The following is a 115,343-nucleotide window of genomic DNA, read 5'->3' as shown; positions in this document are numbered from 1 at the left end:
GCGCGGGCTACGTACCGCTCGACCCGCAGTTCCCCACGGCGCGACTGGAGTACATGCTCGCCGACGCCCGGCCCGCGATCGTGCTGACCGCCGGTGACTTCACGGACCGGATCGTGGTGCCCGCCGGTACCACGGTCGGCACCGTCGCCGACGGCGCCCCGGCATGGACGGGCGACGGTCGCTCCGCGCGGAGCGTCGGTGCCCCGATCCCCGCGAACACCGCCTACGTCATCTACACCTCCGGTTCCACGGGAAACCCCAAGGGTGTGGTGCTCGATCGGCGGGCACTGGCCCGGTTCGTGCACGCCGCCACCGGCCTCACCGGAATCGACTCCGCCACACGGCTGCTCGCGGTCACGACGTTGTCCTTCGACATCGCCGTCCTGGAACTGTTCGTGCCGCTGTGCGCCGGTGGCACGGTGGTCCTCGCCGACGAGGACGCCGCGCGCGACCCCGCCGCGCTCGCGTCCCTGCTCGCCACCGAGTCCGTCACCGCGATGCAGGCCACGCCGTCGCTGTGGGGCGCGGTCCTCGACCATCCCGCTGCGGACCTGTCGGCCGTCGCGGTCCTGGTCGGCGGCGAGGCGCTGCCCGCCCCCGTCGCGACCGGTCTCGCTGCCCGCGCCCGCTCGGTGACCAACATGTACGGCCCAACCGAAGCGACCGTGTGGTGCACCAGCGCACCGGTACCCGGGGACCGGGACTGGACCGGGACCATCGGGCGCCCCTACCCGGGCACCGCTGCGGTGGTGCTCGACCGCTTCCTGCAGCCGGCGCCGGTGGGCGTCGTCGGCGAGTTGTACGTCGCCGGAACGCAACTCGCGCGCGGCTACCGGGGCCGCCCCGACCTGACCGCTGCGCGCTTCGTCGCCGATCCGGCCGGTTCGGGCCGGCTGTACCGGACCGGCGACCTGGTGCGCTGGAGCGTCGACGGCCATCTCGAGTACCTGGGTCGTGGCGACGACCAGGTCAAGGTACGCGGACACCGGATCGAGCTCGGCGAGATCGAGACCGTCGCGGCTGCGTTCGACACGGTCGCCGCCGCCGTTGCGGTCGCCCGCCCCGACGCCACCGGGACGATGCACCTGGTCGGCTACCTCACCGCCGTGGACGGCGCGAGCGTGGACACCGCGGCGCTGCGCGCCCACCTCGCCGACGCCCTGCCCGGCTACATGGTGCCGTCGGTGCTGGTCGTGCTCGACGAGTTCCCGCTCACCCCGAATCTGAAGGTGGACCGAAAGTCGCTGCCTGCACCCGACTTCGGTGGATTCGACACCGGTCGTCGCGCCGACTCGGACACCGAACGGGCGCTGTCGGCGATGTTCGGTGATCTGCTCGGGCTCGACGCCCCCGGTGTCGACGCGGACTTCTTCACCCTCGGAGGCTCGTCACTGTCCGCGACCCGGCTGCTGGCGCGGATCGCGGGCACGCTCGGGGTCGACCTGTCCCTGCGGGACGTGTTCGACACCCCGACCGTCGCCGGACTCGCCACCCTCGTCGAGGCAGCGGCGCCCGCCGCGCCGGTGGTGACCTTCGCGCCACGTGCGGACACGATGCCGCTGTCGGCTGCGCAGCAGCGACTGTGGTTCCTGCACACGGCGAACGGACCGTCCGCGACCTACAACGTGCCGTTCGCACTGCGGATCCGCGGCCGGGTCGACGAGGACGCGCTGGGCCGCGCGCTGGCCGCGGTGGTGACCCGGCACGAGGTGCTGCGCACGGTCGTCGTCGACGCCGACGGAGCGGGTGCGGCCCGGATCCTGCCGTCCGGCACCGCGGCGCCGCTGGCCGTCACCGACGTCGCCCCCGCCGATCTCGACGCGGCACTGCGCGAGGCCGCCCGGGTGCCCTTCGACCTGACCGCCGAGATCCCGCTCCGCGCCCATCTGCTGCGCACCGCACCCGAGGACTCGGTGCTGCTGTTGGTGATCCACCACCTGGCCGGGGACGAGTGGTCGGCGGGTCCGCTGCTGGCGGACCTGGCCGCGAGCTACGCCGGCGCCGACCTGCCCGACGATCCCGGCCGCGTCCAGTACGTGGACTTCGCGGTCTGGCAGCACGAGGCCCCGCAGAACCCCACGTCCCTGGACTTCTGGCGGGCGGCACTCGCCGGTGCGCCGGAGGAGTTGACGCTGCCGTACGACCGGCCGCGGCCCCCGGTGCCGACGCAGCGCGGTGACGACGTGTGGCTGCACGCGGGCGCGGACGTGCTCGCCGGGTTGCAGGCGCTGACCGCAGCGACCGGCACCACGATGTTCATGGCCGTGCAGGCCGCGGTTGCGGTGCTGCTCGCGAAGATCGGTGGGGGAGAGGACATCGTGCTCGGCGCGCCGGTCGCCGGTCGCGGCGCCGCCGGGGTGGAGGACCTCGTCGGCCTGTTCGTCGACACCGTCGCCCTGCGGGTCGACCTCGGCGGCGACCCGACCGTCACCGAGGTCCTGAACCGGGTGCGGCGCACCGACCTCGACGCCTTCGCGCACCAGGACACCCAGTTCGAGCACGTCGTCGACGCCGCCGGGGTCACCCGGTCCCTGGCTCGGCACCCGCTGTTCCAGACCCTCGTCCAGCACCGCACCCCGCACGTGGCCCCGACCTTCCCCGGCCTCGACGTCGACCCGTCCTACATCTCCACCGGGACCGCGAAGTTCGACCTCACCTTCGAATTCGTCGAACTCGAGGACGGACTGGACGTCCGGGTCGAGTACGCCCTCGACCTGTTCGATCGCGGTACCGCGGAGGCGCTCGCGCAGCGCCTGCGGGCGGTGCTCGAGACGTTCGCCGTCCATCCCGGCACCGCCGTGCACGCGGTGGACGTGCTGCTGCCCGCCGAGCGGGCCGCGCTCACCGCGACGGTCGGGACCGCGCCGACCACCCTGCTGCCCACGCTGCTCGACGACGCCGACCGCGCGTTCGCCGAACGGGTGGCACTCGTCGCCGGCGACGCAGAGCACACCTACGGCGACCTCTCCGCGCGTGCGAACCGGTTGGCCCGGGCGCTGATCGGCCGGGGCATCGGACCGGACGCCATCGTCGCCGTCGCCGCCACCCGCACCGCGGCGACGGTGGTGGCCCTGCGCGCGGTGATCGCCACCGGTGCCGCCTACCTCCCGGTCGACCCCGGTTACCCGCCCGCCCGGATCGGGCACATGCTCACCGACGCCGCGCCGTCGCTGGTGCTCGTCGACGCCGCAAGTGCATCCCTGATCGCGCCGCTGGCCGGAAGTGCGCCGATCGTGTCGATCGGTGACCTGGAGTTCGCGGCCGCCGACCTGCCCGCCGGGGCGATCGACGACGCCGAGCGCGCGGTCCCCGTTGCCGGCGCGCACCTCGCCTACGTTGTCTACACGTCCGGGTCCACCGGCACCCCGAAGGGGGTGCCGGGCACCGTCCAGGCGCTGACCAACCGGCTGTCCTGGCAGCGTGACCTTTTCGCACCGGTGGATGGGGACGTGCGGCTGGCGAAGAGCTCGCTGAGCTTCATCGACGGTTCCACCGAACTACTGGCCGGGCTCCTGTCCGGGGCCCGCCTCGTGCTCGCCGACGACGAGCGCGCCGGGGACGCGCGCGCGCTCGCCGAAATGATCGCCGCCCACCACGTCACGCAGGTGACCGCGGTGCCGAGCCTGGCCGCCGTCATCGGCGAACACGGTGCCGAGGTGGCCGAGCCGCCAAGTCGGGGCGTGCGGACCTGGTTCCTCAGCGGTGAATCGCTCGAGCCGCGGGTGATCGAGGCCCTGGCCGGCGAAGACGTGACCGTCTACAACTCGTACGGGTCCTCGGAAGTCGCGGGTGACGTGAACGTGTGGGCTGCAACGGATCCCGGGCGGGTGCTGATCGGCGCGGCTGTGCCCGGCGTCGCGGAACACGTGCTCGACGCCCACCTGCGCCCGGTACCGGACGGGGTGGTCGGCGAACTGTACGTCGGCGGTGTGCAGCTCGCGCGCGGCTACCTCGGCCGGCCCGACCTGACCGCCGCCCGGTTCGTCGCCGATCCCACCGGAAGTGGGGGACGGCTGTTCCGCACCGGGGACCTGGTGCGGCGCACGAACACCGGCGAGCTGGCGTTCGTTTCCCGCGCCGACAACCAGATGAGCCTGCGCGGGTTCCGGATCGAACCGGGCGAGGTGGAGGCCGCACTGGCCACGCACCCCGCGGTCGACCGGGCGCTGGTGACGGTGCGGGCCGGGGCGACCGGAGTCGACCAGCTCGTCGGGTACGCGTCGAGGGCAGGCTCCGCGTCGCCTGGCGACGCAGAACTCCGCGCGCATCTGCGGAACCTGCTGCCGGACTACATGATTCCGTCGGTGTTCGTGGTGCTGGACGCGATGCCGAAGCTCCCCAACGGGAAGGTCGACCGAGACGCGCTGCCCGCGCCGACCCGGTCCGAGCAGCGCCGGGAACCGGCCACCGAGTCCGAGCGGGCGTTCTGCGCAGCGGTGGCGGACCTGCTCGACCTGCCGTACGTCGGTCCGGACGAGGACTTTTTCGCGCTCGGCGGCAATTCGCTGCTCGCGACCCGGCTCTCGTCGGCGATCCGCACCCGGATCGGCCGGGAGGTGAGTATCCGGGAGGTCTTCGACCTGCGCACCCCGGCGCGCCTGGCCGCGGAGACATCGGCGGCAGGTACTCGGGCTCCGCTGGTCCGCCGCGACCACGAGGAGTTGTCCCCGATGTCGGCGGCGCAGGGCCGGTTGTGGTTCCTGTTCCAACTGGAGGGACCGAGCGCGACCTACAACATCCCGTTCACGATGCGACTGCGCGGCCGGGTGGATGTGCACGCGCTGCGCGGCGCTCTGACGCACCTGCTGAACCTGCACGAGGGCCTGCGCACCGTCTTCACCTCCGGCGAGGGCCACATCGGATGTCAGCGGGTGCTGCCGGTGGCCGATCTCGAGGTGCCGCTGACGGTGACCGACGTGGACGTGGCAGACGTGCCCGCCCGCCTGGCCGACGCGACCGGGTACGCGTTCGACATCACCGCCGACCTGCCGGTGCGGGCGGTGCTGTTGCGCACCTCGCCCGATGACGCGCACCTCATGCTGCTGGTGCACCACATCGCCGCCGACGAGTGGTCGGCGAGGCCCCTGATCGCCGACCTCGCCGCCGCCTACTCGCACCTGTCCGGTGCGGACGTCGCACTGCCCGGGCCGCTTCCGGTGCAGTACCGGGACTTCAGTGCATGGCAGCCCGAGGTGCTCGGCGACCCGGCCGACCCGACTTCTCCGCTGGCCACCCAACTCGACCACTGGGCGTCGGTGCTCGCCGGGCAGCCGGAGGAACTGACGCTGCCGTACGACCGGTCCCGGCCCGCGGTGTCCAGCTACCGCGGCTCCGCGGTCGCGTTCGAGGTGGGGCCGGACATCGTGCGCGCGCTCGACGCCGTGGCCGCTGCGGCCGGGGTCACCCGGTTCATGCTCACCCACGCCGTGGTCGCGGTGCTGCTGCGCGAACTCGGCGCCGGCGACGACGTGGTTGTCGGCTCTCCGGTCGCGGGCCGCTCCGACACCGCGCTGGAGCGGGTGGTCGGCTTCTTCGTCAACACCCTGGTCCTGCGCACCGACCTCGGGGGCGACCCGACGTTCGCCGAACTGCTCGTTCGCATCCGGGCGGCGGACCTGGATGCCTATGCGCACCAGGACGTTCCGTTCGAGCAGCTGGTGGAGCGGATGGCGCCGGCCCGGTCGTTGTCGCGGCAGCCGCTGTTCCAGGTGCTGGTGCAGTACCGCGACGCGATCGACCCGATCGCGATGGCCGGTCTCGACGCGTCGCCGGTGTTCGTGGAGACGGGTACCTCCAAGTTCGACCTCACCTTCGAGCTCGCCGCATCCGAAACAGGAGGCCTCCGCGGGCGGATCGAGTACGCGAGCGACCTGTTCGACCACGCGACCGTCGACTCGTTCGCGGAGCGGCTCGCCGCGCTGCTGCGGCAGATCGCCGCCCGCCCCGATGCGCGCCTGTCGGCCCTCGACCCGCTGACCGCCGCCGATCGCGCGGCACTCCTCGCGGCAGAGTCGGGGCGGACCGTCGCCCTGGACGACTCGACGCTGCCGGAGCTGTTCTCGCGGCAGGCGGCGACGACACCCGACGCGATTGCGGTGATCGTCGACGAGACCGGGCAGGAGCTGACGTACGCGCAGCTCGACGCCGCGGTCGACGCGCTCGCGGCACAGCTGTCCGGGTCGGCCGGTGGCGTGGTCGCGGTGGCGGTGCGTCGCAGCGCCGCACTCGTCGTGGCGCTGCTCGCGATTCACCGGGCCGGGGCGGCGTACCTGCCGCTCGACGACAGCTACCCCGCGGAACGGCTCGCGTACATGGTCGCCGACGCCAAGCCCGCGCTGGTGCTGCTCGGCCCGGGGGTGGCGCCCGTCGAGTGCGCCGCGCCGGTACTCGAGATCGACGCCGACGGTCGCGCGTTGCGGGACCCGGCGCCGGTCCGGTCCCGTCCGGCGGTCCGTCCCGACGCGGCCGCCTACCTGCTCTACACCTCCGGCTCGACCGGCCGCCCGAAGGGCGTGCTGGTGTCGCACCGGGCCATCGCGAACCGGCTGGCGTGGACGCAGGCCGAGTACGGTCTGACCCCCGCCGACCGGGTGCTGCAGAAGACCCCGTCCGGATTCGACGTGTCGGTGTGGGAGTTCTTCTGGCCGTTGATCACCGGCGCCACCCTGGTGATGGCGCGGCCCGACGGCCACCGCGATCCGCAGTACCTGCGGGAGGTGATCGACCGGCACGCGGTCAGCACCGTGCACTTCGTGCCGTCGATGCTCGCGGCGTTCCTCGACGCGGTCGCCGAGGCCGGCGGGCCGCGCCCGAAGCCGACGCGAGTGCTGTGCAGCGGTGAGGCGCTCACCCCCGAGCACCGCGACCGCTTCCACGCCCTGATCGACGCGCGGCTGCACAACCTGTACGGCCCGACCGAGGCGGCGGTCGACGTCACCGCCGCGTCGGTCGAGGCGCGTCACGAGGAGGGGCCGGGGTGGGTGCCGATCGGGCGCCCCGTGTGGAACACCCGAGCGCTCGTCCTCGACGAGCGGCTGCGCCGGGTCCCGCCCGGCGTCGTCGGTGAGCTGTACCTCGGTGGCGTGCAACTGGCTCGCGGCTACCACGACCGTCCGGCGCTGACCTCCGACCGGTTCGTCGCCGACCCGCACGGCCCGGCGGGGGAGCGGCTGTACCGCACCGGCGACCTGGTGCGCTGGCGTGCCACCCCCGACGGCTCGGCCCTCGACTATCTGGGCCGCGCCGACGGTCAGGTCAAGCTGCGCGGGCAGCGCGTCGAACTCGGGGAGATCGAGTCGGTCCTGCTCTCTCACGACACCGTCGGACAGGCCGCCGTCGTGGCCCGTTCCGGCCGGCTGTACGCCTACGTGGTGCCCGCAGCGGGCGCCGCGGTGACGGTCCCGGATCTGCTCGCGGCCGCGTCGATCTCGTTGCCGGACCACATGATCCCGGCCGCTGTCGTGGTGCTCGACGCGCTGCCGCTGTCCGCCAACGGCAAGCTGGACCGCAAGGCGCTGCCGGAACCCGCCCTGCCCGAAGCTGCGGAGCGCCGCGCGCCGGACGGCCCCGCCGAGACGGCGATGTGCGAGCTGTTCGCGGAGGCGCTGCGCCTGGACGAGGTCGGTGCCGACGACGACTTCTTCCTGCTCGGCGGCGACAGCATCATCTCCATCCAGGTGGTGAACGCGGCCGCCCGGCGGGGTGTCACCTTCGGGCCACGGGAGATCTTCCAGTGGCGCACGCCCGCGGCGCTGGCCCGTGTCGCCGAGTTCGAGGCGGGCGGATCGGGCGTCGACGGGGCCGGGAGCGGTCCCCGGGACCCCGCCGACGTCGGGCCGCTCCCGGTGACCGCGCTGGTGCACCGGGCGCGTGAGACCGGGGCCGAGCCCGCGGGGATCGGTGCCGTCCTGTCCGTCGCCACCCCGGCCGGCGTCGGCCACGACGACGTGCGGGCCGCGGTCGCCGCACTGATCTCGACACACGACGCGCTGCGGCTGCGGCTGACCCGGGTGGCGTCGGTGCTGTGGTCGCTCGACACGGCCCCGGCGGCCGATGTCGAGGTGCGCCACCACGAGGTCGCGGCCGACGATCTGGAGCAGCGAATCGCCACGGCCGGAACGGAGTTGGTGGCCGGGCTGGACCCGGAGGCCGGACGGGTGCTCGCGGCCGCGTGGCTCGACAGCGGTGCCGGCGCCGGCACGCTGGTGGTCGCGGTGCACGCATTCGCCGCGGACGGTCGATCGCTGGCCGTGCTGCGCGAGGACCTCGACGCCGCATTGCGCGGCGGCACGGTGGCGCGTCCGGCGGCGACCGCGCTCGGGCTCGCGCACCGGATCAACGAACGGGCCCAGGACCCCGCGCTGATGGGCGAGCTCACGCACTGGGCCCAGGTGCTCGCACCGGGCGGCTCGTTGCGCATCGGTGCGCCCGCGCTGCCACCGATGGGCGCCCGGGCGACGGTCGTGGTCGCCGCGGAGGCGACGGTGCCGGACCCCGATCGGGAGGCGCTCGCCCTGACGGCCCTGACCGTCGCGGTCGAGTCCTGGCGCGGGGCAGGCGCAGAGCTGACCGTGGAGTTGCCGAGGGAGGCACTCGCAGACGGCGCGGAGGAGCCCGACAGCGCGCGCACCGTCGGCCCGTTCGAGGTCGGGGTGCCGGTGCGCGTCGCGGATGCGGCAACGGAAACCGTGCGGGCCGCGCTCGCCGCAGTGCCGTCGGCCGCCGGGTACGCCCTGCTCCGCTACCTCAATGCGCAGACCGCGCCTGTGTTCGCGGCCCTGGCCCGCCCCGAGGTGAGCCTGCGGGTGGTCGATGCCGCCGATCCGGAGCCGACCGTGGTCGATCCCCGCGTGCTGGACGTGGTCGTCGCCTTCGCCGAATCGACCGCGACGGTGCGGGTCGACCACGACACCGCCCAGGTGACCGAGGCGGACGCTCGCACGATCGCCGAGTCGGTGGCGTCGGCGATCGGGGCGATCGACCGGGTGGGATTGAGTACCGTCCGCTAGTTTGGATAGGCTAACCAGAATTTGTGGCCGGTCGACCCGTCCGGCGCGGCGCGAGATGGTGGAGAGAAATACAGTGCAGTCGGCGTATCCGGTGACAGCGGCCCAGCGCAGCATCTATTTCGGCCACCAGCTGGATTCCGTCGGCCACCTCTACAACACCGGCATGTACACCGAGACGGTCGGGGAGTTCGACCTCGATCGCGTCCTGACGTCGATCAAGGGAGTGCTCGACCAGGCCGAAACGCTGCACGTGAACTTCGACGTGGACCCCGACGGCGCCCTCGTGCAGATCCCGCGCGCCGATCGGGACTGGCAGGTCGAGGTTCTCGACCTGCGCGCCGAGGCCGACCCGGAGGCCGCGTCGGCGGCATGGATGCAGTCGGCGATGGCGACCCCCGTCGATCTCGCCACGGATCTGCTGTTCACGTTCGCCGTGCACCTGCTCGGCGACGAGAAGATGCGGATCTACCAGCAGCACCACCACATCGTGAACGACGGCATCGGTATCGCGCTGGTCCTCGCCCGGATCGCCCGTGCCTACTCGGAGGGGGCGGTCCCGGACCTGTCCGTGGAGTGGGCGCTCGAGCGTTTCGTGCAGGCCGACCTCGAGTACACCGGCGGGCAGCAGATCGACGCCGACCGCGAGCACTGGCTCACCGAACTCGGCGACCTGCCGCCCGTCCCGCGGCTGATCGAGGCCGAGCATCCGCCTGCCCCCGGCGTCACCCACACCACCGTCACCGTCGACACCGACCAGCGCGCCCGCCTGGACGCCTACGCCAAGGCGCACGGGCTGCGCCTGCCCGTCCTGATGATCGGCCTGCTCGGCGCCTACGTCGCGCGCGCCACGAACACCTCCGACGTGGTGCTGTCGATGCCGACCACGGCACGCGGTACCCGGGACCTGCGGACGATCCCCGGCATGGTCGCCAGCGTGCTGCCGATGCGGTTCGACGTCCCCGCGCACGCCCGCATCGCCGACGTCGCGGCCGCCGTCGACACCAAGACCTGGGCGCTGCTCAAGCACGGCCGCTACCGCGGCGAGCACATCGGCGCGGCCCTCGCGGCCCGCGATCCGCACTGGCGTCCGCCGGCCGTCGGCGTGAACATCATGCCCACCTCGACGTCGCGGCACGTGATCGGCCGCGAATCCGATGCCCACATGCTCGCCTCCGGCCCGGTCGGCGAGCTCGAGTTCATCGTGCTGCTGCACAAGTCCGGGCAGCCGATCGAGATCGGCCTCCGCAGCCACCCCGGCAACGCGGAGCGATGCGCCGAGATCGCTGACGCGCTCAGCGATTTCGTCGACGCGTTCCTCTCCGACGTCGACGAGCCGGTGTGGTCGCTGCCCGCAGGCGCGCCCGTCTCCGCCACACCCCACGACGAGGACGGCACCGGTCCGCTGGCGCTGCCGACCGCGCTCGCCAAGCGACGCGACGCGCAGGTGCCGGTCACCGCGACGCTGCGCAGCCTCCGGATCCCCGCGCCCGAGAACCTGACCCGCGACCAGCTGGTGGCGGCGGTCGACGCCGTCGTCACCCACCACCACGCCCTGCGCGCCACGCTCACCGCCCCGGCCCCGATCCTGTGGCTGCTCGCGGTGCCCGACACGGTCGATGCCGCATCGCTCGTCCACACCTGCGACCTGGAACCCGGCGCGGCGATCGACGAACTGACCGCGCTCGACGGGGTGGTGCCCGACCCGGCGTCCGGCCGCGTCCTGAGCGTGGCCTGGGCGACCGGCGGGGCCGGCGAACTGGTGCTGCTCGCACCCGCCGGCCTGATCGACGAACGATCCTGGGACGTCGTCGCCGAGGACTTCGCCACCGCACTGCGGGCAATGGGCCGGGGCCGCCCCGTGACCCTGCCCGCCGTCGCGGTCTCGCTCAAGACCCACGCTCAGCGATTCGCCGCCGAGGCCGCTGCGCCGACCCGGCTCGCCGAGCTGACGACCTGGATGTCGGTCCTGGCGCCCGGCGCCGACCTGGTGTCCCCGACGGCAGTGTCCACGACCACGACGGGCGCGGCTTCCGGTGTCGACGTGACACTCTCGGCCGCCGAGCTCGCCGCCGCCACCGCGGCGGTGCCCGCCCTCGTGAAGGGGGCCGCCGCCGACGTGTGGGCCGCGGCGGTCGCACTGGCCGTCGCCCGCTGGGACGAGCGCGCCGTCGGCGCCACGGAACTGTCCGTCGACCTCTGGCACGACGGACGTGAGGGCGACGACCTGAGCCGCACCGTCGGACCGCTGGACTGGACCGCACCCGCGCGCCTCGTGCTCGAGGGCGACCCGCTCGGTGCCCTTCGAGCGGCGAAGGAACGGATCCGCTCCGCCGGCTCGGTCGGTTGGCCGATGCTGCGGTACGCCAACGTCCAGGCCGGACCCGCCCTGGCGGCGCTGCCCGCGCCACAGGTGTCGATCCGCACCGGAGGAGACCGGATCGCCGGTGGCGTCCTCGACGTGTGCATCCGGCCCGACGGGAACGGCGGGGCGAGTGTGCGTTTCGAGTCCGACCGCGGACTCGGCGACGCGGCACTCGAGCGGCTGGCGGAGCTGTGGGGCGAGGCGGTGGCCGACCTCGTCGCGCTCGCCGAGGGCGGCACCGGTTCCGCCCGGCTGACCCCGTCCGACCTGCGGCACATCGACCTGAGTCAGGACGAGATCGACCGCATCGAGGCCGTCAGTCCCGTGCTGGTCGAGGACATCTGGCCGCTGTCCCCGCTGCAGCGGGGCCTATTCTTCCAGTCCGTCTTCGACGCCGCCCAGGACATCTACACCGCGCAGTTCTCCCTCGATTTCGGGCACCGCATCGACATCTCCCGGATGCGTGCCGCCGCCGCCGCACTGCTGGACGAGAACCCCACGGTACGAGCAGGTTTCACCAACGACGGGCTGGCGGAGCCGGTGCAGTTCATCGGCACCGGCGTCGAGGTCCCGTTCACGGAGGCGGACCTGTCCGACCTGCCGGCCGATGCGCAGGAGGCCCGCGCCCAGGAACTGATGGCCGCCGACCGCGCCCGCCCGTTCGACCTGGCGGCGCCGCCGCTGTGGCGGATGCTGCTGATCCACCTGGGCGGCGGTGTCGACCGCCTGGTGGTCAACCGGGAGTTCATCCTGTGGGACGGCTGGTCCGGTGCCCTGTTCGTGGACCAGCTGCTCGCCCGGTACGCGGGGGAGCAGGTGACCGCACCCGAGGCCGGTTTCACCGACTACCTCACCTGGCTGGACGCCCGGGAGCCCGACGCCGCGGCCGCCGCCTGGCGCGCCGCCTTCGCCGGCTTCGACACCCCCACCCTGGTCGCCGGATCGACCAAGGGCCGATCCCCGGTGGTGCCGACGCGGATCGAGTCGTACATCGACGAGGACCTGACCGCCGGGCTGCGCGAACGCGCGCGCACCAGCGGAGTCACGTTGAACGCGTTGATGAACGCGGTGATGGGTCTGCTGCTGTCCGCCGAATCCGGCCGCACCGACGTGGTGTTCGGGTCGACCGTCGCCGGACGCCCGACCGAGATCGTCGGCCTGGACCGGGTGCTCGGCATGTTCCTCAACACCGTCCCGGTGCGGGTGACCCTGGACCCGACCGAGTCCGTGACCGCCCTGCTGCGGCGCATGCAGGACGAGTACGTCGAGCGGATGGAGCACGAGTACCTGGGTCTCGGCGAGATCCAGCGCGCCACCGGGCACACCGAGCTGTTCGACACGCTGTTCGTGCTGCAGAACTTCAAGAACGCCTCCGAGATGGCGGCGCAGTCGGCCAAGCACGACATCGTCGCCGAGGACAGCCTCGACCACACCCACTACCCGCTCGCGGTGGTCGTCTCCCCGGGCGAGCGGCTGCACGTGAAGATCGACTACCGGCACGACGTGGTCGACGCCGCCCGCGCGCAGGGACTCCACGACCGATTCGTCGGTCTGCTGGAAATCGTTGCCCGCGAAGGGGAGCGACTCGTCGCGTCGGTCCCCGCACTGAACAGCTCCGAGACCGCCGCGGCCGCGGCGGTGTGGACGACGCCGCTGCCCGCCGTCGAGGACGCGACGATCGCCGAGATGCTGATCGCGAAGGCCGCGCAGATCCCGGACGAGGTCGCGCTCGTCTTCGAGGACGAGCGGGTCACCTACGGAGAGCTCGCCCGCCGGGTCGAGGGCCTGGCCCGGCACCTGATCGCCCGCGGCGGCGGACCCGAGGTCGTCGTCGCGCTCGGGTTGCCGCGCACCGTAGAGATGGTCGTCGCCCTGTTCGCGGTGCTGAGGGCCGGTGCCGCCTACCTGCCGCTCGAGCTGGACCAACCCGACGAGCGACTGAAGGTGGTGCTCGCCGACGCCCGGCCGGCGCTCGCCGTCACCACGGCCGCGGTCGCGCAGCGACTGGATCTCGATGGCGACACCGCGATCCGGCTCGACGAACCTCATGACTGGGACGACGCCCCCCTGACGGCTGCCGAGCTCGGCGCCTTCGCTCCCGGGCGCCCGCATCGGCTCGACCACCCCGCCTACGTCATCTACACCTCCGGATCCACCGGGAAGCCCAAGGGCGTCGTCACGCCGTACCGTGGCCTGACCAACATGCAGCGCAACCACCAGGACGAGATCTTCGACCCGGTCGTCGCGAGCGTCGACGGCCGGCGGATGCGCGTGGCGCACACCGTCTCCTTCGCGTTCGACATGTCCTGGGAGGAACTGCTCTGGCTCGTCGAGGGCCACGAGGTGCACATCTGCGACGAGGACCTGCGGCGCGACGCACAGGCCCTGGTGCGGTACTGCGACCGTGAGCGGATCGACGTGGTCAACGTGACCCCGACCTACGCGACCGCGCTGTTCGTAGAGGGCATGCTCGACGAGGGCATCCGGCCGGACGGCACCACCGCGCACCGGCCGCCGCTGGTGCTCCTCGGCGGCGAGGCCGTGCCGGACTCGGTGTGGAACCGACTGCGGGACACCGAGGGAACCCTCGGATACAACCTGTACGGCCCGACCGAGTACACCATCAACACCCTCGGTGCCGGGACCGACGACAGCGCCACCCCGACCGTGGGCACCCCGATCCGGTCCACCCACGGCCACATCCTCGATCCGTGGCTGCGGCCCGTCGTCGACGGTGTCGCCGGCGAGCTGTACATCTCCGGTGCCGGACTTGCCCGCGGCTATCTCGGGCGCGTCGACATCACCGCGGACCGGTTCGTCGCGAACCCGTTCGAGCCCGGCGAGCGGATGTACCGGACCGGCGACTTCGTGCGGCGGCGGGCGGACCGCACGAGCGGAGCGACGGGGGGATTCGGCGGAGTCATCGACTACCTGGGCCGCATCGACGACCAGGTGAAGATCCGCGGCTACCGCGTCGAGCTGCACGAGATCGAGTCCGTCATCGAGGCCCACCCGGCGGCGGCGTCCGCGGCCGTGGTCGCGGTCGACGACCCGCTGGTCCCGGGCATGAAACGCCTTGCCGCGTACGTGGTTCCGGCCGTCGCGGACAGCGTCCCCGAAAGCGTTGTCGCCGAGGTGCTCGACCACCTGCGCGCGCAGCTGCCCGACTACATGGTGCCCGCGAGCCTGCAGACGATCGATGCGATCCCGATGACCGTCAACGGCAAGCTGGACGCCAAGGCGCTACCCGCCCCCGAGATGCGCGCCACCGCCGGCAGCCGTGAGCCGGAGACCGAAGCCGAGCGGGTGCTGTGCGCGCTGTTCGCCGAGCTGCTCGGCCTGGAGACGGTCGGCGCGGACGACGACTTCTTCGAACTCGGCGGGCACTCGATGATCGCGATGCGCGTGGTCAGCCGGGTGCGTGCCGCATTCGACGTGCAGCTGACGATCCGGGACCTGTTCGACGCCCGCACCCCCGCCCAGATCGCCCGGCTGCTGCCCGCGGCGGCGAGCGCATTGCCCGCCGTCACGGCCGGGCCTCGTCCCGAGCGGATCCCGCTTTCCGCTGCGCAGGAACGACTGTGGATGCTGGCCCAGGTTTCCGACGAGAGCCTGGCCTACCACTACGCGCACGTCGCCCGGCTCGACGGCGCGGTCGACACCGACGCCCTCGCCGCCGCGCTGCGCGACGTGACCGCGCGGCACGAGAGCCTGCGCACCGTCATCGACGTCACCGACGGCGAGCCGCACCAGGTGATCCTGGCCGAGGGCGGCGAGCTCGAGGTCGTCGACGCGGCTGAGAGCATTGCCGGCACCGCCGGCGCAGGCGCCGTCGACACCCTTGCACTCGAACGCCTGACCGCGAACTTCGATCTGCGCACCGACGTGCCGCTGCGGGTGAGCCTGCTGCGGGAGGGACCGGAGCGGTCGGTGATCGTGGTGGTGCTGCACCACATCGCCACCGACGAGTGGTCCGACGCCCCGCTGCTCGGCGACCTGACCCGCGCGTACCTGGCACGATCCGCCGGGGCGGCGCCGGACTGGCAATCACTGCCGGTGCAGTACGCGGACTACGCGCTCTGGCAGCGCCGCAACCTGGGCGACGACGCGATCGAGGGGCAGTTGGCCCACTGGCGTACCGCGTTGGCCGGTGTGCCCGAAGAGATCACGCTGCCCACCAGCCGGCCCCGTCCGGTGCAGCCGACCGGTCGGGCAGGCAACGCCACGGCCGTCCTCGGCGCGGAGGTCGCGCGCGCACTGCGTGAGATCGCCGAATCCAGTGGCGGCACCATGTTCATGGCGCTGCACGCCGTCACCGCGGCAGTGCTGTCCCGGCTCGGTGCCGGCGAGGACGTCGTCGTCGGCAGCCCCGTGTCGGGCCGCAGCGACAGCGCCCTCGACGATCTCGTCGGCTTCTTCGTCGGCACCGTCGTGCTGCGGACCGACATGACGGGCGACCCGAGTTTCGCCGACCTGGTGGACCGCGTTCGCGAGGCGGATCTGGCGGCGATGTCCAACCAGGACGTGCCCTTCCAGCGGCTCGTGGAGGAGTTCGCCCCGGCGCGGGTCGAGGGCCGCAACCCGCTGTTCCAGGTGATGGTCAGCTACCTCCAGCGCCCGGCGGTGCTGCCCGACCTGCTCGGCGTGCCGACCACCTGGGAGCCGCTCACCGGTGTCCGCGCCAAGTTCGACCTGAACCTCACGTTCGTCGAGGCCCCCGACACCGGCGAGGTCACGGTCGGCGTCGAGTACGCGACCGACCTGTTCGACCACGCGATCGTGGAGACGATTCTCGCGGTGCTGCTGCGCGTCGCCGGCGAGGTCGCCGCAGATCCGACGTTGCGGCTCGCGGATCTGTCGTTGCAGGCGGATGACGAGCAGCGGCGGCAGCTCACCCTCGGTGTGGGGGAGAGGGCCGGGTACGCGGACGTCACCGTGGCCGAGATGCTCTCGCGGGCAGCGGCACCGGCACCCGATGCGGTGGCGCTGGTGTCTGCGGACGACACGATCACGCACGCCGAACTCGACGCCCGCTCGAACCGCCTGGCGCGTCTGCTGATCGCCGACGGCGCCGGCCCCGGCGACCTCGTCGCCGTCGCGGTGCCCCGGTCGGTCGACCAGGTCGTCGCGATCCACGCCGTGGTCAAGTCCGGTGCGGCGTACCTGCCGATCGACACCGGACTGCCCGCGGCCCGCATCGAGTACCTGCTCTCGGACGCGAACCCGGTCCGGGTGCTGGCCGTCGCGGCGACGGCGCTGCCCGACACGGGTGCGCGCACCGACCTCGACGACCCGGCGGTGCGGGCGCGGCTCGCGGAGCTGCCGGGCACGACGATCGCCGACATCGACCGGCGCGCGTCGCTCACGTCCACCCACCCGGTGTACGTCATCTACACGTCCGGTTCCACGGGAAACCCGAAGGGTGTCGTGGTCGAGCACCGCTCCGTGGTGAACCGGCTGCGTTGGGTCCAGGACCGGCTGCCGCTCGACCCGGCGGACCGGGTGATCGTCAAGACCCCCGCCACCTTCGACGTGTCCGTGTGGGAACTGTTCTGGCCCACCGTCACCGGAGCCACCGCCGTCGTCGCCGGTCCCGACGACCACCGTGACCCGGCGGCGCTCGTCTCGCTGCTGCGTGAGCAGTCGGTGACCGTCGCGCACTTCGTGCCCTCCATGCTCGAGGAGGTGCTCTCCGAATCCGGCTTCACCGAGACGAACCTGCGACGCGTGGTGTGCTCCGGTGAGGCGCTGCAGTACCGGACCGTCGAGCGGTTCGCCGCCGCGCTGCCGACCGCGACGATCGAGAACCTGTACGGACCGACGGAGGCGGCCGTCGAGGTCACCCTCGCCGCGGACCTCGCCTCGCGGGTCGGTGCCGAGGGTGCCTGCGAGATCGGTGGTCCCGGCACCAACGTGGCGCTGTACGTACTGGATTCGCGGCTGCGTCCGGTCCCCTCCGGGATGTCCGGCGAGCTGTACCTCGGGGGAGTGCAGGTGGCCCGCGGCTACCTCGGCCGCCCCGCGCTGACGGCCGAGCGGTTCGTCGCGGACCCGTACGGCGACCCGGGCGCGAGGCTGTACCGCACCGGCGACCTGGTGCGCTGGAACCCCGCCGCGGAGCTCGAGTACCTCGGCCGCATCGACGATCAGGTCAAGATTCGCGGCCTGCGCATCGAACTCGGCGAGGTCGAGACCGCGCTCGAGGCGCTGCCGTCGGTCGCGCGGGCCGTCGCGTCCGTCGTGGACAACGCATCCGGCGCCCCCGTCCTCGTCGGGTACGTGGTCCCCGCCACCGCCGCCGCGGGCGGCGTCGGCTCCACCGCTGCGGGCGGCGTCGGCTCCACCGCTGCGGGCGGCGTCGGCTCCACCGCCGCGGGCGGCGTCGACTCCACAGCGGTGCGCGGCGCGTTGGCCGGCACCGTTCCGGACCACCTGATCCCGGCTCTGATCATCGCCATCGACGCCGTCCCGGTCAGCTTCAACGGCAAGCTCGACCGGAAGGCCCTGCCGCGTCCGAGCTTCGACGCGGCCACCGAATCGCGGGCACCCCGAACGGAGTGGGAACGCCGGGTGTGCGAGGTGTTCGCGCAGGCGCTGGGTGTGGATGCGGTCGGTGTCGACGACGACTTCTTCGCGCTCGGCGGGCACTCGCTCACCGCGATCCGCCTCGTCAACGCGCTGCGCACGGAACTCGGCGTGGACGTGCCGGTGCGGGCGGTGTTCGAGGCGCCGACGGTGGCCCTGCTGGCGCCGCTCGCGCAATTGGCGACCGGCCGTACGCGTGCCGCGCTCGTCGCGGGCGAGCGGCCCGCGGTGCTGCCGGTGTCGTTCGCGCAGCAGCGGATGTGGGTCCTGGACCGCCTCGGCGCCGACGGCGGCGCCTACAACGTCCCGATCTCCTGGCGTGTGTCAGGTCCGGTCGACGTGGTCGCACTCGCCGAGGCCGTGCGGGACCTGATGCTCCGGCACGAACCGCTCCGCACGGTCTTCCCCGAGGTCGACGGACAGCCGGCGCAGGTGATCCTGCCCGCGGACGCCGTCGAGGTGGACCTCGACCGGCGGGACATCCGGCCGGAGGACGTCGCTGCAGCGACGGCGGAGGCGGCACGGTTCCGCTTCGACCTGGAATCGCAGGCGCCGGTGCGGGTCTCGGTGCTCGAGACCGGGGACGACACCGTCGTCGTGCTGGTGATCCACCACATCGCCACCGACGAGTGGTCCACCCGAGCGCTGCTGACCGACTTGATGACCGCGTACGCGCTGCGTCAGTCCGGCCGAGCGCCGCAGTGGGACCCGCTGCCGGTGCAGTACGCGGACTACACGCTGTGGCAGCGGGAACTGCTCGGCGACGTCGCCGACGCCCGCAGTGTCGCCGCTCGCCAGAGCGAGTACTGGCGGCAGACTCTCGCCGGGTTGCCCGAGGAGATCCCGCTGCCCACCGACCGCACCCGCCCGGCCCGGTTCGGCTACCGCGGCGGCGCCGCGTACCTGGCGGTGGAGCCCGAGGTGGTCGCCGGTCTACGTGAGGTCGCCCGTGCCCGCGGGGTGAGCATGTTCATGCTCGTGCAGGCCGCGGTCGCGGTCCTGCTGCACAAGTCCGGTGCGGGCGTGGATATTCCGCTGGGCACCCCGGTGTCGGGGCGCGCCGACAGCCGTCTCGAGGACCTCGTCGGCTTCTTCCTCAACACGCTGGTGCTGCGCACCGACTTGGCGGGGGACCCGACGATCGCGGAACTGCTGGACCGGATCCGCGACACCGACCTCGCGGCGTTCGAGAACCAGGACCTGCCGTTCGAGCAGGTCGTCGATGCGGTCCTCGGTTCGGGTGCCCGCTCGCGGTCGATGCACCCGCTGTTCCAGACCATGGTCGTCTACCTGACCGAGCCGAACCCGGGTGAGGGATTCGGTGGCGAGTCGGGTCTGACGCCCGAGCCGATCGAGGTCACCACCGCGAAGTTCGACCTGTCCTTCGACTTCGTCGAGTACGCCGGCACCGACACCGTCGTCGGCATGGTCGAGTACAGCTCCGACCTGTTCGACCACGCCACCGCCGAGCGGCTCGCCGCCGGCCTCGGCCAGGTGCTGCGCGAGTTCGCGTCCCGGCCTGCCGAGTACCGGCTGTCGGCGATCGACGCCATTCCGGCCTCGGACCGCGAGGCGATGACGCGACGGTGGAACACGAACCCGATGGACGTGCCCGCGACGACGGTGCCTGCGCTGTTCGCGGCGGCCGCCGAGCGGTACCGCGGCGAGCCGGCGCTCGCCGCCGGGAGCGTGGCATGGACGTTCGGGGAACTGGAGCAGCGGGTCAACCGGCTGGCCCGGTTGCTGATCGCGCACGGAGTCGGTCCCGAAGTGCCGGTGGCCCTGCTGCTTCCGCGCACCGCGGACGCGCTGACCGCGATCCTGGCGGTGCTCACCGCCGGGGGCGCCTACATCGCGTGCGATCCGCAGGCTCCGGCGGCGCGCACCGCCGCCGTGTTCGAGACCACCACCCCGTCGCTGGTGCTCACCACGGCCGCACTCGTGGAGCGGGTGCCGGTCACCGGGGCAACGGTGCTGGTGCTCGACGATGCTGCGGTCACGGAGCGGATTGCCGAGCAGGACCCGGCGCCGGTCGGCGACCGCGACCGCACGGCACCGCTGCGGCCGGAGCACCCGGCCTACGTGGTGCACACCTCCGGATCGACCGGAGTCCCGAAGGCGGTGGTCGCCGTGCACCGCGGCCTGGTCACGCTGTTCCACAGCCACCGCGCCGACCTCTACCGGCCCACACAGCGGCGCACCGGCCGCGAACGGTTGCGGGTCGGTCACGCCTGGTCGTTCGCGTTCGACGCGTCCTGGCAGCCGCAGTTGTGGCTGCTCGACGGTCACGCACTGTGCCTCGTCGACGAGGAGACGCAGCGGGATCCGCGGAAGATGGTGGCGCAGGCGCAGACCCAGGAGTGGGACTTCGTCGAGGTCACCCCCTCGCACCTGGCGCAGTTGATCGACGCCGGACTGCTCGACGGCGACCGGGTGCCCGCATCGCTCGGTTTCGGCGGCGAGGCGGTCGCCCAGCCTCTGTGGGATCGCCTGCGTGCGCTGGGGGGCACCGAGTCGTACAACCTGTACGGACCCAGCGAGAGCACCGTCGACGCGCTGGTGGCGCGGGCCTCCGGCAGCGCCGTCCCGGTCGCCGGTCGCCCCGTCGGCAACACCCGCGCGCACATCCTCGACGAGTGGCTGCGGCCGGTCCCGGTCGGCGTCGAGGGCGAGCTGTACCTGTCCGGGGACGGCCTGGCGCGCGGCTACGGCGGCGAATCCGGACGCACCGCAGAGCGTTTCGTGGCCGACCCGTTCGGCGCGCCCGGTGCCCGGATGTACCGCACCGGTGACCGGGCACGGTGGCTGGCCGGTGACGAGGAGCACGGCCTGGCGGGTTCGATCCAGTACCGGGGCCGCAGCGACGACCAGGTGAAGGTGCGCGGCTACCGGATCGAGCCGGCGGAGGTCGAGGCCGCGCTGCTCGCGGACCCGGCCGTCGCGGACGGTGTGGTGCAGGCACGCACCGACACCGGATCCACCGTGCTGGTCGGATACGTGGTCGCGGCAGACGCGAACCTCGACGTCGCCGCGCTGCGTCGGAGGCTGGGCGCGACCCTGCCGGACTACATGGTGCCGTCCGCGTTCGTCGTGCTGGACACGCTGCCCACGCTGCCGAACGGCAAGCTCGACCGGGCGTCGTTGCCACGACCCGAGATCCGGCCGGCCGGCGAGTACCGGGCGCCCGGCACGGCCACGGAGAAGCTGCTGTGCGACCTCGTCGCCGAGCAACTCGGTGCCGAGCGCGTCGGTGTCGACGACGACCTGTTCGCTCTCGGCTGCGACAGCATCGGCGTCATGGCGCTGCTGTCCCGGCTGCGCGCGGCCGGGGTCGAGGCCGACGCCGCACAGGTGTTCGCGGCAGGCTCCCTCGGAGACCTTGCCGCCGAACTCGACGACACCGGAATCCACTCATGAATCACACGCGCCACGAACCACCCACGATCGAACGGCACCACGAAGGGAAACAGATGAACACTCGATGGACCAGGCGGGTCGGTGCCGCGCTCGCGGCGGCGGCCGTGATGCTCGGCGTCGCCGCATGCGGATCGGACTCCGACACCACCGACACCACGACCAGCGCGGGCAGCGAGGCCGGGCAGTTCCCGGTGACGGTGTCCGGCAAGTTCGGTGACTCGACCATCGAGGCGACGCCCAAGCGTGCGGTTCCGCTGTCCCCGCAGGACGCCGACATCCTGCTGTCCCTCGGCGTGACCCCCGTCGCGATCCCGGTCGACGCCCAGAACCGTGCCGCCACCGGCGGATCCGGATTCTGGCCGTGGCAGAAGGAGGCGTTCGGCACGAACACTCCCGAGACGCTCGACATGGACACCGGAGCGGACGCGATCGCCGAGAAGCTCGCCGTCCTGCAGCCCGACGTCATCGTCTCCACCGGCTTCTGGGGTCTGGACCAGGCCACCTTCGACCAGCTGAACGCACAGTTCCCGGTCGTGCACTTCGACACCAAGGCCAACGGCGAGCCGTGGCAGAACTCGACCCGCAAGATCGCGACCGCCCTCGGGATCCCCGAGAAGGCGGACCAGGTGATCGCGGACGCCGAGAAGCGCCTCGCCGACGCCAAGGCCGCCAACCCCACCGTCGCGGGCAAGACCTACAACGCGGTGATCGGTGACACCGGCGGCCAGCTGTCGGTGCTGGCCTCCGACGAGCGCGGCATCGGCCAGTTCCTCACTTCCCTCGGCCTGGTGCTCAGCCCGTACGCGACGACGCTGCCCGTCGACGCCGACGGTCGTGGTGTGCTGTCCTACGAGAACATCGGCGAGATGAACGCCGACGTCCTGGTCGTGGTCTCGCCGACCGGCGACCTCAGCTACCTCACCAAGTTCGCGAACTGGAACGCGCTGCCCGCCGTGCAGAAGAATGCGGTGGTCTCCCTCGCGCGCACCAGCGGCCTGCCGAACGCGGTCGGCTTCCCGTCGGCGCTCTCGCTCGGCTGGGCCACCGACCAGGTGATGCCGCTCATCACGGACGCCGTCGCCAAGGGCTCCGCGAGCTGACATGAGTGAACGCGGCGTACTCCTCGACCTGCGGCCGCTGCGCGAGAGCGCGGCGTTCCGACGGGTGTTCATCGCCCGCACCATCTCGATCTTCGGGATCGGAATGCTGATGGTCGGCGTCCCCCTCCAGATGTACGACCTGACCGGGTCGACGTTCCTGGTCGGGCTCGTCGCCGCGGTCGAGGGCGCCGCGTCCATGGGCGGCATGCTGATCGGCGGCACACTCGCCGACCGTTACGACCGCAAGAAGCTGATCCTGTTCGCGCGCACCGTGTCCGGGCTCACCTTCGTCGGCCTCGCCGTGAACGCGATGCTCGCCGACCCGTCGTGGGTGGCGATCTTCGTGCTGTCGGTGATCAACGGCCTGATCGGCTCGATCAGCATCGCGGCACTGTTCGCGGTCGTGCCGACCCTGGTTCCGCGGGATCAACTCGTCGGGGTCGGGGCGCTGAACGTCCTCGGTGCCCGCGCCGGCGCCGTCATCTCACCCGCCCTCGGCGGCCTCGTCATCGCGGCGTTCTCGGTGTCCTGGAACTACTGGGTGGCCGCGATCGGCACCGTGATCACGATCGCCCTGCTTGCGGGACTGCCGCCGTTGCCCGCGCCGGCACCCGTCGAACACGAGGTACACGCGGCCGGTGAGCCGGTCTCGATGACGCGGTTCGTCCTCGAACACAAGGTGATCGGCGGGGTGATGATCGCCGGGGTGATCGCCATGCTCGGCAGCGGGGTCCTCGTCCTCGTGCCCGGACTGGTGGACGAGCGGTTCGCCGGTGACTCCCGTGCCGCCGGTCTGCTCTACGCGGCCAGTGCGGTCGGCGCGGTCATCGCGACGGTGACCAGCGGGTGGATGTCTCGTCTGGCGCGGCCCGGCACGGTGCTGCTGATCGCCCTCGCGGTCGGTTTCGCGGTGCAGGCCCTCGTGGGGCTCACCGGCACCCTCGTCGTGGCGCTGCTGGTGCTCGTCGTGGTCGGCGCGATCGCCTCCGTACAGGAAGTGTTGCGGTACTCGCTCATCCAGACCCACACCCCGGAGCACCTGCTCGGCCGGGTGAACGGGCTCTGGTCGGCGCAGGAGGTCGCCGGAATCTCCATCGGCGCGTTGATCGCCGGCGCGTTCGGAGGCGTCGTCGCGCCATCGGCCGCTGTGGTCACCTACAGCCTCACGATGTGCGCCGTCGCGGTGGTCGCGCTGCTGCTCCTCGGCACCCTGCGCCGCACCGTCGCCAGCCCCACCGACGCGGCGACCGCCGTCCACGCCTGATCCACGCAACACCCACGAAAGGTTTCACCTGTGAGCACCACATTGACCCGGGACCGCATGGTCGCCGACCTGGCCGCCCTGCTCGACCTGCCCGCCGACGAGCTCACCGAGGACGCGAACCTGCTCGACCTGGGACTGGACTCGGTGCGGCTGATGTCTCTGGTCGAGCGGTGGCGTTCGGAGGGCGCGGTCATCGACTTCGTCGACCTCGCGTCCGACCCGGAACTCGGCGCCTGGTACGAGGTCGTCGGTGCGAGCTGAGATCGCTCGGTGACGCCGCGGGAGGCGGTGCGCCGGGTCGGCTACGCGTCCGGAATCGCCGCCGTCGCGACGGCAGCGCTCGGTGTGGTCGTCCACTACGTCGGACCCGAGAGCAACAAGCTGATCATCGCGTCCTCGTTCGTGCCGGTGCTGGTGGCCGTCGGTGTGGCGGGTCTGGTGGTGCTGGCGGCACTGCGGGCCTGGCGGACGCTGGTGGTCGGCGCGGTGATCGTGTTCGCCGGCCTCTCCACCCAGCTCCCGCTGTACCTGCGGAACGCGCCCGACGCGACCGCCGCAGACGGCCAGATCCGGTTGTTGCAGGCCAATATTCGCCTCGGTGAGGCCGACGCCGATGCGCTGGTGGACCTGGTCCGATCGCGATCGGTGAACGTGCTCACCGTCGAGGAGCTCACCGACTCGGCCGTTGCCCGGCTGCGAGAGGCCGGCCTCGAGGAACTGCTGCCGGTGACCTTCCTGAAGCCGAAGGAGTCCGGGGGCGGCGGCACCGGGATCTACAGCCGGTTCGCGATGCGCGACCCGGAGGAGCTCGGCCGGTTCTCGATGGCGAATCTGGTCACCAAGATCGACCTCGGGGAGGCGCGCACCGTGACGGTCGTCGCAGTGCACCCGATGCCGCCGTACCCGTCGCCGTCGTGGATGTGGGCGGCCGAGATGGAGAAGCTCGCGGTGCTGCTGCACGAGCGGGCCGCGGACGGCGATCCGATGGTCGTCAGCGGCGACTTCAACTCGACGTACTCGCACAGCCGGTACCGAGCGATCCTGTCCGACGGCTTCGCCGATGCCGGGGAACAGGCCGGCGCCGGGCTGGTGCCGACGTATCCGGCGGACCGGTGGTACCCGGCGGTGATCGCGATCGACCGGATCGTCCTGAAGAACGCGGTGGTGGGGGAGTACGAGCGGGTGGACCTCCCCGGTTCTGACCACCACGGGCTCTTCGCCACCGTGACACCGCAATTCGCAACGCCGGAGGAGGTTCAGTGAGCCGGGTCAGCGTCGTGGTCCCGGTGTACCGCTGCCTGCCGTACGTCGAGGGCTGCCTGCGGTCGGTGCTCGCCCAGACCCGCCCGGTCGACGAGATCGTGCTCGTCGACGACCGCGGCGGCGACGAGTCGATGGCGGTGGCCGAGCGCTACCTCGCCGAGCGCGGCGCGCGGTTCCACCGCGTCGTGCACGACCGGAACCTCGGCCTCGGCCGGGCCCGCAACTCGGGGCTCGGGGCGTCCACCGGGGATCTCGTCTGGTTCCTCGACAGCGACGACGAGGCCGACCCGCGGTTCGTCGAGTTGCTGGCGGGGGCGCTCGAGGACGGCGCGGCGGACTTCGCCTGCACCCGCACGCAACGCGTCGACGACACCGGACTCGTGCTGCAGATCGACGAACCGCCGTTCGAGGCGATCGTGGTGTCCGGCACCGACTTCGCCCACCGTCTCGTCACCGGGCGGGCGAAGGCGTACGCGTGCACCAAGCTGTTCCGCCGGGAGTTGCTCGGGGACCGGCCGTGGGACGAGGACCAGGGCTACGAGGACATGGCGCCGCTGGTGCGGATGTCGCTGGCCGCCGCGCGGGTCGCGCTCGTCGACGAACCGCTGTACCGATACCTGTACCGGGAGGGGTCGATCAGTACGTCACTGAGTCCGCGGACCCTGGACCTGTTCAAGGTGGACGTGGACGTGAGTGCGGCGGTTGCGCACGCCGGCCTTGGCGCGCGGTGGCGCGACGAGGTGCGTGGCTTCCGGTACCGGGAGATCCTGCGGTCCGTCGCGCACGTCGCGATGCGGGCCGACCACGCGTCCGCGACCCGCCCGCCGCTGTACGACGAGGCGATCGACCGGGTCCGGGCGGCGGTGTCCCCGCGCGACGTGCTCCCGCTGCTGCGCACCGGGCACCCGCGGGAGGCGGTGTTCGCGGCCATGCTCGGGACGGTGCCCGGGCTCTACTCGACGATTCTGAGGTACCGATGAGCACGCCCCCGGTGACGGTCCTCGTCCCCGCCTACAACGCGGGTCGCTACCTGCGCCCGATGCTGGATTCGGTGCTGAATCAGGACTTTCGGGACTTCGAACTGCTCGTGATCGACGACGGGTCCACCGATGACACCGCCGAGGTGCTGGCCTCGGTGGAGGATCCGCGGTTGCGGGTGGTTCGGCAGGAGAACACCGGCCTGGTCGGCGCGCTCAACCGGGGCCTCGACGAGGCCCGGGGCGATTTCATCGCACGGATGGACGCCGACGACCTGATGCCGGCGGGCCGGCTGACGGCGCAGATGCGGGCGATGCACGACGATCCGCGACTGATCGTGTGCGGCACCGACTACGAATTGTTCGGCGCGCTGACCGGCCGGGTCCGCATGCCACGCACCGACAGTGCGTGCCGGCAGCGGTTGCTCCTGTCGAGCTGCCACTGCGGGGCGTCGGTGATGATCCGCACACCCGTCCTCGACCGCAGCGGACTGCGGTTCCGGCCCGAGTTCGCGCACGCGGAGGACTACCGGATGTTCTCGGAACTTTCCGAGTACGGCCGGCTCGGCAACCTGCCGATGGTCGGATACCGGTACCGGATCTATCCGGAACAGGTCAGCGCCCTGCACTCGGACGCGCAGCGGCGGGCGCACCTGCGGATCGCACGGGAGCACGCGGCCATGACAGGTGTTCGCCCGCTGTCCGACACCGCGTTGGAAACCCTGCTGTGGCCCCGGGTTCCGCCCGGCTCGCTGCCGGTGGCCGTGGCGCGGACGGTGACGGCGATGGCCGGACCCGCGGTCGGGGCCGTCGTCCGGCGGCCCGGCGTGGAAACGGTCCGGTTCACCGGCCGCAAGGCGGTCGAGGCGCTGGCGCGGGTGCGGTCCGCGAGGTAGCCGGGACCGGGAGGTCACCAGCGTTCGGGTGCGGGTGTGTCCATCAGGAGCGGGCGCCGGTAGGACAGGTCGCTCGCGTCCCGGGTGCCCCTCGGAAAGGCCTGCTTCGTGAAGAACGGGGACCGCAGCAGGGAGGCGTCGGCCGTCGCGGACCACTCCACGGTCGAGCGTCGCAGCGCGATTCGCCACGCCCCGCCGCGACGTTCGAGGCGGTCGAGGTATCTGCCGCTCATCAGTTGGACGGTGGCACCGTCACCGAGCAGCAGCCCCACCAGGACGTAGCTTTCGCAGTGCGCGTCCTCGTCGTTCACGCCACGGCTTCCTCACCGATGAGGGTGGTCCGGTGCAGCAGGCGCGGGGAGGTCGGGGCGTACGGCACGGCGCGGTGCAGCATCCCGGTGTTGTCCCACAGGACGAGGTCGCCGCGCTGCCAGTGGTGGCGCAGCGCGAACCGCGGTTGCGTCGACCAGTCGAGCAGGCGGTCCAGGAGCGCCCGGCCCTCTTCCTCCGGCCTGCCCACGATGTGGCCGGCCGTCGCGCCGAGGAGCAGCGACTTGCGTCCGTTGGCGCGAGTCCACACCAGTGGGTGTTCCCGGGTCGGGACCCTGTCCCACGCCGCCCGCTGCTTGTCGGTGGGGTCGGGATTGGCGAGCAGCTGCGCCGTCGCGAAGCTGTGCACGACCCGCAGGTCGGCGAGCTCGGCCTTCTCCTCGTCGGGCAGCGCCTCGTACGCGGCGTAGGTGTTGGCGAATTCCGTGTCGCCGCCCTCGTCTGACACCTCGAGCGCGGTGAGCAGTGTTCCCTTCTGCGGAATCTCGTCGGTGGCACCGTCGATGTGCCAGTGGAATGTGCCCGTGTTGTAGGACGCCAGGACGGTCTTCGCCGGGTCCAGGCTGATGGCGGAGATCTCCGGGTGCTCGTCCTGGCCGCCCATCGGTGCCACCACGACGTCCCCGAGCAGCCGGCTCAGCGTGACCAGGTCGTCGTCACCGATGTGGGCCTGTCGGAAGAGGACCACGCCGTGCTCGTCCAGGAGCGCGCGGCACCGGGCGGCCGACTCGGCGCTGGCCAGTTCGTTCCCGGGTACTCCGGTGATCTCGACGCCGATGGCCGGGCTGATGGGCGTGGCGGTGTGGAACAAGGGTGCCTCCTTGGACAAGCCGTGTGCAGATCGTTAATCTCGCAAACGGAGAATAGCGTTCTCAATCACGAAAGGGAATCTCTCATGAGGATCGGGCTGACCGGTGGCGCTTCGTCGACCGAGAAGATCGTGCGACAGGCCCAGCGCGCGGAGGCGGACGGCTTCACCTCGCTCTGGTACGCGAGCACCGTCGCCGGTGACCCCCTCGCCGCCCTGGCGGTGGCGGGCCGCGAAACCTCGTCGATCGAACTCGGAACCGCGGTCCTGCAGACCTATCCGTGTCACCCGCTGCTTCAGGCGAATCGTGTTGCGGCCGTGGCCGAGGCGATGGGCAGACCGGGCTTCACACTCGGCCTCGGGCCGTCCCACGAATCCCTTGTCCGGGACGTGTACGGCCTGTCCTACGACCGACCCGGACGCAATACCGAGGAGTATCTGCGAATCGTCACCGCGCTGCTCCGTGGTGAGGAGGTGGACTTCCAGGGGCACGACTGGTCCACGCGCAGTGCCGGACGGATGACGGCGATCGCCGATCCGGTCCCGGTGCTGCTCTCGGCGATGTCGCCGCGGCTGTTGCGGGTGGCCGGACAGTACGCGGACGGCACCGTCCTGTGGATGGCGTCCGCGAAGGTGATCGAGTCCAGGATCTCGCCCGCCATCCGCGCGGCGGCCGCCGACGCGGGACGCCCTGCCCCGCGCATCGTCGCCGGGTTGCCGGTCGCCGTCCACGACGACCTGGACGAGGTCCGCGACGCGGTCGCCGCCACCGCAACGATGTACGCGGGAATGCCCAACTACCAACGCATCCTGGACGTCGGCGGCGCATCGAACCCGGCGGACGTCGCGATCTTCGGCAGCGAGGAGTCCGTGCGGACCCAACTGCAGGGCCTCCTCGACGCCGGGGCCACCGACATCTGGGCGGCGATCTTCCCAGTCGGTGCCGACCCGCGGGCGTCCGTGCGGCGCACCACCGAACTGCTCAAGGATCTGGTCGCCGTGGGGTAGCACGCGTACCCGATCGGGTGCGCCGACCGCCCTCGAATGCGGGAATCGTCACGCACCGATCGTCAGGGTGTCTCCAACCAGCTCGACGCTTCGTTGCGGTAGTGCCTTCTGCGCGGGACTGCGCACCACGGAGCCGTCGGTCACCGAGAACGCACTCCCGTGGCATCCGCAGACGATCAGGCCGTTGGAGATTCTCGACACCAGGCATCGGTCGTGGGTGCACACAGCCGAGAATGCCCGGAAGATCCCGGATTCCGGTTGCGTCACCACGACCCGATTCGACGCGAGGATGACACCGCCGCCGACGGGGACGTCGCCGACCGGTACCTGGACCGGCCCGGATGCTTCGGGAGCCGACCCGGATGCACCGCCGCTCCCGCAACCGGCGATGGCGAGGCACCCGGCCGCGCACGCCCCCGTGACGAACGCGCGGCGGGACACTGGTCGGCCCGTCGTGCTCATTCGCTTGCCCTGGTGCAGGTGGTGGTCATGGTTCGCCAGTCTATCGACGTCGGTGGCCGGCCCCGATGTGGTGTCGAGCGGACCGTGTGGCAATCGGCCGGGCGTACGAGCCGGGGGAGGTGCCGGTGTGTCGGTCGAGGACAGGTGTCGGTGCCGCCGGAGGCGTGCGCAGAGCACCGTTAACGATGCCGGGTGCGGTCGGCGGGCTGAAGCCCGCCGACCGCACCCGGATCACGAAACCTGCAGACTAGCTGCCGAACTGGCTGAAGAGGTCCTCGACACTGCCGGACTCGGGAACAACAGCACCCTCGGTGACCGCCACCTTCACGGGCGTGCCGACGGTCTGGTAGGCGGTGTCGCCGATCTCCTTGCACTTGGTGAGTACCCAGTACTCGCCGGTGGCCAGGTCCGTCGAGGTACCCGAACCGGCGACGCCGGCGAGAACCTGGTCCTTCACCATGTCCGTGCCCGTGATGAGGTACTCCTGGACCTTGTTGGCCCGGTCGAAGGCGGTGGCGTCGCCGCGGTACACGTAGCCCTCGCAGTAGTTGAACGGCAGGGTGGTCTTCAGGCCCGTGACCGTGGTGGTGATCTGCGAGCCGGACACGGTCGCGGTCCAGGTGCCGGTGACCTGAGCCGACGACAGTGCGGGGCTGGAAACGAGAGCGAGAGCGGAGAGTCCGGCAATGACACCGGCGCCGGCCAGCTTGCGTGAAACACCCATGTTGGGTCCCTTCGGATTTGGACACCGCGCTGCCTCGTGCGGCGTGGCGTGTGATCGACATCGTGCGCGGCGCCGGGTTGTCCCCTCGCGCCCTGCGCAGTTGGTGAGCCAAGCTTGTTGACTGAGGTAAACCTTACTGAGGGAATGCTTAAGGGACGCTGAGTGCGCTGGTGAACCGATCTGGGAATCGACGCCTCGGCCGACATGGAAGGGCGCGAGGGCCGGCGGGTTTCAGGGTGTCGATCTCGATACGCTGTGGCGTGGTGACGTGGAACGTCGTCGGGTCCTGTCCGGATCCCTGGACTACTGGGCGGGGATGGATTCCGGGGTGACGTCGGTGGCGGAAGGGCGCGCCATCTCGGAGACCGCTCGGCGTAGAGGCAGAGCGACGATGAGCAGCGCGATGACCTGTGCGGTGAGGGAACCCCACGCGACACCGATCAGACCGACCTCCGGCACCAGGGTCGCCGTCACGCCGAGGGTGGTCGCGACGATGACGATCTGGACCGCGAGCATCAGGCGTAGGCGGCGAAGGACCTGGGCGACCAGGAAGTACACGATGACGACGGTCCCGACGAGAGACTCCACCGCCATCACCAGCACCAGTCCGGCCGCTGCGTGGAAGTAGTCGGGGCTCACGACGTACAGCACCAGCGGTCCACCGACGGCGAGGCCTGCCGCGGACACGAGGGCGACGGCCGCGAGCATGCGGATCAGGCGTTGGAACAGCGCGGCTCGGTCCGCGTCCGGCGCGGATGCCTCGACGATGAACGAGGACCCCACCCCGGATCTCAACAGCCCGACCGCCGAGCACATCGTCCACGCCAGATTGAAGTAGGCGTTCTGCTCGGTACCCAACTGGGACACCACGATCAGCGGCAGCACCAGCGGCGTCACCGTCAGCACCAGCGTCATCGTGAAGAACACGCCCTGGAACGCCCACAGCTCCCGCACCGGCGGAAGCTGCGCGGGCACCTCGCGGCGGTCGCGGATCGCGCGCAGCAGGTAGCTCACCGAGAAGGCGGTCACCCCCAGTGCGAGTACCGCCCACGACCCGCTCAGTGCCAGTGCGGACCCGGTCCCGGCGAGCGCCACGATCGGGACGACTTTCAGGACGGACAGCGCGATGTTCTTGACCGCAACGGCTTTCGCGAGCCGCAGTCCGGTCAGGATCGGGTCGGCCAATGCGTATACGGCGAAGGCGAGCACGATCAGCGGGAACAGGGCGTACTCGGCCTGGGAGGAGAACAGTCGGTCGTTGGACGGGTTCACCACCAGGAACAGGCCACCGAGTGCCAGGGCCACCGTGGCGGTCAGTGCCAGGCCGCCGAGGATCAGCCGGTGCGACGCGCGGCCCGCGACCGGCAGGAACCGTTGGTACGCACCGCCGAGGGACAGGCACGACACCGACGCGAGCATGGTCGCGGTGCTGATCACCGCCGAGGCCCGTCCCACCTCCGACGTGTCGAAGAACCGCTCCGCGACCGCCCAGTACACCAATCCGAGCGCCCCCGTCGCCACCGACGACAACATCAGCGCCGCGGCGTTGGACTCCAGGCCCGGACGGGCGAACCGCCGGATCATCGCGTCACCGACCGGTCGGCCGCGAACGCCTCGATCAGTGCCCACGACGACTCGTCGACCTTCCGCGCGAACAGCGCCCGCGAGTTCCTCAGCAGCGTCTCGTCGGTGGGGCCGAGGACTCGGGGGCTGATCGCGGTCGGGTCGGACCAGTCGATGTGGTGCAGACCGTGCACCGGATCGGCGCGGAACACCGTGACATCGGCGGCGCCGTCGACGTGCTGGGCGATCCGGTCGGCCACCGGGGACGCCGCGAGGATCGAGTGGACGACGATCTCGTCGGGGCACAGGGTGTTTCGGTGGAACCGCAACCACCGCGGGTGCGCGGTGAGGAAGTCGAGCACGTGCTCGACGGCCTCGTCTGTCAGCGACCACCACTGCGACCCCTGGACGAGGTCGACGGTGCCGTCCACGTGGCGCGGGATGCGGCCGTCGAGGCGGCGCCGCCACGGGACACGGTCGTCGGGGAAATATCGGCGGGCGATCTGCCGGGCGCGGGGAGTCCCGGGTTCGCGCACCCGTCGGTCGATGCGCAGGTACTCGGTGCGGCCGGACCACACGCGCAGCACCTCGTCGAGCGGGGCGATCAGCAGGTCCGATCCGGACAGCAGGGTGAAGCGGGTGTACCCGCGTCGGGAATCACGGGCCGCGGCAACCAGATCCAGGGTCGCGTCGACCACGCGCAGCCCGCCCCAGCGGACCTCACGTCGGTCCCGAAGATAGGTCAACCCGTCCCGTTCGGGTGCCGCGGCGAGAAAGGGTGCGAGATCGCTCTTGGCGTCGACGTGCACGTAGACGTCAACGGCCGGATGTCGCAGCGATTCGAGCAGGGCGGCGAGCACCCGCGGTTGCCGGTGGGCGAGCACCAGCACCGCGAACCGGTCCGTCATCCCTCGTGCTCCAGCGCCGCCCGCACCAGGGCCGCCGTCCGCGCGACGTGCGGGGCGCGCAGCATCCCGACGTGGTCGCCCGGCACCCGGTCCACCGCCACCACGTTCGGGGCGATGATCGGCCACCACGCCGGGTCGTCGGGATTGTCCTCGGCCATCACCACCGCGACGCGGCCGTGCCACGGCCGCAGCCTGTGCAGCAATGCCACCCGCCGGCCCACCTCGTGGAACAGGTCCCACTGCTCCTGCGCGGGACGCGGCACGATGCCCGCGGTCAGCAGTTGGAAGCGGGTGCGCCACAGGTCGGTTCGGGACGGTGGTGCGGCCGCGACGGCGGGCGGAGCGTCCGCGGTGCGGGGCAGCTCGGGTCCGCCCACCGACAGCGGGCCGCCGAGGAGGGTGTCCAGGCAGACCACCGCACGGACGGACTCGCCGTCCGCCTCGAGCAGGCGCGCGATCTCCACGGCGATGACGCCGCCGAGCGAGTGCCCCACGAACGTGTACGGGCCCTGTGGTTGGACCCGGCGAATCTCCTTGAGATACCGGCGGGCTGCCGCGGCCACCGTCCAGTCCGGTAGTCCGCGGCGTTCGAGTCCGTGTGCCTGCAACCCGTAGACGGGTCGCGGCAGTTCCCGGGCGATCGGCAGCAGCGCCAGCGCGGTGGACCCGGCGCCGGCGAGGGCGAACACCGGCTCGCCGGTGCCGGTGGTGGACAGCGGCACCAGCACCGAGCTCGCCGCCGGCGTCGTCGTGCGGGAGTCGTCCAGGTGCGCGGCGAACCCGCGCAGCGTCGGGAAGTTCGCCAGCGTCGCGGACGAGAGCGCCACGTCGAACCGTTCGCCGACCCGGGTGAGCATCTGCTGGGTCTGCAGGGAGTCGCCGCCGAGCGCGGTGAAGTCGTCGTCGCGGCCGACCTGTTCGACACCGAGGATCTGCGCCCACAGTGCGGCCAGCTCGGTTTCGGTGCCTTCCGCCGGCGGTACCAGCGGCGGACGGGACGCCGGCGCGGGCAGCGCGGCCCGGTCCACCTTGCCCCTCTCGTTGCGCGGCAGCACCGGGAGCAGTACCAGGTGGGCCGGAATCATCCAGTCCGGCAGACTGTTCCGCAGGTCGCGGCGCAGGTCGGCGGCGGACGGGGCGCGGCCGTCCGGGCCGACGGCGACGTACCCGACCAGGACGGTGCCGGTGTCCGTGCGTCGGGCGAGCACCACGGCATCGTCGACCGCGGGCAGGCGGCGCAGCGCGGACTCGACGTCCGCGGGTTCGACCAGGTAGCCGCGGACCTTCACCGCATCGTCGCCGCGGCCGACGAGGTGCAGCAACCCGTCCTCGTCGAACCGTCCGAGGTCGCCCAGCCGGAAGTAGCGGGCGCCGGTGGCGGTGACACCGAACTTGTCGACGACCGCGCCGGCTCCGCCGTCGCGATCGACGTGATAGCCCTCGGCGAGGTAGTCGGATTCGACGACGATCTCACCGACCTCCCCGGCGGGTACCGGTCGGCCGTCGGGCCCGAGCAGGAGGACCCGCTTGTTGGCGGCCACGACGCCGACGGGCAGGATTCGATCGGGAACGACCCGCGAGGCGGGGAATTCGTTGAAGGCCAGGTTTCCGGTCTCCGAGGATCCGGACAGGTTGCAGTAGGTCGCGTGTGGCCCGAGCAGGGCGCGCAGCGACGTCACGTCGCTGCCGTGCACGGCCTCACCGCACGTGGTGACCAGCCGAAGACGGGTCAGGGCGGTGGTTCCGCGGCAGACCTTCGTCACCGCGCGCAGCAGCGAGGGGGTGGCGTGCAGCGTGGTCAGTGCCTCGCCCGAGATCCATTGCGGGACGGTGTCGATCCCGGCCTCGCGGGGGTCGAGGACGTGCAGTGCGGCGCCGTTGAGAAGTGCGCTCATCACCACGTCGAGTCCGCCGCCGAAGCTGATCGGCAGCGCCATGCCCACGCGGTCCCCGGCGCCGATGCCGAGAGTGGCGTGGAAGTCGGCCGCCTGGTTCAGCCACTGCCGCTGACCTTGGCGCACCGCCTTCGGCCGGCCGGTCGACCCGGAGGTGAACAGGAGCACGGCGGTGTCGGTGGGGGCGCCGAAGGGCAGCGGTGTGTCGGGTGCGGTGGCCACGGCGGCGAGGTCGGTGGGCCGGTACCGCACGGCCCCACTGCGCACGAGGATGTCGGCGCGACGTTCTTCGGGAAGCTGGGAGTCGAGCAGTACCAACGGATTTCCCGACAGCAGCACCGTCACGATCGCGACCACGCAGTCGAGGCTGCACTCGGTGTCGAGTGCGATCGGTCGCCGGACCCCCTTGAGGGTGGCGACGAGTGCGCGGGCCCCGGCGAGGCCGCGCTCACGCAGCCTGCCGTAGGTGATCTGCTCGCCGCGGCACACCACCGCCGTCTCGCCGGACAGTGCCGCGGCCACCACCTCGAACCGTTCCCGGATCGACATCCACGGCACGTCGAAGGGCGGATAGCCGCGCGGACCCGTGACGGAGGGGGCGGTCGAGAGCTCAGACACCGGTGGTGATCCCGAGCCGGGGGAACAGCAGGTCCGCGACGATCTTCGCCTCGTCGATCAACGGCCAGCCGGACAGGATCCAGATGTCGATGCCGAGCGCGGAGGACATCTCGAGGATGCGGGCGGCCACGTTGTCGGCGCTGCCGACCAGGTAGTTGCCCGTGCCCTTGCCCGCCACGTCGAACGGCGGCTCGGCGCCGGTCCACGTGGTCAGGCCGGCGGCCAGGTTCGGTGCGTACTCCAGTTCGGCCCGGGTGGGCAGCCGACCGGCGCGTAGTGCGGCGATCCGGGCCCGCACCTGCTGATCGTCGGAGGTCAGCTGGGCCAGCGGGGGGAACCCGAAGCTGGTGAGATTGCGGTCCGCGGTGGCGAGCACCGACTCCGGCGACGTCTGCGCGAGTTGCCACTCGAAGCGTTCCCACGCCTCGTCCTCGGTCTCGCGCACGACCACGCTCGCCAGCACACCGAACCGCATCTCCCGTCCGGCGTCGGCTGCGGCCTTGCGCACCTTCGTGAACACCGCGTCCATCGCGTCGGCCGGGCTCATGAACATCAGGTACGCGTCGAGCACCTGCGCGGCGTGCGCGATGCCCTCCGGAGAGGCGCCCGTGCCCCAGATCGGGACACCGCCCGGCTGCCGTGGTCCGGCGATCGCCGGCTTGTAGCGCGGACCGTACTCGAAGTACTTCCCCGAATACGCGTCCGTCTCGTCGAGGTAGAGTCGCTTGAACAGTGCCCAGTACTCCTCGGACACCGCGTAGCGCTCGGCCTTCGAGTGGAAGCGGCCGTACCGGGCGAGCACCGGGTCGGCGCCGTTCACCTGGTTGTAGATCAACCGGCCACCGGAGTACTGGTCGAAGACCTGTGCTTCCTCGGCGAGCAGCACCGGAGGTTTGACGCCCGGGTACTCCGGTACCACGAACCGCAGCCGCTCGGTGTCGGCGACCAGTGAGATCGCCTCCCGTGCCGTGGTCAGCGCGCCGTGGAAGCCGAGCCGGTCCAGGGTGCGGGCCTGTTCGCGCAGCGCGGCGAACGACGGCTCGAAGCGGTGCCGTGGATCCCACGGCACCTCACCGTCGTTCGCCCCGATGTACCAGAGGATGTCGGGCGTGCTGGGCATGGTCGGTCAGCGCTCGTCGCAGAACTCGGTGATCGGCAGTCCGACGTGGCGGGCCTCGGTCGGCACGTAGCCGAGCAGCGTGTCGCCGGGCTTCAGTTCGGTGACGTTGTTGACCGAGCCGCCGGGGCCGAGCAACCGCACGTGCCAGTCGTCCTGGGCGATGACGTTGACGTTCTTGCCGTTCGGGGCCACCGCGGTGATGGAGATCAGTGGACGCTTCTCGATCTTGACCCGGCCGATGCGCACCTCACGGACGCTGCCGTCGGTGCGGACGGCGAGGATCGGGAAGCCGGCCTGCAGCTCGCTGACGTAGCGGGTGCGGTTGTCCGGCCCGAGGACGTACGAGTGCACGGCGCCGGCGTTCCACCGGAAGGGGCGGGTCGGCATGTAGGGCAGCGGGTGGGTCTCACTGCAGGACAGGAACATTCCGGTCGAGAACGAGCCGATGAGGCAGCCCTCGTCGAGTTCGAGCAGAGAGCAGGTGTCGATGCACGCCCGGTCGCCCATGCCGATGTGCTCGACCTTGGTGACCACGAGTTCGGACAGCTCCATGCCCTCGAGCTTGTGATCGACGATCTGGGCCAGCTTCACCACGTCGTCGGCGTTGCGCGGGGCGAGCAGCAGTCCGTCGGAGCCGTGCTCGAGCACCAGCTTGACGATCTCGGCATCCTCGACGTCGGTGACCGTGGTGATCGTGCGGCCACCGGAGTTCTCGGCCGCCGCGATCACGATCTCGAGCGGGATCTTGGTCGGATCGGTGAACGTGAGCAGCGTCCACGGCACCTCGCGCACGACCTCGCAGGCGACCTGGAGGGTCGGGGCGTCGGAGACCACCACGTGCACACCGACGTCCGGGGTGTGCCCGATGTGCGGGGAGCGCGCGTCCTCGCGGTCGGCGACGATCACCAGGTCGACGCTGTCGTACGGAAAGTCCTCGGCGACGGGGGCGTCGACGGCGAGGATGCGGCGCACCGTCGGCGGCAGGCCCTCGAACGTCGTGATCCGGTCGGACAGGATGCCGTCGATGCGGTGGTGGAGCGCCGCCTGTACGACTGCGGGCAGCAGTGCCGCGTCGAGTGCGCGCACGTCGAGCCACGCGAAGTGGCCCTCGCGGCTGACCGGGGTGCGACGGGCGTCCGATCCGGCGCCTGCGGCCGGGACGATCTGGTCGGTGACGATGGTGCTGTCCATGTGCGGACGGGTTTCCCTTCGGGTTGTGGAGCGGTGGATCGGGTGCCGTCAGGCGCTTTCGAGTTCGATGGCAGGGGCGGGCGAATGGATCAGCCGGGCGAGCGCGGAGGTGACCGCGTAGGGGTCCCTGGCCTCGAACACGTTGCGGCCGAAGCTCAGCCCGGCGACGCCGGAGTCGAGGATCTCGGCACCGAGTGCGATCGCCTGGTCGTCACTGCCTCCCGAGCTCGGCCCGCCCGCGACGCAGATCGGGATCGGGCAGGACTCGACGACGCGGCGCATCGCGTCCGGGTCGCCGCAGTAGTCGAGCTTGACCAGGTCGGCGCCCAGGTCGGTCGCGATCGCGGCGAGGTGTGCGAGTTCGCGCGCGTCCGGTGGGACGTCGGCGCGCAGGGGGCCGCGGGCGTACATCATGGCCAGCAGTGGAATGCCGAGCAGTTCGCACTCGCGTGAGACGGCGCCGAAGTCGGCGAGTTGCTCGCGCTCGGTGGGGGATCCGATGTTCACGTGCACGCTGACGGCGTCCGCGCCGACCCGGAGCGCGTCCTCGACGCTGGAGACCAGCACCTTCGCGTGCAGGTCCATGCTTCGGGTGGTGCCGGCCGACAGGTGCACGATCAGGCCCATTCGCGCGAAGCACGACGGATCGACCAGCTTGGCTCGGCCGCGGTGGAGGACCACCGCGTTGGCGCCGGCCTCGGCGAGGGTGCGGACCGTCGTGTCGGCGTGGTCGGCGTGACCGAGCGGGCCGATCGTGACGGAGTGGTCCATCGGCACGATCAGGGTCCGGCTGGTGGTGTGGTCGGTGATGCGGGACAGGCGAATGCCCTTCCCGCTCAGAGAATGAGCGCGGCTGGGGGCGGGAAAGCTCAACAACGACCGAACTCCAATCGGGCAGCACGCATGCGGTGGAACGACCCTGGGGGCCACGCATAATTAGGGTAGGCTACACAAATGCCTGGGGGTAAGGGTAGGGGGCCTCCCGGATTGGTGCCACCCCCAGCTCGCCGGCCGTCACGCCGCCGGATGGCGCCAGGGTGTGGGGAAGGGTAGGCCCAGGTACACCTCGCCGAGTGCGGCCTGCTCGGCCTCCGACTCCACCCAGCGGTGGAGCCGGGCGCGGCGCAGGGGCCAGTCCATGGGGTCGTCGGACAGGGCGTGCAGCGTGGTCGTCAGGGTCCAGGAGAAGTGCTGCGCCTTCCAGATTCGGGGCAGACAGGTCTCGGTGTAGGCGTCGAGCAGTGTGCGGTCGCCGGCCCTGTAGTACCCACCCAGTGCGTGGGAGAACGTGCACGCGTCCGAGACCGCGAGGTTGAGACCCTTTGCGCCGGTGGGCGGGACGATGTGTGCGGCGTCGCCGAGCAGGAACAACCTGCCGTCCTGCATCGTCTCGCACACGTACGAGCGCAGCGGGGCCAGTGAGCGGTCGAAGATCTCGCCGCGCTCGAGTTCGGGGGAGTCGTCGCTGGCGCTGCGGGTTGCCAGTTCGTCCCAGATCCGCTCGTCGGGCCAGTCGTCGAGGTTCGTGTCGGCGGGCACCTGCAGGTACTGCCGGGTGATCGAGGGCCCGCGCATGCTGTGCACCGAGATGCCGTTCTCGTGGGCGCAGTACATGCCCTCCGGGGTGGTCGGCGCGGTGCGGGCGAGGATGCCGAGCCAGGCCACCGGGTACGTGCGACTGAACTCCCGCAGTCGCGCCGCGGGAATGTGGGTCCGGCTGACGCCGTGGAAGCCGTCGCAGCCGGCGACGAAGTCGGCGGTGATCTCCAGTTCGGCGCCGCCCTGGTCGACCCGCAGGCGTGCGCCGTCCGGGGTGGTGTCGATCGCGGTGACCGTCGCCTCGAACAGCAGTGGCTCGCCGGACTCGAGCCGGTTCGCGACCAGGTCCTTGACCAGTTCCTGCTGCGGATAGACGGTGGCGTGACCGTCCACGAGCCGATGGAAGTCGAGGTGATGGGTGGTGCGGTCGAAGCGCACGTAGAAGCCGTTGTGTGACATCCCCTCCCGGTCCAGCCGGTCGGCGACGCCCAGTTCGCGCAGGAGCGCGACGGTCGGCTGCTCGAGGATGCCTGCGCGGGTGCGGGTCTCGATGTACTCCCGGCTGCACCGTTCGACGACCACTGACGAGATGCCCTGCATGTCGAGCATCCGGGCGAGGGTCAACCCCGCCGGTCCTGCGCCGATGATTGCTACCTGGGTGTGCACGGGGCCTCGATTCTCGTCCGATTTGTGACAGTCGTCACATGGGGCACCTGGCGCTTTGCTTAGGCTTGCCTACCTTCTACTGTATGACACGCAGTTCGACGAACTGCGGGACCCCCGAATCGGCTCGTGGGCAAGGCGATTGCCCGGCCTGTCGATGCATGGCGGGGCCGTCCCCGCGTGATCACAACTGGAGCGATCGACTTGAGTACCCCAACACCGACCGACGGACCCGGCGGCGACGCCGGGACCACCGCCCTCACCCCGGTCGAGGACCGCGCCGGGCGCGGCGCCGGTCGGCCGACGGTCTCGGTCATCATCCCCGCGATGAACGAGGAGAAGAACCTGCCGTTCGTCGCCTCGCGGATGCCCGCAGGCATCGACCAGATCGTGTTCGTGGACGGCAATTCCACCGACGACACGGTCCCGGTGGCCCGCGAGCTGTGGCCCGACGCGACGTTCGTCACGCAGACCCGCAGCGGCAAGGGCAACGCACTCGCGTGCGGCTTCGCTGCGGCGACCGAGGACATCATCGTGATGATCGACGCGGACGGGTCCACCGATCCGGCCGAGATCCCGCTGTTCGTCGAGGCGCTCGTCGGCGGTGCCGACCTCGCCAAGGGCAGCCGCTTCGTCGGCCGCGGCGGCAGCTCCGACATCACCGCGCTGCGCAACGTCGGGAACAAGGGACTCAACGGCCTGGTCAACCTGATCTTCCGGACCAAGTTCTCCGATCTCTGCTACGGCTACAACGCCTTCTGGCGCAAGCACGTTCCGCTGATCGAGCTGCCGCCGGTCGAGTACCAGCGCGCACAGTGGGGCGACGGATTCGAGATCGAGACCGTCATCAACGTGCGTCTGGCCACGAGCGGCCTGAACATCGTCGAGGTCGGCAGCTTCGAGGGCCCGCGCATCCACGGCCGGAGCAACCTCAACGCCTACAGCGACGGCATGCGGGTGCTGCGCACCATCGGCCAGGAATGGCAGCACTGGCGCGCCGCCAAGCACATTCACAAGGAGTCGGTCCGCGCCGACGTGCGTGAACTGACGCAGTGACGGCCGGGGTCGACCCCGGCGCACCGGCCGAGGTCGCCCCGGGCGGGACGGAGCGGGGAGGTGTAGGGGCCAAGAGCCTCGAGCGCAACAGCCTCGCACTGACGGTCTCCGCTGCCCTCACCGGCGTGCTGGGCCTCGCCTACTGGGCGGTGCTGGGGCGGCTCTATCCGGCTCGCGAGGTCGGTGCGGCGTCGGCGATCATCACCACCGCCACGATGCTGTCGGCGTTCGGAAACCTCAGCCTCGGTGCGCTGTTCGAGCGATTCCTCCCCCTCGCCGGGAGCCGTGCCTCCGCACTGGTGCGCGCAGGCTTCGTGGTCGGCGGGTGCGGAGGATTGCTGCTCGGCGCGGTGTTCCTGCTGTGGGGTCCGACCGACGAGATGTTCGATCATCCCCTTCAGGCCGCGTCGTTTCCGTTGATCGTGGCGGTGTTCTCGGCGTTCGCACTGCTCGATCACACGTCGGTGGGGTTGCGGGAGGCCGGCTGGGCGGCGACCAAGAACGTCAGCCATGCCGTGGTCAAACTGGTTGCCGCGGTTGCCCTCGGATTCACCGCATCCCGGCTCGCCGTCGTCTGGACCTGGACCGTGCCCGCCCTGATCGGGGCGGTGGTGCTCGGGGTCGCCGTGGCACGGCGGCTTCGGGGACCGGAGTTCGCCGGCGCCGTGCCGCAGTTGCCGCCGCGGCGCGAACTGGGTTCCTTCCTCGCCGCGTCGTACGGCATCTACGTGGTGGCGGCGTTGGCGCCACTGATGCTGCCGCTGATCGTCGTCGCCCGCATGGGCGCGGACGCCAACGCGTACTTCGCCATCGCCTGGTCGCTCGTTTCCGCGGTCCTGGTGCTCATGACCATGCTGATGGGACCGTACGTCGCCGGTGTGGCGGCAGATCCGATGCAGGTGCGAGCGCTGACCCGCCGGTTCCTCGTGGTGCTCGCGGTGGTGACCGCCGGTGGGGTGGTGCTGTTCGCGATCGTCGGTCCGGTGCTCCTCGGGTTCGTCGGCGAGGACTACGCGGACACCGGAATCCCGCTGCTGCGGCTCGCTGCGGTCGCGCTGATGCCCGCGATCGTGGGGTTCGCCTACAACGCGATCGCCCGGGTGCGGCGCCGACTGCGCCTGGCCATCGTCGTGCAGGTCCTCAACGCGGCACTGGTCCTCGGGCTGAGCCTGGCGCTGATCGACGGCCATGGACTGGCGGCGATGGGCTGGGCGTACATCGTGGCCGAATCGGTGTCGGCGGTGGTTCTCGCGGTGCCGCTGCTGCGTGCGGTTCGTTCCCTCGGCCGGGAGAACGAACCCGTTCGGTGACTTCCGGTCAGCTGGGCCCTTCGGTCAGCTGGACGGCGTTCGGGTCGGGATCGAACACGCCGCGCTTCTGCATCGCCTCCAGATCCGGCATCACCGGCTCGTAGACGGTCACCCAGTCCACCTGCACACGCACCGAGTCAGGCCGCAGCGCGTCCGATTCGGAACACGGTGCCAGACCCCAGTCGACGCGGCGCTCGCAGGCGCCGGCCTCGGCCTGAAGTCCGAGCCACATCGGTTCGTCGGGGACCATGGCGTCGGAATGGGCCTCCGCCCAGACCTTTCCGTCGAGCAGGTAGCGGATGATACCCGGACCCCACTCCACCCCGACCGTGTGCCACTGCGAGAAATCACCGTTCACCGCCGCGTGCGACTTCTGGTTCTCCGCATCGTCGCCGACCCAGTGCAGGAACGCGTCCATCTGCGTCCGGTCACCGCTGACGGATTCGGCGAAGTCGATCTCCGGGGGCCACTTCTCGCGTTGCGGCCACAGCAGCATGTGGTACGAGATGTCGTCGCTGCGGTCGGCACGCATCCGGATCTCCCACCGGCCGTACTGCTGCGTCACCGGGTAGTTCGACACGCCGCCGCTGACCCACCCGTCGGAGGTGCGCTGCGACAGCAGGTTCAGTGCCCCACCCTCGACCCGCACCATCTCCTCGTCCCACCAGCCGTGCGGGTTGCCGCCCGGCTGACCGCTGTACGTGCCCCACTGCCGACCCAGATCGCACCGGTCGAAGTCGTCGGTGAAGATCTGCTTCCAGCCGGCCAGGTCGCCGGTGGGAACGGGTGTGCCGCCCGGCGACTGTGCCTGGCCGCAGTCGTCCGAGGTCGTCGCGGCCTGCGTCGGATCGCGGTTCTCGGTCGGGTCCGTGGCGATGGTGCAGGAGGCGCAGGTAGCGACGGCCAGCGCCGCGACCGCGGCTCGTAGTGGGCGCGAGATCATCCAACGGCCATCGTGATCAGCCGGATGAAGGTCAGCGCTGCCGCCGTCACCACACAGACCGCGAGGGCCAGCGAGATCAGTTGCGCGCGTGGACGTCGCCCGATGGTGCCGGTGCCGGGAACCTCGCGCTCGCGGATCACCACACCCGCCAGCAGGAGGGCGGCGGCGAGGAGGTAGAAGAATACGGTCAGGCTCATGAGTTCTCGAATTCGATGACGGGGGAATCGACGCGGCGCAGGATGGTGATGCTGTCGCGCTCGAGCATCGGCACGTACCGGCCGGTGGCGAGGATGGCGTCCAGCTGCGCGTCCAGGTACTCCTGGGACATGCCGTACTGCAGGCGAAGCATTCCGGTGCCCTGGGTGGTGAGATACACGTACGACGGATCTCGGGTCTTCGCGCAGTTGGCGAGGTCGTCGAGGCACGGATAGCTGTCGATGAACATCATCCGGGGCCCGAGGGGGTCCAGCGTGCGCCGGACACCGTTGCTGTGCGGCGCGTGTGACCACGACATGACGGTCGTGCCCGGGGGCACCTCGGCGATGAATTCGTCGGTGACGGTGACCTGTTCGCGCGTCGACGCCTCGAAGGAGGTGTTCAGGCCGCGGTTCGTGGTCAGCAGGGTGCCGAGCGCCACCAATGCCAGCGTGCCGGCGGTCACCGTCGTCCATCCCCCGGTCGGTGCGGCGGCATGGCGGCCGAGCCGTCCGCGGAGCCAGTTCACCGCCCGGGCCACGGCGATCGCCGCGAACGGGGCGAGCACCGGTGAGGCGAGCACGAAGCAGCGGATGATCATCTCGCCGCCGTAGCTCTGCAGTAGCACCAGGGTGAACGGGGCGGCGCACACCGCTCCCGCCACGAGCCAGGTCCGGCGCCCGCGCGAGAACAGCCATCCGATGAATGCGACACCGGCGAACAGGCCGGACGCACCCATTCGCAGGTACTGCATCTGCTGGTACGTGGGGTCGCCGGAGAGCCGTTCGCCGACACCGCGGTTGACGGAGTTTCCGATCTGGCCGATTTCGCCGAAGATCGACTGCAGGTGACCGGTCCAGAAGTCGGTCGCCCCATAGCTGAACCAGGCCGCGAACACGAGGCCGGCGGCGAGCCACAGGGTCCGGTAGCGCGTCACCCCGAACAGCGAGAAGAACGCGAGGGCGATGATCACCAGGATCGGGGTGATCTGGTGGGTGACGGTGTTGGCGACGATCAGGAGCAGCAGCACCGCGCCGATGGCGAGGGTGCGAGCCGAGCCGAAGCCGGGGACCAGCCCTGGCGTGCGCCGCGGCGCGGTGACCAGGAATCGGCCGATGCCGGGCCCGATTTCCGGGAGGGGTGCCCGGCGTAACTGCCACAGCAGGGTCGCGACGATCGTCGTGTAGAACACCAGCGCCACCGCCTGGGGCGCGAAGTAGTCCTGCTGGTACCAGTTGAACAGCTGGTACAGCACGACCGCCAGCCAGGCCAGCCGGGCCCGGCCGGTGACGGCGATGGCGATCGCGTACAGCGGGAACGCCAGGAGCGCACCCATGAAGAGCGGTGCCCACGTCATGAGGGCGGACACATCGGGCAGATCCGCCACTGCGACGAGATGCGCACCGGCGGTGAAGAACCCGGCCCAGCTGAACCGCGCGTCGATGGCGTCCGGAAGGCGTTCACCGGCACCCAGCGTCGCGATGAAGCCCCGGTGCACGAATGCGGTGGGAACGGAGGTCACCCCGCTGGCGGCCGGGACGAGCATCGTCGTGTAGGTGATCAACACCAACGTCGCCGCCGACATCAGGACGTGGTCGACGCGCGAGCGGGTGAGGGCGACGACGACGGTGCCGCAGAGAACGAGCAGCCCGATCGGGTACACCACCCCGATCTGCGTGATGATCCCGTAGTGCCCCGCACCCATGAAGTCCAGGTCGGACGCGGCGACGGCGAACAGCGCCAGCGCGGCCGCGAGCGCGCCGAGACCCAGTGCGCGTGTGCGGTTCCAGGTCCGCAGGTAGTGCAGGTCGCCGTGAGGGACCTCGTGATGTGCGGGCAGGGTGCGGCGCGCGGCGACACAGCCGATCAGCGATCCTGCCGCAAGCAGGGTCTGCACGGTCAGCGGGTTCCACCACTGCGGGACCATCGTGAACTGGGCGGCGAGGATGACGGTGGCCAGCGACACCGACACGACCAGTGCGGCGAACAGTGCGCGTCCGGGTATGCGCAGCGCCACCGCGACCGGCAGGCCCGGAACGAGGGTGGCGCCCGCCAGTGCGACGAGGATCCGGATGGGCGCGGGGATGATCTCCGCGCTTCCCGTGGCGACAAGCAGGTTCAGCAGCAGCATCGCCACCGACACGGCGGCGCCGACGCGCAACGCGGCGAGCGGATTCCAGCCGTACCGGACCACACGCGGAGTTCCGACGGTCCCGGGCTCGGGCGCCCGGTGAGCGGCGACCTCGGTGGCGGTCACCGGTTCGCCCCCGTCCGCCGTGCGGCCAGGTGGCTGCGGACGAACAGCACCGGACCGGTCACGTAGCCCCACGCCTCGAGGACGCGCAGGTGCAGCGGCCAGTCGGAGGGGAGGTCGGCGTTCTTGGTGGAGGCGGGGGACAGCAGCATGTGCAGTCCGCGTGGGAATCGGGACAGGATCGGCCGGACATGCCCGGACAGGACGAACTTGGTCAGTGACGCGGCCATACCGGTGCCGTATCCGTAACTCTGCGTGCGCAGGTCGGCCATGTTGTCACGGTGGTAGTGCCGGACCACGGCGTCCGGGTTGTAGGCGATCGACCAGCCGCGCAGCAGTGCGGCCCGGAAGGCGTCGAGGTCCTCGCCACCGCGGGTCGCGGTCCCGGTGCCGAGACGCTCGTCGAAGCCGCCGATGGACTCCAGTGCGTTCGACCGGAACGCCATGTTGTTGCCCGACCCGCACTCGCCGGCCGTGTAGGGGAAGAACGGGCCGTGGGTGCCGAACTCGCCGAGGACGGCGTCCTTCTCGTGAGGACGCAACGCCCACACGGTGGCTGCCGCACCCTTGTCGAAGACCTTGGCCTCCTCGAACCACTCCTGCTGACGGTTGGTCGCCTCGGTGCCGAGCACGCGCCCCGTCACCACACCGACGGCACCGGCGCGGTCCGCACGGAAACTGTTGACGACTCCGGTGATCCAGCCGGGGTCGGGCAGGGCGTCGTCGTCGGTGAACGCGACGATCCGCCCGGACGCGGTGCGATGGCCGATGTTGCGTGCCGCGGACACACCCGGCACCGGCTGGTCGATCACCCGCAGCCGCGGATCGTCGATGTCCGCGACGATCCGCGCCACGTCGGCGCGGTGCGGACGGTTGTCGACGACCAGCAGTTCGATGTTGGGGTGCTCCTGCGCGAGCACCGCGCGTGCCGTCGCGAGCAGCGACTCGCGTCCCACGGTCGGGATCACGACGGTGACCAGTTCGTCCTCACGGATGGTGGGTTCGTGCGCGACGAGCGCGGCCGGAGTCTCGTCGGAGGCGCTCCGCTTCCCGCGCAACCGGATCGATCCGACGGCGGTCGCTCCCGCCGTCACGAACAGTCCGAGGACCAGCACCAGGATCCGGCTCAGCGACGCGAGTCCCTGACCGGTGACGGCCTGACGCAGGTAGCGCAGCACCCCGGTGCTCAGTGTGCGCACCACGAAACTCCGTTCCGCGGACAGCCCGGCCTCGGCGCCGACCATGCCGGACAAGATGGCCTTCGACCGACCCTCGTGCCGGCAGCGGCTTGTGAAGTAGCGCAGAGTGGCGCGGGAATCGGGCACGGTGTGGTCCACCGCGAACGCAGCCACCCGCACGATCCGCGACCGAGGAAAGCGCTGTCGCAGTTCGATACCCATCAGGGTTTCCTCGCAGCCTGCGGGCACGGTGCCCACCCGGCCCAGTCGGTCGGAGAACCCGCCGATCTTCAGGAGCTCGGCGCGTCGCACCGCCATCGCGGCACCGATCGGATTGCGGATCTCGGCGCCGTCCCCGGCCAGTCCGCGGTAGTCGCAACCGATCACCCAGCCGAACTCCTCGGGGAACCACGCCGGCGGTCGACCGGACTCCCACCGCGCGATCACCGCGCCGCCGACGGCGACGACCGAAGGGTCGGCGAAGGCCGAACGCGCGGCATCGAGCGCGCCCGGCCGCAGCACGGCGTCGTCGTCGAGGAAGGCCACGATCTCGGCGGCCGCGGTCGCGACCGCGGTGTTGCGGGCACCGGACAGCCCGCGTTCGTGTTCGTTGGCGACCACGGTGACCCCGCTCGGGAACCGCGCGTGGAGCTCCCGTTCGAGGTCGGGATTGTGGTCGACGACGACGATCAGTTCGTCCTCTGGCCGCAATTGCGCGCGTGCCGCGTCGATCCCGGCGACCAGCAGGTCCAGGCGGTCGAGCGTGTAGCAGCTGATGAGGATGGCGAGCCCGGGGTCGGGGCGGGTCGTCGAGGCCAAGGCGAAACTCCGGGATCGTCATTGGGGCACGGCCCTCCCTTAAGTAGGGAAGGCTTGCCTATCTTACGGTGTCGATCGGCAGCCGCGGAACGGGGTCACTGCAGCAGTTCCAACGGGTCGGCGGCGGCCCGCGCGAGCCCGGCCGAAACCTGTTCCCGGTCGAACACGGTGCCGTGGAAGGAGGCCGACGTGATCACGGCGCCCTCGATCAGTGCCCAGGTGATGGTGATGCCATCCGGTCCGGTGGGATCGTTGTGGGCGACGTAGAACGGTTCCGCGGAGTCGAGCCACGGGACGGCGCCCACTCGGGGGACGGCCCCGAGGCTCGAGAACAGCAGTCGGGCCCTCGGGCTGCCGGGACGTTCGAGGGGTGCGTTCCGCGGGGCGGCCGAGCGGAGGCCGATGCGGGTGCGGGTCGCGTTCAGGGCCAGGTTCGCCACCGGGCGTCCCGACGCCATCGCGCCGGCGCTGGCCCGGTGGATCCGTTCCGGCGTCGGTGCCGGACCCAGGTCGAACTCCAGTCCGGAGACGAAGTTCCCCAGCGGGACACGCCCTTTCGGCAGGTACCGGCGGGCGTCCAGGGTCACCGTCGCGACGTCGTCGATCGGCAGGCCGGCGCTCGCGAGACCGCGGTGGAGTGCGGAGGCGACCACGGCGAACATCGACGCATCCGACGCGTGGGCATCCCGCCAGGAACGCAACTGCGCCACTGTCGCCGAGGGCATCGTGGTGACGACGCCGGTGCGCGACGGTGTCCACGGTTCCATCGCCTCCGGGGCATCGGTGGCGGCAGGTTTCCGGCGGGCCGAGTCGCGCAGTGCCCAGACCCGCCGCGGGTCCGAGCCGTAGGTGCGGGCGGCGGCGGTCGCGATCCCACTTCCATGGCGCTTCGCCGAACGCCACACGTGCGGGTCGGCCGGATCGATGGTGCCCAGGATGACGCCGTGCATCGTCAGTCCGAGCGCCACCTCGCCGAGACCGTGATTGTGATCGGTGCGCATGTAGTCGCCGGCCAGGACGATGCTGGTCGGACGATCCTCGGCGGGAGTGCCGGCATCCGAGGGGAGGTCGAGCAGATCGAGTGGTGACGACGGCGGATCGATGCGGCTCACGGTGGGGCGGTTGGCGATCGGATCGAACGTCCAGCGATTGGTACGCGACGAGGGACGCAACCCCAAGCGGGCGTGCGGCCCGACCGCGGTCATCGTCGCCAGTCTCGCTGCCACGACGTCGTCCGGCGGCAGATGGACCGGCCCGATGATCGCAGTGACCCGGGTACGGCTGTGCATCACGTCCAGGTGGCCGACCCGGACGGTGGAGCGGTCGGTCACGGGCACCTCAGACTGACACCGGCCGGGTCGGGTCGGTGGCCCGGAAGTGTGCGACGGTGCGGGCGATTCCCTCCTCGAGATCGACCGACGGGCGCCAGCCGAGGACGCTGCGGGCCAGGCCGGCGTCGAGCGCGGATCGTCGGACGTCGCCGGGTCGCTCGGGTTTCCACACCGGCTCGGTGGTCGCGCCCGTCGCGCGGGCCACGAGGCGGTTCAGTTCCAGATCGCTGGTCTCCACCCCGGTGCCGATGTTGAACCGCAGGCCGGATCCGAGCGGACCGGACGCGGCGACCATGGCCGAGACGACGTCGTCGACGTACACGTAGTCGCGGGTGTTGCCGCCGTCTCCGAACAGGGTCGTGGGGCGTCCGGCGAGCATCTCGCGAGCGAAGATCGCCACCACTCCCGCCTCGCCGTGCGGGTCCTGGCGAGGGCCGTACACGTTGGCCGGAGCGATGTGGGAGCACTCCAGTCCGTGCAACTGCCGGAAGCTGTCGAGGTAGATCTCGCCGCTGACCTTGCTCACCGCGTAGGGCGACACCGGTTGCACCGGAACTTGCTCTGTGACAGGGAGGTTCGCGGGCGTGCCGTAGATCGAGCCGCCCGAGGACGTGAAGACGACCTTGCGGACCCCGGCCGATGCGGCCGCCGAGCCGACCCGGATCGTGCCGAGGATGTTGGTTTCGGCGTCGAGGATCGGGTCGGTGACGCTGCGCCGGACGTCGATCTGCGCGGCGAGATGGAAGACCACCTCGGGCGCGAATGCCTCGAAGGTGGGTCCGAGGTCGTCGTGGCGGATGTCGAGCGTCTCGAGGTCGACGGCGTCGGTCGCCAGCGCTGCGGCGAGGTTGTGTTCCCTGCCGCGACTGAGGTTGTCGACGACCAGGATCCGGTGGCCGTCACCGCGTAGCCGGTCGACGAGCGTCGACCCTATGAAGCCGGCGCCACCGGTCACCACCACTCGCACAGGTATGCCTTCCCTTACTTCCCGGATGTCGTTCGGCAGTTTAAGCACACGCAGGCCGTCGTGGGGGAGTCAGGTTCGCCCGCCCTCGGTCCGCGCCGCCCGCAGGGAGGGTGAGAATTTGGTGCGTGTTTTGTGGCCCCGCTTGCCCGGATAACCGGAATGGGCCGTGCTAGCGTTCATTTCTGAACACCTTTTTCGGTACCGCATGCGAACCGCCCTCCGTGCCCATCGTCATGAATGGGGAAAAGAATGGTTCATCGTCGTGTGCGCAAAATTCCTGCCGTTCGAGAAGTCGTCGGTCCCGAAAGTTCTTCCTATCGATTCGTGAATTCCGGTCGCGGCTCCGTGACGCGGCTGCTGCTGTCCCTGGTCGTCGCGGCGGGCGCCACCGCCGGCGGGATCGTCACGACATTCCAGGCCGCGGCCGCGACCGCGGGTACCGTCCGCACCCAGGGCGGACTGTGCCTGGACAACAAGTGGGGTGTCACCACCGACGGAAACCCGGTGCAGGTGTACGGGTGCAACGGGTCGACCGCGCAGAACTGGAGCGTCGAGTCGGACGGCACCGTGCGGGTGCAGGGCAAGTGCCTGACCCCGAAGACGAACCGACCCGGTGCGGCACTGACCATCTCCGGGTGCACCGGCGCGGCCGCGCAGCGGTGGAATCCGCGCGCCGACGGATCGGTGTCGTCGCAGGCCAGCGGCCTGTGTGTGGAGAACACCGGTGGCAGGGAGGTGGACGGGAACCCGGTGACCATGCGTTCGTGCAGCGGCGCCGCCGCGCAACGGTGGGCATACTCCGGATCCGTGCCGACCACCCCGACGACCACCGCGGTCGCTCCCACCACGACCGTCGCCCCCACGACCACCGTCGCCCCGACGACGACGGTCGCGGTCCCGACCACCACGGTCGCTGCGCCCGTCTCTCCGTCCGGAGTGACTGCCCCGAAGGGCAATCTGCCCGGCTGGCGGCAGATCTTCGTCGACGACTTCACCAAGGACGCGGCGGTGGGGACATGGGCGAACGCGTGCGACCCGGACCGCATCGTCTACACCGGCGCGCAGGGGCAGAAGTGGCGCACGTACCCCAGCTGCTATCTCGACACATATCAGAAACGTCCGTATCGACCCGACGAGGTGCTCAGTGTCGGCAACGGGGTGATGAATTTCCATCTGCACCCCGTGAACGGAATTCCCGCCGGAGCGAATCCGTCGCCACTGATCGACGGCGTCGGTCAATATCAGACCTACGGCCGGTATTCGGCGCGATTCAAGGTCGACAACGCCAACCTGAACGAGTACTACGTGGCGTGGCTGCTCTGGCCGCAGTCCGAGCGATGGCCGGTCGACGGTGAATTCGACTTCCCCGAGGGCGGCCTCGCCGGCACCGTCGGCGGCTTCCATCACTACTCCGGCGCGGGGTCGTGTGTCGGCGGCTGCCAGGACGTCGCCGCCGACATCGGTGCCCGGTTCACCGACTGGCACACCTACACGATCGAGTGGTCACCCGGCCGGATCCGATACCTGCTCGACGACAGGGTGGTCCTCGACAGCACCGCGTGGGTGCCGTCGACGCCGATGCGCTGGCAGCTGCAGACCGAGACGAACGGAACCGGTACCAGCAACGGCAACCTGCTCGTCGACTGGGTCTCGGTGTGGGCGTACGACCCGGCGGCCTGAGCATCCGAACCTGACATCCCGGAAATTCCGACAGGGCCTTTAAGGTGAGCAACGAACTTTCCCTCACCTCTTGGAGTTTCGGATGCCCCGCTCAACCCGCCACTTCCGCCGCCGCGTAGGCGTAGCGGTCGCCGCGCTCACCGCACTCGGGGTGGTCGCGGCGCCCGCCGCCTCGGCCCAGATCACGCTGCCCGAGGGACTCGAATGGGTCGGCAGCGCCGACGTCGGAAGCAACGTGACCGGCAGCCTGAGCACTCCGGTGTCCGGCACCCAGGCGGCACCGCGTGAACAGTTGGCCGGCTGGAAGGAGATCTTCGTCGACGACTTCACCACCGACGCACCGGTGGGCAGCTTCGCCAACGCCGAGTGCAACAATCCCGGCAAGATCGTCTACACCGGCACCGAGAACACCCGCTGGCGCACCTACCCCGAGTGCTACACCGACACCTTCAACAGCTTCCCGTACCGAGCCGACCAGGTGCTCAGCGTCCACGACGGCGCCCTCGACTACAACCTGCACGAGGTCGACGGGAAGCGGGCAGGTGCGAACCTGTCCCCGGTGATCTCCGGCGACGAGCAGGGGCAGCTGTACGGCCGCTATTCCGCCCGCATCAAGACCAGCCACCCGTACATCACCGGCTACCGGCTCGCGATGCTGCTGTGGCCGACGTCCGAGGTCTGGCCGAGCGAGGGCGAGCTGAACTTCCCCGAGGGCGAGTTGACCGGCCCGATTCGCGGGTACCACCACTTCGCCGAACCCGACGCGACGGCGAACTCGCAGGTCATCTCGGAGTACGACTACTCCGACTTCAGCCAGTGGCGCACGGTGACAACCGAGTGGACCCCGGACACCGTCCGGTTCATCCTCGACGGCAGGGTTCTGCTCGAGTCCCACCGCGGGGTGCCGAACACCCCGATGCGTTGGCAGCTGCAACTCGAGTCCAGCCTGTACCCCGACCTCGGCAGCGGCAACTTCTACGTCGACTGGGTGCGTGTGGACGCCTGGGACGGCGCGCGGTAGCGCCCAATCGCCAGGCGCCACCGCGCAGGTCCCGTCCGCGTCACTTCGTCGCGGGCGGGACCTTTGCCATCGCGAGTACGTCGAGGCGGCGGTCCAGCTCCTCCTCGGACAGGCCGTCGCCGACCAGCCCGCGGTCGATGACCGTCTGCCGAATCGTCTTGCGCTCCTTGAGCGCCTCCTTCGCCACCGCGGCCGCCTCCTCGTAGCCGATCGCCGAGTTCAACGGCGTCACGATCGACGGCGACGACTCGGCCAGCGTGCGCAGGTGTTCGGTGTTCGCGACGAGCCCCTTGACGCAGCGGTCTGCGAACAGTCGGGACACGTTGGCCAGCAACCGAATCGATTCGAGGATGTTGCGGGCCATCACCGGGATGTAGACGTTCAGCTCGAACGCGCCCGCGGCGCCGCACCAGGCGACGGTCGCGTCATTGCCGACGACCTGCGCCGCGACCTGGGTGACCGCTTCCGGCAGCACCGGATTCACCTTTCCCGGCATGATCGAACTGCCCGGCTGCAGGTCCGGCAGGCGGATCTCGCCGAGACCGGTCAGCGGACCCGACCCCATCCAGCGGATGTCGTTGGCGATCTTCGTCAGCGACACCGCGATCGTGCGCAGGGCCCCCGACGCCTCGACCAGCCCGTCCCGCGCCGCCTGCGCCTCGAAACTGTTGCGGGCGGGCGACAGTGCATCGATTCCGGTCGAGTCGACCAGCCTCGCCACCACCTTCGGGCCGAACCCGTCCGGGGCGTTGAGCCCGGTGCCGACCGCGGTGCCGCCGATCGGCAGTTCGCCGAGGCGGGGGAGTGCGGCCACGACCCGCTCGATACCGGCCTCGACCTGGTGGGCGTAGCCGCCGAACTCCTGCCCGAGCGTCACCGGCACGGCGTCCATCAGATGGGTGCGGCCCGACTTGACCACGGTGCGCCACTCGGTTGCCTTGTCCACCAAGGCAAGTCGCAGATGATCGAGGGCGGGGATCAGGTCCCTGACCGCGGCCTCGGTGGCGGCGAGATGCGTCGCGGTCGGGAAGGTGTCGTTCGACGACTGCGACATGTTGACGTGGTCGTTCGGATGTACCTCGACCCCGTGCGCGAGCGCGATCGAGGCGATCACCTCGTTGGCGTTCATGTTCGAGCTGGTCCCCGAGCCGGTCTGGAACACGTCGATCGGGAACTGGTCGTCGTGGCGGCCGTCGGCGATCTCGGTCGCGGCGGCGACGATCGCGTCGGCCTTCTCCGCGTCCAGCAGACCGAGATCCCGGTTGACCTGGGCGCACGCCGCCTTGAGCAGTCCGAGTGCCCGGATCTGGGCGCGTTCGAGACCCCGGCCGGAGATCGGGAAGTTCTCCACCGCGCGCTGAGTCTGTGCCCGCCACAGGGCGTCGACCGGAACCCGGACCTCGCCCATGGTGTCGTGCTCGATGCGGAACTGCGGTTCGCTGTTCTCAGTCATGCACCCAGCTTGCCACCGCCGCAACGACCGAAGGGCCCCTTGTTGCGCGCGTGGCGCACGAAGGGACCCTTCAGCTGGAGTGTTGCGGGGAGAACTCGTCAGGGCAGCGGCGGCTGTGCGCCGTCGACGCCGGTGAAATTGATCGAGGAGAACTCGTGCAGCTTCTCGAGGCGGTGGTAGGCCTCGATCATGCGGACCGTGCCCGACTTGGAACGCATGACGATCGACTGCGTCGTCGCGCCGCCGCCGTAGTAGCGCACACCCTTGAGCAGCTCACCGTCGGTGACACCGGTCGCGCAGAAGAAGATGTTCTCGCCGGTGACGAGTTCCTCGGTGCGCAGCACCCGATCGAGGTCGTGGCCGGCGGCGAGGGCCTTCTCCCGCTCCGCGTCGTCCTTCGGGGCCAGCCGGCCCTGCAGCGCGCCACCCATGCAGCGCATCGCCGCGGCCGCGATGATGCCCTCGGGGGTGCCGCCGATGCCGAGCAGCATGTCGACGCCGGAGTCGGGGCGGGCCGTGGCGATCGCGCCGGCCACGTCGCCGTCGGAGATCAGCCGGATGCGGGCGCCGGTCTCCCGGATCTCGCGGATGATGTCGGCGTGCCGCGGGCGATCGAGGATCGTCACGGTCGTGTCGGAGACCGCGCGGTTCTTGGCCTTCGCCACGCGGCGGATGTTCTCGGCGACACCGGCGGCCAGGTCGATCACGTCGGCGGCCTCGGGGCCGACCGCGATCTTGTCCATGTAGAACACGGCAGACGGGTCGAACATGGCGCCGCGCTCGGACACGGCGAGCACCGCGATCGAGCCGGGCGCGCCCTTGCTCATCAGCGTGGTGCCGTCGATCGGGTCGACCGCGACGTCGCACAGCGGACCGTCGCCGTTGCCGACCTCCTCGCCGTTGTACAGCATCGGGGCTTCGTCCTTCTCGCCCTCACCGATGACGACGACGCCCTGCATGGACACCGAGCTGACCATGTGGCGCATGGCGTCGACGGCGGCACCGTCGCCGCCCTCCTTGTCGCCTCGCCCGACCCAGCGGCCGGCGGCCATCGCGGCAGCCTCGGTGACCCGCACCAACTCGAGTGCGAGGTTCCGGTCCGGTGCTTCGCGGTGACTCGTGCTGGCCGTCATGGGCGGTGCCTCCTCGCTGGCGACCGGAAAGCCGCCCTGGGTGTGTTCGTGGACGCGAAACGAATCGCGCGGCGTAATTGTCTCATCCGGCGCCCGCGTCCACCCGAGCCGGTCTACTGGCCCGCGACCACGGACCACCCGGTGGTCAGGTCGCGGATCAGGGCCGGTGCGCGCGCCACCACCCGCTGCTGATCGGCGAAGGTCGCGAAGGGCAGGCCGAGGAGCGCCCCGATCTCGCCGGGCCGTTGCTCGGCGAGCAGACGGTAGGCCGGCGCCGTGTCCCCTGCGATGTACCGCCAGCGTGGTCCCCGGTCGGCCCAGTTGAAGTCGGGCAGCGGCGCCTGCACCCGGACGCCGGCCCCGCCGGGCGCCGTCGCCGCGTGCACGGTGAGCGGTGCGAAGACGCCCGGCGCGCGGGTGCCGGGGATCGACGGCTGCGCGGCGACGGTGGTGACGTATGCGAGCACGCGCCCGGCGCCGTCCCGGCCGCGAGCCGTCGCGTCCCACTGGTCGGCGACGATCGTGTTCTGCTCACGGTCCGCCATCCGTACGACCGCGTCCGCGCGCCCCTCGGGCGAGCCGGTGAAGATCGCCTCCCAGGCGGCCTCGGTGTTGGCGTCGAGCAGTCCGGCCGCGCGCATCTCCTCGATCGCGGGCCGCCCCTCGGTCAGGTAGGCCTCGTGCATCGGCACCATGTCGAAGTAGATGTGTTTCTGCATCACGAGCAGTCGCTGCTGGTACCAGTCCAGATCGTCGGCGGTCAGGGTGGGCGCGACGGTGGCCAGGGCGCGCACGTCGTCCGGCAGTCGTTCCGCCGCGTCCGTGGGCAGCGTGCCGACCGCCGCCGCGACGGCTTCGCCGATCCGGTGCACCGCGTCCACGGACAGCACGCCCCGCCCGGTGTCGATGTCCAGGAAGCCGGCGGTGAACGATGCTCCAGCCATCCCGGCCATGCCCGCCCAGTTCAGTTCGGCCCGCTCCCTCTGATAGCGGCCGTAGTTCGCGTACACCCGGTTCACCAGTTCCGCGTTCGCGGCGAAACCGGTGCGAGGATCCCAGGTGCCGAGGTCGATGCCCGATGCCTCGGCGCCCCGCGCCAGCCAGTACTGGTGCAGCAGCGTCGAGTAGCGGACGGGCGCGAGTCGGTCGGCGCGGGCCGCGGCGACGGCCCGACCGAGAACCCGGGAGTCGGTGGGCAGTCGCGGGTCCAGCCCGCCCGGATCCTCGGCGTCGGCGTTGGCGGGCACGAGATCGAGCAGGTCGTGGTACTCCACGTCGCCCGGCACGTGTGGGGTCGCGGTCGCCGGCGCCGTCGTCGCCGCCACGGCCAGAGCCACACCGGTGATCGCCAGGGCCAGACGGTGTGGCCGGGGGAGTCGGCTGCGAAGGCTCATGGTCCGACAACTAACCACATGTATGTAACTTTGCGTACGGGTTTCGGTGGTGGTCCCGACCGCCGTCACCGCGCGGCATGCTGGGATACTCGTTGTCGTGGCAGCTGGCGACAAACCCCGAATTCTTCAGAACAACCGCGACATCATCTGGTCGTTGATCCCGCTCGTGTTGTTCGCGGTGATCATCGCGGGGGTCGCCCGGTCGTGCTCGTTCAGCCCCGGCGGCCCGACCGCCGGACCGGTCCCGCAGTTCGACGTGAAGGCGGCGCTGGGTTTCGACGCGGCCGAACTGGACTTTCCGATCCGCAATCCCGCCGTGCCCGACGCCTGGCAGCCGAACTCCGGTAGCCGGGGCACCGTCAGCGGCGACAACGGCGGCGACGTCAGCACCGTCGGCTACATCACCGACGCCGGCCGCTACCTGCAGTTGAGCCAGTCGGCCGCGGCGGAAGAGCCCCTGGTGTCGTGGGTGGCCGGTGGACCGCGCACCGCGAGCGGCGCCGAGCAGTTCGCGGGCAACTCCTGGGTGCAGTTCAGCGAGGAGGGCAGCGAGCCGATCTGGGTCACCGATCTCGGGGACGTGCGGGTGCTGATCACCGGCAGCGGCTCGACCGAGGAGTTCGGCGAGCTCGCCGACGCGGTCGGACAGGCCCAACCGCTGTCCTGACCGCCCCGATCGCGGCGGCTAGTCCTCGTCGGTGTGCGCGAGGGCCTTCTCGACCCGGGCCCGCGCACCCGCGAGGTGCTCCTCGCACCTCTTGGCCAGTGCCTCGCCCCGCTCCCACAGTGCCAGCGAGTGATCGAGGTCCAGGCCACCCTGCTCGAGCAGTTTGACCACCTCCGCCAGCTGGTCGCGGGCGGCCTCGTAGCCGAGCTCGGACACGGGTTCGTTCACTTCTGTTCTCCTGACTTGTCCCTGCCCATGACCGCGGCGATCACCGCGCCGTCGGCGACGCGCACCCGCAGCTGGGTGCCGGGCGGAGCGTCCTCCACCGACCGCAGCACCTCCGGATCCGAACCCGGCACGACCCGCTGCACCACCGCGTAGCCGCGGGCGAGCGTCGCGGCCGGGCCGAGCGTGGTCAGCCGCGCCGCCATGTGTTCGAGCACTGTCGACTGGCCGTCGACCAGCCTTCGGATGTCGCGTCGGCCCGCCTCCCGCAGGCGCGTCACGTCCTCGGCGCGACGTTCCACCGCCGCGAGCGGGTCCGCGAGCACCGGCCGGCTGCGCAGGTCGGCCAGCGACCGGGCCTCCCGCGCCACCCAGTTCCTCAGCGCCGCCGCGCCGCGCGCCCGGAAGTCCGCGACCAGCGCCTGCTCGGCGACCGCGTCGGGCACCACCTTCTTGGCCGCGTCGGTAGGTGTCGCCGCCCGGACGTCCGCCACCAGGTCGCACAGCGGGTTGTCGGGCTCGTGGCCGATGGCGCTGACGACCGGGGTGGTGCACGCGACGATCGCCCGGCACAGCGTCTCGTCCGAGAAGGGCAGCAGGTCCTCGACGCTGCCGCCGCCGCGAGCCAGGACGATCACCTCGACCGCCGGGTCCGCGTCGAGTTCGGCGAGCGCCTCGACGATCTGCGCGGTCGCGGTCGGACCCTGGACTGCGGTGTTGCGGATCGCGAAGTTCACGGCAGGCCACCGGGCGCCGGCGACGCTGAGCACGTCGCGTTCGGCCGCGCTCGCACGGCCGGTGATCAGCCCGATGGTGCGGGGCAGGAACGGCAGCGGCCGCTTCAACCGGGGGTCGAACAGGCCCTCCGCCGCGAGCAGTCCCCGAAGTCGCTCGATCCGGGCCAGCAGTTCCCCGATCCCGACCGGCCGGATCTCCGTCACCCGCAGGGAGACGGTGCCGCGGCCGGTGTAGAACGACAGCTTGCCGAACATGACGACCCTGGTGCCTTCGGTCAGCGGAACCGGGCTGTCCCGGATCAGGGTCGGGGAGCAGGTCACCGACAGCGACATGTCCGCGGACGGATCCCGCAGGACCAGGAACGCCGTCCGGGTGCCGGGCCGGACGTTGATCTGGGTGATCTGACCTTCGACCCAGATGCTGCCGAGCCGGTCGATCCAGGCCGCGACCTTCGTCGACACCGACCGGACCGGCCACGGGTTCTCGGCGGAGTTCGACGTCTGGGCCGAGGGCCGGGTGCTCGGCGGGGTGGGGCTGGCAGCGGTCACTTGGCGCTGGCGGAGGTGATGCGGTTGCCGAGCATGGTCTGGAACGGGGCCCGGTTCCGGGTGCCGTTCTCGTAGTCGAGCAGCGCGGTCAATTCCTCGATGGACAGGGTGCGCAGCCGCGCCCGCAACTGCGCGAGGGTGAGGTTGTCGTAGTCCAGGTACTCGGCGATCTCGGGGCGCTCACCGTCGGTGGCCGGTTCCTTCGTCGCCGCGGCCTTCGGGGCGGTGGCCGTCGCCTTGGGGGCTTTCGGCTCCGCCGTGGTGGCGCCCTCGGCCGGGGTCATGGAGTACAGCTCGAATCGGCCCTGGTTCGCCGGGGCGGCAGGTGCCGGCGCGGACCGTCCGGTGCCGTTGTGCTGCGGGGACGCGTCGGCGTCCTCGTCGAATGTGGCCCACGAGGGCTGTTCCTCGGACTGCGGGAACAATCCCGACAGTGCCTCGTCCCCCTTGATGGCCAGGGCGGTGACGGCCTGCTGCACGTGCATGCCCGTCTGCAGCACCGTGCTGACCGCGGTCATCGGCAGCGTGACCGCCGTGGCAGGCAGTTTCTGCACCTCTTCGACGATCGTTGCCGCGATACCGGCAGCCACGCGGGCGGCGAAAGGGGGACGGAACATGGTCCTAGAGTGCCCTACCGGGGCGTCATTTGGTAGCCGGGACACGGGGCGCCCCCGGCTGGCGGGGCCCCACCTCGCCGCCCCCCGTACCCTGGAGGCATGTCTTCCGCTGTCCCCCTGAACCTGGGAATCACCGGCACCGGCGCGTCGAACTCGGCGACCGGCAAGCGGGTCCTGCTCGCCGAACCTCGCGGCTACTGCGCCGGCGTGGACCGTGCGGTCGAAACGGTCGAGCGGGCGCTCGAGAAGCACGGCGCGCCGATCTACGTGCGCAAGGAGATCGTGCACAACCGGCACGTCGTGGACACCCTCGCCGAGCGGGGCGTCGTCTTCGTCGACGAGACCGACGAGGTGCCGGAGGGGTCGGTGCTGGTGTTCTCCGCGCACGGCGTCTCGCCGGCCGTGCACGAGGCCGCGGACGCCCGCAGCCTGCACACCATCGATGCCACGTGCCCGTTGGTGACCAAGGTGCACCAGGAGGCGAAGCGATTCGCGCGCGACGACTTCGACATCCTGCTGATCGGCCACGAGGGGCACGAGGAGGTCGAGGGCACCGCCGGTGAGGCGCCCAACCACGTGCAGTTGGTGGACGGCCCCGAATCCGTCGACGCGGTGACCGTTCGTGACGAGAACAAGGTCATCTGGCTGTCGCAGACGACATTGAGTGTCGACGAGACGATGGCCACCGTTTCCCGACTGCGGGAGAAGTTCCCCAAGCTGCAGGATCCGCCGAGCGACGACATCTGCTACGCCACCCAGAACCGGCAGGTCGCGGTCAAGGCGATGGCGCCCGAGTGTGATCTGGTGATCGTCGTCGGTTCCCGGAACTCGTCGAACTCGGTGCGACTGGTGGAGGTCGCCCTCGGTGCAGGCGCGAAGGCGTCGCACCTGGTGGACTACGCCCGCGAGATCGACCCGGCATGGCTGGAGGGGGTGCGCACGGTCGGCGTCACCTCAGGGGCGTCGGTGCCGGAGATCCTGGTCGGCGGGGTCATCGAACTGCTCGCCGAGCACGGCTTCGGTGACGTGCAGACCGTCACGACCGCGAACGAGACGCTGGTGTTCTCGCTGCCGCGCGAGCTGCGCAAGCCCGCTCAGCGGTAGCGGTACGGGGGGTCCTGCGGGGTGTCGCCGCGGTCCCGGTACCGCACCTGCGGGATCGGGTGCAGCGGGACCTCGGGCTCCGATCCGTACTCGTGGCCCTCGGCCCGGGCGGCCGGGCGGGAACCGGTGTACGCCGGACCGGGCTGTGCCGGCGCGGCCTCGTAACGGCGTCCCTGGGTGCGGTCCGGCCGGTCGTGCTGCGCCGGCCGATCGGGGCGGGGTGCCCGCTCGTGGGGGCGCGCGAACTGCTGCGGGCGGTCGAACGATTCGGTCCGCTCCTCGGACGATTCGCTGTGCGCCGCACGTGCCGGGTAGCGGCCCGTCGGGAAGCTGCCCGGTGCATGTGCGGGCTGGGACGGGTCCGCCGACCGCCCGGCGGGGCGGCGGACCGGACGCTCGGACCGTTGCTGCTCGCGTGGCCGGTCGGGTTCGGCGACGGTTTCGGTCCGATCCGCCACCGTCCGCGGTTCGGTCTCGGTGCGCCGCGCACTGCCGGATCGGCGCGCGGGCCGGGCGATGATGCCGGCCGCCTGGTGCCGGATGTACATGCGTCCGGCACCGATCGCGCAGACGACGAGCGTGGTCGCCAGCATCAGCGGGAACCGGTTGACCAGCGGGATCGCGACATTGAGCAGCAGATCCTTCAGGCCGCCGCCCCCGGGCGAGAACTGCTGGTACGCGAGCGGCACCGCGACCACCAGGATCAGCGGGGGCTGGACCATCGCGGTGAACAGTCCGCGGTTGCGGACCGCGAGGATCGCGGCGAGGCAACCGAGGAAGAAGAAGACGGAGAACGCCGCGGTCAGTTCGTTGCCACGGACCGCGTCGATGACGAACCCGACGAGCGTGGCCGCCACCGCGATCGCGACGGCGCCCCAGGCAGGCACGCCCGGGACTGTGGCCAGCGCCGATCGCTGCGCGAGCGGCACCCCGGATCGAGCACGTTGGGTTGCAGACACGTCTAGACATTAGCTGCTGCCGGCCCGATCCCACCGTTGGCGGGACCGTTTGTGGGAACGATCTCCGTCGACGCGTGCCGGGGGCCTGGCGTCGGCGGCGGTGTCGGTGCCCTCGTCTACGGTCGGCACATGCGAATCCTGCACACCTCCGACTGGCACATCGGGCGCACCTTCCACGGCGTCGATCTGCTGGCGGACCAGGCCGCCGCGCTGGACGCGATCGCGCGGCTGGTGACCGAGCACGGAGTCGACGTCGTCGTGGTGCCCGGTGACGTCTACGACCGGGCCGTCCCGAGCGCGGACGCCGTCACGGTGTGCAACAGAGGGTTCGAGGCGATCCGGGCCGCAGGTGCGGTGATCGTCGCGACATCCGGCAATCACGACTCGCCGGCCCGCCTCGGTGCCGGCGCGGCCTTCGCCGCGGCCGGTGGCCTGCACCTGATGACGAGGGTGGGTCAGGTCTCGACGCCGGTGGTGCTGTCCGACGAGCACGGCCCGGTCGCCTTCTACGGCATTCCCTATCTCGAACCGGAGACCACCCGCGCCGAACTCGGCGTTCCGACGGCACGCACCCACGCCGACATCCTGGACGCGGCGATGACCCGGGTCCGCGAGGACCTGGCCGACCGGTCACGTGCCGGCACGCCTGCCCGGTCGGTGGTGCTCGCCCACGCCTTCGTCGTCGGTGCGGAGGCGACCGGATCGGAACGGTCGATCTCGGTCGGCGGGGTCGAGACGGTCTCCGTCTCGGCGTTCGACGGTGCCGACTACGTCGCGCTCGGTCACCTCCATTCACCCCAGACTCTGACCGACTGCGTGCGGTACTCGGGTTCGCCCCTGCCGTACTCGTTCGGCGAACGGACCCACCGCAAGGCGGTGTGGATCGCCGACCTGGACGCGGACGGGCTGGCCCGGGTCGACCGCCACGACCTTCCGGTGGTGCGCGGGCTGAGCCAGCTGACCGGCACCGTCGAGGAACTGCTCGGCGACGACGCGTTCGCGTCCGCCACCGGCGACTACGTGTCGGCGGTCCTGACCGACCCGGTCCGCCCGGTGGACGCGATGCGGGTGCTCCGGGACCGATTCCCGCATCTGGTGCACGTGGAATGGGTACGCCCGCAGGATGATTCGGACCTCAAGTATCGGGACAAGGTCCGCGGGCGCAGCGACCGCGGGATCGTGACCAGCTTCCTCACCGACGTCCGCGCCGAGCCGACCGCGAGCGAGCTGCGGTGGGTGGAACAGGCGCTGGGCGCGGCGGACCGGGAGGTCGACGGTCCGCCCTCCGGCGGCGTGGAGGCCGTCGCGTGAGGCTGCACGAACTCGAGGTGACGGCGTTCGGCCCGTTCGGCTCCACCGTCACCGTCGACTTCGACGAGCTCGGTGCGGACGGGCTGTTCCTGCTGCACGGCCAGACCGGCGCGGGCAAGACCACCATCCTCGACGCGGTCGCATTCGCGTTGTACGGGCGGGTGCCCGGCGCCCGGCAGGAGGGCAAGCGGCTGCTGTCCGACCACGCCGCCCCCGGAACGCCACCGAAGGTGGTGCTGGAGGCCACGATCGGCGGCCGGCGACTGCGGATCACCCGCAGCCCCGAGTTCCAGCGGCCCAAGCTGCGCGGCACCGGCACCACCAAGGAGAACGCCAAGGCCACCCTCGAATGGCTGGACGGTCACGGCGAGAACCTGACCCGGCTCGACGAGATCGGTGAGGTGGTGGGGCGGCTGCTCGGGATGAGCGCCGACCAGTTCTTCCAGGTGGCCCTGCTGCCGCAGGGCGACTTCGCGCGGTTCCTGCGGGCGGACACCGAGGAGCGGGGCGTGCTGCTCGAGCGGCTGTTCGACACCGGGCGGTTCGCCACGGTCGAGGAGTGGTTCGCGAATCGGCGTCGTGAGACCGAGACCGCGGTGTCCGGCAAGAAGGCCGCGGTGGACCGGTTGGCGGCGCAGGTGTCGGCGGCGGCGGGCATCGAGGCCGGCGCGGACGCCGATCCGGTCGCGTGGGCGGCGCGGCTGGTCGACGAGGCGCGAGAGGTGGGCGAGTCCGCGGCCCTCGCCCTCACCGCGGCCCAGTCGGCCGCGGTCCGCACCGAGAACGCCCTGCGCCGCGCCCGCGAGGTGCGGCAGCTGCAGGACCGGGCCGCCCAGGCCCGGACCAAACTCGACCAGGTGGCCGCGGGACGCGAAGCGCGGGACGCGCTCGCCCTCGAACACGACCGCGCCGTGCGCGCGGTGCCGGTGACGGCGGCCGACGTGCTCGCCGAACGCGCCGACCGGGCGGGCGCGACCGAGCGGACCCGCGTGGACGAACTCGCCCGCGCCGTCGCCCGGGAGCCGGAGGGAGCGGCCCTGGTCGGCCGCGTCTCCTGGCCGGACCGACCGGGGGACGCGGAAATCCTGGCGGTGGCGGTCGGGGACTGGGGGGCGGAGGCCGCCCGCCTGCGTGACCTGATCGACCGGGACGCGCAGCGTCGCGCGGCGCGTGTCGAGCACGAGGGCGTACGCGCCCGCCGTGCCGAATTGGCTTCTGCCGCAACCGCGGTCGCGGATCGTCGGGCCGCGGTTCCGGCGGAGATCGAGCGGTGCGAGGCGGAACTGAGCCGGGTTCGCGACGTCGCCGCGATGGTGCCGTTGCGGGCCGAACAGCTCGACGCGGCGCGGGAACGGGTCGCCGCGGCCACCGAACTCGACCGGGTGCGTGCCGAGCGCGCCGCCGCCGGCGAGCGACACGAGCGGGCCCGCCTCGCCCATCTCGACGCGCGGGAGGCGCTTGCGGACTTGCGGGAGCGGCGGATCGCGGGGATGGCCGCGGAACTGGCCGCCGATCTCGCCGACGGCGACCGGTGCCCGGTGTGCGGGTCGGGGGACCATCCCGAGCTCGCCCGCCCCGCGGACGGGGCCGTCACCAAGGCCGACGAGGACGCCGCTCGGGCCGTCGAACAGCAGTGCGGCCGGGACGTGGACGGCGCGGGTGCACTGCTCGCGGACCTGGACCGCAGGGCGCAGGTGCTCGCCGACCGCGCCGGTGACACCGACCGGGGCACCCTCCTCGCCGCGGTTGCCGCGGCGGAGGACGCCCACACGGCCGCGCAGGCCGCGGCCGCCGCGGAGCCCGCGGCGGCGAGGACACTCACCGGACTGCGAGGGGAGAGCGACAACCTCGCCCGCCGCGCCGAGGTGCTCGCCACCGAACTGGCCGCACTGGACCAGCGGATCGCCGACGAGACCCGTCGCCTCGCCGAACTGGACGCGGAGATCGCGCAGGCCGTCGGGGCGGAGACGGACCTGCAGTCGCGTCGTGACCGGCTCGAAGCGCTCGCCGCCGCGACCACGGCCCTGCGCGACCAGCGGGCGTCGGCGTCCCGTGCCGCGGCCGCCGCGCTGGACGCCGGCGCGCACGCCGCGCGCGCGGCCGTCGACGCCGGCTTCGACACCCCGGAGCAGGCCCGCGCCGCGGTCCTCCCGCAGTCGCGGATCGACGAGATCGAGGCGGTGCTGACCGCCGCCCGCGAGGAGCGGGTGTGGTCCGAGGTGGTGCTCGCCGAACCGGCGGTCGTCCAGGCACTTTCCCTGGACCCCGCCGACGTGTCTGCGGCCGAGGCGGCACACGCGGCCGCGGCCGCCGCCCGCGACGACGCCATGAAGGCCGCGACCGCGGCGGACGACCGCGCCGCGAAGGTCGAGCACTACGCACAGGCACTGGCCGCCGAGGTCGAGGCTCTGGGACCCGCGCTGCGCCGGTACGAGGAGCTGGCCGCGCTGGCCGAGGTCATCGCCGGCCGCGGGCAGAACGCGCGCAAGATGTCGCTGCGCTCCTACGTCCTTGCGGCGCGGCTCGAGGAGGTCGCATTGTCGGCGTCGGTGCGGCTGCGCCGAATGTCCTCCGGCCGTTACGAGTTCGTTCACGAGGACGGCGCCGGTCCGCGCGGCAAACGCGGCGGTCTCGGTCTCGACATCCGTGACGACTACACCGGTGTGGTGCGGTCCGCGAAGACCCTCTCCGGCGGCGAGTCGTTCCTGGCGTCGCTGGCGTTGGCGCTCGGGCTGGCGGACGTCGTCGCCGCCGAGTCCGGTGGCGTGGTCCTGGACACCATGTTCATCGACGAGGGCTTCGGCACCCTCGACGCCGAGACCCTCGAGTCGGTGATGGGCGTCCTCGACGAGCTGCGTGAGGGCGGCCGCGTCGTCGGGATCGTCAGCCACGTCGACGAGATGCGGCAGCGGATCCCGAGCCGGCTGCACGTGGTGCGGGGCCGGGCCGGGTCGACGCTCGAGGTGGTGGCCTAAGCCGGGCCGGGGAGGCCGGGCAGGCTGCCGGTGCCGGTGCCGTTGCTTCCGGCGCTGTTGTCGGCGGCCGCGTCGCCGACATCCGGTGGTCCGGCTGAGGTGGCGTCGGCCGCGTCCTGTTCGTCGAGTCGCCGGTCGATCTGTTCACCGATGTACCGGATCACCACCGCGACGCAGGCGGCCACCGGGACCGCGAGGAATGCGCCGACGATGCCGTACAGAGAGCTGCCTGCGGTCACCGCCAGCAGCACGATCGCCGCGTGCAGGTTCATGCTGCGGCTCTGCAGCACCGGCTGGAGCACGTTGCCCTCGAGCTGCTGCACCGCGAGCACGATGATCAGGATGATCAGTGCGGTGGTCCAGCCCTTCGCGACCAGGGCGACGAGCACCGCCAGTGCGCCGGCGACGAAGGCGCCGACGATCGGGATGAAGCCGCCGATGAACGTGAGCACCGCGAGCACCGGCGCCAGCGGCACACCCAGGATCACCAGGCCGAGGCCGATGAAGAACGCGTCGACGAAGCTGACAAGCGCCTGGGTGCGGATGAAGCCGCCGAGGGTGTCCCACACCTGCACCGCCACGGCCTCGAAGTGGCGACCGGCCCTGCCGCCGCTGACCGAGTGCAGCCACGGCAGGAACCGCGGCCCGTCCTTGATGAAGAAGAACGTCAGCACCAGGACGAGCGCGATCGCGATCAGCATCGAGGCGGTCGCGCTGACGCCGCTGAACACGCCGGTCGCGATGGACTGCGCACTCGACTGCAACTTGGAGATGATCGCCTGGACGGCGGAGTCGATCTGATCGTCCCGCAGGTTCACCGGCGGGCCCTGCAACCAGTGCTGGACCGTCCGCAGGCCCTCGCTGGCCTTGTTGGCCAGTTCCGGGGCCTGGTCCACCACCGACGGCACGATCAGCGCGATGACTCCGGAGAGCACGGCGAAGAATCCGGCGATCGTGATGCCTGCGGCCGCGGCGGGCGGCACGCCCCGCTTCGTCATCGCGCGGGTCGGCGGCCACAGGACGGTGGACACGACGATGGCCATCAGCACCGGCAGCACCACGACCCACAGCTCGCCGAGGATCGCCCACACCACCCAGGCTCCGGCCGCGATCGCGACCAGGCACAGCGACCACTTGGCTAGCCACATGCCGCCGGCGCCGAGCACCTCGCCGCGGTCGATGAAGCGGCGCCGGGGCGGTTTCGGGTCGGCGGTGGTGGGCGTTTCGCTCACGGGCGGTCCTTCCTGGCGGGGCACGCGCCGAATCTACCCCTCGGACTGCTCGTGGGAGAGGAGCCAGCGTTTCGTCGGCAATCCCCAGCGGAATCCGCCGAGGGCGCCGCCGACCCGCACCACCCGGTGGCAGGGCACGAACAGGGCTGCTGCGTTCCGCGCGCACGCCGACGCCGCGCCGCGCACCGCGGCCGGACGTCCGGCGAGCGCGGCGAACTCGGTGTACGTCACCGGCTCGCCGGGCGGGACCTTCCGTAGCACTTCCCAGGCGGCCTCGAGGAACTCGCCCGAGTGTTGTTTCACGGGAATCGAATCGATGCCGTGCAGGTCTCCGGCGTGGTAGTCGGTGACGGCGCGGGTGACCTCGCCGAGGTCGGCGCGCGCCGTCGATTCGGTCGGCCGCAGGCTGGGGTGGATCAGGGGGAGTAGGACGTCGACGTGGGGCGTCCAGCCGGACGCGAGCACCGCACCGTCGCGGTCGGCGACGACGGTGAACGGTCCCGCGGCGGTGGGCACGGTGCAGTGGTGGGCGGTCATCGGGGTTCCTTCGGATCGGGGTCGGGTGTGGCCGCGAGCGCGCCGCGGGCGGCGAGTGCCGTGTGCCACAGGTGCATCGAGGCGTACGAGCGCCACGGCGTCCAGCGGTCCTGGGCGCGGAGGTCCACACCGAGGAGGTGTGCGCCTCGGGCGGCGACGAGGTCGGAGTCGAGCAGGATGTCGGGGTCGGCGAGGGTGCGCATCGCCACGTAGTCGGCGGTCCACCTACCGATCCCCTTGTGGGAGAGCAGCTCCGCGCGCAGGTCGGCCGAGGTCCGGCCCGCGTGCAGCGTCAGCGATCCGTCGGCGAGCGCAGCCGCGACCGCGATCACCGCGTCGACTCGGCGAGCGGGCCCGGTGACCACTTCTCGGCCACGTGCGGCGATCGTCGCGGGGGAGGGGAACGCGTGCGTCAGGTGTGGGTCCTCGATCGGATCGCCCAGCTCCGCCACCAGCCGCGCAGTGTGGGTCGCCGCCGCGGAGACCGAGATCTGCTGCCCGATCATGGTGCGCAACAGCAACTCTCCAGGGTCGACGCATCCGGGAACCCGGATGCCCGGTGTCGTCACGATCGCGGGGGCGAGCGCGGGGTCGCGGCGCAGCGCGTCGTCGACGGCCTGGGGGTCGGCGTCCAGGTCGTACAGGTGCCGCAGCCGGGCGACGGCGGGGGCGAGGTCACGCATGTCGTGCAGGGTCAGGTCGGCGCGTACGTGGTCGTCGGCGAGCAGGGCCGCCGCGACCCCGGCGCCGTGCGGGAGCCGCAACACCCGCCGGTACTGCCCGCCGACGACCTGTTCGAGGCCCCGGACCGCATGGGCGGACAGGAACCAGCCGAACCAGGCGCGGTCGAGGGGCGGACGGTACGGCAACCGCAGCGAGACGGTGCCTGCGGCCGAGGGCGGGCCGGAACCGCGGCGCGCGGCGTCGGCCCGCATCTGTGTCGGTGTCGCGGCGAACACCTCGCGGACGGTGTCGTTGAACTGGCGGATGCTGGAGAACCCGGCGGCGAAGGCGATGTCCGACATCGGCATTGCGGTGGTTTCGACCAGCAGGCGCGCGGTGTGTGCGCGGTGCGCCCGGGCAAGGGAGAGTGGACCTGCACCGAGCTCGACCGTGAGTGTGCGTGTGAGCTGCCGAGCCGAGTAACCCAGCGCGGCAGACAGCCCCTCCACCCCGCCGCGTTCCACCTCGCCGTCACGAATCAGCCGCATCGCCCGGGCGGCGAGATCGGAGCGGACGTTCCACTGTGGGGAGCCGGGTGCGGCGTCCGGGCGGCAGCGGCGGCAGGCCCGGTAGCCCGCCTGCTGCGCGGCGGCCGCGGTCGGCAGGAACGTGACATTGGCCCGCTTCGGGGTGATCGCCGGGCAGGACGGGCGGCAGTAGATGCCGGTGGTGCGGACGGCGGTGTAGAACTGCCCGTCGAAGCGCGTGTCCCGGGACGAGACGGCCCGGTAGCAGCGGTCGAAGTCGAGGTTCATGTCCTCCAGGGTGTCAGCGCCCCGCCTCCGACGCTAGCGGAAATCGGCCATCGCCGTCGCGCGACCGGTTCTCCTGTCAGCAGCAGCGGGCGCCGGGGTTGCGGTCGGCGGCCGCGTGCCGCTCGCGCCAGTACTCGCGTTCGGACGGCACCGGGACGCCCGGGTGCGCGCGGTGGTGGTGCGCCACGAACCGCTGGTAGTCGTGGTCACCCATCACCGACTTGAGCCACCAGAGCACGCCGCGTACCACGCCGGGCATCAGTGGTGTCCCGTCGTGTGTGCGGCGCCGGGCGCGCGGACCTTGCCCTCCGCGATCAGCGTGTCCCACTCGTGCTGGATCTGCCGCTCTGCCTTGGTCGGGACGAACCCGGCCGGCCCGAAGATCTTCGACGGGACCGTCGGCGCCTCGGTGTCGGGGAGGCCGCCCGCGCGATACGCCTTGACGCACACGATCACTCCGACCACCGCCACGATCAGGACCAGAACCGCGAACACGATCGACAGCGTGCCCTGGATGAAGGTGTTTCGGATGACCGCGTCCATGGCCTCTGGGGTCTTCGCCGTCCCGAACGACGTGTCGCCCGCTGCCTTCGCGTCCCGGAAGGCGTTGTGCTGCGCCCAGTATCCGATCGCGGGCACGTCGGAGAAGATCTTCTCCCAGGACGCCGTCATCGTGACGATCAGGTCCCACACCAGTGGTATCGCTGGTATCCAGGCCCACTTGAACAGGCCCTTCTTCATCACCACGACCAGGACCACGGTCAGCGCGATCGCGGCGAGCAGCTGGTTGGCGATGCCGAACAGGGGGAACAGGGTGTTGATGCCGCCGAGCGGATCGGTCACGCCCATCAGCAGCACCCCGCCCCACAGGCCGACCACGATCGCGGAGCACAGCCACGCGCCGGGGCGCCAGGACGGATCCTTGAACCGTCGTGCCGCGGCGCCGAAGTTTCCGAGCGAGTCGGAGAGCATGAACCGGGCGACGCGGGTACCGGCGTCGACGGTGGTGAGGATGAACAGCGCCTCGAACATGATCGCGAAGTGGTACCAGAACGACCGCAGCGACTCGCCGCCGATGACCTGGTGCATCACCTCGGACATGCCGAACGCCAGGGTGGGGGCGCCGCCGGTGCGGGAGACTATCGACTCCTCGCCGACGGCCGCGGCCGCCTCGTTCAGTTGCGCGGTGGTGATGTCGGCGCCGGGAAGGCCGAGGCCGTTGAGGTACGCGGGCGCGCTGTCGGCGGTGCCGCCGGTGAGGGCGGCCGGAGCGTTCAGTGCGAAGTACAGGTGCTGGTCGAGGATGCACGCGGTGACCAGTGCCATGATCGCCACGAACGACTCGGTGAGCATGCCGCCGTAGCCGATCATCCGGGTCTGTCGTTCCTTCTCCAGCAGCTTCGGGGTGGTGCCGGAGGCGATCAGCGCATGGAATCCGGACAGCGCGCCGCAGGCGATGGTGATGAACAGGAACGGGAACAGCGAGCCGGCGAACGCGGGACCCTCGCCGTTCTTCGCGAACTCGGTCATGGCCGGCATCTGGATCGCGGGCTGCGCCACCAGGATTCCGGCAGCGAGCAGCAGAATGGTGCCGATCTTCATGAAGGTGGACAGGTAGTCGCGCGGGGCGAGCAGCAGCCAGACGGGCAGTACCGAGGCGGCGAATCCGTAGGCGATCATCAGCCACGCGATGGTCACCTTCGACAGGGTGAACCAGCTTGTTCCCCAATCGGTCTCGGCGACCCACCCTCCGCCGACGATGGCCAGCAGGAGCAGGACGACGCCGATCAGCGACACTTCGGAGACCTTGCCGGGCCGCAGGAATCTCAGGTAGACGCCCATGAACAGCGCGATCGGGATGGTCATGGCGATCGAGAACACGCCCCACGGGCTCTCCGCGAGCGCATTGACCACCACCAGCGCGAGCACCGCGATGATGATGATCATGATGACGAAGACGCCGATCAGGGCCGCGGTGCCGCCGACCACGCCGAGTTCCTCGCGGGCCATCTGACCGAGGCTGCGGCCGCGGCGTCGCGACGAGATCCACAGCACCAGGAAGTCCTGTACCGCGCCGGCGAAGACGACGCCGATGATGATCCACATGGTGCCCGGCAGGTAGCCCATCTGGGCCGCCAGCACCGGACCGACGAGGGGACCGGCGCCGGCGATGGCGGCGAAGTGGTGGCCGAACAGCACCCGCCGATCGGTCGGCATGTAGTCCTTGCCGTTCTCGAGCACCTCGGCGGTCGTCGCGCGGTCGTCGCGTGGCTGGACGATCTTGTTCTCGATCAGCCGGGCGTAGAACCGGTAGGCGATCAGGTAGGTGCACACCGCCGCGATGACGAACCACACGGAGTTCACGTGCTCGCCCCGCACGATCGCGATCATCGTCCAGGCCACCGCGCCGAGGAGGCCGATCGCGGCGAAGATCAGCTTCTTCGCCGGGGTGATCGGACTCCGATCGACGACACCGACGGGAGGCAGGTCCGGATCGGTGTACAGGAACTCGATGTTCGGGTCGGCACTCGGCTTGCCGGGACTCGTTGCCGTCGTCATGGCGGACCTCCCTCCGGAGCGGATGTGGCTGTCCTCACACTAGGACTCCGGTGCCGAGGCCGCCCGGTGGAGAAAACCGACCGCGCGGCCTTCAGAAGCGCTTCGCGGAGGCGTCCACCCAGTCGCTGCGCCAGCTCTGCGGGGGATCGTCGAGCAGCTCCCCGTCCTGCAGCCACTCGTACAGTTCGGCGTAGGTCCTGGAGGTGTGCGCGTCGACCCTCCGGTTCAGCATCGACGGCCGCAGTTCGTGGAAGCCGTCCAGCCCCATCGAGGCGACCATCTGCGCGGCACTGGACACGGTGGACTTCTGGAAGTTGTGCACCCGGGCCGCCTTGTCCGGCACCACCAGCGCGCGGGCCCGAGCCGGATCCTGGGTGGCGACTCCGACCGGGCAGTGGTTGGTGTGGCAGGCCTGTGCCTGGATGCAGCCGACCGCGAACATCATCGCCCGGGCGGCGAGGGTGAAGTCGGCGCCCTGGATGACGCGTTTGACGATGTCGCTGCCGCTGGCGACCTTGCCGGATGCGCCGATCCGGATCCTCTCGCGCAGACCGGTGCCGACGAGCGAGTTGTGCACGAGCATCAGGCCCTCGGTCAGCGGCATGCCCATGTGGTCCTCGAATTCGACCGGGGCCGCGCCGGTTCCGCCCTCGGAGCCGTCGACGATGATGAAGTCCGGGGTGACGTCGCGGTCGATCATCGCCTTGCAGATGCCGAGGAACTCGCTGCGGGACCCGACACACAGCTTGAACCCGACGGGCTTGCCGCCGCTGAGGGTGCGCAGGGTGGCGACGAAGTCGATCAGCTCGATCGGTGTGCCGAACGCGCTGTGCGCGGGTGGCGAGATGACGGTCTGCCCGACCGGAACCCCTCGGGTCTCGGCGATCTCCGGGGACACCTTCGGGCCCGGAAGGACGCCGCCGAGACCGGGTTTCGCGCCCTGCGAGAGCTTGATCGAGATCGCCTTGACCTGCGGGTCGACGGCCTTCGCCGCGAAGGCGTCGGGGTCGAAGCTGCCGTCGGGGGTGCGGCAGCCGAAGTAGCCGGACCCGATCTCCCAGATCAGGTCGCCGCCGTGCTTGCGATGGTAGGGGCTGATGCCGCCCTCGCCGGTGTCGTGCGCGAACCCGCCGAGGGCGGCGCCCGCGTTCATCGCCTCGACCGCGTTCGAGGACAGCGAGCCGAAGCTCATCGCCGAAACATTCAGCAGCGCAATGTCGTACGGCTGCGTGCAGTGTGGGCCCCCGAGCCGCACCGTCGGCGCGAGGTCGGTGGCGTGCCGGGCGCGCAGCGAGTGCACCATGAACTCGTAGCCGGGGGCGTGCACGTCCCGTTCGGTGCCGAACGGCTCGTCGTCCTCGGTGCCCTTGGCGCGCTCGTAGACCAGGTCCCGGGTTTCCCGGTCGAACGGTGTTCCGTCGGTCGATGATTCGATGAAGTACTGCTGGATCTCCGGGCGGATCTTCTCCATCAGGAACCTGGCGTGCCCGAGGATCGGGTAGTTGCGCAGGATGCTGTGACTGCGCTGGGTCAGGTCCCGCGTCCCGACCGCCGCGAGGGCCAGCAGGATCACAGCAAGGATCGACCACCCCCAGCCGGCGGCGACGGCGAGACCGGCCAGGGCGAGCCCGGCCACCCACATGACCCCGACGATCAGAAACCTCGTCATGACTGTGTGCCTCCAGGTGAGTGTGTCGGACGGTGGTACCGAAACGGCCCCGACCCGGTTCGGGGTCGGGGCCGCTCAGTGGTGCAGATCAGGCCGGGATGTTCAGGACCTGGCCGGCGTTGATCAGGTCCGGGTTCGCGATGCCGTTGGCGTCGGCGATCCGCTGGTACTGGTTGCCGTCGCCGTAGTACTGCTCGGCGATGACCCACAGGCTCTCGCCGGAGGCGACGGTGTGGGTGCGCGGCGCCGGGGCGGCGGGGGCGGGCTCCGGCGCGGGGGCCGGGGCCGGCTCGGGCTCGGCGGCGGGCGCCGGGGCGGCCTCGACAGCGGTGTCGCTCGACCACACGGCCTTGTCGCCGGCGTACAGCACGACGTTGCGATCGTCCTGGACGACCAGGCGGACGCCGGAGTTGCCGGACGTCTGCGAGGCCCAGACCGCGTCGCCGTCGCCGGTGTACAGCACGAAGTTGCCGTCGTCCTGCACGGTGGCCTTGGCCACGGACTTGCCGTTGGTCATGGTGGCCCACACCGCGTTGCCGCCCTCACTGAGCACGAGGTTGCCGTCGTCCTGCAGGGAGAGCGTGTAAGCGCCGTTGTTCGACGTCAGCGACTGCCCGGCCGTGAGGGTGGAACCGGCCTGCAAGGTGTCAGCCACAGTGTTTCCTTTCGAATGGTGAATTCTGCGTGGAGCAATGGTGTTCGGAATGCCCGTGACCGGCGGAGCCGGTGCGTGCATCCGGGCGAACCCTACGGTCCGGGGCCGGATCGGCGCGGGCGCCACGCCGGAGCATTCGGTGTGACGCCTAGGGTGGTGGCGTGACGAGATGGCAGGACGAGCGAGGAGTCGAGGGCGCGCGTGACTACGTGCGCCGGTTCGAGGAGTTGGCCGCGTCCGGCGTCGACCTGCACGGCGAGGCCCGGGCCGTCGACGCGTTGATTGCTCCGAATTCGCGGGTCCTCGACGCGGGGTGCGGAACCGGGCGCGTGGGAGCGGAACTGGCGCGCCGCGGCCACCGGGTCACCGCCGTGGACCTCGACCCGGTTCTGCTCGACGCGGCACGCGCGACCGGTGTGCTGACCGTCGTGCAGGCGGACCTGGCCGAGCTGGACCTCCCGGGTCCCGGGTTCGACGCCGTCGTCGTCGCCGGCAACGTGATGATCTTCCTGGCGCCGGGCACCGAGGCGGCGGTGTGCCGCCGGCTCGCCGACCAGCTGGCCCCGGGCGGGGTGCTGGTCGCCGGGTTCGCCACCGACTACCGCTACTCGGTCGACGACTTCGACGCCGATCTCGCGGCCGCCGGACTGGTCCACGAGCACCGCTTCGCGACCTGGGATCTGCGTCCCTGGCGACCCGATGCGGGGTGGGCGGTGACCGTCGCGCGCAAACCCGCGGCGTGACGTGGGGGCGACCGGCGTGACCAGGGCGGGACGCGGTCCGTAGAATCTGTTGACCGTGAGCCTTACCCTCGGAATCGTCGGACTGCCCAACGTCGGCAAGTCGACCCTTTTCAACGCCCTGACCAAGAACGATGTGCTCGCCGCGAACTACCCGTTCGCGACGATCGAGCCGAACGTCGGCCTGGTCGAGCTGCCGGACGAGCGGCTGGTCAAGCTCGCCGAGATCTTCGGTTCCGAGCGCATCCTGCCCGCCACGGTGTCGTTCGTGGACATCGCCGGCATCGTCAAGGGCGCGTCCGAGGGCGCCGGCCTGGGCAACAAGTTCCTCGCCAACATCCGCGAGGCCGACGCCATCTGCCAGGTGGTCCGGGTGTTCTCCGACGACGACGTGGTGCACGTCGACGGCCGCGTCGACCCGGCGTCCGACATCGAGATCATCGAGACCGAGCTCGTCCTCGCCGACATGCAGACCCTCGAGAAGGCGCTGCCGCGTCTCGAGAAGGAAGCGAAGAAGAACAAGGAACTCAAGCCCCAGCACGAGGAGGCCGTCAAGGCTCAGGCCGTCCTCGAAGAGGGCAAGACCCTGTTCAGCGTCAAGGACACCCTGGACTTCGGTCTGCTGCGCGAGCTGCACCTGCTGACCACGAAGCCGTTCCTGTACGTCTTCAACGCCGACGAGGCGGTGCTCACCGACGAGGCGAAGGTCGCCGAGCTGCGCGCGTCCGTCGCACCGGCCGATGCGGTGTTCCTCGACGCCAAGGTCGAGCAGGAACTCCTCGAACTGGACGAGGAAGATCGCCAGGAGATGCTGGAGTCGATCGGCCAGTCCGAGCCCGGCCTGCACGCCCTGGCCCGCACCGGCTTCCACACCCTCGGCCTGCAGACCTACCTGACGGCCGGCCCGAAGGAATCGCGTGCCTGGACGATCCACAAGGGCGACACCGCCCCGCAGGCCGCCGGCGTCATCCACACCGACTTCGAGCGCGGCTTCATCAAGGCCGAGATCGTGTCCTTCGACGACCTCGCCGCCGCCGGCTCCATGAACGCCGCCAAGGCCGCAGGCAAGGTGCGCATGGAGGGCAAGGACTACGTCATGCAGGACGGCGACGTGGTGGAGTTCCGCTTCAACGTGTAGTGGCATCGTCCGAGAGGGCATCGCCGCAGGTAGCGGGCCTGGGCATTCTGGCATCTTCGCAGGTGAGGGGGTGTGAATCGCTACCTGCTGCGGACCTGCGGCCACCTGTTGCGCACCGGCTGCGGTGCAGGAATGGGGCTAAGACATTTCCCGGTGTCTGGTCCCGTTCGCCTCTGCCCGGGCTCGTGACACTCTTGGGCGATGCGCGGCATCAATGTCACCGACGGCGGCGACCTCCGCTTGTCGAATATCCGAATTGAGATCGGCCCGGACGGGACTCCGAGCGCGTCTTCGCCGACAGTCCACCTGCGGACCGACATGTGGCCGTACTGGCTGGCGGAGTCGATTGAGGGAGCCAAAGAGTCGGCTTCACATGCCGACGGCATACCGCCCGCGTTGGAGGCCGGTGACGAAGAGAGCCTTCGGCAGCTCATGATTCGAGACCTGCGCGCATCTATGCGGGCGATCAGTGCTGCGGCATTTGCGGTCGATGCCTTCTACGCTTCGGTCAAAGCCAGGTCGCCCCGGCATCCGAGTGAAGCTGCATGGCGGGAGAATCGAACGGCACGTCATGCCCAGGTCCATGAGACGTTGCGTTATCACCTGAAGATCGACAACACGAGCGCACGCGAAGTGCAGCACCGGACCAAACAACTGTTCCAATTTCGAGATTGGGCGGTGCATCCAGGGAGCAGTTTCAAGGAGCCGATATACCGTGCTGATGTCGATGCACTTGTCGACTGGCACTACTCGGCATTTCGGTCTGAGAATGCCGTGATCTCAACTGCGATGACAGTCGACATGATCAACCGTCTAATCCCTCGGCTCGCAAACGGAAGCGAAGAGCTCGCGGGCTGGGAGAATCGCGCGAGGGCCGCGATGGATGTCGCACTGGTGGCCTATGAAGCAGCCGGATTGCCCGCCGTTGAGCGAGTTGTAGCTGACTGACTTCCCACCATCACCGCCGAGGCGGTGGTTGCGCGTTGGCCGAGGTAGCATTGCGGCTCAACCTCCGCGGTGCCCAGGCAGTCGTCAGTGATTGCGGAACCCATTCGGCCCGAGGCCAACCTATCGGCGAACGTACGAGCGCTCAGGGGTTAGCGGCCCCAAACGGCGGGCGCTTGCTCTTTGCGTTCAGGAGTTCGATACCGAGTTCTGTAATCTTCTCGTCGAACTGGGTATCGTCGGAAAAATCTATATAATTTCGGGTGGACAAGAACAAGGGGAGCTTGGCGGGTGATTTCTGGTCTCGTATCAGCGGGATAATGCGATTGCCGAGCTGTGATGTCATCAAGTCTTGGGTGAGGATTGTCCGCTCGTATCCCGCACCGCCCTGGAAGTTGTTCGTCTTGGCTACATACTTCGGAGTGCAGACCGCAATCACGCGGTCGGCTTCGGATAGTCCGCTCTCCATAAAGGCCGCCAGATTGCTACCCAATGTCACGTCGAACTGGTCGAAAATCACCCACACCCGGAGGCTGTTCAGGCGGTTTGCAAGCGTGAGGACCCAATTCTTGTGCTTGTCGTCGTCATGGGAGTAGGAGATGAACACGCGCGGTGCGCGGATTCCTTGGATGGTGAGAAGCTTGTCGGCATCGTCGAATATTGAGGTTGAGGACCGCTGTACTGCCTCGATGGACCCGCCTGAGCGTGAGATGGATTCTGAGTTCTCCGTTCCGCTCGCTGAGGGCGTTTGTGAGGCTAGGTCGAGTGCAGTTCTGTCGAACCAGTCGCGCAAGGACTGGAAGTAGGAATTTGTCTCTGCTCCAATCTTTCCATTGACTTCAATCTTGACAACGACTTTCCCGGGGCCGAATTGGGAGTGGTAGATGACGTCCACGGAATTGACTGCCGAATTGTGGGTGGAGCCATCTATCCTGCCGTAGTGGGCAATGATCCGAATAGGCTCCTCCTCTGCCATTTCCAGGGCGTCGGTGAAGCTAGCAGTTCGATGGAACTTACTATTCTCGGTGAAGACGGTGTACGACTTCACGCTGAGGTGCGATGCTGGGAATATCTGCGAGTCGAACATGGGGTCCAGATCGGACAATGTCGAGAGAAGTGATTTCCCTTCAAGTGTCCAACTGTAGCCGCGTGTGCCCTGCTCCATGCCACTCCCTTTGTCGTCGCTGATCTCCACATTCTGGCCGACCGCGCCGACACCTGTGGGGCTAGAACGGGGCTAAGAAGCGCCTCTCAAACCGTGAAACCGCAGGTAGATCGGTATATTGTGGCACGCCCTAGCGTTCCGCCGCAGCGAGGCGGCAGGGGGGCGCCGTGCTCGCTAGCCTGAGCGGATGGCCATCAAACTCGAAAACGTCGGCATCGCGGTGGACGACCTCGAAGCGGCGATCGCCTTCTTCGTCGACCTCGGTCTCGCTGTCGTCGGACGGGACACGGTCAGTGGGGAGTGGACCGACACCGCCGTTGGGCTCGACGGCAATCACGCCAAGATTGCGATGCTCCAGACCCCGGACGGGCACGGTCGCATCGAGCTGTTCGAGTACATCCACCCCGAGGCGATCGAGACGAGCCCGACCCTTCCCAACGAGATCGGCATGCACCGCGTCGCATTCTCCGTCGACGACATCGATGCGGCCCTTGCCGTCGCCGCGAGGCACGGCTGCCATCCGCTCCGCGGGGTCGCCAATTACAGGGACATCTACAAACTCACCTACGTCCGCGGTCCCAGCGGAATCATCGTGATGCTCGCTGAGGAGTTGACGAAGAGCTGAGGGCGGCGATCGGAGAGGCGGAGGTTCTGGGATTGAGCGCGATCGTCTTTCGCACCGTCTACGGTGGGCCGGATCCGGAGGTGCTGGAGGCGACGACCGCGATCAAGCAGGAGTTGCGTGACGTCGACCTGTCGTACGAGCTCGACATCCTCCTGCACGTCGGCGGGGCCATCTCCTCGACCACGGACCCGACCGGGCTGTACGCGCCACGCGTGTCGGTGGTGCACCGCAGGATGACCGCGCAGATCCGCATCAACCGCGCCGACGTCCTCGATGCGCCGGACCTGCGTGGATTCCTGCGGCAGACGATCCATCGCGCGGTGCAACAGATGATCGAGCGGGTCGCGGCCAAGGACAAGACCGTCGACGCGGACGCCGAGATCCGCAAGCTCGCGTTCCTCGCGGAGTCGTAGGAGCTGCCGCTCATAGGATTCGGTCATGTCGCTGTTCCTCGTGCCGTCGCTCCCCGATCGCGCGGACGGTGGGCACCGCTTCCTCTTCCAGATCGACGAGGAGGGATGGCCCGTCGACGGTGAGTTGGAGGACGTGATCGACGAGTACCTGTGGGGGTACGGATCGGTGTACTTCTACGGGACGCCTCGAGCGGGCGGCGTCGTACGTGATGTCGTCGCGGGATTCCTCGACTTCTGATGACCATCGCAGGCGCACTCATCGACTACCTCGTGGCGGCCGGCTGGAGGTTCGAGCCTCCACGAGAGGCCGACATCGCGTCCGCGCTCGCCGCGGTGGCCGAGGTCGCGATTCCCGCCGGCCACGTCGAGTTCCTCCGCCGGTTCTCGGTGCTCGCCAGCGGCGACGACTCCCGTTGGTTCCTGTCGGCCCTCGACTACGCGGGTCTGTCCGAGGGCACCTTCGCGTGGGACGAGTTCCGCGGGATCGGACTCGACGCGGCAGGGACCGTCGCCGACCGCGCGCGGGTCGAGGCGTTCTGGGCGGAGTACCTGCCGATTCTCGTCAGCGTCGCCGGTGACTACGAGTTCCTCGCGATCAGCAGGACGAGCGGTGTCGTCGTCCACGGTGCCGAACCGGACTTCGAGGACGCGACGGTGACTGCGCCGGGTCTCACCGCGCTGATGGAGGGTGTCGTGCAGCGGACGCTCGACGTGCCGCTCCTGCGCCACTGACGGCGGCTCTACGCTGGCGCCATGGACGCAGCCGAGTACCGCGCGGAAGTTAAACGAATCCTGGACGCGGCGTCGGCTGACGTGGCCACCCGGCTCGTGACGATCTGCGATGCCGCGACCGAACGGATCGATGCGGTCGTGATCGACGTCTTCGTCGGCCAGGACGGCGAAGGCCCGTTCGACGTCTGGGCGCGGTTCGAAGGTACCGACGGGTTCGCGCTCGACCGTCGGCTCGACGACGAGCGACAGCTCTTCGGGGTGACGTGGGGCGAGCGGGGCTGGGAGCCGGAGGTGCCGCCTTGCCCGCGGGAATGGACTCGTGACCAACTCGAGGAGATCATCGTCGAGGTCGTCGCCGAGTGGCTCGCCCCGCTCATCCCGACGTCGTCCCCCGGCCTTCGCTGGGAGGTCACTTCGCCGGAAGGCACGGTCGACCCTCGTCCACTCGGAGTGCGCCACCAGTCGACGTCATGAATACTGCACCGGTGACGCTCACCAAGCGAAGCTTGTACGCCGTATCGATGGTGATGCTCGTTGTCGCGGGCTTGTTGGTCGCGGCCTCGGGGAGCAGTGGCGCCGCACCGCCGCCGGACTGGCGGTACACGATGGTGGCGTTCAGCAACGTCAGCGACCACGACATGGATGTGTACCAGTCGGGGGACGGCACTCAGTTCCAGCCCCTCCGACTGTCGGCGTATCGGCCTCCGTCAGGGGTGGTGCGTGACCCGAGCATCTTCCGGCACACGGACGGGTTCTACTACGTCACCTACACGACAGTGGACGGGGCGAACGTCGGCTTCGCGCGCAGCAGCGATCTCGTCAACTGGACGCATCTGGCGAACTGGCCGGTCCCGTTCTGCTGCGCCTTCCTGCCGGGCACGGGGGACGGCACCGGTTCGGCGAGCCCGCCTGGCTTCTCGGGGTCGGCCGGGTTCAGCGACGGACCGTCGCTGTCGCCGTTCACCACGAAGGCCTGGGCGCCCGAATGGTTCGTGGACGGTGACCGCGTCAACGTCATCCTGTCCATGTCAACCGGTGGCGGCTTCGTGCCGTATCTGATGACGGCGCTCGAGCCGTCGCTCCGGTTGTGGAGCCTGCCCGTTCCGCTCGCCGGGATCGGCGCCGACCACATCGACACCACCGTGGTCAAGGTCGGATCGACCTACCACGCGTTCACCAAGAACGAGACGAAGAAGGTCATCGAGCATGCGGTCGCGCCGTCGCCGACCGGACCCTATTCGTTCGTCGCACCCGGAGATTGGGGCACGCTGGTCGAGGGACCGGCGGTCGTCCAGTTGCCGAACGGCACCTGGCGGATGTATTTCGACGCCTACACCGAAGGAAAGTACTTCTACTCCGACAGCACAGATGGGCTGAACACCTGGTCGCCCCGGCAAGAGCTTCCCCGCCTGTCCGGGTCGGTGCGTCACGTCGGCGTGATGCGAGAGCCGGCATGACGCCGACCAGGTGACAATCACGGTCGCTCGTCGCGGGCGGCCTTCTCGACGATGCCGGCGATTCGCCTGGTCTTGGTCGCCGGCTGCTTGGCGAACGCGATCTGGCTGAGCGCGAACTTGCGGACACTCGGTGGCCATGCGTCCCAGTGGGTACGTGCCTGCGGGGCGGCGTCGAGGGCCGCGGCGAGTTCCGGTGACTCGACGAGCGCCTCGGCGTCATCCAGCAGGGTCCAGAGACCACGTTGTTTGGCGTCGTCGATGACGGCCTGTCCGGCCGGCTGCATGCGTCCCTCGGCGAGCAGGTCGGTCACGCGTGCCTTGTTGGACGCGGCCCACGCGCTGTTACGGCCGCGTCGGGTGAACCACATACCGCGCCGGTGCTCGTCGATGGTCCGGGTGTGCCCGTCGACCCATCCCCAGCAGAGCGCCTCCCGCACCACCTGGTCGTAGTCGAGGGGCGTGTTCCCGGACTCCTTGCGCCAGAACACAAGCCAGACGCCTTCGGATCCGTCGTGATTGTCTCGCAGCCACGCGTGCCACTCGTCGAGGGATTCGGGATGCAGGTGTTCGGCGTTCGAGTTGGCCATGGGGACAAGGTTAAGCGCTGGCCGTCACGCGACCGCCGGTCTCGGTGCCGGCGGGGCGAGGCTGTGGTGGATGTGTCCGGTGGGGGTGGTGATCCGGACCAGGTGTCTGCCATCGGGTGAGTCGATTGTCTCGGCGATCCATCCGGGTGCCTGTTTGGCGTAGTTGCATGCCTCGCACAGTCCCTGGCCGTTCTCGAACGTGGTCGGTCCGCCGTCGGCGACGGGGTGGATGTGGTCGGTGTGCCGCACGGGTGCGTCGCACCAGGGTGTTCGGCACACGGGGTCACGCAGCCGGATCAGCTCGGCCAGGGAGTTGGGGAACAGGCGGGTGCTGCGGTCCATCGCGACCACCGCGCCGGTGTCGGGCCGCGTGTAGACGCGGCGAAGTTCGGCGAGACCGGCGGTCGCGGCGGCGTGGACGAGTTCCCTTGCGACGTCTGCGGGAATCGGTCCGTAGCCGCGCACCTGTGCCGCCTCGTCGGCGCCGCCGAAGAGTGTGCGATCGGACACCGTCAGATGCACTCGAACCGGTGGCGCCGGCGCGGTGGTGTCGTCGGTCGGTGCGGTGACGACGCGGGCGACGAGGGTGTCCGCCATGATCTGCCCGCGGGTCCGCTCGTCGCCGGTGGCGGTTGCCGACGCGGCCGCTGCTGAGAGAGCGGCGTGGCAGGCGACGCCCTCCGCCATGGGCAGCAGCGCCGTCACGTAGGTCATCGTGTCCGGGGCGGGGCGGATCGAGACCCGTCGCTCGGTGTGCGCCTTGGCTTTCCGTCGAACCCAGACCTGCTTGTCCGCCTCGTACGACATCTGGCGTGCGCTGGCGACGGTGTCCCTGTCGCTCATCGTCTCGAGTCGTTCGGGATCGGCGGCGAGCTTCCGGTCGATCTCGGCCCGGTCTTCGATTGAGAGGCAGGCGGTTTCACGTGCGATCTGGGTGGCGCGCCACTCGGTGATCCATCCTCCGCGTAGCGCGGTAAGGGTGTGGGGCAGCTCGGAGACGAGTGTGGTGGCCAGGCCGAGGTGGATGCCGCCGCGGTGCGGGGACTCGCGGCGGGCCAGTGCGATCTGGGAGGCGATGCCCCGGTCTCGACGCTCGCGCGCCACGCCCGCATCGGTGGCCGTGCGGCGTTGTTGCGCAGCGAAATCGGCGGTGACCTGGGCCTGAAGGCCGGCTGCGGCGCAGGTGAGCCGTTCGAGGGCGTGGAGCAGGTCGATGCGCTCGGCTTGGTGGTCGGGGCCGGTCGCGGCGGCGAGGGACTGGACCCACTGTTCGACATCGGTGGTGGTCACCGTGTCGGTCAAGCGCCCCTGTTCGCTCATGTGTTCGAGTGTATCGAGCGCCACCGACAGATTCGGCGGTTCCGTGGAACTCTCGCGGTGGCCTCAGGCGACAGGCGACACGGGTGCCTCGCTCAATGTCCGGCGGGTGACGAACCGTCGCGGCGTCCCCGACAGCGGATCTGTGAATTCGAGTTCCCGCGCGAGCAATTGGAGTGGGAGGGAATGGTCGTCCGGCGTCTCGGGGAGCAGGTCGGGATACCAGCGGTCGCCGAGGATTCCGATGCCGAGCGCAGCCAGATGCACCCGCAACTGGTGCGTCCGTCCGGTGCGCGGTCGCAGGATCGTGTGCAGCACAGCGCGCCCGGAGACGCTCACGCCGGTCCCGATCACGTCGACCAGTGTCTCGGCGTTGGGCTCACGGGCGTCGTCGACGACGACCCGCAACTCGCCGCGCCTGACCTCGATGTGGTTGCGGTGGACCACGGGGACCGCGCGCCCGGCAAGCGCCGGCGCGCTCGGGTCCCACCCGGGCGGTCGCGCCGAGACCGCCTCGTAGACCTTCACGACCTGCCGCTTCTCGAACAACGACTGGTATGCGCCGCGCGTGCTGGGACGGGCCGAGAACATCACCAGGCCGGCGGTCGCGCGGTCGAGTCGATGGATCGGCGTCAGGTCCGGATTGTCGAGGCGGTTCCGCAATCGGACGAGCGCGGACTCGCGCACGTAGCGCCCGGCCGGGGTGGTGGGGAGGAAGTGCGGCTTGTCGACCACGACGAGATCGTCGTCGACATGCAGGATCTCCTCGTGGAACGGGATCGGGTCCTCCACCGGCAGGTCGCGGTGGTACCAGACGAACCGGTGTTCGCCCAGCGCCGTGTCGCGGCCGATCGGGCTGCCGTCGATGCCTACGATCTCGCCGGCGGCGAACCGCCGGTGCAGGTCATCCGCATCCAGGTGGTCGAACCTCTCGACGACGTACTCGGCGACCGTCGCCCACGGCCCTGACGTCGGGACGCGCAGCCGCGTCGGTCCGACTCCGTCCTTGACGGGCAGCGGTGAGGGCATCGGCACGCGCTTCATCATTCCACCGGCTACTGGCACGGCCGCGCCGCGGGCCGCGACATGGCGCGGTTGGTGTCCTGGTGGCCTCAGTCGACCGGCGCCGCGGAGCGGCTCTTCCACCAGTGCCACCCGGCGGTGACGATGATCGCGCCGGCGAGGGATCCGATGATGCCGCTCGGGCGCAGCTCGAGGCCGTCCCCGGCGAGCAGGCTGATGAGCAGTCCGCCCACGAACGAGCCGCCGATGCCTGCGGCGAACGCCAGAGTCCAATCGATTCCGGACTTGGACTTCCCCAGGATGAGTTGGGCGACGGCGCCGACGAGCAATCCGAACAGGATCATCCCGATGATCAACATGGCGGGAGTATAGGGCGCAACACCCGCCCATGCCCCGGTAGCCGGGCCCGGCGCTATCCGTGCCGCGCCACGTCCTCGCACAGGATGCTCGGCCAGCGGGCGAGATCGGTCGGCGTGTGCGCCACCTCCAACGTGGCGTCGGGCAGGAGGTCCAGCAGCGCCTCGGCGGTGGACACCGGGTGGCCGGGATCGTCGGTCCAGGCGAGAATCGTTGTCGGAACGTCGATCTTGGCGACGTCGTCCGGGTCGGGTAGGTCGCTGAGCGCGGCCCCGCGGAACAGCGAGGGAAGTAGGTGCTCGGCGACATCCGGAACGGTTTCGGGCGCCCCGACGGTCGCCGGGGGGCGGGGCGCGGCGAGGTCGGCCCCGAGGAACGCACCGAGCCCCCGATCCTCGATGATCGCGGCGTTGAGCCGATAGATGTCGGCCTTGGCCGCGCGGGTGCGCCATGCGGTCGCCGGCACCAGCAGGGTGAGGCCACTGAATCTGCCGGGATCACGCACGGCCGCGTGCAGCAGGGTTCCGGTGCCCATCGAAGGACCGACGCCGTGTACCCGCTCGCCGGGGAACCAGTGGTCGAGCAGCCGCAGCAGGTCGTCGGCCAGAACCGGCCAGCGGTAGTCCTCGGGGACCGCACGGCCGGTCGAGTGGCCGTGTCCGCGCGCGTCGTACCGCAGCAGCCGGGTCCCGCTGAGCCCGCGGCCGAGATCGAGGTCCATCAGGCGGTCGCGGTGGCGGCTCGAGGTGAGGCCGTGGAGTTGGACGACCGGGTGGCCGCCCTCGTCGCTCAGCTCCACGTCGAGCTCGGCGCCGGGAACAGTGAACGTCGGCACGGCGGCTCCTGTGGGTTTCGAAGGGCGCGGTGGCTGGGAAGGCGCCTAGGATACCGCCATGCGGCTGACCAACGTCGCGCACCTGCGCCTCCCGTTCGGTCGGCTGCTGGGCTACGACGTGAACGTCGGACAGCCGGGCCGACCGCTTCCCGTCTCCTTCGACCAGCGGCGTCACGTCGGAGCAGGAGACCGGGCCGGATCCTGGATGGCCTTGTCCCTCAGACTCGCCGAGCCGGTGCCTTCCGACGAGCTCGCGGCGGCATGGTTGGCGGTCATCGCGCGGCACGGCACGCTGCGGTCGGTGTTCGTGCCCGGCGAGGACGGCGAGCCGCGGCTGCACGAGGTCGAGGTCTTCCCCGGTGACTGGGTCGAGCACTCGATCGCCCCCGGGCAGGCCGTCAACGATGCGCTGCGGGAAGTGCTCGACCGCGCGTGCACGCCGTACGGTCGTCCGTCGCACCGGCTCTGCGTGCTCGAGACCGCGGTGGGGCCGACCGTGGTGATCGCCGCCGACCACTCTCACGTCGACATGTGGTCGATGCTGGTGATCGCCCGCGACCTGCTCGCGGCGCTGGCCGCGGTGCAGGAGGGCCGAGTGCCGTCGCTGCCGCCCGTCCCCGCCTTCGCCGAGCACACCCGCGCGCTGCGGGGCCGCCCGTCCGCACCCGACGATGTACGCCGCCGGTGGGCGGAGGTGCTGGCTGCCAGCGGTGATGTGATGCCTCGGTTCCCGTTGCCGCTGGGCGCGGCGGCGCTGCACGAGGAACGGGTCGAGGTGCGCGACGTGCTTGACGTCGACGACAGTGCCGCGTTCTCGGCCCAGGCCCGGGACGACGGTGTCTCGACCCTGGCACTGGTGGTGGCCGCGATGACCGAGGTGACCCGCGAGTTGGCAGGCAGCCCATTGCGGGCGGTCTTCCCGGTGCACAGCCGGTACGACGCCACCTGGCACGACTCCGTCGGCTGGTTCATCACCAACTCGGTGCTGGAATCGACCGTTCCCGAGCCGCGTGCCAGTGCGGAGGCGGTCAAGGAGGCCGTCCGGATGGGGTCCTGGCCATTGGAGGACGTTCTGCGTCCATGGGGCGGGATGCCCGAGGCGCCAGGGATGTTCGCGATTTCGTGGCTGGACCTGCGCCGGCTACCGGTCCGGGTCGACGCGACCGGGTTGGAGGCGCAGTACGTCGGGGCGACGATCCGGACCGACGGCGTGATGCTCTGGTTCATCTTCGACGAGTCCGGACTGCACCTGCGGTGCCGCTACCCCGACACCCCCGAGGCCCGGCGACATGTCGGCAGCTGGCTGGACACGCTCGTGGCCCGCTTGCGTTCGCGGGCACGGGCATCGGTCGGTGGGCGGCTCCGACTCGGTGACCGGACCTATCGGGTGCAGCGCGCCTGCCGCGCCGACGTGCCGGCGCTCGTCGCACTGCTCTCCGATGACGAGATCGGTCGCACCCGCGAGGGCGCCGAGATCGCCCGGTACGAGGAGGCGTACGACGCTGTCGCACGGGACCCCTGGCAGTACCTGGCCGTGGTGCGCGACGAGGACGACCGGATCGTCGGCACCATGCAGCTCACCGTCATTCCTGGGTTGTCCCGCGGCGGCACCACACGTCTGCAGATCGAGGGGGTTCGGGTGGCGGCCTCCGAACGGTCCCGCGGAGTCGGCACCGCAATGCTCGAGTGGGCGCACGACCACGGTCGGAACCGCGGAGCGACACTCGCGCAGGTCACGACCGACCAGGCGCGCGAGCGGGCGCATGTCTTCTATGCGCGGCTCGGGTACGACAGCAGTCACGTCGGGCTCAAGCGGGCGCTCTGATCCTGTCCGCGTCACATACCTGTCTCTGGTTCGGGCCGCCGGAGCGACATGCGCTCCGGCGGCCCGACGCCCTCGTGAATCGCCAGGTCAGTGACTCGCAGGGTTACCCGGCGAGAATGCGTGCCTTCTGTGCCGCGAACTCGTCGTCGGTGAGCACGCCGGAGGTGCGCAGGGCGGCGAGCCGCTCGAGCTGCGCAAGCATGGCGTCGGTGTCGACGGGCGCGGACGGAGTGGGGCCGGCCACCCGAGGGGCGGGTGCGACCGCGGGCGCCGGTGGAGTCGTGGCCGGCGCGGCCACGGCCTGGTCCTCGGCTGCCCACCTGGACTGTTGGCGGCGTTGCACCCGCCCGTGGACCGAGCTGGCGACTGCGGTGCGGGCAGCGGTACGGAACAGGCTCACTTCGTCACTCCTTCTGCGATGGCCGTGGCGTCGAGGGCCGCGGCGAGTTCGTCGACTCCGACGGGGATGTCGGCGATGATCCGGGCGCCGGCGGTCTCCCAGGAGTTGAGGACGTCGAGCATCGAAAGCTCCTCGTACACCACCGCCGCGGCAAGGGATCCGGTGGGAAGTTCGGCTGCGATCGCATCGAGGTCGTCGCGGTCGAGCAACCCGGCGAACGCGCCGTCGAATGCACGCACGTCGACCTCGATATCGGAGATCGGGACCTGCCGGGCGGTGCCGTCGTCGTTGGCGACGAACTCCAGGTCGAGGATGCGGATCACTCCGCGGTCGACCAGGTCGAGTAGGCGGGTGAATCCGTCTGTGCCGACTTTCCCTTCGGGGAACTCGACAACGACGAGGTCGATGGGACCGAACCGGTCCTGCGTGCTCATGGGCCTCCAATGGTGTCCGCGCGCAGCGTGACGGGCGGTGACCGGGGGCTTCCGAGGAGGCCACGTGCCACTGCCCGGTTCCGGCGGGTCCGGTGCTGCGCGAGGAAAGTGTCGCACCCAACTGTTGCCGACCTGTTGCTGCCCGTCGTTCGAACGACATCATCGGTCGGCCGGGACCAACCCGGTCGATCCGTCGCCACCTTCTCGTCGGCGCCACCGGCACCGGGCCGCGCACAGACTTTCGATGTCACGGCCGACGTTCCAGTGCCGAGGACGAATCCTGCACCGCGCATTCACCATCCATGCCGTCGGCCGAGGTCCCTGCCGGTGCTACGGCACGAAGAACGTGGCGGCGCCGGGAGTGATCGGTCCCGGCGCCGTGGAATTGACGACGACGGCCACCTGCCCGGTTCCCGTGTTCACCGTTGCGGCGGCTGGGATGCCGTTCAGCCCGTCGGACAGGCGGGCGGTGCCGGACGTTCCGGTCGACAAGTTCACCCAGAGCACCTCGGCCGAGAGCAGGCAGCCCCACCGACCGGGCTTCCCGCCGGTGATCGTCACGCTGCCGGGTTGATCGCCGACGACGGCTACGCAGCGAACCGGTGGTGCATCGAAGCTCCCGTTCGGGTTTCCGAACGGCGCGGGGTCGATCTGGAACGGAATGGTCACCGCCGCGGCGGCAACTCCTGCGGTCGACAAACCCGATGCAGCAACGGTAATTGCGCAGATGCCGAGTCTGCGAACGAGATTCATCATGGAACCTCCTGTGGTGCAGGGGGCCCGACCCGGTGTCGACCCCATCCTCCCCTTGGAACCCGATCGTTGCACGGTTCGGCCACTGATCGGGTGAGTGGCGAACGGCGTGGCGGCAGGTCGGCGCTCCGCTGCCTGCTGCTATACGCTCCGACATCAGCGGTGGATGTCGCAGTACCTGGTGCGGAGAAGTTCACGACTGCCGAGGTGGTGGGGTGCCATGACCGATGGGGTGATTGCCAGCGATTCCGATCGCGCGTCCGGGCACACGCGATTGCTCGCCGTTCTGCTCGCGATGGCAATGTTCGTCCTGGTCGTGGACACGTCACTGATGAACGTGTCGATCTCGGCCGTGGTTCGCGACCTCGACACGACCGTCAGTGGGGTGCAGACGGCGATCGCGCTCGAGGCGCTGGTGTCGGCGGCCTTCATCCTGATCGGCAGCAAGGTCGGCGACCTCATCGGCCGCAAACGCGCCTACGTCCTCGGCCTGCTCGGCTACGCGACGGGAGCGGCGGCGATGACATTCGCACAGAGCCTGACCGCGGTGATCGTGTTCTGGGCCGTGGTGGGCGGTATCGGGGCGTCGCTGCTGCTGCCCGCGATGCAGTCCCTCGTGCACGGCAACTTCGAGGGCGACATGCAGAAGAAGGTCTACGCACTGGTCGGCGCCGCGGCCGCGATCGCCGCCGCGGTGGGACCACTGCTCGGCGGCTTCGTCACCACCTACCTGTCGTGGCGGATCGCGTTCGCGCTCGAGGTGGTGATCATCGTCGTCGTGCTCTCGGGTATCGGTCTCGTCCGCGACGTGCCCCACACCGGTCCCCGGGGCGTTGATGTCGGGGGTGCGGTGCTCTCGGTCGTGGGCATGGGCGGGATCGTGCTGGGAATTCTGGTGTGGCAGGAGGGCGGTGAGGCCGTCGCCGCGCTCCTGGTGATCGGTGCCGCGGCATTGGGCGCTCTGGCGTACTGGCTGATCCGCCGGAAGCAGCGTGGGGAACCGGCCCTGCTGGATCCGGACCTGTTCCGGTCCAAGGTTTTCCGGCTAGGCGTCACGGAGCAGATGCTCCAGCAGATCGCCCTCGGTGGCACGATGATCGCGCTGCCGATCTACCTGCAGATGGTGCTCGAGTACAACGCGATGCAGGCCGGCCTGTCCCTCGCACCGCTGTCGCTGAGCATGTTCGCGGTGGCCCTGCTCGTGGGGAAGAAGGCGGGTGATCGACCCCCGGCCGGGATCATCCGGTGGGGTTTCGTCCTGGTCACCGTCGGCATCGCGATCCTGATCCCGCTGGTGCCCAGGGCGGACTTCGGGTGGGCGCTGGTGGTGCCGCTCGTCGTGGCAGGCTCGGGGCTGGGGATGCTGGTGTCTCAGCTGAACAACTACACGCTCGCCCCGATCTCGGAGGAGCGGGTCAGCGAAGCCGCCGGAACCAACTCCGCGGCCGGGTCGTTCGGGCTCTCGTTCGGGCTGGCCTTCGCGGGCGCCATCATGCTGGCGACGCTGTCGATCACCTTCACCGCGATGGCGCAGTCGAGCACCGTGCTCCCGCCCGCCGACCAACAGCGCGTGGCGCAGGTGCTCGAGGACGACGCGCAGGTCATGAGCAACGCGGAACTCGAGGCCCTGCTCGTGGGCCAGTCCCCGGCGGTGCAGGACGAGATCGTCCGCATCAACACCGACGCGCGCCCCATCGCCCTGCAGGCGGCACTGCTCGTTCCGATCGTGGCCGGCCTTCTCGGGCTGCTCAACTCGTTCCGCATGGTGCGGGAGCCGGACTCCCCGTCACCCACTGGCGGTGACGGGGAGTCCGGCGCGGCGTGACGGCTCAGTTGCTCTTGGTGGGCGCAGCCGACAGGATGCTGTCGAGGTCGTCGAGGACCGTCATGCCGCCGAGCGGGCCGACGCCGGTGATCCAGTACGACATGTCGACGACGTGCATGTTCGGGAACAGTGCCCGGTCGGTCACCACCGCGGGGACCGATGTCGGGTCGGCCGGCTTCGCGCTGGTCACCAGGACCAGGTCGGCCTTCGCCTCGCTGGCGAGTTCGGGGGACAGGTCGACGGAGATCGAGTTCTGCCAGTCACGGGGCGGGATGGTGAACCCGGCGCATTCGAGGGTGCTGCCCGCGAACGAGGTCGGGCCGTAGAGGGTCAGGACGTCCTCGCGGGGGCGGATCAGTTGCGCCGCCTTGCCTGCGGTGCCGTGCTCGGTCGCGACCTCCTCGCAGCGCGCGGTGTAGCCGTCGAGCAGCGTCTGGGCCTCGGACCCCTTGCCGAGGGCGTCGGCGACGAAGCGAACATTGTCCTGCCACGGATCGGCCTGCGACGCCATGTACACGGTCGGGGCGATCGCGGCGAGCTGGTCGTACAGGTCCGCGTGCCGGGTCTCGGTGCCGAGGATCAGGTCCGGCTTCAGTGCGGCGATCTTCTCCACGTTGGGTGCGGCGACCGTGCCGGTCATCGCGACCGACGACGCATTGTCGCCGAGGTATGCGGGCACTCCCGCCGCTTCGCTGAGAACCGCTGCGCCGACCGGGATCACGCCGAGTGCGATGGAGGTGTCGAGGTGCACCGGTTCGAGGACCACGACGCGCTGCGGATCGGCGGGGACCTCGGTCGAGCCGTGGGCGTGCGCCACCGTGCGCACCGACGTCGCCTGATCGGTCGAATCGTCGTCGGCACTGCCGCAGGCGGTCAGTGCCACTGTCGCGGCGAGCACGCCGATCAACACTCGACCCGCCCGCGTGACATCCTGTCTCATTCGCACTCCTGACTGCACTCGCTGCCCGGCCCGGTCGGTGCCGCGCGGCCGCCGAAATGGCGTCCCTTAAGATTGGTAAGGCTAACTTACCGAGTGGGGGAAATGTCGTGTCTGCTCGCCCCGACGGCGCCTGCGCCGTGCCGTCCGCTTCGCGCGGCCGGTCGCACGGGGCCGAGTCCGACATCGACCTTGCCGCAATGGGATCGGTGATCGAGAATCCCCAGGTGAGTCGCCGGCCCGATGCGTGTTCGTGGCGGTCGTCCGCGGTCGGCGAGCCGATGGTCGCGCGCGCCACCCTCACCCGGTTGTGGGTGCTGATCGAGCATCCCGGGCCGTGGCCGAAGACCGCACCGACCGGAGTCCTGCCCGACGCCCTGCTCGACCGGATCGCGGCACTCGACGGCCCCGCCCGGCTCGTGCTGATCCGTCGCCCCCGCTGTCGGCGCGTCACCGAACCGCGCTGGATTCTCGCCTGGTCCGACGGGGTGAGCCATTGGATGCGCCAAGGGGTCGTCGCCGGCTACGAGGACCTCGCCGACCTGCCGTTCGAGACGAGCGCCGCCGGGACGGAACCGGACGTCGGAGAGGCGCGTACCAGTCCGCTGTTCGTGGTGTGTACCCACGGGAAGAAGGACGCCTGCTGCGCCGAGCTGGGCCGGCCGATCGTCACCGCCCTGTCCGAGGTCCACGACGCGGACGTGTGGGAGTGCACCCACATCGGAGGAGACCGGTTCGCCGCCAACATGATCGCATTGCCAGAGGGGCTGTACTTCAGCCGACTCGGCGCGGAGTCGGCACGGGCCGCGGTCCGAGACCATCTCGCCGGTCGCATGTCGCCGACCCACCTGCGGGGCCGGGCCGCGTTGCCGCAGCCGGCGCAGGTCGCCGAACACGTGATCCGGGAGGCGACGGGTGTCTTCGCCCTCGGCGCGCTCGAAAGCGTCTCTTTGGCAACCACAACCGACTCCGGCACCACGGTCGACATGCGCATCGCATCGCGGGACTTCCGCGTCGTGGTGCGGCCGGGACCGCCGGAGCAGCCGTTCCGGCACGGCTGCATACCGGACACCGCGGCCACCTGGCACCGATGGATCGTGGACAGGTTCGACGAACGCACGGTCGGATAGGCGGACCGCATGCGTCGAGGTGCTTCGCCATCGGGTCCGTTGCCCTACTGTTGGCGACCATGAGCGAGCAGGTGAAGGGACCCGCGTCGTATTTCCCGTCGATCGAGGAGAAGTACGGGCGTCCGATCGGTGAATGGCAGGCGTTGATCCGGGCCAGCGACCTGACCAAGCACATGGAGCTGGTGAACTGGCTCAAGGCCGAACACGGGCTCGGTCACGGCCACGCGAACGCACTCGTCGCGTACACGCTGAAGGAAGACGCCGCCGACTAGGCCGTCGGGTCAGGCCGTTCGGGAGGCGCGGCCCGCGTCCGATTCCGGAGTGATCAGTTGGACGGGTGCGTCCGCGCTCATGGTGCGGATCACCGTCCGGGTCAGGCCGCGGACGGTCCGGGCCTGAAGTTCGAGCGCCGCGTCGGCTGCCGACAGGGCGATCAGCACGGGACCGCCGATCCACAACGGAATTCTCATCAACACTCCTCCTTGGGCCGAGGGACGGCCCGCCGACCCAGGAGGGGGAGGGTGGGCCGGCGAGCCTTCGCCGCTCGCGGAGGGGCGACACGACGCAACGCGAGCGTAAATGATGATCCTTAATACTCGCGAGTACCCGACCAGCGGGTATTCATGAACGGACGTCCAGACCGGCCGGTCCACTCTGTGCAGGAATCCGTCGTCGTGTCGTCGCCGGACGGCCGCGTCGGAATGGGTTTGACTCTCCGCATGGCCGCCGAAACCTTCCTCGTGGAACCACCGTCCGGTGGCAGATGGCCGGCCCGAAATCGTGGTTCTTCAAGGCGTTCGGGTTCGTGATGAGCATGGACAAGATGGTCGGCAAGGACTTCGAGAGGGGCCTCGCGAAGCTGAAGGCCGTCGCCGAGGCCGCGTAGTCGCGCCCCACCCCCACAACCGGTTGCTACCCTTCGGACACTGGGGTGGGCGATCGGGGGGATCGTGGGGGAAATTCTTGTGGCCGAGGTGGCGGCGTTGCGTGCGCTGGCGGCATCGTTGCGGGCGGACGCGGACACCGTCGTCGGCCTCGACCCGTCCAGGTCCTGCGCCGATGCCGCCGCCGCGATGCCCGACTCCGCGGTCGGGGCGGTCCTCGCCCGCGCGGCCGATCCGATCCTCGCCGGATACCGGCGCACCGCCGACAGGATGCGGACGATGGCGGCCACTGCCGACGACACCGCCGCCGGGTACGAGGCCGCGGATGGGGCACTGCGGGACCGGCTGAGCGGAACGGGCCCGTAGCGGTGGCCGCCACGCTGACGCAGCTGCGCCGCTGGCAACCCGGTGCCCTCGCTGTCGCCGGTGGCCGGATCGAGAGGGTGAACCGCGAGTTCGACGACACCGTGGCGTCGCTGCGGCGCCGTGTCGACGCCGCCACGACCCACTGGTCGGGATCGGCGGCGACGGCGGCGACGGCACACGTGCTCGCGGCACGAGAGGTGGGCGATCACACCGGAACCGCCGTGCGGGCTGTCGCCGACGCCCTCACCGATGCGGCGGGCGCGCTCGGACCGGCGGCTGCGACGGCCCTCGCGATCGCGGACGACGCGGCGATCGCCGGCTTCGCGGTCGCGGACGACGGGCGGGTCACCGCCCCGGCCTTCGCCAGTGGCGTCCCCGTGCTCGATCTGCTGTTCCTGGCGCAGCTCCGGGAGCAGGCCGGGGTGCTCGAGTCCCGGCTGGTCCCGGCGCTGGACGCAGCCGGCGAGGCCGACCTCCGCGCCGCCGCCGCTCTCGCCACGGCGCTCGCCGCGCTCGACCCCGCCCCGGGCGCGGCGCCGGGTACCCGGATCGCCGCGATCCTCGACGGCCGCGCCGCCCTGCCCGACCAGCCGCGGGCCCTGCGGGACCTCTGGGCGACGCTGACACCCGCCGAGAAGGACGCACTGTTCGCCCTCGACCCGGCGATCGGCAACCGGGACGGCCTGCCCGCCGTCGACAAGCACCACTACAACTCGATCCACCTCGACGACCTGCGTGAAGGCGCCCGGGCCCGGCTCGACGACCTGGACCGGCGGCACCCGGACTGGGCGCGCGGCGAGGACGTGCCGCCGGACGAGGGAGTGGTCGACGAGCCGACGCAGCTGCGCCGGCGCGAGTACGAGGACTGGTGCGAGTCGCGGGACGGCGTGGCGGACGAGGTCGCCGGTTACGACGCCGTCGCCCGACAGATCGAGGCGGGCGGTGGCACGCTCTACCTGCTGGGTATCGACGACGAGGGGCGAGCGGCGATCGCCGTGAACAACCCGGACACCGCGGTGAACGTCGCGACCTTCGTGCCCGGAACCGGATCGACACTGTCGGGTATCGGTGGCGACGTCGAGCGCTCCCAGAGCATGCTCGACGCCGCGAACCTGGCGGATCCCGCGGCGACAGCCGTGATCACCTGGCACGGCTACAACGCGCCGCAGAGCATCGTGCGCGACGCCGCCCTGCGAAGTTTCGCCGATGCCGGGGCGCCGCGTCTGGACGCGTTCCAGGACGGGCTGCGGGCCGCACACGACGGTCCGCCCGCACATGCCGTGGTGATCGGGCACAGTTACGGCACCACCGTCATCGGCACCGCCGCCGCGTACGGAAGTTCGCTGGGCGTAGACGAACTCGTGTTCGTCGGCAGTCCGGGTGTCACCGTGCCGGACGTCGACCACCTACGGCTCGACGGCGTCGACCCGGCCGGCAACCATGCCAGGGTGTACGTCACCGCGGCGAAGGGCGACCCGGTGCCCCTGATCGGGGACATGTTCGGGAACGCGGCGCATGGGCCGAATCCCGCGCGCGACGCGTTCGGCGCGCAGGTGTTCGAGGGCGATCCCGGCACCCCGTGGCATCTGCCGATCCTCGGGGACATCGGCATCGACCCGGGCAGCCACAGCGACTACTGGGACAGCGGCAACCCGTCGCTCGAAGCGATGGGACGGATCATCGTGGGGCAGGAACCATGACCACACATCGGCTGCGAGCCGGGGCCGTGCTCGCGGTGACGGCGCTTGCGCTGGCGCTGGTCACCGGGTGCGGAGGCAACGACAGGACGGAGGACGCGGTGGAGACCGCACTGACCCGGGAGGTCGCGCAGCAGCGGCTCTTCGCGCACCTTGACGACACGCTCGCGGCGCTGCCCCCGGGGACGTCGTTGACCCGGGCGCACCCCGAGCTGAGCACCGGAACCTTCGGGCCGGCGCACACCATCCCCTGCGACGACTCCAACACCGTCAGGGACGGGCCGTTGTTCCTCACCGCCACGTACTGGGTGAGCGGGGTTCCCCGAGGTGAGGCGAACAGCTACCACGACATCCTGGTGCGGTTGTGGACCGACCGGGGATGGCCCATGACGGACCGGTCCCGCACCGACACCCGCGGCGTCAACGGCGAGTCCCCCGACGGGTTCCGGCTCACCGCCGACGTCAATTCGCGCGGAGACCTGGCGGTCGCCGTCGTCTCGCCGTGTTTCCCACGGACGGACGGGGCGCAGCCCGGCCCCGTGGCCGGTCCCGACGTCATCGAACGGCGGTGACCGGCATGGTGTCCCCGTCACCCGACGGCGAGTTGGCGGAGCTGGCCGTGACGGCGAGCCGGGTGCAGCAGGCCGTCGAGCGGGTGCGCGGGCGAGCGCACGCTCCGGACGGCGCGGTGCGTGTCGAAGCCGGGGTGGACGGCAGGATGTCGGCGTTGGACATCCACCCGGATGCACTGCACCTGGGCGCCGATCGGCTCGCCCGGCTGATCGTCGAGGTGCACGCCGCCGCGCAGGCGGAGGCCGTGGCCGCCGCCGAACCGCTCCGGGAGCAGCTGCTCACCGACCGCCGCGTGGCCCGGGTCCTCGCCCGGCTGGAGGGGCGGGGTGCACCGGGTCCCGATCCGGGTCCCGATCCGGACCCCGACCGCTACTACGCCACCTTCTCGGTGTTCGGGACGGACCCGGACCGGCAGCGGTAGCGCCGGGCCGTACGCTGACGGCATGGCCGAATGCCCTTGTCGCGCACGCGGCGACAGACGCCGCCACCGAACGGAATGCGGGATCGACGAGATCGGCGTGACCCGATGAACACCGACCCGAGCACACCCGGCGCGAAGTCCCGCAGCGAGCGTCTCGACGAGCTGCCCTTCACCCGCCGCCACGGCCGGTTGCTCGTCGGGTCGGGGATCGGGTGGGCACTCGACGCCATGGACGTCGGCCTGATCTCGTTCGTGATGGCCGCGTTGGCGGTGCAGTGGAATCTGAGCAACACGCAGCTCTCCTGGATCGGGTCGATCGGGTTCGTCGGCATGGCGGTCGGGGCGAGCCTCGGTGGCCTGCTCGCGGACCGGCTGGGCCGGCGCCAGGTGTTCGCGGCGACGCTGTTCGTCTACGGGCTGGCAACCGGCGCCGCCGCACTGGCCGGGTCGGTGGCGGTCCTGATGGCCCTGCGGTTCGTCGTCGGACTCGGTCTCGGTGCCGAACTGCCGGTCGCGTCGACGTTGGTCAGCGAGTACGCGCCGCGAAAACTGCGCGGCCGCATGGTCGTTGCGCTGGAGGCGTTCTGGGCGGTCGGCTGGGTGCTTGCCGCGCTGATCGGCTACTTCGTGGTGCCGCTCGGCGACGACGGGTGGCGGTGGGCGCTGGCGGTCGGCCTGGTGCCGACGGCCTATGCGGTGGTGGTCCGGCTCGGGCTGCCCGAATCGGTGCGGTTCCTCGAGAGTCGCGGCCGGGACGCCGAGGCGGAGGTCGCGGTCCGGGACTTCGAAGCCGCGGCCGGCGTCGAGGCGCCGGTCTCCGCAACCGTGCCGGACGCGTCGCAACCGCCGGACACCTCGCAACCGCCCGAACCCGCGGAACCGACGGAAACACCGGTGCGCGAGTCGATCTGGTCGGCCCGGCTCCGGCGCCGCACGACCGCACTGTGGGCGATCTGGTTCTGCGTCAACCTGTCCTACTACGGCGCGTTCATCTGGTTGCCGAGCCTGCTGGTCAACCAGGGATTCGATCTGGTCAAGTCGTTCCAGTACACGCTCGTCATCACCCTCGCGCAGCTCCCCGGATACGCGGTCGCGGCGTGGCTGATCGAGGCATGGGGCCGACGCAGCACCCTGGCGACCTTCCTCGCCGGCTCCGCGGTGTCGGCCGGACTCTTCGGACTGGCGGACACGCCCACCCAGATCGTTGCGGCGGGGATGGCGTTGTCGTTCTTCAACCTCGGCGCCTGGGGCGCCCTGTACGCGATCGGGCCGGAGCTCTACCCGACGCCGGTCCGCGGCTCGGGCACCGGAGCGGCCGCAGCGTTCGGTCGGATCGCCTCGATCCTGTCACCGCTCATGGTGCCGTGGCTGCTCGACGCCGGCGGGAACGCGCTGGTGTTCACCGTGTTCGCCGTGGCCTTCGTGCTGGCCGCCGGAGCCGCGCTGGTGTTGCCGGAGCGACGGGGCGTCGCCCTCGAGGACTGACGCCCGGAGGAGTCACCGAAACGACGGGGTTCGCTTGGCGAGGAAGGCGTTTGCGCCCTCGGTGCCGTCTTCACCGCTGAACAGCGCCGCGACGGTCCTCGCCTCGTCGTCCAGTTGGGCGGCCAGGTCGCGGCTCGACGCAGAACGTCGCGCCACGCGCCCCGATCACCGCGACCCGGACGGTGCCCTCGTCGGCTCCGCGTGCGATGCGCCCGGCGGCCTCTCGAATCGCTTGTGCCGCAGCCATGTCCAGCGCATTGCCCGACTCCCGGATCAGGGTGATCCGTGCGACGCGTCCCTCCAGCGCCCACTCCACCCGCTCGTTCAGTGCCTCGGACGTCGTACTCATGTTGCTTCCTCCGGTCGGCGCTGCCTCTCTGTCGGCGCACGTTACCGTCCGGTAGTTCGGTTATTCAACCCTAGGGTCGAGAAAGTTGCCGAAGGGCTGAACGGGGCGGGAGTGGGCACCGGGGTGCCCCTGCTGTTGGTGGTTCGGGTGCGGGTGATGGTTCAGGCGCGGACGAACAGGCGCAGCGCCTCGTCGACGACGGCGTCGCCGATCCGGCCGTCCGGGTCGGCGTCCGGGCGAAGCCAGATCGACGCATGGTTGAGGATGCCGTGCAGGCAGTGCAGCGCCACCGACGGGTCCGGGCAGTCGAACTCGCCCGCCTCCAGTCCACGGTCGACCACGTCGCGGAAGATCTGGTCGTGGCGGTGCCGCATCGTCTTGATTGCCTCGATGTGCTCGCTCGGCCAGGGCGCGGGGAAGGAGAACAGCTTGCCGACCTCGGGGTAGAGCACGGTCAGAATGTGCAGCTGCTCGGTGACGAGCGCGCGCAGCCGGTCGGTCTCGGTGCGGCCGGCCGCGGCTTCGAGTGCCTCGCCGAGGCGCGTCAGGACATCGGTGGTGAGCTTCTCGAGTGCCGCGGAGACCAGGGCGTCTTTGCTCGGAAAGTAGTGGTAGAGAGTGGCTTTCGCGATGTCGGTGCGCTCGGCCACGTCCTCGAAGCGCATGCCCTGATAGCCGCTGCCGGACAGGATCTGCAGGGCGGCGGCGATCATCTCCGCCTTGCGCCGGTCGCGTCGGCGCGCCACCCGCCCTCCCGGAGCGGTGGCGTGCGCGTCCACGGTCGAAGTCACCGCCCGATCATAGCCGGGGGAGTGCTGGGCCAATCCTCGGCGAACGCCATCGGGGGCCGGGTGGGTGACGCGCTCCCGAGGCCGCATCGGTGCGCTTCTCGCTGGGACTCGTCGTTCCCGGTTGTCGTCCGTCGGGACGTTCTATCGACCCGATAGGCTAGAGTTCGACCCCATGGTCGAGAAATTGCGGATGGGTCGACACCCGACCGGACGTTCGGCCCGGATCGCAGCCACTTACCGGAAGGGGATCTCGGTGACCGATTCGACAGGACCCGGGTCCAGCTATTTCGAGCGCGTCGGTGCCCACCGTTTCGTGCCGACCGTGCACGCGGGCGGGGCCTGGGCGGACGACGAACAGCACGTCAGCCCCCTTGCCGGGCTGGTCGTGCACGAGATCGAGAGGGTGCGGGCGCAGCAGGCGCGGCCGGACCTGCTGATGAGCCGCGTCAGCTTCGACATTCTCGGGCGTATCGGCTTCGAGGAGTTCGACATTCGTGTGGATGTCGTCCGGCCGGGCCGCACGGTCGAGCTCGTCCAGGCGACGGTGGACATCGGCGGCCGCTCCGTGCTGGCGGTCCGGGCATGGTTCCTGTCCGCCCAGGACATCGCGGAGGTGGCGGGCGGTGAACCGGAACCGCTTCCGGCGCCCGAATCGCTGCCCGTGTGGTCGCTCACCTCGGTGTGGAAGGGGGGCTACATCGCCTCGATCGACACCCGGGCGGTCGGGGAACCGCGGCCCGGGCGCGCCGCCGCGTGGGTGTCCACGCCCATGGATCTCGTCGCCGGCGAGAAGGCGAGTGACCTGGCGTCCTACATCGCGCTGGTCGACACCGCCAACGGCATCGCCGTCCGGCAGGATCCCGCGGACTGGATGTTCCCCAACATGGACCTGACCATCCACCTGTACCGCCAGCCGGAGGGGCGGTGGACGGGGCTCGACACCGGCGTGACCTTCGGGCGGACCGGGCAGGGGCTCACGAGTACGGTCCTGCACGACGTTCGTGGACCCGTCGGATGTGCCCAGCAGATCCTCACCGTTCGTCCGCAGCCGGAGCTGCAGGGGTGACCGAACGCGGGGCGCCCGTCACACCAGGTAGGGGACGAGGGCCTTGCGGTCGGTGGGGTAGTCGGTGAACTTCTCCTGGTACCACCGGTGGGTGGCCAGTGCCCGGGGGATCAGGTTGCCCGCGGTGATGAGCAGGATGACGACCCCGGGTAGTGCCCAGGTCAGCAGCGCGAACCCGGACCAGGCGATCAGCTCGCCGAGGTAGGCGGGGCTGGTGACGTAGCGGAAACCGCCGCCGAACGGGACCCGGTACTCGGCGGCTCCGGGATTGTGTCTGTCGCGCAGGTTGCGCACGATCGACTCGGAGCTGACCAGCAGTGCGAAGCCGCACAGGTAGACGGCGAGACCGATCAGGAACCGGGGGTCGGTCAGCCAGTCGGTGGTGTACTGCCCGAAGTAGTCGTGGCTGAAGAGTGCGCCGTTGAGGTACCCGTGCATGGCAGTCACCAGCATGCCCATCACGATCACCGAGACATTGAAGGTGCTGCGCTTGCCGGGCACCTGACGGATGGCGAGCGGGAAGAACCAGCCGCGGTTCGCGTAGTGCAGCAACCAGATTCCGGCGAGGACAAGGGACGCCGGCTCGAACCGGTTCGGCCCGGTCAGGTAGAAGACCAGGAACACCACGGTCGCGGGGATCTCCATCAACCACCAGCCGAGCTTGGGGTTGAGGTTGAACCCGAGGTTGGTCGACGAGAACCGCCCGTACGAACTCTGGGCGAAGAAGCCGCCGATGATCACGAACGCGGCGAACGCGAACGCGGCGGTCAGGACGGTGTCGTAGACGGTGTTACCGGTGTACCAGTGCATCGAGGTCCTTCGGTGGTGACGTCGGGCGGATCGGCCGACGAATTTGTAACGTGTTCTACCACGTGGCACGGGGGTTGGTGTCGCAATCGGTTAACTGAATAGCCGGTCCCGGCGCGGGTGCTTGCGGGCATGCGCGACCGTGACCTAGGGTTAGATCAATATTGATTTATTCGGTACGGCTAGGGGATGGCATGAACCTGACAACGCAGCAGGCCGATCGCGCGGCGGGCGTTCTGCTCGGCACCGCCGCGGGCGACGCACTCGGCGCCGGATACGAGTTCACCCATCCGGCTCCGGGGACGCCGATCGACATGATCGGCGGTGGCACATTCGCCTGGGCGCCGGGAGAGTGGACCGACGACACCGCGATGGCGGTCGCGATCGCCGAGGTCGCCGCCACCGGAGCGGACATCGGCCGCGGCACCGGGCTGGACGCGGTCGCCGCGCGGTTCGTCGCCTGGTTCGACTCGAATCCCCCGGACGTCGGGAACCAGACCCGCGCCGTGCTGTCGGCGCGGCCGGGCAGCGCGGACGCCATGCGCGCCCGGGCCCGGGCGATCCCCGGACGCAAGGGCGGCAACGGTTCCCTGATGCGCACCGCCCCCGTCGCCTTGGCCCACCTCGGCGACGAGCGGGGCTGCGTCGACGCGGCGGCCGCCGTCGCGGCGCTGACCCACGACGACCCGCAGGCGATCGAAGCGTGCCGGATGTGGACGCACGCCATCCGGCACGCCGTCCTGCACGGCAGCTTCGACGGCGTCCGTGGCTACCTGAAGACCGCGCCGGCCGAGGTGGCCGCCGAGTGGGGTTCGCTGCTCGATATGTCCGAAACGGGCAGTCCTGCAGACTTTTCCAAGAACGGGTGGGTGGTGCACGCCCTGCAGACCGCGTGGTGGGCGATCACCTCCACCGACCCCGCGGCCCCCGACCACCTCCCGCGCGCCCTGGAAGCGGCGGTGCGGGCCGGCGGCGACACCGACACCACGGCCGCCATCGCCGGTGGTCTGCTCGGCGCGCGGTGGGGTGCCTCCGCCGTCCCGGACCGGTGGCGCCGCATCCTGCACGGCTGGCCCGGTTACACCGCGGCAGACCTGGTGCGGATGACCGAGGAGACGGTCGCCGGCGGGCCGGCGCGGCGGTCCGGGCCGGTGATCGAGGTGGTCGAGGGCGACATCACCGCGGTGCCGGCGGACGCGATCGTCAACGCCGCCAACTCGACCCTGCTCGGCGGCGGGGGCGTCGACGGCGCGATCCACCGCGCCGGCGGGCCGCGGATCCTGGCCGAGTGCCGGCAGTTGCGTGCCACCACCCTGCCCGACGGTCTCCCGGTCGGCGCCGCGGTGGCGACCACCGCGGGAAACCTGCCTGCGCAGGCCGTGATCCACACCGTCGGTCCGCGGTACTCCGGCCACGAGGACCGCTCGGCGTTGCTGCGGGCCGCGTACACCCGCAGCCTCGCGGTCGCGGACACCCTCGGGGCCGGCAGCGTCGCGTTCCCGCTGATCTCCTCGGGCGCCTACGGGTGGCCGCTCGAGGACGCGGTCCGGCAGGCCGTCGCCGCCGTCACCGGCGCGGACACCGGTGTCGAGCGGGTCCTTCTGGTCGCCTACGACCGCGCGACCGCGGAACGGCTGCGCCGCGCGCTGCGCGTGAACTAAGCCGTCCGCGCCAGCAGCGCGTCGAGGGCCGCGTAGCTGGCGTTCATGCCCGCCTCCATGCCGGACCCGAGCATGCCGTCGCGGTCCTCGGCGGTGAGGAACAGCGATTCGACGACGATCTTCGTGCGCCCGTCGCCGAGATCCACGAAGTCGACGGCGTCGATGGACGCGTGGGTGGGCATGCCGTCCCACTCGAAGGAGTACACGAGCCGTTCCTGCGGGACGACCTCGCGGAACCGGCCCTCGAAGCCGTCGCTGCCGCCCTCGTGGTGCTCGACGAATCGCCAGTGTCCGCCGACCTCGAGTTCCCATTTCTCCACGTCGAGGGGGTTGCCGCGACCCCACCACTGCGCGATCAGGTCCGGTTCGGTGTAGGCGGCCCAGACGCGGGCGCGGGGCGCGTCGAAGACCCGCTCGACGCGGCAGTCGCGGTCGCCGGACGTGGTGACGGCGGCGTGATGGGTGCTGGTCATGACTACTCCTCGTGGTTGGGCTCGGCCGTACGGTCGAGGAACTGTCCGAGATGGTCCAGGCGACCGGCGAGAGCGCGGCGGTGGCGGTTGAGCCACGCGATTTCGAGGTCGAGGGGGTTGGCCCCGAGTCGGCAGTGCCGTACCCGGCCCCGCTTCTCCGTCACCACCAGCCCGGCCTGCTCGAGGAGGTGGACGTGCTTCGTGATGCCGGTGAGGGTCATCTCGAAGGCATCCGCCAATTCGGTGATCGTCGCGTCCGATCGGTCGAGGCGTTCGAGGATCCCGCGCCGGGTGGGGTCCGAGAGTGCCGCGAACGTCGCGTCGAGCGGCTGATACTGAACCATCTAGTTCAGTGTCTTTCCGAAACCTGCCCGCTGTCAACCCCTCGGGCCGACAAGCGGGCAGATGCCGATCAGGCCATCTCGGGTACGTGCAGGTGCGCGATGGCCAGTTCGAACTCGCACACCTCGAGCACGGTCGCGCCCATCTCACGGGTGGCCGCGGCGCGCATCGACTCCGACTGCTCCCTGTTCCGGTCCATCGCCTCGCGGCTGTCGAACGTGACCGACACCACCGCGCGGCCGGCGGCGTGGTCGACCATCATGCTGGCGCTGCAGAACCCCTCGAGGTCCTCCATCATCGGAAGCGACGTCAGCTTGAACACGTCGATCGCACGTGACATGTGACCGGGCTCGAGCTTGAGCCATGCGACGCGAACGCAGGAGCCCCGGCTCGAGTGATGGTCCCGGTGCAGGGCGGCGATGTCCCAGCGTTCGACGGTGGCGGTGCCGTGGAACATCTCGGTCGCACGGTCACGCAGTTCGCGGACCGGTCCCTCGCTCGCGCGCAGTGCGTCCTCGTCCATCCAGGAACTGGTGGCGATGCAGCGGCCGCTGTCGCGGTCGACGAGGAGGGAGAGCCCCGCGCAGCCCTCGTAGTCCGCGAGTGCGGGCATGACGGTGTCGCTCATGTGCTTGATGCCGGCGTCGATGAAGGACGGGTGCGCCTGGATCGTGGTTGAACGTGCGTACACGGTCTATCCCTTCCTTGAGGCGGCGCCCCGGCGGCGCCACCGGTTGCCCCCGACCTTCACCTTCCTCCCCACCCATGCCCGAGGCAATGGGTTCGGAGCCCCCTGTTCCACTACCGGGCGGTAGGTCCGCCGACCGGGTCCTGAGCGTAAAATCCCGGCGAACATGTGCCCGTCGGCAGTCGTAAGGGGAATCGGATTGAACGCGCACACCGGAGAACGTGAGCAGCTGGAGTTCCAGGCGGAAACCCGCCAGTTGCTGGACCTGATGGTCCACTCGATCTACTCGAACAAGGACTCCTTCCTGCGGGAGCTCGTGTCCAACGCCTCGGACGCGCTGGACAAGCTGCGGCTGGCCGCGTTCCAGGACAAGGACCTGGGCGCGGACACCTCCGACCTGCACATCGAGATCGCCGTCGACAGGGACGCCCGCACCCTGACGATCCGTGACAACGGCATCGGCATGTCCCGCGAGGAGGTCGTCGACCTGATCGGCACCCTCGCCAAGTCCGGCACCGCCGAACTGCGCCGAAAGCTGAAGGAGGCCAAGGACGCGGCCGCCAGCGAGGAACTGATCGGCCAGTTCGGCATCGGCTTCTACTCGACGTTCATGGTCGCCGACAAGGTCACCCTGCTGACCCGCAAGGCAGGCCAGGAGCAGGCCACCCGCTGGGAGTCCAGCGGCGAGGCGACCTACACGATCGAGACCGTCGACGACGCGCCGCAGGGCACGTCGGTGACGCTGCACCTCAAGCCCGCCGACACCGAGGACCACCTCCACGACTACACCGCCGAGTGGAAGATCAAGGAACTGGTCAAGAGGTACTCGGACTTCATCGCGTGGCCGATCCGGATGGACGTCACCCGCACAACGCCGGCCACCGACGACGGACCCGAGCAGGTCACGGTGGAGACCCAGACCCTGAACTCGATGAAGGCACTGTGGGCCAAGTCGAAGGACGAGGTCACCGAGGAGGAGTACACCGAGTTCTACCGGCACATCGCCCATGCCTGGGACGAGCCGCTCGAGACCATCCCGATGAAGGCGGAGGGCACCTTCGAGTACCAGGCGCTGCTGTTCATCCCGAAGCACGCGCCGTTCGACCTGTTCATGCGCGACGGCAAGACCGGCGTCCAGCTGTACGTCAAGCGGGTGTTCATCATGGACGACGCCGACGAACTGCTGCCCGAGTACCTGCGGTTCGTCAAGGGCGTCGTCGACGCCCAGGATCTCTCGCTCAACGTCTCCCGCGAGATCCTGCAGCAGGACAGGCAGATTCGCGCGATCCGGCGGCGCCTGACCAAGAAGGTGCTCACCACGATCAAGGAGATCCAGGCCACCCGGCCCGACGACTACCGTGCGCTGTGGGCGGAGTTCGGCCGGGCACTCAAGGAAGGTCTGATCGCCGACGCGGACAATCGCGATGTGCTGCTGCAGATCTCGTCGTTCGCGTCCACTGCGAGCGACGAGGAGCAGACCACCCTCGCCGAGTACGTCGAGCGGATGAAGGACGGCCAGAAGCAGATCTACTTCGCGGCCGGCGAATCCCGTCAGCTGCTGGAGAACTCGCCGCACCTGGAGGCATTCAAGGCCAAGGGGCTCGAGGTCCTGCTGCTCACCGACCCGGTCGACGAGGTGTGGACCTCGCAGGTGCCGGAGTTCGAGGGCCTGACCTTCCAGTCCGTCGCCAAGGGCGAGGTGGACCTCGACGCGGAGGAGGACGAGGAAGCCGCCGAGGCCGCCCGCGAGGAACGGGAGAAGGACTTCGCGGACCTGCTGGGCTGGCTGACCGAAACCCTTGGCGAGCAGGTCAAGTCGGTGCGCCTGTCCACGCGGCTGACCACCTCTCCCGCCTGCATCGTCGGCGACGACTTCTCCATGTCCCCGGCGCTCGAGCGGATGTACCGGGCTTCCGGACAGCCCGTCCCGGTCACGAAGCGGATCCTCGAACTGAACCCCGAGCATCCGCTGGTGCTGGCGCTGCGCACGGCCCGGGCGGAACGTCCCGAGGACGACGCGGCCGCCGAGACCGCGGAACTGCTGTACGGCATGGCGCTGCTCGCGGAGGGCGGCGAACTCGCCGACCCGGCCCGCTTCACCACGCTGCTCGCGAACCGGCTGGCCGCGAGCGTGTGACCGCACGCGCGGGGCCGGTCGGTGAGAACCGGCCGGCCCCGCGCCGCTGGGCCCCGGGCATCACTGCTTGGGGATCGGAGGATGCCCTTCCGACGCCTGCACCACCACGACTCCGTCCCCGGTGAGTTCCAGCTGGTATGCCTCACCGGAACCCCGGCCGATCGCCGCGCCGAGCTTTGCGGTCTTGCGGATCCCGGACTTCAACGACGTGGACCACAGGACCGCGCTCTGCATGTCCACGTAGGTGGGCCGGTCGACGTTCAGAACGACGGGCATGCCGTACACCGTCAGCGCGAGCGTGCCACGACCGCTGAACGTGGTGTTGAACAGTCCGCCGCTGAGCATCGATGCGCCCTCGACGCGCTGGATGTCCCACTCCAGCGAACTCTCGAACGCGAGCACGTTGTCGCCGTTGACCGTCACCGACTCGTCCTCGAGTTCGACGAGGAAGATCACATCGGCGTCGCGGGCGAGGAAGACGTCACCGCTGCCGGACACCTTCATCAGCGGCATGCCCTCGCCGGTGAGCGCCTTCTTGAACAGCTTTCCGATTCCGCCGCTGCCCTGGTAAGCGAAGTCGACGTCGCCCTGGTAGGCGACCATCGATCCCTGTCGGGCGAAGAAGTGCCCGCTGGTGCCGGCCAGATCGACCTTGAGCATCCACTGGTTCTGCAGCACGAAGGTACCGGGCGCACCGCTTCGTTCGACGTTGTTCATCAGGTCACTGCGCATGTCTGGCCTCCTGGTTGGTGTGAGCGGTGAGTGGGGTCAGCGCGGTGTCGAGGGGACGCCGGCACGAATCCGCCCCATCTCTGCGCGGGCGAACTCGACGGCGGCGGTGTCCCGGCCGTGCGAGGTCGCCAGTGCGTCCGCGAGGTCTGCGACGGACTCGAGCACGTACCCGTTTCGCCTGCGGTCGCGGCGGGTGGCCCCGGATCTGCGGAACGCTCTGCGCGCCTTGTGGTCACCGCACATCGCGTCGCGTTCCGGTTCGGTGACCACCCCGTGGTCGACCTCGGGTGCGAGGACGTCGCGCATGAACTCCCGTTCTCGCGGAACGGTCATCCGGAACACCCGGACGACGATGCACAGCGCAACGACGATGACGATCGCCCACGCCGGAATCATCAGGGCCACGTTCCCCCGGACGAGGACCGCCATCGAGTTCCAGACCCCGTGCAGCAGCATCGCGGTGGCCATCAGGGCGAGCCCGCGCCTGACCTGCCGTGGTTCGGCGGGCCGGCCAAGCAGGTACACCAGCCCGGCACAGAAGACGGCGCTGTAGAGGATGTGGGCGGCGACACCGACACCCATCCGCAGCCACACGGTGCTCATCGCTGCGGCGACCTGGTTGGCGCCGAACTGGGTGCCCGCCGAGTTCAGCGCGTACACGATGTCCTCGGCGATCTGGAAGCCGAGGCCGAGGAAGGCGCCCACGATGAAGCCGTCGAACGCGGTGCGGATCAGGCGCGGCGCCAACGCGATCAGCAGGACGAGGCCGATGCCCTTGGCGACCTCCTCGGTGAACGGCGCGGTCAGACCGGCACCCCAGTCCAGCGCCCAGGACTGCCCGAACGCCTTCGCGTACAGCGCGCGCAGCGCGTCGTTGGCGCCCGCGGCCAGGACCCACGTCGCTGCGAACGCACCCCAGGCGAACGCGGCGACAGCCAGTTTCACCGGTTGCCGGGCGTAGCGATCGATGTGATGGGTGAACCACCAGAAGATGGCCCCGTAGACCACGAACAGCACCACCGACACGACGATCGCGCGCCCGTACGCGCCCGCGGCGCTCGCCAACACCGTAACGAAGGTGAACACCCCGCTGGACACGAGCAGCAGGTACACCCAGAAGGCCGCGTTGCGCGGCTGGTAGAAGGTGAACGCCCGGCCCCAACCCGAGTTCTCGATCGCGGCCACACGTCGTTCGTGCAGATCCTCGATCACGGTGGTCATCGGGTGCCCTCCTCGGTGTGTCGAATGCTCGAGATCATCTGGGCGATCTGTTCGGCCTGATGATGCTCGGTGTCCGGCGGGCCGACCGCGACAACCTCGATGCCGCGGCCCTCCACGACGAATGCCGCCAGCGCCCCGTCGAGCTTGGGGCCCGCGTAGCGTGCGACCAGTCCGCGCTCGCCGGAGTCGGTGGTGATCGCCACCGGTGCCCCGTCGATGCGGATGTTCTCGTCGAGTGCTTCGGTGGTGTCCTTGATCTGCTGGAGGAGGGCACGCGCGTCACCGGAGAAGTCACCGGTGCGAACGGTGAACGACAGGTCGCCGTCCTCGACCCTCGCGGACCGGGGGTACCCGGTGGCGGGGGCGTCACCGACCCGGACGCCGGATGTGATGCCCCATCCGGCGGCGGGGACGAACGTGATGTCGCCCGCGACTCCCATCACGTCGCCGGCGACGACCCTGTCGTCATACGCGACCGCGCTGTTGATCGCGGGCAACACGGCTCCCATGACGAATGCGAGGGCGAGCACCACGAACGCCGGGAGGAACGTGGCCCCGTCCAGGCCGAGCCGGCGGCGGTCCACCGGCACCCATCTGTCCCCGGGGTCGTAGCCGCCGTGGGGCGGCGTCGAACTCGGTTGGACTCCTTGGATCATCTCGCCTCCGTGACCTGAACAGATGGCTGCAACGTTAGGCGTTGGCGGACGTTCCGTGCATTCGACACCACGCGACGGTTCGCCCACTCCATCCGGCGGGTCGGCGCGGTCCCGCGCGCTGCTATCGTCGGCCGGTGCCGCGGATGAGCGCCCCCGATGCGCAGTCGTATTGGATCTCCCACAAGATTCCCACCGACCAGTTCCTGCTGTACTGCTTCGCCGATGCCACGGCGCCGCTCACGGAGATCGGGGAGGGCGTGATCGAGCGGGCCTCGGCGGTCCCGGATCTGCGGCTGAGAGTCCGTGAGGTCCCCGGTCGTGTCGACTTTCCGCATTGGGTACCGATGGTCCCCGATGCCACGCTCGTCCGGCTGCACGAGGGGCCGATGGACTGGGACAGTTGCCGCGCGGACACGGCGGCACTGCTCACCGACCGGCTCGATCCCCTCGAATCACCTTGGCGGCTACACCTTTTCGGTCCGGTGACCGGTGCGCCCGAGTGTGGTGACTCCCGCGCCGTGGTGGCGGTGCTGCAGGTCGCCCACGCCCTCGGCGACGGTCGGCGCGCGTCCACGGCGGCCCGCGAACTGTTCGGCGCGGCCCCGCTCGTGACCGGCCCGCCCGTTGCGCCGTGGCACCCCCACCTCGCCTTCGCGAGGGCGGTGCTGCGCATGCCCGTCCAGGTCGGGCAGATGCTGAGGCGGGCCCGGCCCGCCCACCTGGCCCACCGGCAGCTCGAACAGGACACCGCGGCCGGACTGGTCCCGCCACCGCCCCCGAGCCGGCCGAAGCTGCCCACCAACAGCGCGCCCGACGAGCGACGCAGCATCGACACGGTGGTGGTCCCTGCGGAGTACCTGCGCGGCCCCGGAATCAGCATCACCGTCGGCGCGATGACCGCGATCTCGCTGGCCCTGTCGCAGTACCTGGGCGAGCAGGAATCCGACCCCGGGTCCGGACCGGCCGCCGAGGTGACGGTCGCGAAGCCGGGGGAGCGATTGGCCCGCAATCACTTCCGCAACGTCTCGGTGGATCTGCATCCCGAGATCGAGGACCTCGCGCAGCGGGCCGCCGCGATCGCCACGGCGCTGCGCCTGCGCCGGATGCGCGCCGACCACCCGTCCGGCGCGGCAGAGGACCGCGCGCTGGCCGTCGTCCCCGCTCCGCTGCTGCGGCACGGCGTCGAGCACTTCGACTTCACCGCGGTGCCCGAGGAGGTCACCGGCCACACGGTGGTCTCCAGCGTCGACCGCGGCCCCGCCGACCTCGTGCTCGGCGGCGGGCGGGTGGTGTTCACGGCCGGTTTCCCGGCGCTGTCGAACTTCATGGGGCTGACCCACGGCGTACACGGCATCGGGGATCGGGTCACGATCTCCGTCGCCACCTCGCCCGCGGTGCTCGACCTGGACCGATACGTCCGTCTGCTGCGCGAGGCGGTCGGGCGGGTACACGCCGCGCTGACCGGGTACACACCCGTTCGGTGACGCTTCGAGGGCAGCGAAATCGTGGCGAACTCGCCGCCGTCCCGCTACTGTGGCCGGTGCCGGAGTTGACCCGGCGCCTGCACCAAGCGAACGGAGTCCGACATGTCGACCCTCATCTACGATGCGCTGCTTCCCTACATCGGGGACAAGACCGCTGCTGAGCTGGCCAACCTGCTGGCCGTCGGACCGTAGTCGAGTTCGGCGCCTCGGACACCCCGGGCCCGGTGGAGCGAAATGCTCCACCGGGCCCGTTCGTGTTCACACCGGTCACCGGCTCTCCGTGGCGGTGACACCGCCGAACTCCACGCCCCGGAACAGGGCGAGCGCCGCCCCCTGTTCCTCGACACCCGAATTCAACGGTTCCGCCACCGTCTGCCAGGGAGTCACCTCGATCGCCAGCCTCCGCCCAGACGTCCGCGGGCGCCACTCGCCGACGATCTCGCCGCCGACCGCGATCGCACCCGGCCGGCCGAGGGTGGGCCACAGTGCCTTGCGCCGAGCCTCGTCGGGGACGAGGAGGTCGCGATCCTTCAGCTGCAGGTACGGGTCGAACGGCCCGAGCAGGCGCACGGATCCGTCGGCCGGCGGGGCCAGCAGTGCGTCGGCGTCGCCGGCCAGAATCGACCGGGTGGTGCCCTCCACCGACACCTCCACGGTGTCCGTCGGCCAGTTCCGCGTGACGTCCCTGACCGGGGCGTCGACGTACGCGGCGACGGTCCGCGGGTCGCTCGGCCCGAGGAAGCGCAGGTATCCGCGAATGACGTCCAGGCGGGGGTCCGCGTCGGGGCCGAGACGGGCATACGGTTTCCGCCGCCAACCCGGGATGCGTTCGAGAACCGGCGGAGAGGTGCCCGGACGCAGTTCGAGTCCGGCATGCAGCGCCGCGAGCCGGAACGGCATCTCGTACACGTGGGTGGTGTTGCACGGTCGGCAGAACCGCAGGTACGGCTCGCTCATCCGGGCGGTCAGTTCCGTCGACATGACGCCCTTGACGGTGGGCTCACGCACGATGTCGCGCATCGCGTCGGCGACGGCACGCAGTGCGTCGATCGCCTGGATCCCTGCGGCCTTGAGCGGCCGGTTCGCGTCGAAGATGCGCTTGCCCGCGTCCGCCTCCGACAACGGCGCCGTCGCCACCGCCACCCCGGGCAGGTCTGCCCGGCGGTAGCAGTGCGGCGCCCCGCGCAGCGTCCACGCGAGCGCGAGGTCGCCGGGGGAGGTGTCCGGGGTGCCCCGCAGCCGCAACGCCCAGGCCGCGCCGTCCGGACCGGTGTTCTGGATGCCGAGGTCGAGCAGGTCGCAGTCCGTGGCGTCGGCGGCGACACCCGGCTGCCGGTCGAGTTGCTGGGCGTGCCAGCGATACGAGAGCACCTGCGCGCGCGTCACCTCGGTGGCCATGGCGAGAGTGTAGGAGGGGTCACCGACAGGCGCCGGGCCCTGCAGCTCAGCGGTTGTCGACCTGGTACGACTCGATCCGCTGGATCTTCCCGTCGCGAAAGTGGAAGTGGTCGCTGAAGATCCCCCGCAGTTCGCCGCCGTCCGCGAACCGGGCCTCGACGGTGCCGAGAAGAACCACGACGTCGTCCTCCTCGACCATCCGGATCACCGTCAGCGTCGGCTTGCCGGTGAACGCGTCGTTGTCGATCTCACGGTCGAAGGCGTCCTTGCCGGTGATCGAGAAGTCGCCGGGCATCTCCCAGACGACGTCGTCGGCGAGCAGCGACAGGATCGCCTCGTGGTCGCCCGAGCGGAAACCGTCGACATACGCCGCGACGGCCCGTTTGTTGGGCGACAGCGACGGATCGGATTCGGACATCTCCGGTTCCATGACACTCCTTCGCAGGTCGTGGCGCGGTCCGTTCCATCGTGGCACCGGACGTGGCGTCACACGTCCGCTGCGGCCAAATCGATGTCCAATCCGGCGATCACTGCGGGGTCGGCGACGACGTCGAGTGCGACGATCCGATCCCCGACGATGGTGAACGTGAACACCGAGCGCGGTTGCCCGCCCGGTGCCCACGCCGCCGCGACCCTGCCGTCGACGGTGACGACCTGGGCGTTGCGGGCACGACCGCGGAACGATTCGGCCACGGCGCGCGCACCGTGCAGCCGGGCGGACAGGGCCGGTGCGCCGTGTGCCAGCGCGGCGCTTGCGGCGGTGACCGCGGCGTCGTCCGCGCGCAGCACCACGTCGGGGTCGAGCAGCGCGAGGAGATCCTCGAACCGGCCCTCGCGCGACGCGGAGAGGAACGCTTCGACCACGCGACGGCGGCGGAGCCGATCGGGGTCCGGGGCACTGGCGCCCTGGACCCGGCGCCGGGCGCGGCTCGCGAGTTGCCGGGTGGCCGCGGGGGTGCGGCCCACGATCCGGGCGATCTCGTCGAACGGCACCGCGAACATGTCGTGCAGCACGAACGTCAGTCGCTCGGCCGGGGTCAGGGTGTCCAGGACGACCATCATCGCGATCCCGATCGAATCGGCGAGAACCGCTTGATTCTCTGGTGACGATTCGGGGCGCGTCTCGGGTGTGGCCGGTACCGCGGGCCCGTCCAGGGCCACCTCGTGGCGTGAGGTGCGCGAGCGCAGCATGTCCAGGCAGACCCGGCTCAGCACGGTGGTGAGCCAGCCCCCGAGGTTGTTCACCGCGTCGGTGTCCGATCGGCTCAGCCGCAGCCACGTCTCCTGCACCGCGTCCTCGGCCTCGGCGCTCGAGCCGAGCATGCGGTATCCCACCGCCCTCAGGTGCTCGCGGTGCTCCTCGAAACGCCGGGCCAGAAATTCGTCGCTCATTGCTGTCACATTCTCTCGTGCCGATCCGTCAGTGCAATGACGAACACGAAACAACCTTTGTGACAGGAGCGACGACGATGCAGGCACGAATGAACAACCCCGCACTGGTCCTTCCCGGCGCCGTGGCGGCGCTGCAGGCGGTGGGGCACACGACCGAGAACACCGGACTCCCGGCGAGCACGGTGCACCTGGTGCATCTGCGGGCGAGTCAGATCAACGGCTGCGGCGTATGCGTCGACATGCATCCGAAGCTGGCGATGAAGGACGGGGAGACGGTCGAGCGCCTGTTCGCGGTGGCGGCGTGGCGGGAGTCGCCGTACTTCACCGACGCCGAACGCGCCGCCCTCGCACTCACCGAGGCGGTCACGCGGCTCGCCGATCGGCCCGACCCGGTGTCGGACGACGTGTGGGACGACGCCGCCGACCACTACGACGAGCAGCAACTGGCGGCCCTGATCATGCAGATCTCGTTGATCAACGTCTGGAACCGGCTCAACGCCTCGGTCAAGCAGATCGCCGGGGCCAGTTGGGGCTAGGACATGTCTCCCAATCCCCGATTCGGCGCCCCCGGCGCCCAATCGCCGCCCTGCTGCGTTGTCGTCGGCGCCGATACAACAGCGGTATCGGCTTCTCCTCCGCCTTGCCGGACGACGATTGTTTCGCCAGGGGCATCCGAGAGGGATTAGGAGACACGCCCTAGGGGCAGGTCCCCCCGCCGGCGTCGCGGACCAGGAGTGCTGTACTCGGGGAATGGGTTTCACACGCGAGCAGCTCGAGTCGTTCCGCGACGCCGAGGTGCCGGATCTGATCGGCCCCAGCTGCCGGCTGCTGTTCGTCGGCATCAATCCGGGCCTGTGGACCGCGGCGACCGGTGCGCACTTCGCGCGTCCCGGCAATCGCTTCTATCCAGCGCTGCTGCGCGCAGGGATCATCGACCGGCCGATCGATCCCACCGCGGGGATGTCGAGCGCAGATCGGGACCTGCTGGTGTCCCGCGGCGTCGGCATCACGAATCTCGTTGCGCGCGCGACCGCCCGGGCCGACGAGCTGACTGCCGAGGAACTCCGGGCCGGTGGCGAGCGGCTGCGTGCGCTGGTCGCGGATGTGCGCCCACGCGTCGTCGCGGTCGCCGGCATCACCGCGTACCGGGCCGCATTCGGTGTGCGCAAGGCCGTCAAGGGGCGTCAGCCGGACGATGTCGAGGGGGCGGAGTTGTGGGTCGTGCCCAACCCGAGCGGGCTCAACGCCCACGACACCGTCGACTCCCTCGCGGTCGCGTACCGGGCGGCCGCCGTCGAAGCAGGCGTGGTCCCGGCCTGAGACACCGTCGCAGCGGCCCGCTCGGTCGGGGCCGATCGGGTTCCCGGCATCACTCGGACAGGTCGATCGACGGGGTGAATCGACTTACGCTGAAGTTGATGCAGGAGCGGGAGCGGGCAGCCGGTGGCTGACCCGGGATCGGCCCTCCCACTGTTCGCGGCCGATCCGGTCGCGGCGGTGGTGCTCGCGCTCGCGTTCCTCGCCTTCCTGTTCTCCGAGTACCGGATCGGACGCACGCACCCGGATTCGGGCCCGACACGCGACGCGTGGTCGGGTGTTGCCGTGGGACTCGGGCTCGCGACGGCCTACATCGGTGGGGCGGTGTCGAGCGTTCTACTGGTCGAGGGGCTCGGTGAGCCGTACCGGCGGTACATGGACCGGACGAAGAGGCTCATTCCGTTCGTGCTGTGACCCGTCGTCTCGGCCACGCGGCGCGAGTGCCGGCGAAGACGGCGAAGGCCCGGTGGAGTGAATACCCCACCGGGCCTTCGTCATTGGCTGTGTCGGTTCACAGCCCGGGGCGCTTGCCGATCGTCAGAGTGACCTCGCCGGTGTGGGCGAAGAAGTCGTTGCCCTTGTCGTCGACGACGATGAACGCCGGGAAGTCCTCGACGTCGATCTTCCAGACCGCCTCCATGCCCAGCTCTTCGTACTCGATGACCTCGACGTTCTTGATGCAGTCGAGCGCAAGGCGCGCGGCCGGGCCGCCGATCGAGCCGAGGTAGAACCCGCCGTGGGAGTTGCACGCGTCGGTGACCTGCTTGGACCGGTTGCCCTTGGCCAGCATGACCATCGAGCCACCCGCAGCCTGGAACTGCTCGACGTACGAGTCCATCCGCCCGGCCGTGGTCGGGCCGAAGGAACCCGACGCCATCCCCTCCGGGGTCTTGGCCGGACCGGCGTAGTACACCGGATGGTCCTTGAGGTACTGCGGCATCTCCTCGCCGGCGTCGAGGCGTTCCTTGATCTTCGCGTGCGCGATGTCTCGGGCGACGACCAGCGGGCCGGTCAGCGACAGCCGGGTCTTGACCGGGTGCTTGGACAGCTCGGCCA

At 70.4% G+C, this 115,343-nt stretch carries 97 protein-coding genes and 2 pseudogenes (2 of these 99 cut by a window edge); 44 read left to right on the top strand and 55 right to left on the bottom strand.

Annotated features, from left to right (window positions below; all coding sequences use genetic code 11):
* From ACWDUM_RS02375 to ACWDUM_RS02340, 8 genes are all read left to right on the top strand, one after another.
* Positions 1–9,008 carry the 3' portion of an amino acid adenylation domain-containing protein gene (locus ACWDUM_RS02375; RefSeq protein WP_450132739.1) on the top strand. 1,579 nt of this gene lie to the left of the window's left edge, so 9,008 of the gene's 10,587 nt are visible here — the last part of the coding sequence; the start codon falls outside the window, past its left edge; it ends in the stop codon at positions 9,006–9,008.
* Positions 9,009–9,081: 73 nt separating this feature from the next.
* Complete coding sequence (locus ACWDUM_RS02370) at positions 9,082–21,372, top strand: amino acid adenylation domain-containing protein (RefSeq protein ID WP_450132738.1); 12,291 nt, start codon at positions 9,082–9,084, stop codon at positions 21,370–21,372.
* Between the two features lie 53 nt (positions 21,373–21,425).
* Positions 21,426–22,472: an ABC transporter substrate-binding protein gene (locus ACWDUM_RS02365; RefSeq protein ID WP_450132737.1), complete on the top strand. Its 1,047-nt coding sequence runs from the start codon at positions 21,426–21,428 to the stop codon at positions 22,470–22,472.
* A 1-nt stretch (position 22,473) separates the two neighbouring features.
* A complete protein-coding gene (gene entS / locus ACWDUM_RS02360) occupies positions 22,474–23,736 on the top strand; it encodes an enterobactin transporter EntS (RefSeq protein ID WP_450132736.1) in 1,263 nt (420 codons plus the stop codon).
* Positions 23,737–23,793: 57 nt separating this feature from the next.
* Positions 23,794–23,997 carry a phosphopantetheine-binding protein gene (locus ACWDUM_RS02355; RefSeq protein WP_450115861.1) on the top strand — a complete coding sequence of 68 codons (204 nt, stop codon included), beginning with the start codon at positions 23,794–23,796 and terminating at the stop codon, positions 23,995–23,997.
* A gap of 9 nt (positions 23,998–24,006) precedes the next feature.
* A complete protein-coding gene (locus ACWDUM_RS02350) occupies positions 24,007–24,999 on the top strand; it encodes an endonuclease/exonuclease/phosphatase family protein (RefSeq protein WP_450132735.1) in 993 nt (330 codons plus the stop codon).
* Positions 24,996–25,979 carry a glycosyltransferase family 2 protein gene (locus ACWDUM_RS02345; RefSeq protein ID WP_450132734.1) on the top strand — a complete coding sequence of 328 codons (984 nt, stop codon included), beginning with the start codon at positions 24,996–24,998 and terminating at the stop codon, positions 25,977–25,979. The genes ACWDUM_RS02350 and ACWDUM_RS02345 overlap by 4 nt, the downstream gene beginning before the upstream one ends.
* Positions 25,976–26,872, top strand: coding sequence for a glycosyltransferase family 2 protein (locus ACWDUM_RS02340; protein ID WP_450132733.1), 897 nt, complete (start codon positions 25,976–25,978; stop codon positions 26,870–26,872). The genes ACWDUM_RS02345 and ACWDUM_RS02340 overlap by 4 nt, the downstream gene beginning before the upstream one ends.
* A 14-nt stretch (positions 26,873–26,886) precedes the next feature.
* Here ACWDUM_RS02340 and ACWDUM_RS02335 read toward each other — a convergent pair whose 3' ends face one another.
* Together ACWDUM_RS02335 and ACWDUM_RS02330 are read right to left on the bottom strand one after the other, a co-directional pair.
* Positions 26,887–27,183, bottom strand: a complete 297-nt coding sequence (locus ACWDUM_RS02335; RefSeq protein ID WP_450132732.1) for a hypothetical protein — start codon at positions 27,181–27,183, stop codon at positions 26,887–26,889.
* On the bottom strand, positions 27,180–28,013 hold the full coding sequence (locus ACWDUM_RS02330; protein ID WP_450132731.1) for a TauD/TfdA dioxygenase family protein: 834 nt from the start codon (positions 28,011–28,013) through the stop codon (positions 27,180–27,182). The genes ACWDUM_RS02335 and ACWDUM_RS02330 overlap by 4 nt, the downstream gene beginning before the upstream one ends.
* Positions 28,014–28,097: 84 nt before the next feature.
* Between ACWDUM_RS02330 and ACWDUM_RS02325 the strand changes: the two genes are divergently transcribed.
* Complete coding sequence (locus ACWDUM_RS02325; RefSeq protein WP_450132730.1) at positions 28,098–29,018, top strand: TIGR03564 family F420-dependent LLM class oxidoreductase; 921 nt, start codon at positions 28,098–28,100, stop codon at positions 29,016–29,018.
* Positions 29,019–29,066: 48 nt separating this feature from the next.
* Here the strand turns inward: ACWDUM_RS02325 and ACWDUM_RS02320 are convergent, their stop codons facing one another.
* The 9 genes from ACWDUM_RS02320 to ACWDUM_RS02280 all read right to left on the bottom strand — a co-directional run bounded on the left by ACWDUM_RS02320 (position 29,067) and on the right by ACWDUM_RS02280 (position 39,704).
* On the bottom strand, positions 29,067–29,480 hold the full coding sequence (locus ACWDUM_RS02320) for a Rieske (2Fe-2S) protein (protein ID WP_450132729.1): 414 nt from the start codon (positions 29,478–29,480) through the stop codon (positions 29,067–29,069).
* A 247-nt stretch (positions 29,481–29,727) separates the two neighbouring features.
* Positions 29,728–30,204 (bottom strand): hypothetical protein, encoded by a 477-nt coding sequence (locus tag ACWDUM_RS02315; RefSeq protein WP_450132728.1) that lies wholly within the window; start codon positions 30,202–30,204, stop codon positions 29,728–29,730.
* 303 nt (positions 30,205–30,507) lie between these two features.
* On the bottom strand, positions 30,508–31,833 hold the full coding sequence (locus tag ACWDUM_RS02310; RefSeq protein ID WP_450132727.1) for a lipopolysaccharide biosynthesis protein: 1,326 nt from the start codon (positions 31,831–31,833) through the stop codon (positions 30,508–30,510).
* Complete coding sequence (locus ACWDUM_RS02305) at positions 31,785–32,675, bottom strand: beta-1,6-N-acetylglucosaminyltransferase (RefSeq protein ID WP_450132726.1); 891 nt, start codon at positions 32,673–32,675, stop codon at positions 31,785–31,787. The genes ACWDUM_RS02310 and ACWDUM_RS02305 overlap by 49 nt, the downstream gene beginning before the upstream one ends.
* On the bottom strand, positions 32,672–35,188 hold the full coding sequence (locus ACWDUM_RS02300; RefSeq protein WP_450132725.1) for an AMP-binding protein: 2,517 nt from the start codon (positions 35,186–35,188) through the stop codon (positions 32,672–32,674). The genes ACWDUM_RS02305 and ACWDUM_RS02300 overlap by 4 nt, the downstream gene beginning before the upstream one ends.
* Positions 35,181–36,308: an LLM class flavin-dependent oxidoreductase gene (locus ACWDUM_RS02295; RefSeq protein WP_450132724.1), complete on the bottom strand. Its 1,128-nt coding sequence runs from the start codon at positions 36,306–36,308 to the stop codon at positions 35,181–35,183. Before ACWDUM_RS02295 ends, ACWDUM_RS02300 begins: the two co-directional genes overlap by 8 nt.
* Positions 36,309–36,314: 6 nt before the next feature.
* A complete protein-coding gene (locus ACWDUM_RS02290) occupies positions 36,315–37,499 on the bottom strand; it encodes a 3-dehydroquinate synthase II family protein (protein ID WP_450132723.1) in 1,185 nt (394 codons plus the stop codon).
* Positions 37,500–37,547: 48 nt separating this feature from the next.
* Positions 37,548–38,375 (bottom strand): 2-amino-3,7-dideoxy-D-threo-hept-6-ulosonate synthase, encoded by an 828-nt coding sequence (locus tag ACWDUM_RS02285; RefSeq protein WP_450132722.1) that lies wholly within the window; start codon positions 38,373–38,375, stop codon positions 37,548–37,550.
* A 138-nt stretch (positions 38,376–38,513) separates the two neighbouring features.
* A complete protein-coding gene (locus ACWDUM_RS02280) occupies positions 38,514–39,704 on the bottom strand; it encodes a 4-hydroxybenzoate 3-monooxygenase (RefSeq protein WP_450132721.1) in 1,191 nt (396 codons plus the stop codon).
* Between the two features lie 201 nt (positions 39,705–39,905).
* On the opposite strand from ACWDUM_RS02280, the gene ACWDUM_RS02275 reads away from it, so the two are divergent.
* Together ACWDUM_RS02275 and ACWDUM_RS02270 are read left to right on the top strand one after the other, a co-directional pair.
* A complete protein-coding gene (locus tag ACWDUM_RS02275) occupies positions 39,906–40,757 on the top strand; it encodes a glycosyltransferase family 2 protein (protein WP_450112874.1) in 852 nt (283 codons plus the stop codon).
* Positions 40,754–42,067, top strand: coding sequence for a lipopolysaccharide biosynthesis protein (locus ACWDUM_RS02270; RefSeq protein WP_450132720.1), 1,314 nt, complete (start codon positions 40,754–40,756; stop codon positions 42,065–42,067). Before ACWDUM_RS02275 ends, ACWDUM_RS02270 begins: the two co-directional genes overlap by 4 nt.
* Positions 42,068–42,074: 7 nt before the next feature.
* On the opposite strand, the gene ACWDUM_RS02265 is transcribed toward ACWDUM_RS02270, so the two are convergent.
* The 6 genes from ACWDUM_RS02265 to ACWDUM_RS02240 all read right to left on the bottom strand — a co-directional run bounded on the left by ACWDUM_RS02265 (position 42,075) and on the right by ACWDUM_RS02240 (position 49,754).
* Positions 42,075–43,010 carry a glycoside hydrolase family 16 protein gene (locus ACWDUM_RS02265; RefSeq protein WP_450132719.1) on the bottom strand — a complete coding sequence of 312 codons (936 nt, stop codon included), beginning with the start codon at positions 43,008–43,010 and terminating at the stop codon, positions 42,075–42,077.
* Positions 43,007–43,207, bottom strand: coding sequence for a hypothetical protein (locus ACWDUM_RS02260; RefSeq protein WP_450112877.1), 201 nt, complete (start codon positions 43,205–43,207; stop codon positions 43,007–43,009). The genes ACWDUM_RS02265 and ACWDUM_RS02260 overlap by 4 nt, the downstream gene beginning before the upstream one ends.
* The gene (locus ACWDUM_RS02255) at positions 43,204–45,462 is read right to left on the bottom strand and encodes a hypothetical protein (RefSeq protein ID WP_450132718.1); all 2,259 of its coding nucleotides are present in this window, start codon (positions 45,460–45,462) and stop codon (positions 43,204–43,206) included. Before ACWDUM_RS02255 ends, ACWDUM_RS02260 begins: the two co-directional genes overlap by 4 nt.
* A complete protein-coding gene (locus ACWDUM_RS02250; protein WP_450132717.1) occupies positions 45,459–47,456 on the bottom strand; it encodes a glycosyltransferase family 2 protein in 1,998 nt (665 codons plus the stop codon). The genes ACWDUM_RS02255 and ACWDUM_RS02250 overlap by 4 nt, the downstream gene beginning before the upstream one ends.
* A gap of 95 nt (positions 47,457–47,551) precedes the next feature.
* Positions 47,552–48,787, bottom strand: a complete 1,236-nt coding sequence (locus tag ACWDUM_RS02245) for a hypothetical protein (protein ID WP_450132716.1) — start codon at positions 48,785–48,787, stop codon at positions 47,552–47,554.
* 7 nt (positions 48,788–48,794) lie between these two features.
* Complete coding sequence (locus ACWDUM_RS02240) at positions 48,795–49,754, bottom strand: NAD-dependent epimerase/dehydratase family protein (protein WP_450112881.1); 960 nt, start codon at positions 49,752–49,754, stop codon at positions 48,795–48,797.
* A 324-nt stretch (positions 49,755–50,078) separates the two neighbouring features.
* On the opposite strand from ACWDUM_RS02240, the gene ACWDUM_RS02235 reads away from it, so the two are divergent.
* Both ACWDUM_RS02235 and ACWDUM_RS02230 read left to right on the top strand, forming a co-directional pair.
* Entirely contained in the window at positions 50,079–51,434 is a 1,356-nt protein-coding gene (locus ACWDUM_RS02235; RefSeq protein ID WP_450132715.1) for a ricin-type beta-trefoil lectin domain protein, read from the top strand.
* Between the two features lie 82 nt (positions 51,435–51,516).
* On the top strand, positions 51,517–52,455 hold the full coding sequence (locus tag ACWDUM_RS02230; protein WP_450132714.1) for a glycoside hydrolase family 16 protein: 939 nt from the start codon (positions 51,517–51,519) through the stop codon (positions 52,453–52,455).
* A 40-nt stretch (positions 52,456–52,495) separates the two neighbouring features.
* Here the strand turns inward: ACWDUM_RS02230 and ACWDUM_RS02225 are convergent, their stop codons facing one another.
* The 3 genes from ACWDUM_RS02225 to ACWDUM_RS02215 all read right to left on the bottom strand — a co-directional run bounded on the left by ACWDUM_RS02225 (position 52,496) and on the right by ACWDUM_RS02215 (position 56,435).
* The gene (locus ACWDUM_RS02225) at positions 52,496–53,908 is read right to left on the bottom strand and encodes a class II fumarate hydratase (protein ID WP_450132713.1); all 1,413 of its coding nucleotides are present in this window, start codon (positions 53,906–53,908) and stop codon (positions 52,496–52,498) included.
* A gap of 98 nt (positions 53,909–54,006) precedes the next feature.
* A complete protein-coding gene (gene glpX / locus ACWDUM_RS02220; protein WP_450112885.1) occupies positions 54,007–55,041 on the bottom strand; it encodes a class II fructose-bisphosphatase in 1,035 nt (344 codons plus the stop codon).
* Between the two features lie 113 nt (positions 55,042–55,154).
* Complete coding sequence (locus tag ACWDUM_RS02215) at positions 55,155–56,435, bottom strand: hypothetical protein (protein WP_450132712.1); 1,281 nt, start codon at positions 56,433–56,435, stop codon at positions 55,155–55,157.
* Positions 56,436–56,532: 97 nt separating this feature from the next.
* On the opposite strand from ACWDUM_RS02215, the gene ACWDUM_RS02210 reads away from it, so the two are divergent.
* Positions 56,533–57,102: a DUF4245 domain-containing protein gene (locus tag ACWDUM_RS02210; protein ID WP_450112887.1), complete on the top strand. Its 570-nt coding sequence runs from the start codon at positions 56,533–56,535 to the stop codon at positions 57,100–57,102.
* Positions 57,103–57,120: 18 nt separating this feature from the next.
* On the opposite strand, the gene ACWDUM_RS02205 is transcribed toward ACWDUM_RS02210, so the two are convergent.
* The 3 genes from ACWDUM_RS02205 to ACWDUM_RS02195 are packed head-to-tail and all read right to left on the bottom strand — an operon-like array spanning position 57,121 to position 59,230.
* Entirely contained in the window at positions 57,121–57,330 is a 210-nt protein-coding gene (locus ACWDUM_RS02205; RefSeq protein ID WP_450112888.1) for an exodeoxyribonuclease VII small subunit, read from the bottom strand.
* The gene (xseA, locus tag ACWDUM_RS02200; protein WP_450112889.1) at positions 57,327–58,613 is read right to left on the bottom strand and encodes an exodeoxyribonuclease VII large subunit; all 1,287 of its coding nucleotides are present in this window, start codon (positions 58,611–58,613) and stop codon (positions 57,327–57,329) included. The genes ACWDUM_RS02205 and xseA overlap by 4 nt, the downstream gene beginning before the upstream one ends.
* Positions 58,610–59,230, bottom strand: a complete 621-nt coding sequence (locus tag ACWDUM_RS02195) for a lipid droplet-associated protein (protein ID WP_450112890.1) — start codon at positions 59,228–59,230, stop codon at positions 58,610–58,612. The genes xseA and ACWDUM_RS02195 overlap by 4 nt, the downstream gene beginning before the upstream one ends.
* Positions 59,231–59,329: 99 nt before the next feature.
* Between ACWDUM_RS02195 and ACWDUM_RS02190 the strand changes: the two genes are divergently transcribed.
* Positions 59,330–60,334 carry a 4-hydroxy-3-methylbut-2-enyl diphosphate reductase gene (locus ACWDUM_RS02190; RefSeq protein WP_450112891.1) on the top strand — a complete coding sequence of 335 codons (1,005 nt, stop codon included), beginning with the start codon at positions 59,330–59,332 and terminating at the stop codon, positions 60,332–60,334.
* Here the strand turns inward: ACWDUM_RS02190 and ACWDUM_RS02185 are convergent.
* Positions 60,325–61,293, bottom strand: coding sequence for a DUF6542 domain-containing protein (locus ACWDUM_RS02185; RefSeq protein WP_450112892.1), 969 nt, complete (start codon positions 61,291–61,293; stop codon positions 60,325–60,327). The genes ACWDUM_RS02190 and ACWDUM_RS02185 overlap by 10 nt on opposite strands.
* Before the next feature lie 129 nt (positions 61,294–61,422).
* On the opposite strand from ACWDUM_RS02185, the gene ACWDUM_RS02180 reads away from it, so the two are divergent.
* Together ACWDUM_RS02180 and ACWDUM_RS02175 are read left to right on the top strand one after the other, a co-directional pair.
* A complete protein-coding gene (locus tag ACWDUM_RS02180; protein ID WP_450132711.1) occupies positions 61,423–62,604 on the top strand; it encodes a metallophosphoesterase family protein in 1,182 nt (393 codons plus the stop codon).
* Positions 62,601–65,579: an AAA family ATPase gene (locus tag ACWDUM_RS02175; RefSeq protein ID WP_450132710.1), complete on the top strand. Its 2,979-nt coding sequence runs from the start codon at positions 62,601–62,603 to the stop codon at positions 65,577–65,579. The genes ACWDUM_RS02180 and ACWDUM_RS02175 overlap by 4 nt, the downstream gene beginning before the upstream one ends.
* On the opposite strand, the gene ACWDUM_RS02170 is transcribed toward ACWDUM_RS02175, so the two are convergent.
* From ACWDUM_RS02170 to ACWDUM_RS02140, 7 genes are all read right to left on the bottom strand, one after another.
* Positions 65,576–66,835 carry an AI-2E family transporter gene (locus tag ACWDUM_RS02170; protein ID WP_450132709.1) on the bottom strand — a complete coding sequence of 420 codons (1,260 nt, stop codon included), beginning with the start codon at positions 66,833–66,835 and terminating at the stop codon, positions 65,576–65,578. The two genes, ACWDUM_RS02175 and ACWDUM_RS02170, sit on opposite strands and share 4 nt — an antisense overlap.
* Positions 66,836–66,844: 9 nt before the next feature.
* Positions 66,845–67,348, bottom strand: coding sequence for a methylated-DNA--[protein]-cysteine S-methyltransferase (locus ACWDUM_RS02165; RefSeq protein WP_450132708.1), 504 nt, complete (start codon positions 67,346–67,348; stop codon positions 66,845–66,847).
* On the bottom strand, positions 67,345–68,826 hold the full coding sequence (locus ACWDUM_RS02160) for a DNA-3-methyladenine glycosylase 2 family protein (RefSeq protein WP_450132707.1): 1,482 nt from the start codon (positions 68,824–68,826) through the stop codon (positions 67,345–67,347). Before ACWDUM_RS02160 ends, ACWDUM_RS02165 begins: the two co-directional genes overlap by 4 nt.
* A 76-nt stretch (positions 68,827–68,902) precedes the next feature.
* The gene (locus ACWDUM_RS02155) at positions 68,903–69,085 is read right to left on the bottom strand and encodes a YbdD/YjiX family protein (protein ID WP_450132706.1); all 183 of its coding nucleotides are present in this window, start codon (positions 69,083–69,085) and stop codon (positions 68,903–68,905) included.
* Positions 69,085–71,385: a carbon starvation CstA family protein gene (locus tag ACWDUM_RS02150; protein WP_450132705.1), complete on the bottom strand. Its 2,301-nt coding sequence runs from the start codon at positions 71,383–71,385 to the stop codon at positions 69,085–69,087. The genes ACWDUM_RS02155 and ACWDUM_RS02150 overlap by 1 nt, the downstream gene beginning before the upstream one ends.
* A 91-nt stretch (positions 71,386–71,476) precedes the next feature.
* On the bottom strand, positions 71,477–73,054 hold the full coding sequence (locus ACWDUM_RS02145; RefSeq protein ID WP_450132704.1) for an FMN-binding glutamate synthase family protein: 1,578 nt from the start codon (positions 73,052–73,054) through the stop codon (positions 71,477–71,479).
* An 88-nt stretch (positions 73,055–73,142) separates the two neighbouring features.
* Positions 73,143–73,709 carry a LysM peptidoglycan-binding domain-containing protein gene (locus ACWDUM_RS02140; protein ID WP_450132703.1) on the bottom strand — a complete coding sequence of 189 codons (567 nt, stop codon included), beginning with the start codon at positions 73,707–73,709 and terminating at the stop codon, positions 73,143–73,145.
* Between the two features lie 161 nt (positions 73,710–73,870).
* Between ACWDUM_RS02140 and ACWDUM_RS02135 the strand changes: the two genes are divergently transcribed.
* The 3 genes from ACWDUM_RS02135 to ACWDUM_RS02125 all read left to right on the top strand — a co-directional run bounded on the left by ACWDUM_RS02135 (position 73,871) and on the right by ACWDUM_RS02125 (position 76,535).
* Positions 73,871–74,452, top strand: a complete 582-nt coding sequence (locus ACWDUM_RS02135; RefSeq protein ID WP_450112902.1) for a class I SAM-dependent methyltransferase — start codon at positions 73,871–73,873, stop codon at positions 74,450–74,452.
* A 55-nt stretch (positions 74,453–74,507) separates the two neighbouring features.
* Positions 74,508–75,587, top strand: coding sequence for a redox-regulated ATPase YchF (ychF, locus tag ACWDUM_RS02130; RefSeq protein ID WP_450112903.1), 1,080 nt, complete (start codon positions 74,508–74,510; stop codon positions 75,585–75,587).
* Positions 75,588–75,788: 201 nt separating this feature from the next.
* Complete coding sequence (locus ACWDUM_RS02125) at positions 75,789–76,535, top strand: hypothetical protein (protein WP_450132702.1); 747 nt, start codon at positions 75,789–75,791, stop codon at positions 76,533–76,535.
* 142 nt (positions 76,536–76,677) lie between these two features.
* Here the strand turns inward: ACWDUM_RS02125 and ACWDUM_RS02120 are convergent, their stop codons facing one another.
* Positions 76,678–77,697, bottom strand: a complete 1,020-nt coding sequence (locus tag ACWDUM_RS02120) for a toll/interleukin-1 receptor domain-containing protein (RefSeq protein WP_450132701.1) — start codon at positions 77,695–77,697, stop codon at positions 76,678–76,680.
* 187 nt (positions 77,698–77,884) lie between these two features.
* Between ACWDUM_RS02120 and ACWDUM_RS02115 the strand changes: the two genes are divergently transcribed.
* Genes ACWDUM_RS02115 through ACWDUM_RS02090 form a run of 6 tightly spaced genes read left to right on the top strand, consistent with a single transcriptional unit; the run spans position 77,885 to position 80,924 of the window.
* A complete protein-coding gene (locus ACWDUM_RS02115) occupies positions 77,885–78,322 on the top strand; it encodes a VOC family protein (protein WP_450132700.1) in 438 nt (145 codons plus the stop codon).
* A gap of 32 nt (positions 78,323–78,354) precedes the next feature.
* Positions 78,355–78,735, top strand: coding sequence for a hypothetical protein (locus ACWDUM_RS02110; protein ID WP_450132699.1), 381 nt, complete (start codon positions 78,355–78,357; stop codon positions 78,733–78,735).
* A 25-nt stretch (positions 78,736–78,760) separates the two neighbouring features.
* Entirely contained in the window at positions 78,761–78,973 is a 213-nt protein-coding gene (locus ACWDUM_RS02105; protein WP_450132698.1) for a hypothetical protein, read from the top strand.
* The gene (locus ACWDUM_RS02100) at positions 78,973–79,467 is read left to right on the top strand and encodes a hypothetical protein (protein WP_450132697.1); all 495 of its coding nucleotides are present in this window, start codon (positions 78,973–78,975) and stop codon (positions 79,465–79,467) included. The genes ACWDUM_RS02105 and ACWDUM_RS02100 overlap by 1 nt, the downstream gene beginning before the upstream one ends.
* A gap of 21 nt (positions 79,468–79,488) precedes the next feature.
* Positions 79,489–79,941, top strand: a complete 453-nt coding sequence (locus tag ACWDUM_RS02095) for a DUF6389 family protein (protein ID WP_450132696.1) — start codon at positions 79,489–79,491, stop codon at positions 79,939–79,941.
* The gene (locus ACWDUM_RS02090) at positions 79,938–80,924 is read left to right on the top strand and encodes a glycoside hydrolase family 43 protein (protein WP_450132695.1); all 987 of its coding nucleotides are present in this window, start codon (positions 79,938–79,940) and stop codon (positions 80,922–80,924) included. Before ACWDUM_RS02095 ends, ACWDUM_RS02090 begins: the two co-directional genes overlap by 4 nt.
* 17 nt (positions 80,925–80,941) lie before the next feature.
* Here ACWDUM_RS02090 and ACWDUM_RS02085 read toward each other — a convergent pair whose 3' ends face one another.
* From ACWDUM_RS02085 to ACWDUM_RS02065, 5 genes are all read right to left on the bottom strand, one after another.
* Positions 80,942–81,511, bottom strand: coding sequence for a YdeI/OmpD-associated family protein (locus ACWDUM_RS02085; protein ID WP_450132694.1), 570 nt, complete (start codon positions 81,509–81,511; stop codon positions 80,942–80,944).
* A 24-nt stretch (positions 81,512–81,535) separates the two neighbouring features.
* The gene (locus tag ACWDUM_RS02080; protein WP_450132693.1) at positions 81,536–82,831 is read right to left on the bottom strand and encodes an HNH endonuclease; all 1,296 of its coding nucleotides are present in this window, start codon (positions 82,829–82,831) and stop codon (positions 81,536–81,538) included.
* A 63-nt stretch (positions 82,832–82,894) separates the two neighbouring features.
* Positions 82,895–83,872 (bottom strand): pseudouridine synthase, encoded by a 978-nt coding sequence (locus ACWDUM_RS02075; RefSeq protein ID WP_450133315.1) that lies wholly within the window; start codon positions 83,870–83,872, stop codon positions 82,895–82,897.
* A 68-nt stretch (positions 83,873–83,940) separates the two neighbouring features.
* On the bottom strand, positions 83,941–84,210 hold the full coding sequence (locus ACWDUM_RS02070) for a GlsB/YeaQ/YmgE family stress response membrane protein (protein ID WP_450132692.1): 270 nt from the start codon (positions 84,208–84,210) through the stop codon (positions 83,941–83,943).
* A gap of 53 nt (positions 84,211–84,263) precedes the next feature.
* Positions 84,264–85,043: an alpha/beta fold hydrolase gene (locus tag ACWDUM_RS02065; protein ID WP_450132691.1), complete on the bottom strand. Its 780-nt coding sequence runs from the start codon at positions 85,041–85,043 to the stop codon at positions 84,264–84,266.
* Positions 85,044–85,101: 58 nt separating this feature from the next.
* On the opposite strand from ACWDUM_RS02065, the gene ACWDUM_RS02060 reads away from it, so the two are divergent.
* Positions 85,102–86,868: a GNAT family N-acetyltransferase gene (locus ACWDUM_RS02060; RefSeq protein ID WP_450132690.1), complete on the top strand. Its 1,767-nt coding sequence runs from the start codon at positions 85,102–85,104 to the stop codon at positions 86,866–86,868.
* A gap of 103 nt (positions 86,869–86,971) precedes the next feature.
* Here the strand turns inward: ACWDUM_RS02060 and ACWDUM_RS02055 are convergent, their stop codons facing one another.
* The 3 genes from ACWDUM_RS02055 to ACWDUM_RS02045 all read right to left on the bottom strand — a co-directional run bounded on the left by ACWDUM_RS02055 (position 86,972) and on the right by ACWDUM_RS02045 (position 88,455).
* Entirely contained in the window at positions 86,972–87,268 is a 297-nt protein-coding gene (locus tag ACWDUM_RS02055; RefSeq protein ID WP_450132689.1) for an SHOCT domain-containing protein, read from the bottom strand.
* Complete coding sequence (locus ACWDUM_RS02050) at positions 87,265–87,702, bottom strand: DUF6325 family protein (RefSeq protein WP_450132688.1); 438 nt, start codon at positions 87,700–87,702, stop codon at positions 87,265–87,267. Before ACWDUM_RS02050 ends, ACWDUM_RS02055 begins: the two co-directional genes overlap by 4 nt.
* A 330-nt stretch (positions 87,703–88,032) precedes the next feature.
* A complete protein-coding gene (locus ACWDUM_RS02045) occupies positions 88,033–88,455 on the bottom strand; it encodes a hypothetical protein (protein ID WP_450133314.1) in 423 nt (140 codons plus the stop codon).
* Between the two features lie 220 nt (positions 88,456–88,675).
* Here ACWDUM_RS02045 and ACWDUM_RS02040 point away from each other — a divergent pair, with 220 nt between their 5' ends.
* Complete coding sequence (locus tag ACWDUM_RS02040) at positions 88,676–90,280, top strand: MFS transporter (RefSeq protein ID WP_450132687.1); 1,605 nt, start codon at positions 88,676–88,678, stop codon at positions 90,278–90,280.
* 4 nt (positions 90,281–90,284) lie between these two features.
* On the opposite strand, the gene ACWDUM_RS02035 is transcribed toward ACWDUM_RS02040, so the two are convergent.
* Positions 90,285–91,220: an ABC transporter substrate-binding protein gene (locus tag ACWDUM_RS02035; protein ID WP_450132686.1), complete on the bottom strand. Its 936-nt coding sequence runs from the start codon at positions 91,218–91,220 to the stop codon at positions 90,285–90,287.
* A gap of 107 nt (positions 91,221–91,327) precedes the next feature.
* Between ACWDUM_RS02035 and ACWDUM_RS02030 the strand changes: the two genes are divergently transcribed.
* Positions 91,328–92,347, top strand: coding sequence for a sucrase ferredoxin (locus ACWDUM_RS02030; RefSeq protein WP_450132685.1), 1,020 nt, complete (start codon positions 91,328–91,330; stop codon positions 92,345–92,347).
* Between the two features lie 59 nt (positions 92,348–92,406).
* A complete protein-coding gene (locus ACWDUM_RS02025) occupies positions 92,407–92,619 on the top strand; it encodes a DUF4287 domain-containing protein (RefSeq protein WP_450132684.1) in 213 nt (70 codons plus the stop codon).
* A 9-nt stretch (positions 92,620–92,628) separates the two neighbouring features.
* On the opposite strand, the gene ACWDUM_RS02020 is transcribed toward ACWDUM_RS02025, so the two are convergent.
* Entirely contained in the window at positions 92,629–92,817 is a 189-nt protein-coding gene (locus tag ACWDUM_RS02020) for a hypothetical protein (RefSeq protein ID WP_450112920.1), read from the bottom strand.
* A gap of 272 nt (positions 92,818–93,089) precedes the next feature.
* On the opposite strand from ACWDUM_RS02020, the pseudogene ACWDUM_RS02015 reads away from it, so the two are divergent.
* The 6 genes and pseudogenes from ACWDUM_RS02015 to ACWDUM_RS01990 form a co-directional block, all read left to right on the top strand.
* Positions 93,090–93,233 (top strand): annotated as a pseudogene (locus tag ACWDUM_RS02015) (SRPBCC family protein); the annotation flags it as partial.
* A gap of 64 nt (positions 93,234–93,297) precedes the next feature.
* Entirely contained in the window at positions 93,298–93,597 is a 300-nt protein-coding gene (locus ACWDUM_RS02010; RefSeq protein WP_450132683.1) for a hypothetical protein, read from the top strand.
* A 2-nt stretch (positions 93,598–93,599) separates the two neighbouring features.
* On the top strand, positions 93,600–95,297 hold the full coding sequence (locus tag ACWDUM_RS02005) for an alpha/beta hydrolase (RefSeq protein WP_450132682.1): 1,698 nt from the start codon (positions 93,600–93,602) through the stop codon (positions 95,295–95,297).
* Positions 95,294–95,866, top strand: coding sequence for a hypothetical protein (locus tag ACWDUM_RS02000; protein ID WP_450132681.1), 573 nt, complete (start codon positions 95,294–95,296; stop codon positions 95,864–95,866). The genes ACWDUM_RS02005 and ACWDUM_RS02000 overlap by 4 nt, the downstream gene beginning before the upstream one ends.
* Before the next feature lie 5 nt (positions 95,867–95,871).
* Complete coding sequence (locus tag ACWDUM_RS01995) at positions 95,872–96,288, top strand: YbaB/EbfC family nucleoid-associated protein (protein ID WP_450132680.1); 417 nt, start codon at positions 95,872–95,874, stop codon at positions 96,286–96,288.
* Positions 96,289–96,393: 105 nt separating this feature from the next.
* Positions 96,394–97,773: an MFS transporter gene (locus ACWDUM_RS01990; protein WP_450132679.1), complete on the top strand. Its 1,380-nt coding sequence runs from the start codon at positions 96,394–96,396 to the stop codon at positions 97,771–97,773.
* 70 nt (positions 97,774–97,843) lie between these two features.
* Here the strand turns inward: ACWDUM_RS01990 and ACWDUM_RS01985 are convergent, their stop codons facing one another.
* The gene (locus tag ACWDUM_RS01985) at positions 97,844–98,122 is read right to left on the bottom strand and encodes a hypothetical protein (protein ID WP_450132678.1); all 279 of its coding nucleotides are present in this window, start codon (positions 98,120–98,122) and stop codon (positions 97,844–97,846) included.
* 161 nt (positions 98,123–98,283) lie between these two features.
* Positions 98,284–98,913 carry a TetR/AcrR family transcriptional regulator gene (locus ACWDUM_RS01980; protein WP_450112927.1) on the bottom strand — a complete coding sequence of 210 codons (630 nt, stop codon included), beginning with the start codon at positions 98,911–98,913 and terminating at the stop codon, positions 98,284–98,286.
* 253 nt (positions 98,914–99,166) lie between these two features.
* Here ACWDUM_RS01980 and ACWDUM_RS01975 point away from each other — a divergent pair, with 253 nt between their 5' ends.
* The gene (locus ACWDUM_RS01975; protein ID WP_450132677.1) at positions 99,167–99,979 is read left to right on the top strand and encodes a thioesterase family protein; all 813 of its coding nucleotides are present in this window, start codon (positions 99,167–99,169) and stop codon (positions 99,977–99,979) included.
* Between the two features lie 18 nt (positions 99,980–99,997).
* Here ACWDUM_RS01975 and ACWDUM_RS01970 read toward each other — a convergent pair whose 3' ends face one another.
* Positions 99,998–100,789: a 3-oxo-5-alpha-steroid 4-dehydrogenase gene (locus ACWDUM_RS01970; RefSeq protein ID WP_450112929.1), complete on the bottom strand. Its 792-nt coding sequence runs from the start codon at positions 100,787–100,789 to the stop codon at positions 99,998–100,000.
* A gap of 191 nt (positions 100,790–100,980) precedes the next feature.
* Between ACWDUM_RS01970 and ACWDUM_RS01965 the strand changes: the two are divergent.
* Both ACWDUM_RS01965 and ACWDUM_RS01960 read left to right on the top strand, forming a co-directional pair.
* A pseudogene (locus ACWDUM_RS01965) lies at positions 100,981–101,823 on the top strand (ADP-ribosylglycohydrolase family protein); the annotation flags it as partial.
* A 66-nt stretch (positions 101,824–101,889) separates the two neighbouring features.
* The gene (locus ACWDUM_RS01960; protein WP_450133313.1) at positions 101,890–102,447 is read left to right on the top strand and encodes an O-acetyl-ADP-ribose deacetylase; all 558 of its coding nucleotides are present in this window, start codon (positions 101,890–101,892) and stop codon (positions 102,445–102,447) included.
* On the opposite strand, the gene ACWDUM_RS01955 is transcribed toward ACWDUM_RS01960, so the two are convergent.
* The 3 genes from ACWDUM_RS01955 to ACWDUM_RS01945 all read right to left on the bottom strand — a co-directional run bounded on the left by ACWDUM_RS01955 (position 102,444) and on the right by ACWDUM_RS01945 (position 103,953).
* Complete coding sequence (locus ACWDUM_RS01955) at positions 102,444–102,920, bottom strand: SRPBCC family protein (RefSeq protein ID WP_450132676.1); 477 nt, start codon at positions 102,918–102,920, stop codon at positions 102,444–102,446. The genes ACWDUM_RS01960 and ACWDUM_RS01955 overlap by 4 nt on opposite strands.
* Before the next feature lie 2 nt (positions 102,921–102,922).
* On the bottom strand, positions 102,923–103,264 hold the full coding sequence (locus ACWDUM_RS01950; RefSeq protein WP_450112932.1) for an ArsR/SmtB family transcription factor: 342 nt from the start codon (positions 103,262–103,264) through the stop codon (positions 102,923–102,925).
* A 68-nt stretch (positions 103,265–103,332) separates the two neighbouring features.
* A complete protein-coding gene (locus tag ACWDUM_RS01945) occupies positions 103,333–103,953 on the bottom strand; it encodes a hypothetical protein (protein WP_450112933.1) in 621 nt (206 codons plus the stop codon).
* Positions 103,954–104,149: 196 nt separating this feature from the next.
* Between ACWDUM_RS01945 and htpG the strand changes: the two genes are divergently transcribed.
* Entirely contained in the window at positions 104,150–106,087 is a 1,938-nt protein-coding gene (gene htpG, locus ACWDUM_RS01940; protein ID WP_450132675.1) for a molecular chaperone HtpG, read from the top strand.
* Positions 106,088–106,147: 60 nt separating this feature from the next.
* Here htpG and ACWDUM_RS01935 read toward each other — a convergent pair whose 3' ends face one another.
* The 3 genes from ACWDUM_RS01935 to ACWDUM_RS01925 are packed head-to-tail and all read right to left on the bottom strand — an operon-like array spanning position 106,148 to position 108,696.
* The gene (locus ACWDUM_RS01935) at positions 106,148–106,819 is read right to left on the bottom strand and encodes an AIM24 family protein (protein ID WP_450132674.1); all 672 of its coding nucleotides are present in this window, start codon (positions 106,817–106,819) and stop codon (positions 106,148–106,150) included.
* Positions 106,820–106,855: 36 nt separating this feature from the next.
* Complete coding sequence (locus ACWDUM_RS01930) at positions 106,856–108,040, bottom strand: PrsW family intramembrane metalloprotease (protein WP_450132673.1); 1,185 nt, start codon at positions 108,038–108,040, stop codon at positions 106,856–106,858.
* A complete protein-coding gene (locus ACWDUM_RS01925) occupies positions 108,037–108,696 on the bottom strand; it encodes a hypothetical protein (protein WP_450132672.1) in 660 nt (219 codons plus the stop codon). The genes ACWDUM_RS01930 and ACWDUM_RS01925 overlap by 4 nt, the downstream gene beginning before the upstream one ends.
* 143 nt (positions 108,697–108,839) lie before the next feature.
* Here ACWDUM_RS01925 and ACWDUM_RS01920 point away from each other — a divergent pair, with 143 nt between their 5' ends.
* Positions 108,840–110,180 carry a WS/DGAT domain-containing protein gene (locus ACWDUM_RS01920; RefSeq protein WP_450132671.1) on the top strand — a complete coding sequence of 447 codons (1,341 nt, stop codon included), beginning with the start codon at positions 108,840–108,842 and terminating at the stop codon, positions 110,178–110,180.
* A gap of 267 nt (positions 110,181–110,447) precedes the next feature.
* Here the strand turns inward: ACWDUM_RS01920 and ACWDUM_RS01915 are convergent, their stop codons facing one another.
* From ACWDUM_RS01915 to ACWDUM_RS01905, 3 genes are read right to left on the bottom strand one after another with little or no spacing between them, the layout of a single operon-like run.
* Positions 110,448–111,578, bottom strand: a complete 1,131-nt coding sequence (locus tag ACWDUM_RS01915; RefSeq protein ID WP_450132670.1) for a winged helix DNA-binding domain-containing protein — start codon at positions 111,576–111,578, stop codon at positions 110,448–110,450.
* Positions 111,579–111,624: 46 nt separating this feature from the next.
* On the bottom strand, positions 111,625–112,008 hold the full coding sequence (locus tag ACWDUM_RS01910; protein ID WP_450112940.1) for a nuclear transport factor 2 family protein: 384 nt from the start codon (positions 112,006–112,008) through the stop codon (positions 111,625–111,627).
* A 56-nt stretch (positions 112,009–112,064) separates the two neighbouring features.
* Complete coding sequence (locus tag ACWDUM_RS01905) at positions 112,065–112,970, bottom strand: sigma-70 family RNA polymerase sigma factor (protein WP_450132669.1); 906 nt, start codon at positions 112,968–112,970, stop codon at positions 112,065–112,067.
* Between the two features lie 77 nt (positions 112,971–113,047).
* Between ACWDUM_RS01905 and ACWDUM_RS01900 the strand changes: the two genes are divergently transcribed.
* The 3 genes from ACWDUM_RS01900 to ACWDUM_RS01890 all read left to right on the top strand — a co-directional run bounded on the left by ACWDUM_RS01900 (position 113,048) and on the right by ACWDUM_RS01890 (position 114,701).
* On the top strand, positions 113,048–113,506 hold the full coding sequence (locus ACWDUM_RS01900) for a carboxymuconolactone decarboxylase family protein (RefSeq protein ID WP_450132668.1): 459 nt from the start codon (positions 113,048–113,050) through the stop codon (positions 113,504–113,506).
* A gap of 214 nt (positions 113,507–113,720) precedes the next feature.
* Entirely contained in the window at positions 113,721–114,290 is a 570-nt protein-coding gene (locus ACWDUM_RS01895) for a mismatch-specific DNA-glycosylase (protein ID WP_450132667.1), read from the top strand.
* A gap of 123 nt (positions 114,291–114,413) precedes the next feature.
* Positions 114,414–114,701: a hypothetical protein gene (locus tag ACWDUM_RS01890; protein WP_450132666.1), complete on the top strand. Its 288-nt coding sequence runs from the start codon at positions 114,414–114,416 to the stop codon at positions 114,699–114,701.
* 97 nt (positions 114,702–114,798) lie between these two features.
* Here the strand turns inward: ACWDUM_RS01890 and ACWDUM_RS01885 are convergent, their stop codons facing one another.
* Positions 114,799–115,343: the end of a fumarate hydratase gene (locus tag ACWDUM_RS01885; RefSeq protein WP_450112945.1), read on the bottom strand. Its footprint extends 1,153 nt past the window's final position; 545 of the gene's 1,698 nt are visible here — the last part of the coding sequence; its start codon lies off the right edge, out of view; it ends in the stop codon at positions 114,799–114,801.

The organism is Rhodococcus sp. NPDC003322, assembly GCF_053589555.1.
This window is presented reverse-complemented; position numbering and strand designations above follow the sequence as displayed.

Coding starts and splice junctions, on each gene's coding strand:
- ACWDUM_RS02050 (WP_450132688.1), bottom strand. CDS start 87,702: ATGAGCACGCAGGACCGGTTCGGTCCCATCGACCTCGTCGTTGTCGAG.
- ACWDUM_RS02120 (WP_450132701.1), bottom strand. CDS start 77,697: ATGGAGCAGGGCACACGCGGCTACAGTTGGACACTTGAAGGGAAATCA.
- ACWDUM_RS01930 (WP_450132673.1), bottom strand. CDS start 108,040: ATGACCACCGTGATCGAGGATCTGCACGAACGACGTGTGGCCGCGATC.
- ACWDUM_RS02355 (WP_450115861.1), top strand. CDS start 23,794: ATGGTCGCCGACCTGGCCGCCCTGCTCGACCTGCCCGCCGACGAGCTC.
- ACWDUM_RS02040 (WP_450132687.1), top strand. CDS start 88,676: ATGACCGATGGGGTGATTGCCAGCGATTCCGATCGCGCGTCCGGGCAC.
- ACWDUM_RS01970 (WP_450112929.1), bottom strand. CDS start 100,789: ATGCACTGGTACACCGGTAACACCGTCTACGACACCGTCCTGACCGCC.
- ACWDUM_RS01950 (WP_450112932.1), bottom strand. CDS start 103,264: ATGGTTCAGTATCAGCCGCTCGACGCGACGTTCGCGGCACTCTCGGAC.
- ACWDUM_RS02115 (WP_450132700.1), top strand. CDS start 77,885: ATGGCCATCAAACTCGAAAACGTCGGCATCGCGGTGGACGACCTCGAA.
- ACWDUM_RS02090 (WP_450132695.1), top strand. CDS start 79,938: ATGAATACTGCACCGGTGACGCTCACCAAGCGAAGCTTGTACGCCGTA.
- ACWDUM_RS02155 (WP_450132706.1), bottom strand. CDS start 69,085: ATGCCCGGCGTGGTACGCGGCGTGCTCTGGTGGCTCAAGTCGGTGATG.
- ACWDUM_RS01905 (WP_450132669.1), bottom strand. CDS start 112,970: ATGAGCGACGAATTTCTGGCCCGGCGTTTCGAGGAGCACCGCGAGCAC.
- ACWDUM_RS02295 (WP_450132724.1), bottom strand. CDS start 36,308: ATGCCCAGCACGCCCGACATCCTCTGGTACATCGGGGCGAACGACGGT.
- ACWDUM_RS01915 (WP_450132670.1), bottom strand. CDS start 111,578: ATGGCCACCGAGGTGACGCGCGCGCAGGTGCTCTCGTATCGCTGGCAC.
- ACWDUM_RS02000 (WP_450132681.1), top strand. CDS start 95,294: ATGACCACACATCGGCTGCGAGCCGGGGCCGTGCTCGCGGTGACGGCG.
- ACWDUM_RS02150 (WP_450132705.1), bottom strand. CDS start 71,385: ATGACGACGGCAACGAGTCCCGGCAAGCCGAGTGCCGACCCGAACATC.
- ACWDUM_RS02340 (WP_450132733.1), top strand. CDS start 25,976: ATGAGCACGCCCCCGGTGACGGTCCTCGTCCCCGCCTACAACGCGGGT.
- ACWDUM_RS02165 (WP_450132708.1), bottom strand. CDS start 67,348: ATGACCGCCCACCACTGCACCGTGCCCACCGCCGCGGGACCGTTCACC.
- ACWDUM_RS01990 (WP_450132679.1), top strand. CDS start 96,394: ATGAACACCGACCCGAGCACACCCGGCGCGAAGTCCCGCAGCGAGCGT.
- ACWDUM_RS02265 (WP_450132719.1), bottom strand. CDS start 43,010: ATGATCTCGCGCCCACTACGAGCCGCGGTCGCGGCGCTGGCCGTCGCT.
- ACWDUM_RS02100 (WP_450132697.1), top strand. CDS start 78,973: ATGACCATCGCAGGCGCACTCATCGACTACCTCGTGGCGGCCGGCTGG.
- ACWDUM_RS02080 (WP_450132693.1), bottom strand. CDS start 82,831: ATGAGCGAACAGGGGCGCTTGACCGACACGGTGACCACCACCGATGTC.
- ACWDUM_RS02260 (WP_450112877.1), bottom strand. CDS start 43,207: ATGAGCCTGACCGTATTCTTCTACCTCCTCGCCGCCGCCCTCCTGCTG.
- ACWDUM_RS02035 (WP_450132686.1), bottom strand. CDS start 91,220: ATGAGACAGGATGTCACGCGGGCGGGTCGAGTGTTGATCGGCGTGCTC.
- ACWDUM_RS02225 (WP_450132713.1), bottom strand. CDS start 53,908: ATGACTGAGAACAGCGAACCGCAGTTCCGCATCGAGCACGACACCATG.
- ACWDUM_RS01960 (WP_450133313.1), top strand. CDS start 101,890: ATGACCGAGGAGACGGTCGCCGGCGGGCCGGCGCGGCGGTCCGGGCCG.
- entS (WP_450132736.1), top strand. CDS start 22,474: ATGAGTGAACGCGGCGTACTCCTCGACCTGCGGCCGCTGCGCGAGAGC.
- ACWDUM_RS01895 (WP_450132667.1), top strand. CDS start 113,721: ATGGGTTTCACACGCGAGCAGCTCGAGTCGTTCCGCGACGCCGAGGTG.
- ACWDUM_RS01925 (WP_450132672.1), bottom strand. CDS start 108,696: ATGATCCAAGGAGTCCAACCGAGTTCGACGCCGCCCCACGGCGGCTAC.
- ACWDUM_RS02125 (WP_450132702.1), top strand. CDS start 75,789: ATGCGCGGCATCAATGTCACCGACGGCGGCGACCTCCGCTTGTCGAAT.
- ACWDUM_RS01985 (WP_450132678.1), bottom strand. CDS start 98,122: ATGAGTACGACGTCCGAGGCACTGAACGAGCGGGTGGAGTGGGCGCTG.
- ACWDUM_RS02320 (WP_450132729.1), bottom strand. CDS start 29,480: ATGAGCACGACGGGCCGACCAGTGTCCCGCCGCGCGTTCGTCACGGGG.
- ACWDUM_RS02215 (WP_450132712.1), bottom strand. CDS start 56,435: ATGAGCCTTCGCAGCCGACTCCCCCGGCCACACCGTCTGGCCCTGGCG.
- ACWDUM_RS02075 (WP_450133315.1), bottom strand. CDS start 83,872: ATGAAGCGCGTGCCGATGCCCTCACCGCTGCCCGTCAAGGACGGAGTC.
- ACWDUM_RS01900 (WP_450132668.1), top strand. CDS start 113,048: ATGCAGGCACGAATGAACAACCCCGCACTGGTCCTTCCCGGCGCCGTG.
- ACWDUM_RS02325 (WP_450132730.1), top strand. CDS start 28,098: ATGAGGATCGGGCTGACCGGTGGCGCTTCGTCGACCGAGAAGATCGTG.
- ACWDUM_RS02305 (WP_450132726.1), bottom strand. CDS start 32,675: ATGACGGACCGGTTCGCGGTGCTGGTGCTCGCCCACCGGCAACCGCGG.
- ACWDUM_RS01935 (WP_450132674.1), bottom strand. CDS start 106,819: ATGCGCAGTGACCTGATGAACAACGTCGAACGAAGCGGTGCGCCCGGT.
- ACWDUM_RS02085 (WP_450132694.1), bottom strand. CDS start 81,511: ATGGCCAACTCGAACGCCGAACACCTGCATCCCGAATCCCTCGACGAG.
- ACWDUM_RS02180 (WP_450132711.1), top strand. CDS start 61,423: ATGCGAATCCTGCACACCTCCGACTGGCACATCGGGCGCACCTTCCAC.
- ACWDUM_RS01910 (WP_450112940.1), bottom strand. CDS start 112,008: ATGGAACCGGAGATGTCCGAATCCGATCCGTCGCTGTCGCCCAACAAA.
- ACWDUM_RS02095 (WP_450132696.1), top strand. CDS start 79,489: ATGGACGCAGCCGAGTACCGCGCGGAAGTTAAACGAATCCTGGACGCG.
- ACWDUM_RS02230 (WP_450132714.1), top strand. CDS start 51,517: ATGCCCCGCTCAACCCGCCACTTCCGCCGCCGCGTAGGCGTAGCGGTC.
- ACWDUM_RS01920 (WP_450132671.1), top strand. CDS start 108,840: ATGAGCGCCCCCGATGCGCAGTCGTATTGGATCTCCCACAAGATTCCC.
- ACWDUM_RS02195 (WP_450112890.1), bottom strand. CDS start 59,230: ATGTTCCGTCCCCCTTTCGCCGCCCGCGTGGCTGCCGGTATCGCGGCA.
- ACWDUM_RS02315 (WP_450132728.1), bottom strand. CDS start 30,204: ATGGGTGTTTCACGCAAGCTGGCCGGCGCCGGTGTCATTGCCGGACTC.
- ACWDUM_RS01995 (WP_450132680.1), top strand. CDS start 95,872: ATGGTGTCCCCGTCACCCGACGGCGAGTTGGCGGAGCTGGCCGTGACG.
- ACWDUM_RS02045 (WP_450133314.1), bottom strand. CDS start 88,455: ATGAATCTCGTTCGCAGACTCGGCATCTGCGCAATTACCGTTGCTGCA.
- ACWDUM_RS02190 (WP_450112891.1), top strand. CDS start 59,330: ATGTCTTCCGCTGTCCCCCTGAACCTGGGAATCACCGGCACCGGCGCG.
- ACWDUM_RS02365 (WP_450132737.1), top strand. CDS start 21,426: ATGAACACTCGATGGACCAGGCGGGTCGGTGCCGCGCTCGCGGCGGCG.
- ACWDUM_RS02145 (WP_450132704.1), bottom strand. CDS start 73,054: ATGACGAGGTTTCTGATCGTCGGGGTCATGTGGGTGGCCGGGCTCGCC.
- ACWDUM_RS02070 (WP_450132692.1), bottom strand. CDS start 84,210: ATGTTGATCATCGGGATGATCCTGTTCGGATTGCTCGTCGGCGCCGTC.
- ACWDUM_RS01955 (WP_450132676.1), bottom strand. CDS start 102,920: ATGACCAGCACCCATCACGCCGCCGTCACCACGTCCGGCGACCGCGAC.
- glpX (WP_450112885.1), bottom strand. CDS start 55,041: ATGACGGCCAGCACGAGTCACCGCGAAGCACCGGACCGGAACCTCGCA.
- ACWDUM_RS02025 (WP_450132684.1), top strand. CDS start 92,407: ATGAGCGAGCAGGTGAAGGGACCCGCGTCGTATTTCCCGTCGATCGAG.
- ACWDUM_RS02290 (WP_450132723.1), bottom strand. CDS start 37,499: ATGGACAGCACCATCGTCACCGACCAGATCGTCCCGGCCGCAGGCGCC.
- ACWDUM_RS02060 (WP_450132690.1), top strand. CDS start 85,102: ATGCGGCTGACCAACGTCGCGCACCTGCGCCTCCCGTTCGGTCGGCTG.
- ACWDUM_RS02020 (WP_450112920.1), bottom strand. CDS start 92,817: ATGAGAATTCCGTTGTGGATCGGCGGTCCCGTGCTGATCGCCCTGTCG.
- ACWDUM_RS02105 (WP_450132698.1), top strand. CDS start 78,761: ATGTCGCTGTTCCTCGTGCCGTCGCTCCCCGATCGCGCGGACGGTGGG.
- ACWDUM_RS02160 (WP_450132707.1), bottom strand. CDS start 68,826: ATGAACCTCGACTTCGACCGCTGCTACCGGGCCGTCTCGTCCCGGGAC.